This is a genomic window from Stappia albiluteola (assembly GCF_014050225.1).
Taxonomy (GTDB): Bacteria; Pseudomonadota; Alphaproteobacteria; order Rhizobiales; family Stappiaceae; genus Hongsoonwoonella; species Hongsoonwoonella albiluteola.
On the sequence record NZ_JACFXV010000066.1, the window covers coordinates 114,644 to 209,374 of the forward strand.

A 94,731-nucleotide genomic window follows, 5' to 3' on the forward strand; every position below is an offset into this window, starting at 1 on the left:
ACATTCAGGTTGAAGTCCCGCACGACGCGGAGATCGCCGAAGGTCTTTTGCAGGTTTTCGATTTCGAGAAAGGCCATCAGCGTTTCACCTGGGTGTATCTGGAAAAGCGGGAGACAAGGCCGATCAGGCCCATGCAGGCCCAGGTGATGCCGAAGGCGATCACCGCAAGCGCCGCCGGCTCGTAGGCCCGGTTCGCGCCAAGGATCTGCATGTAAGGGCCGAAGGCCGGCCGGTCGAGAAGGGCTGCGATGGTGAACTCGCCGATCACGATGGCGAAGGTCAGGAAGGCGCCGGAAAGCACCGAGGCCAGCACGTTCGGCAGGATGACGCGGGCAAGGATCGTCACCCAACCGGCGCCGAGGCTCATCGCGGCCTCCGTCAGCGTGGCGATGTCGATCGTCCGAAGCCCGGTATCGATCGAGCGGTACATGTAGGGCAGCGACAGCATCGCATAGCCGAACATCAGCAGGATGTTCGTCCCCATCACCGAGCCGGTCAGCGGCAGCCACGACGACGTGTTGTAGAGGCGGATATAGCCGAAGACCACGACGATGGCTGGGATGACCAGCGGCAGCAGCGTAATGAATTCCACGTAGGGCCGCGCCTCCGGCATCTTCAGGCGCACCCAGTAGGCCGTCGGCACCACCAGCAGGATCCCGAAGATGATCGTGGCGAGCGCCATCACCACCGAATAGGCGAATGTCGCCTGGAACTGCGGATCGGCGAGGACGGCTGCATAGGCATCGAAGGAATAGACGCCGCGCCGCATCGACAGCGAGAACTCGGTCATGCCGATCAGCGGCAGCATGAAATAGACGACGCCGAAAATCAGCGCGCCCCAGGCCCAGACCTTGCTCATTTCAACCACCTCTCGGACCGGGCTCGGAGCCTTATGTAGATCGCGTTGGCAATGCCGGTGATGACGATCATCCCGAAGGCGAGCGCATAGCCGAGATGCGGATTGCCGAGCACGTCGCCCCTGATCTGGGCATAGAGCAGGATCGGCGCGATGTTGAGCGACGGGCCGGTCAGCGCGATCGCCGTCGCCACGGCGCCGAAGGCATTGGCGAAAAGCAGCGCCAGGGTGCCGAGCAGCGAGGGAAACAGGATCGGCAGGCCGACCATGATCCAGTATTGCCGACCGCTGGCGCCGAGGATTGCGGCGGCTTCGCGCCATTCCTTCTTCAATCCGTCGAGCGCCGGCGTGATGATGAGGATCATCAGGGGGATCTGGAAGAACAGGTAGGTGATGACGAGGCCCGGCGTCGACAGCAGGTTCCAGCCCATCGCGCGCAGATTGATGCCGAGTTCGGACTTGAGCTGCAGCGTGATCAGGCCGGCTGGCCCGATCGTCGCGATGAAGGCGAAAGCCAGCGGCACGCCGGCGAAATTCGATGCCACGCCGGAAAAGGTCAGCAGGGGCTCGCGGATCCGCTTCGGCAGCCCGCCGATGGTGATGGCGGCGGCCATCGCAAAGCCGATCAGGCAGCCAAGCAGCGCCGAGGCGAAGCTTACCTTGATGGAAACCCAGTAGGCACTGCGGATCGAAGGCGTGTTGAGGTCCAGGATATTCTGGAAGGTGAACCCGCCCTGCGGCGTCTGGAACGCCCCGATGACGATGTAGAGCGTGGGAAGGATCAGGAAGAGCACCGAAAAGACGGCGAATGGCAGAAGGCCGAGCCATCTGAGTTCAAGCCGCCGCGCGGCCTCGGTCTGTCCTGGCATGCAGTCTCGTCCCCCTTGGCGAGCGTATTTCCAAGCCGATCCTTTAGAACAGATTCGCTCCGTTCAAGTCACGTTGGCAGGAAGCAAAGGAAAGCGCCGCGAATTATCCGTGGACGGCGGCAGCCCGGACAGTGCCGGACGCCGTCCCGATACGAAATCGGCCCCGGATTGTTGTCCGGGGCCGTTCCGATCTTGACAGGGCTTACTGGACGTTCGCGCCGACGACGCTGTCCCAGCCGCCGACCACGACTTCCTTGTTTTCATTCACCTGGTCGATGGTCGGGAAGGCCGCTTTCGCATAGTTCTCCGCCGGCGGCAGGGCGTCGACGACCTCCTGCGGGACGACGCCGCGCGCGGCAAGGTCGTTGAAGCGGATCGGGTGGCAATAGCCCTTCAGCCAGCCGATCTGTCCTTCGTCGGAATAGAGATACTCCATCCACAGCTTCGCCGCATTCGGATGCGGGGCGTAGGCGCTGATCGCCTGCACATAGACGCCGGCAAGCACCGCGTCGGAAGGCACCACGACCTCGACCGGCGGGTTGCCGTTCAGCGTATCGCGGGCCGAAAGCGCATTATAGTCCCACTGGATGACGATCGGCGTGGTGCCCTGGGCGAGCGTACCGGCCTTGCCGATGACAGGCACGAAGTTGCCGGCTTTGTTGAGCTCGGCGAAGTACTTCAGGCCTTCTTCGGCCGCCGCCTTGCCGGGCTCGGCGCCGCGCGCCATGCCGGCGGCCATCACGGCCAGGATCGCCTGGTTGGACGCACGCGGGTCACCCGCCAGCGCCACCATGCCCGCGTATTCGGGCTTCAGCAGGTCGGCGAAGGAGGTCGGGACGTTGTCGACGAGATCCGTGTTTACCAGGAAGGACATCACGCCGTAATAGTCGCCGTACCAGTGGCCGGCCGCATCCTTGGCGTCGTCGGGGATCGAATCCCAGGTCGATACCTTGTAGGGCTGGACCAGTCCCTCGGCCTGCGCCGCGGGACCGAAGGCGAGACCGACGTCGAGCACATCCGGCGCCTGCGGGCCCTTGTTGTCCTTGTTCGCGCGAACCGCTTCGAGTTCGTCGGCCGAGCCCGCATCAGGGTTCAGCTCATTGACGGAAATTCCCGGATACTTGGCCTTGAAGCCTTCGATCACGGCGCCGTATCCGCACCAGTCATGCGGCAGGGCGATGGTGGTGAGCATTCCTTCGGCCTTGGCCGCAGCCTCCAGCTCGCTCAGCGACTGGGCCTGCGCGCCCGTTGCGAGGCCCGAGGCGAGAATGGCGGCCACGCTCACAACGTGAAGGAGCTTGGTCTTGCTGGTCATGTCGACTCCCTTAGTTCGAATATGCCCTTTCGGGCTGACGTCCGAAATTCGAATACCTCAGGGATCCCTGTAGCCCAGACCTGCCCGCCCAAAGCGACCAGGTCGACCCGCCTCCAGGATCCGCGCTCCCCGCCCGACCCTTGCCGGTCGCGGCAGCGGAACGTGAGGTCTTCAACACGAACCTTTCCCCATCTGGTTTTCATTCGTGAGGCGAACGGCAGGATGGCCCCGCCCCTTCTGCCGCGACATGTCCGTCGCCACAGCAAAGGCATGACCAAGGTTTCGGCAGGAAAGAAAACACCGGCATTGGAACGAACACAGCCACTGCAGATCGCCCAACACCTTCTCCCCCTGTCGCCCAACCGGCTCTTACGCCCGGAACACTACGGTTCTGTGACGCATCCCTCACTTTAGGATGTTATCATGTTGGAAAAGACACACAATCGTTTGAAAACACCTCATTATGCCTTTTTAGGCAAGGATGAGATCGACACGGCGCGCCCCTCCTGCCTCTCGGAAAGCGGCAAGACCGACGGCACTGCATCCCTTTCACGATAGTGGAGGCTTAGCCGGCGCACAATGACATGTGCAGGTCCGCCCGGCGGCGCAGCCAGGGGCTTGGCCGGTAGCGCGGATCGCCGCCGAGCGCATAAATTCCGTCGAGGATTTCCAGCACAACGTCAGGACCGATCTCGTCGCCCCAGGCAAGCGGCCCTTTCGGATAACCAAGGCCGAGCGTTACCGCCAGATCTATATCCCCGGGCGTTGCGATACCGGCCTGGGCGATGTCGCAGGCGATATTGACGATGGTCGCGACCACTCGCTGCGCGACGAAGCCGGTCGAATCGGCAATCACCGTTACCTTGTTGCCATCTGCGGAAAGCGCCGCCGCCGCCCGCTCGGCAATCGCCTTGCCGGTTGCCGGCGTCGTCATCAAGGTGCGACGGCCCGAGAGCGGAAACAGCGTATCGACGGCGACGACGCGGCTGGCGTCGAGCCCTTCGGCGGTTGCGGCCGCAGTCGCATCGGCACCGACCGGCGTCACCAGGATGACCGCTTCCGGGGAAGGTTCCGCCCCGCTTTCCACACTCACGCCGGCCGCGATCAAGGCTTCGTGCAAGACAGCCGCGCGTTCGGGCCGGGCATTGCTGATCCAGACCGAGCCCGCATCGACGGCCGCATGGCCGCGCTCCTCGGGCTCGACCTTCGTGCCGCCGGAATAGGAATAGAAGCCCTCGCCCGTCTTTCGCCCGAGCAGCCCGGCTGCAAGCCGCTGATCGATCAGCGGCGAGGGGCGAAACCGTGGCTCGTGATAGAACTGGCTGTAGACCTGCTGCATCACCGGGCCGGAAACATCGAGCCCGGTGAGGTCCAGCAATTCGAAAGGCCCCATCCGGAAGCCCGCCGCCTCCCTTAGGATCCGATCGATCTCGGCGGGCGCGGCGACCTGCTCACGCAATAGCTGCAGGGCCTCGGTGACGAAGCCGCGGCCGGCGTGATTGACGAGGAAGCCCGGCGAATCCGTTGCCGTGACCGCCATATGTCCGGCCTCGCGTGCGAGTGCGCCAAGCCGTTCGGCCACCTCGGGAGCGGTGCGCGCGCCCGGGATCACCTCCACCACCTTCATCAGAGGCACAGGATTGAAGAAATGATAGCCCGCCACCCGCTCCGGATTGGAGCAGGATGCGGCGATCTCCGTCACCGACAGCGAGCTGGTATTTGTGGCGAGGATCGCATCGGCGCGAACGATCTCCTCAAGGGCGCTGAACAGATCCTGCTTGACCTTCAGGTTCTCGACGATGGCCTCGATGACCAGATCGCAGCCGGAGAAATCGGCGAGGTTGCGAGCCGTCGATATCCGGCCTGCTGCGGCTTCCGCTTCCGCCGAGGTCATCCGCCCCTTTTCGGCGGCGCGGGAGAACATACCGTCGACGAATTCCTTTGCCTCGGAGGCAGCACCCGTCCGCGCATCGTGCAGGATCACCGAATTGCCGCTTGCCGCGAAGATCTGCGCGATGCCGCGGCCCATGGTTCCGGTGCCGACGATGCCGATGGTAAGTGCCATCTGGTTTTCCTTCCCGGTTGTGCCGCCCGCGGCCTCGGTCATTCGCCTTTGAAATCGGGTTTCCGCTTTTCCTTGAAGGCCTTCATTCCTTCCTTCTGGTCGGCGGTGTCGAAGAGCATGTGATAGGACTTGCGCTCCAGCGCGATCGCCGACTGCAGCGGCAGGTCGGCGCCAAGCAGCACCGTCTCCTTGATATGCTCCAGCGCGAAGGGTGGAAGCCTGGCAATCTTTCCCGCCATTTTCAGGGCAGTCGCCAGAACCTCCCCGTCCTCGGCAAGTTCGGAGACGAGGCCCCAGTCGGCGGCCTTCTCCGCATCGATGATGTCGCCCGTCATCAGCAGGCGGAAGGCACGATACTTGCCGACGGCGCGCACAAGGCGCTGCGTGCCGCCCGCCCCAGGCATGATGCCGAGTTTCACCTCCGGCAGGCCGAAGCTTGCCCCCTTGCCGGCAACGATGATGTCGGCATGGAGCGCCAGTTCGCAGCCGCCGCCCAGTGCATAGCCGTTGACGGCGGCAATCAGCGGCTTCGGGAAATCCGCCACATCCTGCCAGAGCTTGTGGAAGGCGAGCCGGTGCATGCCCATCGGCGTCTCGTCCGCGACCACAGTAATGTCGGCGCCGGCGGCGAAAGCCGTCGCGTCACCGGTTACGACGGCAACGCGAGTCGATCCATCGTTCGCGGCCGACCGCAGCGTTTCGGAAAGCGCGACCCTCAGTTCGGTATTGAGCGCGTTGCGGGCTTGCGGACGGTTCAGGCGCAAGAGCAGGACGCCCTCTTCCGGCCGTTCCTCGATCAGGCAATCCGCCATCGACTGGCACCTCCCGCGCATATGAGCGATCGCCATCAAGTGCAGGAGGCGGCGCGGTCCTGTCAAGGAAACTGTTTCGTCTGTGACAGTTGAAGCTTGAAATAAACGGGCGCCAATTCAGGTCCGCGTCACGGACAGGATGTCGACCTCGCGCGGGTCAAGCCCGGTGCGGTCGGCGCAATGGAGCACGGCCAGCGCTTCCGCGCATTCCGCGTCCCTTGCCTTCAGTTTGTAGATTTCCGGCTCGCCGCCTTCGGAGCGCACCGTTACCTCGAAAGCATGCACATGTCCGCCGGAGTGATCGCTGCTTTCGTCCGGCTCCAGCTTCAGCACCTCAACCCCTGACGGATCCCAGCCGAATTCGAAACCGGCGATGAACCGCGCATGGTCCGGCGCCTCGTGCACGCTCATGGCCTGGACGGGAAGCATGCGCACCTCGCCATTGCTGCGAACCGTTGCCCGGTATTTCAGCCAGATTTCCGACATCGGCTGCCTCCGTCTGTTGCAAGGTCGAATAACGTGACGATGGGTCACTATCGACCATGGGACGACAGAGGTCCAGTCACGGCAGCCTTTCCCTCACACCCGCTGCAGCCGGCGTCTCGCCAACACGCCGTAGCGGGGCGCAAGCAGCATGGCGACGGTCTGGAACAGCCCGGCGACCACCGCGATCATGCCGGCGGCGGAAACACTCATGTCGACGCCCAGCAGCTGCGGGCCGAGCGCCGCCGCGAAATAACCGAGGATGCCACTCGCCACCGCAACGCCGGCCGAGATCCAAAGCTGCGTGCCCAACCGGTCGGTCATCAGCCGCGCGGTCGCCGCCGGGCAGATGAACATGGCGATCACGAGGATCGACCCCACCGCATCGAAGGCCGCAACCGCCGCGACCGCCACCATGACGATAAGCAGGGTGCCGACAAGGCGCGACGAAATGCCGAGCGTATCGGCGAAGAGCGGGTCGAAGCTGACGAGTTTCAGTTCCTTGTAGAGGAGCGCGACGAAGGCGACGATCGCGAGATTGACCACCGCGAGCCTTGTCACCGAGACCGGCAGGTCGGCCAGGATTTCCGGCCGCAGCAGGTCGCCGAAGCCGGTCGCCTCCAGCCACACCGCGCTTTCCAGATTGCCGTAGAGCGCGTGTTCGACGTCGAGATGGACGCCGCCTGCTCCCGACTGCTCCAGCAGCAGCACGCCGGCGGCGAACATCGACGTGAAGACGACGCCCATCGCCGCGCCCGGCTCGACGCGGCCAAGCCGGCGGATCAGTTCGATCAGGCCGACGGAGATGAGTGCCGCAACGCCCGCGCCCAGCATCATCGGCAGCGAGTCGACCGTGCCCGTCACCAGAAAGCCGAGCACGATACCCGGCAGCACCACGTGGCTGATCGCGTCTCCCATCAGGCTTTGCCGGCGCAACACCAGGAAATTGCCGAGCAATCCGCAGCCGAGTGCGGCAAGGCTGCCGAGCAGGATGGACGGGAAATCGAATTGCAGGAAGGTGATCGCGTCCATCAGGCCGTTGCTCCCCTGGCCGGTTCGGCCTTCAGGCCGAGGCGTGCTTCGAGATCGGCGACCATGTCGCGCGGCAGCACCTCGTCGATCGGCCGCAGGGACCAGTCCGCCAGCGCATGGGCCTCGTCGGGACAATCTTCGCGCCACAGGTTCCACAACGCCTGGTCGCGGGCGATCCGCCGCGCCGCCGACCAGCCGCTTTCCGTCGGACGCAGGTCGCCGGTCACATAACCCCGCCGCTTCATCAGCCGCCGCGTGATCGGCTCCAGGATCGGTTCGTCATGGGCAAGGGCCAGCAGCCCCTGCCGGACGTGAACGATGCGCTGGAACCGGCGGTGCCGGATGAAAGCGGACAGGATGCCGCGGACCGGGGACAGCGCCAGGGACAGCAGGAAAAGGGCAAAAAGGATCAGGACGATCAGCGCCCCCGTCGGCAGGTCCGGCGCGCTGGCCGAAAGGCAGGCGCCGAGATAGCTGCCGAAGGCGCCGATTGCCGCTGAGATCGGCACGAAGCGGCCGACGCGCTCGGTCCAGAAGCGGGCGGCGACCGGCGGAATGATCGTCAGCGCGATCACCAGTACCAGCCCCACCGTCTTCAGTCCGATGACGACGACAGCAAGCAGCAGCACCAGAAGCGTCAGATCCAGCCGGTTGCGATTCAGGCCCGTGCTGGCGGCAAAGCCCTCGTCGAAACACAGCAGCGTCAGTTCCTTGAAGAAAGCCAGCACGGCCAGCGCCACGACGCCGGCGGCAACCGCGATGGTCATCGCCTCGGAGGCGAGCATGCCGGAAGTGGAGCCGAGCAGGAAGCCGCTCAGGCCCGCCTGTCCGGACACGCTCAGCGACTGCAGCACGGTCAAAAGCACCATGCCGAGCGCGAAGAAGGTGGAAAGCACCGTGCCGATGGCCGTGTCCTCGGTCAGCCTCGTGTTGGCCTTGATCCAGTTGACGGCGAGCATGCCGAGCCCCGCCGTGAAGGCAGCGCCGACGAGCAGCAGCGGCAGGGAGCGGCCGTCGCCGAAGATGGCGAGACCGAAGAGGAAACCGAGCACCACGCCCGGCAGGGTGGCATGGCTCATGGCATCGGAGACAAGCGAGCGCTTGCGCAAAAGCACGAAGGCGCCGATCGCCCCGCCGCCGGCGCCAAGCAGGGCCGAGCCAACTGCGACCACCGCCGTATTGTAGCCGGCGGAGAGCAGGAAGGCGGAAAGGAAAGCCTCGAACCAGGGGGGCACGGCCGCTAGCCCCTCACCTTGGCCGCTTCGCCGAGCGCGGCAAGCTGGGTCGCCGCAAGCCGACCGCCATAGGTCTTCTGCAGGTTCTCCGCCGTGAACGTCTCGGTGACCGGGCCCGATGCGACGGTTCCGGCGTTCAGGAACAGCACGTGCGAGAAATAGAGCGGCACGGTCTCAAGATCGTGATGGACGACCAGCACCGTCTTGCCCTCCGCAAGCAGCTTGCGCAGCACGTCGACGATCGCCCGCTCGGTCGCCGCATCCACGCCGGCGAAGGGCTCGTCCATCAGATAGACGCGCGCATCCTGCGCAAGCGCTCGGGCCAGGAACACGCGCTGCTGCTGACCGCCGGAAAGCTGGCCGATCTGCCTGTCGGAGAAAGCCTCCATTCCCACCAGTTCGAGCATTGCCCGTGCCCGCTCGCGATCCTTGCGGCCGGGCCAGCGGAACCAGCCGATTTGCCGATACAGGCCCATCGTCACCACATCGAGCGCGGTTGCCGGAAAATCCCAGTCCACCGACGAGCGCTGTGGCACATAGGCGACGTCGCCGCGCGCTGCTTCCATCGGCTTGCCATAGACGCTGATCTCACCCGAAAGGCGCGGGATGAGGCTGAGCGACGCCTTGAGAAAGGTGGACTTGCCCGCCCCGTTCGGGCCAACGATCGCCGTCAGTTCGCCTTCGGGCGCCGAAAAGCTCGCGTTCCACAGCACCGGTTTGCGGTCATAGGCAACAGTCAGGCCGGCCACCGCGAGGGGCGATCCGGGGTCGAGCACGTCCCGCCGCCCGGCTTCCGCGAGAGCGATTTTGGTCGCGCCGCCCGATACGTGGTCGATCTTCATAGTCCGGCTCCCAGCTTGTCCTGCATGCCCCGTTCCGGAGCATCGCCGCCGAGCGCGCGGGCGATCCGCGTCGTGTTGTGGTCGAGCATGCCGATATAGGTGCCCTCGTAGGTGCCGGGCTTGCCCATGGCATCGGAATAGAGCAAGCCGCCAATCTCCACCTGGTGGCCGCGCGCCGCCGCACCTTCGACAAGCGCCCGCACGTTGCGTTCGGATACGGAGGATTCCACGAAGACGGCCTTCACGTCGCGCTCCACGATGAGATCGACCAGTTCCTCCACCCGCTGCAGGCCGGCCTCGCTCTGGGTGGAAATGCCCTGCACGCCCAGCACCTCGATGTCGTAATCGCGGCCGAGATACCCGAAGGCATCATGCGCCGTGATCAGGATGCGCTGGTTTGCTGGAATGCTTGCGATCACTTTGCGTGCATAAGCGTCAAGAGCGTCCATCTCCGCCAGGTAGGCATTGGTGTTTTCCTCGAACACGGCCCGTCCCTCCGGGTCGAGTTCGCCCAGCGCATCGCGAATGCCAAGGGCAACCTTTCGCCACAGCCGCGGGCTCATCCACACATGCGGATCGTAACGGTCGTTGTAGGTTTCGCTCGCCCGGCGCTCGTCGACCTCGATCACTTCGCCGACGAAATAGACCGGCTTTTTCTCCTTGAACTTCAGCAGGAGTTCCTCGAGCTGCGCTTCCAGATAGAGCCCGTTGGCGAGGATCGCGTCGGCGCGGCCCATCTTCACCACGTCCGAGCGCGTCTGCCAGTAGGAATGGGGATCGACACCCTCGCCGATCAGGTTGACGATCTCGACTCGCTCACCGCCAATCCGTTCCGCCACGTCGGCGATCATGCCGACCGTCGTGACGATGTTGAGCTTTTCCGCGGCCATCGCCGACCGGCCCGCACTCAGCGCGACCACGCCCAGGCTCAGGATCGCCAGCAGAATTGTCCGTCGCAGGATTGGCATAAAACCCCCATCCTTCTTGTCGAGAGAGCCGGCAGCAGCAGCCGGTTGGCGCAACGGCGCCCCTTTTGTCCTTCTACTGCATCTAAAGTAATTGCGAATGGTTTGCAATAGCAATAGCAAAAATGGGTGAGACGCCCGGCAATGCGGATTTGCAATTGCCGTACGCTTTGCCGTATCTGACGCTGAACCGCAGGTTTCCGGGCATCGAGGACATCAATGGCTGATCTGGTCCATGACCGCGAATTCGACCCGGGCTACGGCAGGGCCGAACGCCTTTCGGATGCGGTGCGCCGCCTGACGGCCGAAAACCCCGGCCCTTTCACTTTCCACGGCACCAACAGCTATATCGTCGGGCGCTCGGAAGTCGCGATCATCGATCCGGGGCCGGCGGACGAGACGCATATCGCCCGCCTGCTGGCGGAAATCGGTCAGGCGCCCGTCGCCGCCATCCTCGTCAGCCACACCCACCGCGACCATTCGCCGGGCGCGCGCCTGCTCAAGGCGCTCACCGGTGCGCCGATCCATGGCTGCGGTCCTCACCGCGCCGCAAGGCCGCTGCTGGACGGCGAAATCAACCCGATGGATGCGAGCTCCGACCAGGAGCACGAACCGGATTTCATTCTCGGCGACGCAGACCGGCTGACGGTCGACGGACTGGTGATCGAGACGGTGGCAACCCCCGGCCACACCGCCAACCACCTCGCCTTCGCCCTGGACGAGGGGCGCGTGCTGTTCTCCGCCGATCACGTCATGGCCTGGTCGACGACGGTGGTCGCTCCGCCCGACGGGTCGATGACCGCCTATATGGCCTCGCTGGAAAAACTGCGGGCGCGCGACGACACCATCTACTATCCCGGCCATGGCGGCCCGGTGCGCGAGCCGCAGCGCTACCTGCGCGGCCTGAAAGCGCACCGCCATCAGCGCGAGGCGGCGATCCTCAGGCGTCTTGCCACGGGCGACCGCCATATCCCGGACATGGTCGAGGCGATCTATGCCGGCATCGACCGCAGGCTTTTCGGTGCAGCCTCCCTCTCGGTGCTGGCGCAACTGGAGGCGCTGGTGGAGGAAGGCAAGGTCGTAACCGACGGCGCCGTCACGCTAGACGCCGAGTACCGCCTGGCCTGACCGCTCAAGCAGGCCGCCGGAATTCCTTGCGGGCGGCTTCCGCCTCCTCGCGAACGCAGCAGCCCTCCAGGTGATCGTTGACGAGGCCCATCGCCTGCATGAAGGCATAGACCGTGGTCGGGCCGACAAAGCTCCAGCCGCGCTTCTTCAGGTCCCTGGACAGCGCAGTCGACGTGGCGCTTTTCGTCATCGCCCTGAGGCTTGCCAGATCCATCCGCTCCGGCCGCTCAGACGCGGGGGGCTCGAAACTCCAGAAATAGGCGGCGAGCGAGCCCTTCTCGGCAGCCAGGTCGCACGCCCTTTGCGCATTGTTGATGGTGGAGGCGATCTTGCCGCGATGGCGAACGATGCCGGCATCGCCAAGCAGCCGTTCGATGTCCTTCTCGCCGAAGGAAGCCACCTTCTCGAAATCGAAACCGGCGAAGGCGGCGCGGAAATTCTCCCGCTTCCGCAGGATCGTCAGCCAGGACAGACCCGACTGGAAGCCTTCAAGACAGATCTTCTCGAACAGGCGGATGTCGCTTCCGACGGGACGGCCCCATTCCCGGTCGTGGTAGATCTGGTAGTCGGGCAGGTTGTCGTGCCAGAAGCAGCGCGCCTTGCCATCCTCGCCGACCAGAAGACCGTCCACATGCCCGTTCATTCATCGTCTCCCGTCGCTGTCCAATACGCTTCGCCAGCCCGGCCCCGGCGTTTTGTTTCGCATTTGTTCTAGTTTCCGCACTTCCGGATGACAAGCGCGAAGGATAGGAATGCGCAGAAATTATCGGCCGTGCGCACCGCGTCTCGACCTCATCTTCGCCGGGCCCGATCCAAGAATGACCCGGTGATCCGTGGGAGGCGGCGAAAAGCGGAAAGGCCGCATGGATGCCCGGGTCAGGTGCGGGCAAGACGAGGCGGGAGGTTAGGTCATGGACTCATAAATCTGGTGGTAATGGTATGAGCCGATTTGGTTGGATACGAGGAGCAAGAGCGCTGGAAACCCATGAGGTTTTCAAGCTCTTGCGACAAAGTAGCCGGCCAAATCGGCCATATCCTTCGGACACCGAAACGGCTGCAATCTATCGCGTCGAAGAGCTTGGCCGGGTGACCAACCCGCCCTGCGCCCTTCTCATTGCAACTTTTTGCCGTTTCAGGTGCCATTTCCATCAGATTTATGAGTCCATGACCTGGGGCAAAGAGGCCGCTACAAACTCTGTCATGCCCACGAAGGTGGGCATCCAGTCATCGCCGGCGCCGGCGATTTACGCTCTGAATCGGGTGGTTACTGGATCCCCGCCTGCGCGGGGAAGACACCTGAGTTTGTGGCAAGCAACTGCCCAATCCTCAGCCGTCATGCCGGACAAGGGAATCGCATCAGATCGCCGAACCGGTTCCAGAAATCAGCGCGGGCATGCCCGCTCTTACGCGAAAAGCGCGTCGATGTCGTCCTGCGTGGCCACGCCTTCATCGCTGACCAGCGACGGGCCGTTGAGCAGCGCCGCATCGCCTTGCGCCTGCGGCCGAGCCTCCGGCTCGATCCCCTTGAAGCTCTCGATACCGCCCCAGATATCCATCATGTGGATGATGCGGTCCTCAATGAAACGCAGCGTGCCCACCACCTTGGTGATGCGCTGGCCGGTCAGGTCCTGGAAATTGCAGTTCTCGAAAATACTGATCACCCGCTCCTGAATGTCGCGGGCAAGTTCGCTGTCCTGACCTTTGAGCCTGGCGCTCAGCGTATTGGCCGTCTCGTCGATGAATTCGGCGGCCGCGAGGATGTTTTCCGTCGCGCCTTCGGTGCCGAGGATCACCGCGTCAAGCTCGTTGGCGACACGGCCCATCTCGTTGCTGTCGGGGCCGGCGGTGTGATGCAGCGTGGCGATTTCCTTCTTGGTCTGGTTGATCGCCTCGTAGATCGCGTCGAGCTCGGCCTTGAGCTTTACCGCCTCGCCCATTTCCGCCTTGAACTTGGCCAGCAGATGATCGCCGACTTCCTCCGCCGGACGGATCATCTGCTTGATCTCGGCCATTTCCGACAGGAGCTCCCTGTGGCGCTCCGCCTCCCCGATATCGGAATGCCCGTCCGGATTGCCGCGCGTCGACAACAGCGCTTCCGCGCGAAAGGCTCTCCTGATTGCCGTCATTTCGAACGTCTTCTCCACCTGCCCGCCGACCTGTTCCTGGAAGCGAGGGAAAGCGCGGCCTTGTTCCTGCCTGAACGCGCGTCGGCAGGATATGCCCTGCACCGCCGCGCGCCGCCGTTCTCTCGCGCCGGGTTTGCCTCGCCCCTCCGCATCCTCGCAACGCCGATTGCCCGGGCGTGCGGCAGCGGATCGGGTGGCGTGGCAGAAGCCCGTCCCGGTCGTCGGCCTTTTATAGCGGAGGAGGTTTAAGGAATTATTTTCGCGCAATGAATTGCGATTACCGCAAGGTAAGTAAGCGGCCGGCAGGCCACTCCCCCAATGCTTTCGCGCAACAGTCACAAGATTGCGTTTCCGCATTCTTTGACAATGCCGGAAGTTGCGTCCAATTATCGACGCATGAGCCTTCCATTGGGGCGGGATCGCTGGGAAAAGCCGGATCATGCGTGTATCGTCCGGCCGCCAGGTTGACCCTGGCCGGCACAGCCGGGACGATCTCTCCATTCGGGACATTCCAAAGTGCGGTTGCAGTTCAAGAATATACGCCTGTACGGACTGACCTTTCTCGTCGCTCTCCTCTTTCTGGCCGTGCCGGGGATCCCGACCCATGCGGGGCCCTATACGTTCTCCACCGAGGAACTGAGCGACGGTTTCATGAAGACCGTTTTCGGGCTGGAATACCGCACCTGGAGCTGGCAGCCCTATCTGGTCAAGAAATACGTCACGCCTGTGCGTTTCTACATTCACAATGAGGCACGCAAGAACCGCAGGCCGGTGATCCAGTCTTTCCTCAATTCGCTTGAGGGAAACATCCGCGGTCTTTCCGTGAGCATGGCGGCCAGGCCGGAAGACGCCAATTTCCATATCTATGTCGTCGACCGCGACCAGTACCGGGACGTGGTGCGCAACAACATCTACGCCAACTCGCACGCGGACGCGCCGGGCCGCTGCCTGGTGCGCGTGGTGTCCGACAGCCGCGGCATATCCCGCTCCTCCGCGGTGATCGTGTCGGACGAGGGGGACTTCCTTTTCCGCCGCTGCCTGATCGAGGAGGTGCTGCAAGGGCTCGGCCCGATGAACGACGACGAAAGCCTTGCGCATTCCGTCTTCAACGACCGCTCCCGCCACAGCCGCTTCACCACGTTCGACCGGTTCATCCTCAACATGCTCTATCACCCGTCGATCAAGCCGGGCATGTCGCCGCAGCAGGTCAAGCCGCTGCTGCCGGGCGTGGTGCGCGAGGTGCGCGGCAGCATCCGTTAGCCTTCCGTAAACCAATTCCTTCAACCGCATGCTAACCATGCATGCAGATTTTGCCGTAACCTTACCGCACCGTTCACCTTTCCAACGCGCAAGCCCCTTAACCTGTTGCCTGAACCTGCTGCCGGCAAGCGCTGTCATCGCCTGCCGCGCGGCTTTTCGGCCGGGGGCCCCGCTCGCGTTTTCGGACGCAGGGTCCTCCTTGCGTTTTTTCTGGCGAAAGTTGCGAGTACGACCATGAAGCGCACAGTAGTGACCGCCCTTGCGGCGGGCCTTTTCGGCGTCCTTGCCGTAGTGCCGGCGGACGCCGGATATCGCGGCGCCGGCGCGCCTCCCCTTCTCCTGAGCCCGGATCTCACCGAGCCCTGGGTCCTCCAGTTGCAGCCTTCGCGCCGCGGCGTGCGCCAGCAGGTGACGACCCGTCCGGCACCCCGCCTTCAGGCGCGGCCAAGCCGGCAGGCGGCCGGCGCCGCCCGCGCACTGCCTCCGATCGATCCCCGGTTCCTGCCAACGGTGGTTGCCTATGACGGCCCGCACAAGCCGGGCACCGTCATCATCGATACCAACGAGCGCTACCTCTACCTGGTGGAGGGGAACGGCTTTGCCCGCCGCTACGGCGTCGGCGTCGGCCGGCCGGGCTTCGAATGGGCCGGCACCCACAAGGTGACGCGCAAGGCGGAATGGCCGGACTGGCGCCCGCCTGCCGAAATGCGGGCGCGTGCCGCGAAGACCGGCCAGACGCTGCCGGTCGTCATGGCCGGCGGACCGAACAATCCGCTTGGCGCCCGGGCGCTCTATCTCGGCTCGACTCTCTACCGAATCCATGGCTCGAACGAACCCTGGACCATCGGCAAGGCGGTCTCTTCCGGCTGCATTCGCATGCGTAACGAAGACGTGACCGACCTCTACGAGAGGGTACCGGTTGGCGCCAAGGTCATTGTGATTTAATCTGAATTTCCTTCCGTAACGTACGCATGAAACTCACCCGGCGGCAAAAAGCACGCCGGGTGAATTGAATATTCGTTCAAGATAGATATTATCCTGTCAAATGACGCAGCGAATGAGGGAAGATTCGTCGGCTTTGGCTGGGGAATAATCTATTCGGCACTGCGCGCTGGACGGATGATGCCGTATGGAGGGAGCGGCTTCACTTGGGGTCCATTTGCGGTGGTTCGCCGTGATTTCCGCAGAGATAGTTGCGGAATTTGCTGGCGAACAACCCATCGACGCTGGAGGAAGCGGCTTATGGCCATGGTATCCGCGGAGACGATCTCCGCGTCAGAGAAAGATATCCGTGAGGCACTTGCCACTGTACTCGCGTCCCAGGGGTTCCTGAGGTCGCCCAAGCTGACCCGCCTTCTCGCCTTTCTGGTCGAGCAGACGCTCGCAGGCTCTTCAGGCTGGATCAAGGAAACAACCATCGCCGTCGAGGTCTTCGACCAGCCGGCGGACTTCAATCCCCGCACGAACCCGATCGTACGCGTCAACGCATCGCGCCTGCGAAATCTGCTTCGCCTCTATTACAGCGATGCCGGGCGCGACGATCCAGTGCAGATCCAGCTTGCGTCTGTCGGCTATATCCCGGAGTTTCACAGGGTGGACAGGCCGCGCGCCGATTCCCATAAAACGGCTACACACAGTGATCCGGACACCCAGAAATCGAATCCGATTTCCCGCCTCCTTGCGGCAGGCTTGCCGGAAACCGCACCGCAACCGAAAAGCGAGGCTCCCTCTCCGGGCAAAGGCCTGTTCGAGAAGCTCGGTACCCCCGCATCTGCGGCATTGCTGATCGGAAATCTCGTCGTCGCGATCGCCTTCACCGCCGTGCATGGCCGCGTGCTCGTTGGCACGGAGGGAGCCGGACCGTCCGCCACGAGCCTGCATCAGGCACGCGTGAACGACACCGGCTCGATCCTTCTGCTCTGCCACCCGGGAGACGAGGAAACCGTTTCCAGGAGCGGCGGCAAAATCGTCGTCACGATCCGAGGAAAATCCGCGCTTTGCCAGCCGATCATGCAGTCGGCGGCAACTGCCACTGTCGGCTTCCCGAGGTAAAGGCTTCTCCGCCTACCCTATTTTCCCAAGCCCTTCCGGCCTGGGTCCGCCATAGACCCAGTCGAGCAGTTCGGCGGTGTGGATGACGGGCAGGTCCGTGCCGCCGCCGATCTGCGTCATGCAGCCGATATTGCCGGTGGCCACGAGATCGGCCCGGGTTTTCTCGATATTGGCGACCTTCCGGTCGCGCAGGCGGCGGGCGATATCCGGCTGCAGGATGTTGTAGGTGCCGGCCGAGCCGCAGCACAGGTGGCCTTCGGCAACGTCCTTCACCGCGAAGCCCGCCGCTTTCAACAGGTCTTTCGGCTGCCGGGTGATCTTCTGGCCGTGCTGCATGGAGCAGGCGGAGTGATAGGCGACCGTCAGTTCCGGCGTCACCACCGGCGCGCCGAGTTCGATCCCGGTCAGGAATTCGGTGATGTCCTTGGTCAGCGCCGAGACCCTGGCCGCCTTATCCGCGTAGACGCTGTCCTCACGCAGCATGAAGCCGTAGTCCTTCACCGTCGTGCCGCAGCCCGACGCGGTAATCAGGATCGCGTCCAGCCCCTCGCCCTCGATCTCGCGCCACCAGGCGTCGATATTGGCCCGCGCATTGGCGAAGGCCTCCTCCTCGCGTCCCATGTGATGAACGAGCGCGCCACAGCAGCCCTCGCCCTTCGGCAGCACCACCTCGTAGCCTGCCCGCGTCAGCAGGCGGATCGTCGCGTCGTTGATCGACGGGGCGAGAACCGGCTGGGCACAGCCGGAAAGGATAGCCACCCTGCCCTTGCGCGCGGCTCCCCGACCCTGGAACGTTGCCGGCCCTTCCATGGACGAACGGCCCGGCGCCTTTTTCGGAGCCAGTTCCAGCATGGCGCCCAGCCGTTTCAAGGGCCCGCCGAGCGCCTTCAGCGTGCCCGCGAGCGGGCGCGCCAGCATCGCCCCCATCAGCGCCATGCGGAAGCGGCCCGGATGGGGCAACACGTAGGCAAGCAACGCCCGCACCGCCCTGTCGGCGACGGGACGGCGATAGGTCTCCTCGATATGGGCGCGGGCGTGGTCGACCAGATGCATGTAATGGACGCCCGACGGGCAGGTCGTCATGCAAGACAGGCAGGACAGGCAGCGGTCGATATGCTTGACGATCTTCTCGTCGGCCGGCCGGCCGTTCTCCAGCATATCCTTGATCAGATAGATGCGCCCGCGCGGGCTGTCGAGTTCGTCGCCCAGCAGCGCGAAGGTCGGGCATGTCGCGGTGCAGAAGCCGCAATGCACGCATTTGCGCAGGATCTTCTCGGCTTCCGCCACATTGGCGTCGGCAAGCTGGGCGAGCGAAAAATTGGTCTGCATGGATCGAGCGTCCGATCTTTCCGATGATGCCTAAAAGAGCCAGGTTTCGGGATTGGCGATCGGCTCCTTCCGGCCGCTCGCCTGCAAGCCCTTGACGCAGCGAATGATCGCCCACACGGCGACGGCGATCATCAGCAGGAAGCCGATGCCCACGAACATCAGCGCGAAGGCGACAAGACCGTACAGGAGACCGATCCAGAAGGTCCGAATCTGGAACGTGTAGTGACTTTCAACCCAGCCGCCGGTCTTGCCTCGGTTGAGATAGGCGAAGACCAGGCCGACAAGCGTGGTCAGGCCGATCACGAAGCCGACGAGATAGAGAATATAGACCAGGATGACATTCTTGCCTCCCGGCTCGAGATATCCGACGTCGATCTCGCTTCTCTCCATGCTCATGATCAGTCCCTCCGTTCAGGAGCCGATTTTGGCCCTTTCGCCAGTCCTTCCCATATCGGTTGAGCCCGACCGGGCATCAGTGCCCCGCGACCATGCGGCCGGGATTGAGAATGCCGGATGGGTCGAATTGCGCCTTGAGCCGCTGCGAGAGCGCGGCAAGCGCTTCCGACTGCGGCTCGAAGGGAGGAATGGTGTTGCGCAGCGAACTGTCGGCCCGCACCAGCGTCGCATGCCCGCCGCCGGCCCGCTTCACCGCCGCCCGCACGGCTTCGGCTTGCGGGTCGCTGCCCGTCATCCGGAGCCAGACGAGCCCGCCCGACCAGTCCTGGAAGGCATCGACCGCGAGGCTGCGAGACAGGTCGGCGACAAGCCCGGCGCCTGCGGTCGGCGCGACGGAGCAGCGCCACACAGGCCCGGCCCCTTCCGCGAAGGGCATGCAGTCGCGCAGCGCTTTCCATAGCGCTTTCGAGGCTGCCTGGTCCAGTCGCTCGATCTTCGCATCCTTGCCGAACAGCCTGACGAGGCTCTCGAAACGGTAGTCGACCGAAGGGCCGAAGCCTTCCAGCCGCAGCAGCGTCGCGTCGCCCGAAAGCCCCTGCCCGGCAGCAAGCCCGCCCGGCAGGAAGGCCGCCGAGGACACTTCCGCGGAGGAGCCCATCGCCCGCGTCATCGCCTCCGTTGCCTCCTGCGGCGCGAGCCCGGCAATTATCAGCGTCGCCTCGCTTTCCGCCTTCGGCAGCACCTTGAAGGTGACCTCGGTGGCCAAAGCCAGCGTGCCCCAGGAGCCGCAGAGCGCGCGCGGCAGGTCGTAGCCCGTCACGTTCTTCACCACGCGCCCGCCCGCCTTGAAGATCTCGCCGCGTCCGGACACCGCCTCAAGCCCAAGGATGTGGTCCCGTGCCGCCCCGTGCTTCAGCCGCTTGGGGCCGGCGAGATTGGCGCCGACCATGCCGCCGATCGTGCCCCTGCCCGCCTCGCCGGCCAGCAGCGGGCCGTAGTCCATCGGCTCGAAAGCCAGTTCCTGGCCGCGTTCGTCCAGCGCGGCTTCCACCTCGGCGAGCGGCGTTCCCGCCTTCACCGTCAGGATCAGCTCGGCCGGCTCGTAGTCGACGATACCCGCGATGCCCGAAAGATCGAGCACATGGCCGGCCTGCACCGGGCGGCCGAAGTCACGCTTCGTGCCGGCCGAAATTACCTCCAGCGGTTCATCGCCCGCGATCGCCCATTTGACCGCGTCGAGCAGTTCGCGCGCGTCGCGCGGCTTCAGCGTTTCGGCCATCGACCTAGAACCTTGGAATGTCGGGGAAGGGAAGCTTGCCCTTGCTCACATGCATGCGGCCAAGTTCGGCGCAGCGATGCAGCACGGGAAACACCTTGCCGGGATTGAGAAGCTGCTTTTCGTCGAAGGCGCATTTGACCCGCTGCTGCTGCTTCAGGTCGTCCTCGGTAAACATCGCCCCCATTAGGTCGCGCTTTTCGATGCCCACGCCGTGCTCGCCGGTCAGCACGCCGCCCACTTCCACGCAAAGAAGCAGGATATCGGCGCCGAAGGCTTCGGCGGCGGCCAGTTCGCCCGGATTGTTCGCGTCGTAGAGGATCAGCGGATGCAGGTTGCCGTCGCCAGCGTGGAAGACGTTGGCCACCCTGAGCCCGTGCTTCTGGCCCAGTTCGCGCATGCCGGCCAGAACGCGCGGCAGCGCCTTTCGCGGGATCGTGCCGTCCATGCACAGATAATCCGGCGAAATGCGGCCGACCGCCGGAAAGGCCGCCTTGCGCCCCGCCCAGTAGGTCATCCGCTCTTCCTCGGAATGCGATACGCGGATGGTCGAGGCCTTGTTGGCCCTGGCGATCTCCTCGATCCGTGACAGCAGGAAGTCGACTTCCGCTTCCGGCCCGTCCAGTTCCACGATCAGCAGCGCCTCCACGTCGCGCGGATAACCGGCATGGACGAAATCCTCTGCCGCATGGATCGCCGGCTTGTCCATCATCTCCATGCCGCCGGGAATGATGCCGGCGCCGATGATATCGGCGACGCACTGGCCGCACTCCTCGCTGGAAGGGAAACCGATCAGCGCGGCGCGTGCCGTCTCCGGCTTCTGCAGGATGCGAACCGTCACCTCCGTTACGACGCCGAGAAGCCCTTCCGAGCCAGTCATCAGCGCCAGGAAGTCGTAGCCCTCACTGTCGAGGTGCTTGCCGCCGATGCGGATCACCTCGCCGGTCATCAGCACCATTTCCAGACCGAGCACGTTATTGGTGGTCAGCCCGTATTTCAGGCTGTGCACCCCGCCGGAATTTTCCGCGATGTTGCCGCCGATCGAACAGGCGATCTGCGACGACGGATCGGGCGCGTAGTAGAAGCCGTCTCCCTCGACGGCGCGGGTGATGCCGAGATTGGTGACGCCCGGCTGCACCACGACGGCGCGGTTCGGGTAGTCGATCTCCAGCACCCGGTTGAACTTCATCATCGACAGCAGCACGCCGTCGGCAGCCGGCAGCGCACCACCCGAAAGCGACGTGCCCGCACCGCGCGGCACCACCTTCACCTCGTTCTCGTGGCAATAGCGAAGGACCGCGGCAACCTGCTCCACCGTGTCCGGAAGCACCACGACGAGCGGCAGTTGGCGATAGGCAGTCAGCGCGTCCGTTTCGTAGACGCGCATTTCCTCTTCGGCGTCGATCACGCCCTCGCCAGGCACGATGGCCCGGAGCGCCTTCACGATCTCCTGCCGGCGCGCGATAACCGCGTCGTCCGGCTTCGGCATGGCGATGCTGCCCATGGCCGCCCTCTCCCCTGTTTCGCGGCGGTTCCCGCAACGAGGCCTTTTGATTGATATTCCCTTTTCCGCGCGAGGCCGCAAGGGCAGCTTCGGCTTTTGCACGCATTGGCGCTCCCTATCGCACCACGCATGAAGGACATTGACAAATTGTGATTACTTTCAAAATGGCATAAAGAGACGAAGTACTCTTTCCGCGTGGTTGAAAATGAGCATGGTCTCGGACATGGAAATCTTCGCCCGTGTGGTGGCGACCGGCAGCATGTCGGCCGCAGGCCGCGAGATGGGCCTGTCGCCGGCGGTGGTGTCGAAACGGCTGCGGCGGATCGAGGACCGGCTCGGCACCCGTCTGCTCCAGCGGACAACGCGTCAGATCGCGCTGACCGAAGCCGGCCAGGGCTATTACGAGCGGGTGGTGGCGATCCTCGCCTCCATCGAGGAGGCGGAGGCCTTCGTCACCCGCCGCTCGGCGCTGGCGCGCGGCACGCTCCGCGTCACCGCCCCCACTTCCTTCGGCCGCCTGCACATCGCCCCGCACCTCAGCAGGTTCCTCGCCGACAATCCCGATCTTTCCGTCAATCTGGATCTTGAGGACGACTTCGTCGACATCGTCGGCGCCGGCTACGACGTGGCGATCCGCATCGCCGAGCTTGCCGATTCCAGCCTGGTTGCCCGGCGCCTTGCGCCCGTGCACCGGGTACTGTGCGCCTCGCACGACTATATCGCCCGCCATGGCGAGCCGGCTTCAATAGAGGATCTGATCGAGAACCACGTCTCGCTTGCCGCCCAGCACCAGGATCCCTGGCGCCTGCAAGGACCGGAGGGCATCGAGATCGTGCGGATCAACGGGCCGGTGCGCACCAATTCCAGCGAAGTCGTGCGCGAGGCGCTGATTGCCGGCGTCGGCATCGCGCTGCGCTCCACCTGGGATATCGGCCCGGAGCTTCGCGACGGGCGGCTCAAGATCGTGCTGCCCGCCTACCGTGCGTCCAAGGATGTCGGCCTGCATGCGGTCTACCCGAGTCGCCGCTTCCTGCCGGCGAAAGTGCGCATCTTCATCGACTTCCTGGCCGAGCTCTACGGCCCTTCGCCCTACTGGGACGAAGGGCTTTCGGAGCTGCTGCAATTTCCGGACGCCGCGGAATGACATTTCCATGCATTTGGATGCGGCAAATCGCCCTTACTTCCCGCCAAATTGCGCAAGCGTGATGGAGCATCCCGTATTCGTCGTGTTAGGGTCCGCCGCCATTTCAGGATTTGCGGGGTTTCGGCCCCTTGCAAGACGCGGCCGCAAACGGCCGCCGGGAAACGGGAGAATTGGAATGAATCGTCTGATGCTGATCGCCGGTACCGCCCTGGTTGCCATGGTTTCGGTGGCCAAGGCCGACGGCGACGCCGCCGCCGGTGAGAAGGTCTTTAAGAAGTGCATGGCCTGCCATGCCGTCGGCGAGGGTGCCAAGAACAAGGTCGGCCCGCAGCTCAACGGCATCATCGGCCGCCAGGTGGCCACCGCCGACGGCTACAAGTACTCCGCCGCCATGATTGCCTACGGCGAAGGCGGCAAGGTCTGGGACGAAGAGATGTTCAAGGCCTACGTGATGAACCCGAAGGGCACCGTGCCGAAGAACAAGATGGCCTTCGCTGGCCTGAAGAAGGAAGACGACGTCGTCAACGTCCTCGCCTATCTCGAGCAGTTCAGCGCCCACTGAGGTTCGGATCAGCCCGATCGTCACAATGGCGGGTTCCGGATGGCCGGATCCCGCCATTTTTGTATCTGCAACGCACTCTCCGCAGTCATCCCGGGCGAGTGAGGCGAACGCCTACCTCCCCCGACCGTCGAATGAATGCACCTCCTCTCCACTCGTCATCGCCGGGCCCAGTACAGGGAAACGACCCGGCGATCCATCGGATGGCAACGAAGGATGTGGGCGCTTCATGGATACGCGGGTCGGGCCCGCGCATGACGAGCCGAGGGGCTATGGCAGAGAGGCGGCCGGACACTCCGACGTCATGCCGGACAAACCAGGCGCAGCCGAGTGCCGATCCGGCATTCAAAAATCAGCGCAGGCATAGCCCGCTCACCGCAATTCCGTCAACCTGCCCGGAGTACGCCCCCTTCAGCCCTTCTCGTCGGCATCGTTGTGGTGCGCACGGATCCGCCGCACCACGTACCAGATGGTAACGACGGCGACCGGAACGGAAAGGCCGGTGACGATTTCCGGCCGCGGCACCGGCAGGCCCGCCTCCTTCGCCGCTTTCGCCAGATAACCGGCGAGCCCGACCACGTAATAGCTGATCGCCGCCACCGAAAGGCCTTCCACGGTCTGCTGCAGGCGCAGCTGCAGTCGCGCGCGGCGATTCATGGCCATGAGAAGGTCGCGGTTCTGCCGCTCCAGCTCCACATCGACGCGGGTGCGCAGCAAGGTGGCGGCGCGAGCGAGCTTGCGCGACAGGTTGGCCTGCCTCTCTTCGATGGTCCGGCAGGTGCGCATAGCCGGCGCCATGCGGCGGTTCAAGAACTGGCCGAATGTGAAATACCCCTCGGCCGGCTTTTCGTCGATCGCGATCAGCCGCTGGCCGACGATCGCATCATAGGCCCGCGTCGCGCCGAAGCGGTAGGCGCTGGCGGCCGCGCCCGATTCCAGCTCCGCCGCAAGCTGCGTCAGGTCGTCCAGCAGCACGCGGTTCGTCTCCACGCCCTCGCTGGAGCGCATCTTCTCGGTGATGTGGAAGAGCCCGTCCTCGATGCGCACGACGGTCGGCGCCTGACGGTTCGCCTCCGCAAGGCCGAGCAGCGAGAGCGTGCGATAGGTCTCAAGCTCCAGCAGGCGCTGCGCCAACGCACCGGCCGGCTGGGGATGCAGCCGCTCGTTGGCGATGACGATGCGCGTCAGCCCATCCCGGTCCTGCCGGAAATCGGTGGCAATCAGCGCCGCGTCCCCTTCGACCTCGGAGACCGCGAGGCTTGCCCGGTCGAATTGCCGGAGCACCCGCTCGAACCCGTTCACCGAGGGCTGCAGCAGGTCGAGGCGGACCGCGACGATCAGCGGCCCCGGCGCCCGGAAGCTGGCGCCGAAGGGATGGCCATGGGGCGGCGCGAAGAAACTGGCGCTGCCATCCGAGGCCGCGTCCTCGGCCTGGGTATCCGGTTCCAACGCGCCATCATCCCCCCGCGCGCGCCCAGGTCCATCTCCCGGACCATCCCAAGTGTAGGTGGTGAATTCCCCGTGCCGCTCCCATCGCAGCGAGCCGGTTTGAAGGTCGACGACATGATAGCGGGCGGAGGGCTCCGGGCCCGCCGCCCCCTGCGCCTTGCAGAAGCCGGAGAGCCAGTCCCGGTCGGCGGCGGCGGCCGCCTCGTCCGTCATGAAGCCGTAGCGAAGATAGACGCGCGGCGCCCTGGCGGGACGAAACGGGCGGGCATGCACTTCGCCGAGCACCATGCCCCGCAGGGCGTGGGGTTCAAAGACCGGAAGCGAACTGGCTTCCGGTCTCGGTTCCTGCCCGTCCGGGCGCACTTCGTCCATTCCGATCCCGTTCCGCTGATATCCCTTTAACTTAGCGGAACGCTACAGCAAAACCGTCGGCAGCCAAAGCACGATGCCCGGGAAGATCATGCAAAGCGCAAGGCCAATGAGCTGCAGCAGCACGAAGGGCACAATGCCCTTGTAGATGTGCTGGATCGTCACGCCTTCCGGCGCCACGCCCTTCATGTAGAACAGCGCGAAACCGAAAGGCGGCGTCAGGAACGAGGTCTGCAGGTTGGTGGAGACGAGGATCGTGAACCAGATCAGCGCCACCTCGCCCACGCTCTCGAAGCCGGCCAGATGCATGCCGAAGTCGAGCCTGGAAACGATCGGGCCGAAGACCGGCAGCACGATCAGCGTGATCTCGATCCAGTCGAAGAAGAAGCCGAGGAAGAAGATCATCCCCATCAGCACGAAGAGGATGCCCCAGGAACCGACGCCTGCCCAGGCGATGAAGGAATCGATCAGATGGTCGCCGCCAAGCGTGCGGAAGACGAGCGAGAAGCAGGTCGCGCCGAGGAAGATGCCGAAGAGCATCGCCGTCGTCAGCGCCGAACGGTAGCTGACATCCGTCAGCACCGCACGCGACAGCTGCCGGTTGAACAGCGCAAGCAGCGTCGCGCCCACCGCGCCGACGCCGGCCGCTTCCGTCGGCGTGGCGAAGCCGAGGAAGATGGAGCCGAGCACCAAGGCGATCAGGATCACCGGCGGCACGAAGCTCCTGACGATCATCACCCAGAACTCGCCCCGATCCTGCGGGCCGATATCCTCGGGCAGCGGCGGCGCGAGTTCCGGCTTCAGCTTGCACAGCACCAGGATGTAGATGCAGTAGAGCGCCGACAGCAGCAGGCCCGGCACGATCGCCGCGATGAACACCGTGCCGACCGGGATCGACATCAGGTCCGACATGATGACGAGCATGATCGACGGCGGGATCAGGATGCCGAGCGTGCCGGAGGCCGCGATGGTTCCGGTAGCGAGCGGCAGGTTGTAGTTGCGCTCCAGCATGACGGGCAGCGCCAGCAGCGTCATCATGACGACAGAGGCGCCGATGATGCCCGTCGTCGCAGCCATGATGGTGCCCATCAGCGTCACCGAAAGCGCCAGCCCGCCGGGAATGCGCCGCGTCAGCACCTGAAGACAGTGCAGCAGGTCCTTGGCCACGCCCGATTTTTCCAGCATCGTCCCCATGAAGATGAACATGGGAATGGCGACCAGCACCGGGTTCTCCATGGTCTGGCCGAAGATGCGGTTGGGCAGCACGTTCATGCGCGCCCAGTTAAGAGCACCTGTCAGGTCGCCGACCACGGCGAAGGCAAGACCGATGCCGCCGAGCGTGAAGGCGACCGGAAAGCCTGTGAAGAGCAGCAGGCCCAGCGCCACGAACATGAAGACGGGAAGAAGTTCCACAAATGTCATAGAAGTCCCCCGTCAGTCCGTGATCGGACCCTTGATAACAACGTCCTTCGGCAGATCCGCGTGGTGGGTGCCGGCATATTCGCTCGACCTTTCCCGCAGGTCATCGGGCCCGAACAGATAGACCCAGCACTTGAGGAAGGCGGCGGCGCCGGAGATGCCGAGAATGGTGAAGCCGACTGGCAGGAAGGCCTTGATGATCCAGCGGTGCGACAGGCCTGTCTGTGCGGCGGAGACCTCGCTCGTGTCCCAGGCCCTTTCGGCGAAGGTGTAGCCGAGCTTGCCGATGATCATGCAGTAGGGGACGAGGAAGAATACGAGACCGAACAGTTCCAGCCACACCCGGGCGCGCGGCGGCAGGCGGTCGCGCACCAGTTCGATGCGCACATGGGCATCCTTTACATAGGCGAAGCCGAGGCAAAGCAGGAAGAGCACCGCATGCAGGTGCCACTCCAGTTCCTGAAGTTTGGTGGACGAGAAGTAGAAGCCGGAGTCGATGAAGTCGCTGTCATATTCGATCACCTTGCGCTGGGTGACGTCGTAGGCGATCACCAGCATCATCGGGATGAACAGGAAGGCGGCCACCTTTCCGATCGCGACGACCACGCGGTCGATATCCTCCGCCGCCTCGATCGAGGCATGATAGCCGGTCGGGCCTCGGCCGATCGCTGCTACCACGAAGGCCGCGATTACCAGCGCGATCGCACCGATCTCAACCCACAGCCCGTAGGACCGCATGAAGCGGATCGGGTTGCCGCCCGCCGATTTGACAAGCTGCGGCATGCCGTCGGGGGCGGCGAAAAAGACGGTAAGGGCCGCCATCAGGACCACAAGCACGCCGGCGGGCCGGGCGCCCAGAAACGCGGCCGCCGCCGCAAGCAGCGCCGACAGGCCGATCAAGGCGATGACCGGTATGCCGGCCAATCCCGTTATCCCGAGCGCGGATGCGGCTAGGGACGCCAGGAGGAGAAGATTTCCCATGAGATTGCCCCTGGAAGTTTCGGCGCCACGCTTCGTCCGGCGCAGCTGCCTGAAATCGGCCCGAAGGCCGGAGAAATGAAGGATACCAGCGTGCCCGGCTCACGGCGAGACATTCGCCAACTGACCTTCATGCTCTCCGGCACAACGCCGGGCGGCGAAAGACCGCCGCCCGGATCAAGCTTGTCGGATCATGCAGCGCCATCAGCGCAGATAGCCGATTTCGCTCCAGGTCTTGTAATTGTCGCGGAAGGCGCTGAGCGATTCCCAGGCCTTGGCGAAGTTCGGGTTGTTGGCCGCTTCCTCGGCCACCACCTCACCCCAGGCGGCACGCAGCGCGTCGAGCACTTCCGGCGGCCAGGTGTGGATCGTCACGCCCTTATCCTGAAGCTCCTTGAGAGCCGCGAACTGGATCGCCTCGCCCTCGGCCAGGCCGTAGGCGATATTGGCTTCGCAGACGGTCTCGATCAGCGCCCTGGTGTCGTCGGACAGCGCGTCCCACTCGTCCTTGTTGATCATCAGCTCGAACAGCGTCGACTGCTGATGCCAGCCAGGGAAGTAGTAGTGCTTCGCCACCTGGTAGAAGCCGAGCTTCAGATCGATCGCCGGCATGGAAAATTCGGTCGCGTCGATGGTGCCAAGCTCAAGCGCCGGGAAAATGTCGCCGCCCGCCAGAAGCTGGGTCGATACGCCCATCTTCTCCATCACCTTCGCACCCAGGCCGAAGAAGCGCATCTTCAGGCCCTTGAGATCGTCCACCGACTTGATTTCCTTGCGAAACCAGCCGGAGGCCTCTGGCGCGATAACGCCGCACATCAGCGACTTGATGTTGTAGTTGGCGTAGATCTCGTCGAGCAGTTCCTGCCCGCCGCCGAAGCGGATCCAGGCGTAGTATTCGCCGGCCTGCGGGCCGAAGGGCACCGCGGCGAAAAGCGCCAGCGCGGAATCCTTGCCCGTCCAGTAGCCCGGCGTCGACCAGGCCGCTTGTACGGCGCCGGACGAAACGGCGTCGAATGCTTCAAGCGCCGGCACGATGGCGCCCGGCTCCTGGAAAGTTATCTGGACCTGGCCGTTCGATGCCTTGGCAAGACGCTCCTCGATCACCTTGCCGAGCGTGCCGAGCTGGGTCAGCGAGCTTGGATAGGTGGACTGCATGTCCCACTTGATCTCGTCCAGTGCGAATGCCGGTGCGGATGCCGCAAGCGCAAGCGACGTCGAGACACCAAGAGCCAATAGAAGTTTCTTCACAGGTCTGCTCCTCCCTTTGGATGCTCTTTACCGGAGCCCGTCGAGGCCCCTCGCCGGGAGGAACGCGAAATTTCCGCGCGGCATCCCCTTGCCGCCGAAAACGCTCCCCCCGAAAGCAGGTCTTTACCCTTTCCGCCGTCGCCGGCCGAAGGGCTTTGAACCATCAAGGCAACGGACAAACATCCGCGCAAATCCGGTCCGGTTTCGGGCTTTCGCCCCCGCCTTCCTGTCGCGTTGCCATATTTTCCACCCGACCCGCCTTCCCCTCGGCGATTGTGCCACCCCGCCCTCCCGGCGGCGCGGCCGATCGCTCTCGCATTTTCCCGGATGTGGAAAGCAGGAAATGTTCCTCACCCAGCGGCAGATGGCTTGTTATTTTCCAGCAACGCGTATAACTGGATAACAATATTGACCACTTAACGCAACACGGAATAGATTACAACGAAGGGAGAGGTTGACCGTGCTGCCCGCTGCTGCGCAAGCAGATCTTTCCGCTGCGCACAATAAATTCTACCGCACTGCGATATAAATGCTGGCGCCGACATGGTATTCCAGAAGATCAGTCACAATCGCACGGCCGATGCCGTCGTCGACCAGATCGAGCAGCTGATCCTGCAAGGGGTCTTGCGGCCTGGCGACCGACTGCCGTCCGAGCGCGAACTGGCAAAGAAAGTTGACGTCTCCCGCCCCATCCTGCGCGAAGCGATCAAGGTGCTCGAGGAGCGCAAGCTGATCGCCACCCGCCATGGCGAAGGTACCTTCGTCGCCGACGTTATCGGCACGGTGTTTTCCGACGCCGTCGTCCAGCTCATCCGCCGCCATCCGCCGGCGATCGCCGACTACATGGAGTTCCGCCGCGAGGTCGAGAGCGTTGCCGCGGGCTTTGCTGCCCTGCGTGCAACCCAGGCCGACCGGGAGATCCTCGTGCGCATTTTCGCGGCGATGGAAAAGGCGCATGACAAGGAAGACTTCGCCGAGGAAGCGGAGCTCGACGTCGAGTTCCACCAGGCGATCGGCGAGAGCGCACACAATATCGTGCTGCTCCATACCCTGCGCTCCTGCTACAGGCTGCTGGCCGACGGCGTCTTCTATAATCGGGCGCAGCTTTACCGCTATCCGGGCTCGCGCGAGCAACTGCTGGCCCAGCATCGGGCGATCTTCGACGCCGTGATGCGCGGCGACCGCGAGGAGGCGGAAGCCGCCTCGATCGCCCACATCGACTACGTCGAGAAGGTCATTCGCGACGTCGAGAGAAACGGCGCCTGGCAGGAGGTTTCCGCGCTGCGCCTGCAGCAGCGGCTGAGCTCCAGCCAGGACGAAACCAAGCGCCGCCGCGCCCCGCGCAAGGCGACAGAGGATATCACCGCTCCATGACCGAAGCTTCCCCGTCCGGCCCCGCCAAGGCGCCCCGCGTCGGACTGTTCGTCACCTGTCTCGTCGACCTCTTCCGCCCCAATGTCGGCTTTGCCGCCGTCAAGCTGCTGGAGGATGCCGGCTGCGTCGTGGAAGTGCCGCAAGCGCAGACCTGCTGCGGCCAGCCGGCCTTCAACTCCGGCGACCGCAAGGACGCGCGCGACATCGCCGAACAGACGATCCGGGCGCTCGAAAATTACGACTACGTCGTCGCCCCGTCCGGCTCCTGCGCCGGCATGCTGAAGAAACACTATCCGGAGCTTTTCGAGGACGATCCGGTGTGGCACGGCCGTGCCGAGCGCTTTTCCGCCAAGGTGTTCGAGCTGGTGAGCTTCCTTGCCGACGTGCTTGGCGTCACCTCCGTCGAGGCAAGCTTCAACGGCTCCGTCACCTATCACGACAGCTGCTCGGGTCTGCGAGAACTCGGCATCAAGGGCCAGCCGCGCAAACTGCTGAAAAGCGTGCAGGGACTCGAGCTGAAGGAGATGAAGGATCCCGACGTCTGCTGCGGCTTCGGCGGCACCTTCTGCGTCAAATATCCCGACATCTCCAACAAGATCGTTTCGGAAAAGACGCGCGCCATCCGCGATGCCGGCGCGGGAACGCTGCTTGCCGGCGATCTCGGCTGCCTGATGAACATGGCCGGCAAGCTGAAGCGCGAGGGCTCGGCGATCGAGGTGCGCCACGTCGCCGAGGTGCTGGCCGGCATGGGCGATCAGCCGGCCATCGGCGAGAAGGCCAAGGGCTGAGGCCATGAACGACCATCCGGCACCTTCCGGCCTCTCGCCCCGCGCCGGACGGCGCGGCGATGCCGCCGCCATCGCCGAAATCTACAACCAGGGCATCGATGACCGCATCGCGACCTTCGAGACCGAGCACCGAGGCGCGGAAGCGATCGAGGCATGGTTCGACGCCCGCTATCCGCTCGCCGTGGTCGAGGATGCCGGCAAGGTTGTCGCCTATGCGGTCGCCCATCCCTACCGGGCAAGGCAGGCCTATGCGGGTGTCAGGGAGTTCTCCGTCTATGCGGCGCGCGCCCATCGCGGCCGCGGCGCGGGACGGCTCGCGGTGCTCGCCCTCATCGAGCTTGCGCGCGCCGACGGCGCCTGGAAGCTCCTCTCCCGCATCTTTCCTGAAAATGTAGCCAGCCGCGCGCTCTGCGCCCGGCTCGGCTTTCGTGAAGTCGGCACCTATGAGCGCCATGGCAGACTCAATGGCGAATGGCGCGACTGCGTCATCGTCGAGAAGCTGCTGGTGGAGTGAATTTGACATTTGAGAGGACGCGGCAGCATGCAGATCACCTCCCCGACCTTCAAGGACAACGCGGCCAAGGCGCTTGCCGACGCCCAGCTCCAGAAGGCGCTCGGCAATGTGCGCGCGGGCTTCATCGACAAGCGGCAGAAGGCCGCCGACGCTCTGCCGGAATTCGAGGCGCTGCGCGATGCCGCGCGCGACATCAAGAACCACACGCTCGCCCATCTCGACCTCTATCTCGAGACCTATGCGGAAAAGGTCGAGGCGGCCGGCGGCCAGGTCCACTGGGCGGAAACGGCGGAGGATGCCCGCAATCGCATCCTTGAGATTTGCCGCAGGCTCGGCGCCAAGACGGTGACCAAGGGCAAGTCCATGATCACCGAGGAGATCGGCCTCAACGCCTTTTTCGAGGAGCATGGCGTCACGCCGGTCGAGACGGATCTCGGCGAATACATCATCCAGCTACGCGGCGAGCATCCAAGCCACATCATCGCGCCGGCCGTGCACCTCAACAAGGAGCAGGTGGAGGAGGATTTCCGCCGCGTCCACACCCATCTCGACCCGTCACGCAATCTCGACGAACCGACCTCGCTGCTGGGCGAGGCGCGCGCGGTATTGCGCGAGAAGTATTTCCAGGCCGATGTCGGCATCACCGGCGCCAATTTCCTGGTCGCCGAGACCGGCACATCGATCATCGTCACCAACGAGGGCAACGGCGACCTGACGCAGACCCTGCCAAAGGCCCATATCGTCGTCGCCTCCATCGAGAAGATCGTACCGACGCTGGAGGACGTCAGCCAGATCCTGCGCGTGCTTGCCCGCTCGGCGACCGGCCAGGACATGTCGGTCTACACGACCTTCTCCACCGGCCCTCGGCGCGACGAGGATCCCGACGGGCCGGGCGAATATCACGTCATCCTGCTCGATAACGGCCGCTCGGCAATGCTCGGCACCGAGTATCAGGAGATGCTGCGCTGCATTCGCTGCGGCGCCTGCATGAACCACTGCCCCGTCTACCATGCTGTCGGCGGCCACGCCTACGGCTGGGTCTATCCGGGACCGATGGGCGCGGTGCTGACCCCCTCGCTTGTCGGCGTCGACAAGGCCGGCCACCTGCCGAACGCCTCCACCTTCTGCGGGCGCTGCGAGAGCGTGTGCCCGATGCGCATCCCCCTGCCGAAGATGATGCGTCACTGGCGCGAGCGCGAGTTCGAGCGAAATCTCAATTCCGCCGTGGCCCGCTACGGTCTCGGGCTTTGGGCCTTCTTCGCCAAGCGGCCGGCGCTCTACCAGTTCGCGACCGGAACAGCGATGCGCCTGCTCGGCGCGATAGGCAAGGGCAAGGGCCGCTTTGCCGCCCTGCCCCTTGCCGGCGGATGGACCAGGCATCGCGACCTTCCCGCTCCTGAAGGCAAGACCTTCCAGAGCCAATGGGCCGAAAGGCAAAAGAAAATGAAGGCGAAAGCGGCATGACCACCCCGCGCGACAACATTCTTGCCAAGGTGCGCGCCTCGCTGGGCCGCAAGAGCGACGACACCGCCCGCCGCGCCGCCGTCACCGATCGTCTCCAGCGCACTCCGAAGGGCGTGGTTCCCCGGCGCGGGCAGCTGCCGCAGGCCGAGAAGCTCGACCTTTTCTGCAAGATGGCCGAGGCCGTCCAGGCAAGCGTTGCCCGTGTTGCCTCCACGGCCGACGTGCCGCAGGCGGTAACCGACTATCTCAGGCAGAAGAACCTGCCGGCGCATGTACGCATGGGCGCGGATGCCTTCCTTGCCGAGATGCCATGGAGCGGCCAGAAGAACCTGACGATCGAAAGCGGCCGTGCCAAGGGCAGCGACGAGGTCGGCCTGTCGCACGCCCTTGCCGGCGTCGCCGAGACCGGGACGCTGGTCCTGGCATCCGGCCCGGACAATCCGACGACGATCAACTTCCTGCCCGAACACCACATCGCCGTGATCCGTGCGGCCGATATCGAAGGCGACATGGAAGCCGTGTGGACCCGCATCCGCGCCACCTACGGCAAGGGCGAGATGCCGCGCGTCGTCAACATGATCACCGGCCCTTCACGCTCGGGCGACATTGAACAGACGATCCTGCTCGGTGCCCACGGTCCGCGCGCGGTGCACATCGTCGTGGTGGAGGAATAGGACGCTTGCCGATCGAATGGAGACACCTGATCGGCGAGAAATTGGTCCAGGATCAATATTTCGGTGCCGCCGGCGCTTAGCGGCGGCGGGAGCGGAAGTCAGACCACGGAGTATGACGGGATGACGTTGCGAGCGTGCCCGTCCTCCTTCACGGCCTGCCGCAACGCGTCGAACGTCATCGGCTTGCCATAGAGATATCCCTGTCCGAACTTGCAGCCCCTCGCCCGCAGCATCAGATGCTGCTCGCGCGTCTCGATCCCTTCGGCGGTAACGGGAATTCCAAGCCTGCCGGCGAGAGACGCCACGGCATCCACGATATGGTGGCTCTCTTCTTCCGCCTCGAGCGACCTGACGAACTGGCGGTCGATCTTCAGTTCATCCCAGGCGAAGTGCTGCAGGTACGACAACGCCGAATAGCCCGTGCCGAAATCGTCGAGTGAAATACCGACGCCAATGGCTTTCAAAGCCCGCAAGGTTGCGAAGATCCGATCGCCGTCCTTCATAAAGATCGACTCTGTCACCTCAAGCTTCAGCCGCGCCGGCGCCAGACCGGATCGCTCGAGCACGTTCTTGATCAGGTCGACGACGTCGTAGCGGATCAACTGAGCGACGGAAATGTTCACGGAAATGCGGATGTCGGCCGGCAGCTGCATTGCACTTTCGCAGGCCGCTGTGAGGATCAATTGCCCGACATCGCAGATCCGCCCAGAAGATTCGGCGATCGGTATGAACTCCCCGGGCGAGATCCACCCAAGGCTTGGATGGCGCCAGCGCGCCAGCGCTTCCACACCGACAATCCGGTTGCTGATCATGTCGACCTGCGGCTGATAATAGGGGAATATCTCGCCGTTATGGATAGCAAGGGGAAGCGCTGCCTCGATCTCGCTTCGGCGGCGCAATTCCGCGTGCATCGAGGGCTCGTATTCCAGCGCGATGCCCTTGCCCAACGCTTTCGCCCGGCTTAGCGCAAGGTCGGCATCGACGAAGATTTCATCGCTTCCAGTCATTTCCGCGTCGGAGCGGGCAACGCCGATGGTGGCATCCACGATGATGTTGCCGGTTGTGATCTTGTGGGGCTTTCGAAGTGCCGCCAACAGTTCGTTCGCCCGTTCAATGACCCGGTGCGAGGCGCATTCGCCTTTCATCAGCACGGTAAACTCATCGCCGCCGAGGCGAAACACCTGGCAACAAGAGCCCCAGTCTCCGCTCACGCCCCGTACGCGCCTGGCGACGGACTGCAGCAATTCGTCGCCGGCCGCATGGCCCAGCGCATCGTTGATCGGCTTGAAACCGTCGAGATCAATGACGAAGAGCGCCATTGGCTGCCCGGTTCCAAAGCCCGCGGTCGCGCCTTTCAAGGCCTCGCCGAATGCGAAGCGATTCGGCAGGCCGGTCAGCGCGTCGTGGCGGGCCTGATGGGCGAAGGCATCGGCACTGTCGCGCGCCCGCCGATGGGCCTGCCGCAGCCAGTGGTTCAAGAAGGACATCGCCACCAGCAGCAATCCGCTGATGGCGATCAGGCCCACAGACAGCACGTTGTCGAGGAAATGCCTTTGCTGCAGGCGCTGTCTCACCTCCGATGCCTCGGCAATGCTTTCCGAATGGGCCTCGCCGCCGATCCGGTTGACAAGGGGAGAGGCCTGCTCGAGCTTTCGCAGGATCGTTTGCTGCGCCTCAGGCTCGGACAGGTTCGCGAACTGGCTTTCCAGTTCATGTATGAGCGCGCCCAGTTCCTCGAACCGCCTGGTGCGTTCGGGCGAGCGATCGAGGAAGATCCGGAACCCGCCGGCGCTCCAGGTGTTCAGCCTGCTTTGCAGGACCTGATAGAAAACCAGCGCCTGATCGGCATAGCGTTGTTCGCCGGTCGCTGCATATTTGGCGACGTATTTTTCGAGTTCCGACGTCTCCAGCCGGCCATTGGTACCGGTCCAGGAAAGATCGAACTGCAGCGCCCGCGAGACCGCCTCCTCGGACGCGTCCTTGACCTGCCACTGTATGAATGCGGCCATCGTCAGCGCACACGCCACGCCGACCGCCAGGCAACGGAACCAATTGGACGAGCGCATTTTCTTGGTCTCTATGTTCGGGTCGGGTTACGCGTCACTCGATGGAAATTGAGCGCACCTGCCACACGGACCGGGTGTAGTGCAGTTCGTTCTTCAATTCGGGACGCTGATCGAAGGGATAGATCACGAATAGCGGTCCCTTGTCGCTGATCGGCATGTATTGGCCATTGCGTTTCAGGGCGAGGATCGGCCCGTAGGCGTCGAATTCCTCGACCGGTATATCAACGCTGTAGTTGTTGAGCGCGAAAACGACAGCGCGCTCGCCCTTCGCACCGACGCGTTCCATCAGCACCGAAAGCGGTACGCCTTCGAATGTCGTCGCCCCGTCATGCCACGGAGTGGTTGTCACGATGGTACTCATCGGCATGGCTTCAAGCTGCTCACGCGTGAAGTCGACCGATTGGGAAGCGGCAACCTTGCCGTCGATGGTCAGGATCACCGCATCGTCGGCACGAGGAGCGGAAACGGGAAACAGCTGGAAGATTGCGCAGAAAACGGCGGTATAGAGCAATTGCTTCATCGTTTCCTCCATCGAAATATCGCAGAGGAATAATCATCGCCCCGCCTTATTAAGCCAGCGTAAACTCGGAAAATAAATCTTTATGCTTGCAAGCCTCTCGCGCAATTTTAGATTGTTAACACATGATTTTATCGAGAAAAATATATCTCATGGGCACAATGATCGAATAAAAATAAGGAAATTTCTTGCCGACAACTAATAGAAATTACGTATATATCCAGAAATAGCCATTAATTTACATTTAACCAATAATAATAACCGACCACACCTAAAGATCGTACTCCGCCTGTCACCCGCCGGCGATCCGCCTTGCGGCCCGCACGGTCGTTTCCAGCACGTTGAGGAAGCGCGAGCGGTCGGCCTTCGTAAAGCCCGGCCCGCCCTCGCGGATGACGCCGGCCTCTCTCAGTTCCTTGTTGAGGTCTCGCATGGCCAGCGCCATGCCAATGCCGTCCTCGCGGAAGGCCTTGCCCGTCGGTCCCAGCACCAGCGCGCCGGCCGCCACGCAGCGCGCGGCAAGCGGAATATCGGCCGTCACCACGACGTCGCCGGCCGTGGCCCGTTCGGCGATCCAGTCGTCGGCCTTGTCCGGCCCGTCCGGCACCACCACCCGCTCCACCAGCGCGCCGTCCGGCAGGCGCATCCAGCTGTTGGCGACGAAGACGGCCGACAGGTGGTGGCGCTCGGCGACGCGCACCACCTCTTCCTTCACCGGGCAGGCATCCGCATCGACGAAGATCCGCGTCACGCCGTCCTCACACCCAGCCGTCCCTGCCGTCGCGCCACAGGAACACCTTGTCCTGCGGCACGTCGAGCACCGGAATTTCCCGCGTCGGCATATCGATCAGCAGACCGCGCAGCACGCGCATGACCCCGCCATGGGCGACGATCACCGAAGGCCGGTCGAGAGTGGAAAGCCAGCCGCCGATCCGCTCCGACAGCATCGCGTAGCTTTCCCCGTCCGGCGGCAGGAAGCCCCACTTGTCGGCCCGCCGCGCGGCGGCTCTTTCGGCATCTTCCGAGGCAAGTTCTTCCATCGTTCGGCCTTCCCACAGGCCGAAGCCGATCTCCACCAGCCGTTCGTCGAGCCGATAGGCGGCCGGATCCAGGCCGAGGCGTTCGCGCAGGATCTCCATCGTCTCCCGCGTCCGCGATAGTGGTGAGGCCACGAAATCCAGGCCGCCAAGATCAATGCCGTCGCGCTCCAGCAGCGCCTTCAGCGCCTCGCCATTGCGCGCCGCCTGTCCGCGCCCCTTGTCGTTCAGCGGAATATCCTTGCGGCCCTGCATGCGGCCCTCCGCGTTCCAGTCGGTCTCGCCGTGGCGAATGAAGGCGAAGAAGGGAAGCGTTGCGCGCCGGGCGCGGTCGAATGTCATGGCGAATTCCTGTTGATCCGTCAGATCAAATAGTTAGCGCTGTTCGGCGTTCGGGCGAGATCCCTATGTCTATGCTGATTCCATGAAAGGCCGGCTGTCACGGAAAATAAAAGCGGGCTCTAGGCTGAATCGACATTCAGCCTAGAGCCCGCTTTTCAGTGTCGCCGCGATGGCCCTAGTCCTTCACGACCGAGATATCGGGCGCGTCGACCGCCTTCATGCCGACCACATGGTAGCCGCTGTCGACATGCTGGATTTCGCCCGTCACGCCGCGGCTGAGGTCGGACAGCAGGAAGAGCGCGGCATCGCCCACTTCCTCGATCGTCACCGTGCGGCGCAGCGGCGCGTTGTATTCGTTCCACCTCAGGATGTAGCGGAAATCGCCGATGCCCGATGCCGCCAGCGTCTTGATGGGACCAGCCGAAATCGCGTTGACGCGGATGCGGTCCTTGCCGAGGTCGGCGGCGAGGTATTTCACGCTCGCCTCCAGCGCCGCCTTGGCGACACCCATGACGTTGTAATGCGGCATCACCTTTTCCGCGCCGTAATAGGTCAGCGTCAGGATCGAACCGCCATCCGTCATCAGCTTCTCGGCGCGCTGCGCGACCGAGGTCAGCGAGTAGCAGGAAATCAGCATCGTCTTGGAGAAATTGTCGGCCGAGGTATCGACGTACCGGCCGGTCAGTTCCTCCTTGTCGGAAAAGGCGATGGCATGGACGACGAAGTCGATCTTGCCCCACGTCTCCTTCAGCGTGTCGAAGACCGCGTCGATCGTCGCCTCGTCGGTGACGTCGCAATGACCGGCCACTACAGCGTCGAGCTCGGCGGCAAGCGGCTCTACGCGCTTGCGCAGCGCGTCGCCCTGGTAGGTCAGCGCGATCTCGGCGCCCGCATCCTTCAGCGCCCTGGCGATACCCCAGGCGATGGAGCGGTTGTTCGCGACACCCATGATGAGCCCGCGTTTTCCCTCCATCAATGCGCGCGCATTCGCCATTCTCGTCTCCTAGTCATGGTTGGCCCGCCTCGCCGGCGCCTGCTTCCGGGCACCTGGCCGGCGAACCCCGTCCTGCCCCTTTGCGGACAAGCCTTTGAGCCCATATCCGCCGATAATAAGGCCAGAGGTTGCGCCAGCGGGGGCCACATCCCGAGTGCGCTTCCTATGGCACAGCCCCCCGCGACCTTCAAGCCGTCGCGGGGCGGGTCGATCACGGCTTCGCCGCATCGACAAGCCGGCCGGTTGTGCTATGTGTACGCGCGATTTGCAGCCTCCTTGCCGCAGCCATTCTGAACGACCGACCGGAACAGCCATGACCGATCTCGCCGCCCTCAAGCCGCTCATCGACATCGTTGGCCCGGCCAACGCGCTGACCGAGCCGGCGGACACTGCCCCCTACCTGCGCGAGTGGCGCGACCTCTATCAGGGCAGGACGCCCGCGGTGCTGCGTCCCGGCAGCACGCAGGAAGTCGCGGCGATCCTGCGCGAGGCGAACCGGCTTGGGCTCAGGATCGTGCCGCAGGGCGGCAATACGGGCCTTGTCGGCGGCCAGATTCCCGACGAAACCGCTACGGAAATCGTGCTGTCTCTGGCGCGCCTCAACAAGGTGCGCACCGTCGATGCCGAAGGCTACACGATGACCGTCGAAGCCGGCTGCGTGCTGGAGAAGATCCACGAGGCGGCGGAGGCAGCGGACCGTCTCTTCCCGCTGACCCTCGGCTCGCAGGGCTCCTGCCAGATCGGCGGCAATCTTTCCACCAATGCCGGCGGCACCGCCGTGCTCGCCTATGGCAACTCGCGCGACCTGGTTCTCGGGCTTGAGGTCGTACTGCCGACGGGCGAGATCTGGAACGGCCTGCGCTCGCTCCGCAAGGACAATACCGGTTACGATCTGAAACAATTATTTATCGGCGCGGAAGGCACTTTGGGCGTCATCACCGCCGCCGTCCTGAAACTTTTCCCCAGGCCGCGGGCGCAGGAAGTCGCCTTCGCCGGTTTGAATGACCCTGAGTCGGCGCTCGCCCTCTTCACCCGCGCCCGCGCCAAGGCGGGACCGATGCTGACCGGCTTCGAGCTGATGCCGCGCGTCGGCATCGAATTCTGCCTATCCCATCTGCACGGCGCGCGCGACCCGCTCACCGCCGCGCATCCCTGGTACGTGCTGATTGAGCTGTCCTCCGGCACCGAGGGTGCCGGCCTGCGCGAGCTGATGGAGGAAATCCTGGGCGACGCCTTCGAGGCCGGCCTCGTCGAGGATGCGGCACTCGCCGAAAGCGGCGCGCAGGCTGCCGCCTTCTGGCACCTGCGCCACGGCATGTCGGAGGTTCAGCGCGAGGAAGGCGGCTCCATCAAGCACGACGTCTCCGTGCCCGTCGCCTCCGTCCCCGCCTTCCTGAAACAGGCGATCGCCGCCGTGGAGGCCATGGTGCCCGGCTGCCGGCCGGTTCCCTTCGGCCACATGGGCGACGGCAATATCCACTTCAACGTCAGCCAGCCCGTCGGCGCCGACAAGGCGGCCTATCTCGCCCGCTGGGACGAGATGAACGAACTGGTGCACGGCATCGTGCACGAGTTCAACGGCTCGGTCTCCGCCGAACACGGCATCGGCCGGCTGAAGCGGCATCTCCTCACCGAGGTGAAGAGTGACATCGAGCTCGACATGATGCGCCGGATCAAGACCGCCTTCGATCCGAACGGCGTCCTCAATCCGGGGCGCGTGGTTTAAGGAGATCCCATGCACGCCGCGGCGACGTCCTTCAGCCCCTGATCTCGCGCGCGCCCTCGAACAGGAGCCTCGCTCCCAGCAGACCGAACAGCGTCCCGAAGGCCGTCTCGATCGCCCGGTAGAAGCGGCCATGCGCCCGCGCCGCGAAGCCTGTCGAGAAGAGCAGCGCGTAGCCGCAATAGATCGTCAGCGCCGACAGCGAGGCCAACAGGCCGACAGTCAGGTATTTCAGGCCGGAACCACCGGCCGAACCGATGAAGAGCGACACAGCGATCCACATCAGCGCCGCCTTCGGATTGGTCAGCACCACAAAGAGGCCGGTTCGGAACGCCTGCCGCCGCTTCAGGCCGGCGGGGATCCCGCCGTCGCTCCCGACCGCCTTCGCGCGAAACGCGCCGATCAACGCCTTGCCGCCAAGAAGGGCGAGGTAGCCGCCGCCGATCAGCTTCATGGCGGTGATTGCCTGCGGATAAGCAGCAAACAGGGCACCGATGCCGAACGCACAGAGCGCCGCCCAGATCAGGACACCGAAAGCAACCCCGGACGCGGTCAGAATGCCGTCCCGCCGCCCCTGTCCGAGCGCGATGGAGGAAACGGCCATCATGTTGGGGCCCGGAGTGAGCTGCGCAAGCAGCATGGCCAACGCCATCGGCAAAATCTCGACCAAAGCGGCAACTCCTGAATAATCGGGGCGGCAAATCTACCAGTACGGGCAAGAGAGCGGCATTTCCCGTCAATGATCAAGGCTCACGAACCCGAACGCTCATGACGCCACCGGATTGTCCGAAAGCCGTTCCTTCGGGGGAAAGCGGGGAATGCGAAGCGCAGACATACAAATGCAGTATTCCCGAGCCAATCCTCAAAACAGATCCAGCTGGCCGTCTGTCTTCGCGGCTTTCGTCCTGCCGGAGCGCTTCCTATCCCCGCCGCCATCCTTTTCCCCGCCAGAAGACACAGGCTGCACCTCCTCTTGCAGGCCGGGGTCGTCATCTCGCGCGGAATTTACCCGGGTCGACACGGGAATCGCCTCGAAGAGATCCTCCGGCGCCGGCTTCAGCAGCTCGGCCGCCTCCCGGTGGCCCACATTCAGGACGTCCAGCCAGTCGGCGAAGTCTTCTTTGCCGATGACGACAGGCATTCGGTCGTGGATCTCGGCGATCCTTCCGGCGGCGCTGGTCGTCAGGATCGCACCGGTCTCGATATCCCCGCTGTCCGGATCGCTCCATTCTTCCCAGAGGCCGGCGAAGGCGACGAGGCCGCCGTCCCTGGGGCGGATCCAGAACGGTTGTTTTCTGCCCCCCTCCATCTTCTTCCATTCGTAGAAGCCGCTGGCCGGCACCAGGCAGCGGCGGTGGCGCATGGCAGCGCGGAAGGCCGGCTTCTCCCCGGCCGTCTCGGAGCGCGCGTTGATGAGCAGCGAGAAGCTCGCCGGATCCTTGACCCAGCCTGGCACCAGCCCCCAGCGCACGAGGGCGAAGCGCCGCCCGCCGGGCCCCTGCCGGACAATGGCGATCGGCTGCGTCGGCGCTATGTTGTAGCGTGGCGGGAAATTCGGGAGGTCCAGATATTGCAACAGCGCACGCACCTCTTCCGGCGAGGCGGTCAGGGCGAAGCGTCCACACATTTTCGCTGTCCTTGTCGAAGGTTAGGCAAATCGAAACCGATTGAGGGCTAACCTTGTCATGGAGATGGGATCAAGGGGAATAGCATGGTCGACGCGGCTGCCGCGCTAGGACGCGGGGAACTGGCCAAGGCACGACTGGAGCAGGCGAACATCAATCCGCAGACCGGATTGGCGACAGACTACCTGAATCATTTCAACGAAGTCGTGATGCTTCTGGAGATGCTGCCCGCGATGCCGGACTGCGCCGAGGACGTGCTGGAATGGACGCCCCTTAGCTACGAAGCCCATTTCGAGAAGTCCGGATTTTCCGAAAAGCAGCTTGCCATCACCGCCTATCGGGCCGCCCCCGATGAGCTGCGAGAGGCGCTGACCTCCGTGGTTCGTCGCATCGACGACGCCGTACTTGCCGCCCAGTCCCGGTTGCGCCAGGCGGACGAACCGGTGGCCTTGGCGAATTCCCTTGCCGAAGAGGCGACGATGACCATCAAGCCGCTCGTCGCCGTCGCCGGTGCCATCATCCACGGCCATGTCGATACGCAGGAGCCGGCGGAGGACGAATCTCAGGCGGCCATCGACGCGCTCTTTGCCTGAGCCGGATCGTATCCCATGACCGACATGCCCCGTTTCGGCGTTTCCGTTCTTTGCCGCCGGGCCGACGGCGTACTTCTCGTCAGGCGCGGCAAGGCACCCTATCTCGGCTTCTGGAGCCTGCCTGGCGGACTTGTCGAGTTCGGAGAAGCCATGCGGGATGCCGCCAGCCGGGAACTCCTTGAAGAAACCGCCGTCGTGGCAGACCTGGACGCCGAACCGACCGAGGTCTTCGACCTCATCACGAGGAACGACGCAGGCGAGACGGAACGCCACTTCGTGATTGCGATGTTCCGGGCAACCTATCTCTCGGGCGACGTTTGCGCCGGCGACGATGCGGCCGAAGCCGCCTTCGTGCCCCTTGGCCGGATCGGCGAACTCGACCTGACACCAGGAACGGCCGATCGCATCCGGCACCATTTCACTAGAGCTTGATAACACCTGTTCGGACCGGGATGGCGAGCCACCTGCTCCCCCTTCTCCCCGCCGTGGGGAAGGGCTGCGGGCCGCGACGCCGGCACGACAATCCGTCGCCACGCTCAATGGCAACGCTCATCAAGGCTCTGCTGCAAGTTGTTAGGGACTCCGGCAATGCCCGCATTTTGCTTGTAAACGCCGTTCGGAATTCGCATGTTGCGGCCATGATCCGCTTGCCCGCCGCCGTATCGCGGCACCTCGTCTTTGCCTGCCTGAAAGCGCTGCTCGGCGCTGCTCTTGCCCTGTCGGTGGGCGCGGCCAGCCTGTCGGCTCAGGAACAGCCGGAAGATCCGCCTTACGAGCAGGACCTGATGCGGCTTTCTGAAATCCTCGGCGCCCTGCATTACCTGCGGCCGCTTTGCGGACATCCCGACGGCAGCCTGTGGCGGGACGAGATGCAGGCCCTGCTTGAGGCCGAGGTGCAGGACGACAGCCGCAAGCGCCGCTTCATCGAGCGCTTCAACCAGGGCTATCGCGGCTTTTCATCCGTCTATCGCGACTGCACGCCGGCGGCCGAATTGACCCTGAGCCGCTACGTCAGCGAGGCCGGCAGCATCGTCCGCAATGTGACTACCCGCTACAATCGATAGGCGACAGATAGGCGGCCGGCCGGCAATTCACATACGGTCCCAGGGTTGTCCACCGACCCGATTTGACAAGCATTTGAATTCTTTTGAATTCTTGAGACTGCCTAACTGCCGTTAACCTTGTTGCATAAAAGCTGCGGCAACTTTTAGGAATTCGTTTACCCCTTTAAGGGTGGCGGATTTGATGATTCGCCCTCGAAAGGGACCGGGAACCGGAGCGATTTGCCCGAAGGTGGAATCACCTGAGGGATGGGAAATCGTTCCAGGATCAGTGCTTCGAGCATATTCCGGCCCGACCCAGCGGCACTTTTCGAAAGCGGGCAGGATGCAGGATAACGACTTCACCGACTTGGATCATGAAGACCAGTTCGCCAGCGACGAAGACGTTCGCCGTGCGGCCCTCGGCTTCATTACCGACGCCTGGGCGGATGCCATCGCCAATGGCGTCGACGCCGACGCAGTAGCCCACGCGGCCCTTTTCACCGCGCTTGCCGACCTTGTCGCCGCCTATGGCGAGGATGCGGTTGCCAAGCTGGCGGAAGGCCTGGCCGACCGCGTCCTGCGCGGCGAATACACGACCGACCGCACGATGCACTGAAGGAAGCAGCGGAGCCGTTCGGCTCCGCAGCAAGGCTTTGTCAGAACTCCGTCTGCCACAGCAGGTGGATGAAGATGCCGATGCCGAATGCGATAAGCAACGCTCCCGCCGTGCGGTTGATCCACTCCAGCCATTCGTCGGTCATCCTGTCGCGCAGCCGCGCAACGATTGCGCACAGGAACGCCCACCACACCACCGCACCCGTCGCCACGCCGAGCACGATTTCCGAGGCTGTGGCGAAATCCCCCCTGTCCGGCGCCCATTTGCCCAGGCTGCCGAAGATCGCCAGGAATCCCAGCACCACGCCGGGATTGGTCAGCGTCATGAAGGTACCGGTAAACAGGTTCCGCAGCGCGCGCGATCGCGTCTCGCCTCCATTCGGCTCGATATGCGGATGGGAGGTTATCACTTTCACCCCGAACAGGATTACCAGGATGCCGCCGGCCGTCTGGATGATGCCGGAATGCAGCTCGATGAAGTCAGAGACCGCCGTTACGCCGAATGCGGCGAGCGTCGCATAGAAGCTGTCGGCGACGACGGCGCCGAGCCCGGTGACGAAGCCGCCCGGAAAGCCGAAGCGGAAAGTGCGCTGGATTGCCGCCAGATTGACCGGTCCCGCCGGCGCGCTGGTCACAAGGCCGATGCCGAGACCGATCAGGAAATAGGAAAAGGGCGGCACTGCTGGGTCCGTAGTCTCGTTTGATCGGATTGACGGCCAGCCCGGCCTGTTCGTCCTGACCGGCCTTCGAATACGCAATGCCGGCCCGCGCATCAACCTTTGAGACGGAACTTTGCGCGCCGGGGCTCTTTATTCCGCCATCGCCGGGCGCTAGAAACGCTCAAGCGCGCAGGCTCGAATCCGGAGCGAACTTGATGCTTCCCCCCCGCCTTTCCCAGGCCCTTCTTGCCACCGTCCTGCTGATTTTGCCGGCCGTCACGGCCGAACAGGCAATGGCGACACCCGTCAAGACGGAGCGCATCCAGGTGGCCCCTCCAGAGGAAGATGCGCCGCTCGTGCCCGAAATTCCCGCCGACGCGATCGAGACGGAGATCGCTCCGCCCTCGACCGAGCGGCACGCCCCGGTGGTCGACGAAAGCGCACCGCCGCCGGTCGTCCACTACGGCGACGCGGACCTGCCGAAGCCCGTCGCCCGCATGCGCGACCAGATGCTGGAAGCCGCCTATTCCGGCGACATCGAGCGCATGCGGCTGGTGCTGGAAGCCAACGAGGTGATGCCGACGCTGACATTCGGCGACATGGACGATCCGATCGAATTCCTGAAGGAATCCTCCGGCGACCCGGACGGCTACGAGATCCTGGCGATCCTGACGGAGCTGCTGGAGGCCGGTTGGGTCCATGTCGATGTCGGTACGGCGCAGGAAATGTATGTCTGGCCCTATTTCGCCCGCTATCCCTTCGCCAAGCTGACGCCGCAGCAGAAGGTGGAGATGTACCGGATCGTTACGGCCGGAGACTTCGCCGAAATGGAATCCTACGGCGCCTGGATCTTTTATCGCATCGGCATTGGTCCCGACGGGACGCTGCACTATTTCGTTGCCGGAGACTGACCCACTCACGGGGAAGTTGACGTAGCGAAATTAGGAGCAGACGCATGAGCGGCAATTCAGGACCAGGCTATGCCAGCCGCCCGGACCACAAGATCACCCTGTCCAAGCCTTCGCAGAAATTACGTGTCCGCTTCGCTGGCAAGGTGATCGCCGAAACCGGACGCGCCATCCGCCTGCAGGAGGCGAGCTACCCGCCGGTCCATTACGTGCCGATCGCCGATGTCAGCGCCGAGGCGCTGGAGAAGACCGCCCACAGCACCTATTGCCCGTTCAAGGGCGAGGCGTCCTACTGGTCGCTGGTCGCCGACGGCAAGCGGGTCGAGAACGCCGTCTGGGGCTATGAGACGCCCTATGACGAGGTCTTGCCGATCAAGGACCATGTCGCCTTCTACCCGGACCGCGTCGAGGCAATCGAAGCGTTCTGATCCGGATCAGGGAGCCGGGCGTCTCGCTTCCCCTGTGATCGCGTATCCTCGATGGAGCGACGTCACGCCGGCGCTCCATCCGCGTTGCAGGGCCGCGGTTTCGAGTTCTACGGCAAGGCTGTCGCGCGGGGTGACGTGAAACTGCGCGAGCCACGCCCGCAGCAGCTTGCGGAACCAGCCGGGCAAGCGCTCCTGTCCGCCGAAGTCGACGACGGACAGCCGTCCGCCTTCGTTCAGGACATCCATTCCGCGCGCCAGAGCTGCCTGCCAGGGCGGGATCATCGATAGCGTGTAGGAAAGGAACACGCGGTCGAAGCCCGCCTCGCCGAATGCCGCCTGCGGGTCGAAAGTCGCCGCATCGGCCTGCGCCAGGTGGATGCGGCCGGCAAGCCCGGCCCGCGCCACTGCGTCTTCCGCCTTTTCCAGCATCGCCGGGGAAATATCGAAGCCGTACAGCCGGGCATCCGGATAGCGCCTCGCGACTGCGATCAGGTTGCGCGCCGTGCCGCAGCCGACTTCCAGCACGCTACCGCCGGCCGGCACTTCCAGCCGCTCGATCAGCCTGTCGCGGCCGAGCAGATAATATTTTCGCGTGGCATCGTAGATATGACGCTGCCGGCGATAGATCGCGTCCATCAGCGCGCCGGTCTCGGCGGTGGTCATTCCCGCGTCAGCCCCGGAAGACGTAGAGGTGGAAGCCGCCATAGATCGACGAGCGATCCTGCCGGCCGAACTCGAGGCTCTCTTCCGTACGATAATCCCAGCGCTTCAGGATCGTGTCGCTGACGCGCCCCGGCAGCAGTGTCGGTTCGGCTGCGGTGCGGAAGATCACCCGGGCGCCGGGCCTTGCCGTACGCGTGATTTCCGCCCACAGCCCGTTCAATTGCACGTCGGTCATCCAGTCCTGCGCATCGAGGAGGATATAGGCGTCGAGCGATGCGGCACCTTCGCCTTCCAGATGCTCGACGAAATTGCGGTTGACGACGCTGACGCGGCTCGCCCGGTCGCGCACCGCCTCGAAGTGTTCGCGCTTGAGGTAAGGCGGCAGCGGGCCGCTCTCCCCGCCCCGGGCCTTGCCTTTCGGAGCATAGCCGCGGCTGAAGGCCTGCCAGGCGAAATAGTTGTCGGACAGCGGATAGCCGCAGGCGAGCCGCTCCAGACGCTGCTTCAGGACAAGCGCCATGTCACCGCCGCCGGCCGAAGCCAGCGCCTCGTATTGCGCGGGCGGAATGCCGAGGCCGTAGAGCGACACCTTCTTCGACGTTGCCCAGCGCACCATGCGCCTGTCGAAGATCGGCGCCAGCACCTTGTCGAAGTAGCTGCGCTGCTCTTCCATCGACCGTGCCCGCACGAAATCCTTCGGGTTCACGCCGTAAAGGCGCGCCACCAGATGGCTGAGGCCGATGAAGTAGCCAAGCAGCCCATGGCGATAGAGATCGCGGGAAAACAAAGTGATGCGGCGGCGGCCCCAGTTGGCGAGGTCGCGGCCGTCCCAATAGGCACGGGTCTGCGGGTCCAGCCGGTTGCGCAGGAAGCGCTCGTAGGCGGCGACGTTCGCCGCCTCGTCCGCCTCGCCGAAGAAGCGGTAGAAATCCTCATAGGCCGGCAGGTATCGGGCAGCGGCCAGCTTCAGCCGGCCCAGCGCCACATGGGCGCGGTTGAGATCGACGGCGACGATTTCCGCCGGATCGGCCACCAGATAGGAGAGGGCGTTGCAGCCGCCCGACGCGATGGTGACGATGCGCGCACCCGGCTTCAGTTCGAGCGCCCGCATGTCGACCTCGGGGTCTTCCCAGATCTGCGGATAGACCAGACCCTTGAAGGCGAAGGTGAACAGCCGCTCCAGCACTCCCTCGCCGGTCAATGCGCCGGAACGGTGCACCGCCTGACCGAGACGCTTCTTCGAAGCCGCGATGGATGTCGGCGCCATTCGCCCTCTCTCCCCCTGCCGTCGGACCCGCCTGATGGCCCGATTCACGGGAAGAGGTTTACGAAGGACCTGCGACACTACGGTGACGGAATCCCCGTCAGCGCGTCGTGACGATGAAGTCGGTGCCGAGGCCCGAGTGCAGGCGGAAGGTGCGGTCAGTTACGATGATCGAGGAGCCCGGCGTGAGCCGTTCCTCAAGCTCGGCGCGCACGCTGTCCGGCCAGTCGATGCGCTGGAGCACGGCTTCGGCCGAAGCCTCGCCACGCTCTTCCGCCGCAAGACCCATCCACTCCACCTCGCGGTCGACCGGCCCGAAGGAAAGCGCGGTGAAGATGAAGGTACCGAGCGGCGCTTCCGGATCCTTGAGCCCGACTGGGCCGGCATAGATCTCGCGGAAGTTCTGCCGGACATAGACCCGGCCCGTATAGGGACCCTCGCGGCCGGCTTCGGCATAGAGGCGCTTCAGCACCGTATTGCTCGCCACACCCGTTACCGGAAGGTCGGCGCCTTCCTGAAAGGTTTCGAGCGCCGCCCGCGTCTTTCGGCCGAAAACGCCATCGGCCGGCCCCGGCTCGTAGCCGAGACGCGCCAGGAGGAGCTGCATTTCCCGGATGCGCTCGCCTTCGCTGAGCCGTGTCACGAGCATTCGCAGGGGCGCTTCGGAGCGCTTGGCCGTCACCTTCTTCGGCAGCACGGCGGCAGGTCCCACATCGGCATCGATCGCGCCGCGCAACGCTGGATCGCCAGCAATCGTGCGCGCGTCGAGCACGGCGACTGCGGCTTCCTGCGGGCGCGGTTGCAGCAGGGAGGTATGCAAGATCGGCTCGGGCCGCGTTTCGTCGCGGGTGATCACCACATGAGCGCCGCGCTCCGTCATGCCGAACAGCTTCTGCGCGAAGCCACGCGGCAGGCGCACGCAACCGTGCGAGGCCGGGTAGTTGGGCACCCGTCCCTCGTGCAGCGCCACGCCCGACCAGGTGATGCGCTGCATGTAGGGCATCGGCGCATCGTCATAGAGGTTGGAGAAGTGCTTGCGGCGCTTTTCCAGGATGCTGAAGACGCCGGTCGGCGTGCCGTAGCCCGGCTTGCCGGACGAAACGCGGGTGGAATCGATGAGTTCCGTGCCGCGATAGACGTCGAGCCGCTGCTCCTTCAGCGATACGACGAGTTGCAGCGGATCGTTGTTGGCCTCGGCCGCTTCCGGTCGTTCGAGCGTGACCGGCTGCAGGCGGCTTGCCCCGCTTGCCAGGGCGGTGTTCGTCAGGAACCCGCCTGCTATCGCAATCGTCAAAACCGCAAATGCGAAATGATGGACCGGACGGTCCTTGCCGCCCTTCCTGCGAACCTCGCGTCCCATAGCCAAACCCTGCCTTTACGCAATACTTTTCGACAGTCACCGCGATCCCGGTCGTGATCCTAGTACGGACTCGTGAATCGACGGTTAGTTGCTTTATTTACGACCGGTTCTACGCCGGCTGCCGTGATCGGGATCACGGATTGGCGAAACTTTCGGCTGCTTTTCGCCACAGAATACGTAATTCCCCCAGAAAAGCAGAGCCCAAATACGCGCCACCCTTGCAATTCGATGCGAACGAAAGGCGTTGCGACTCAGGGCGCGATTCGGAATCGTTAACAAACAACGGGCTTTTCCCGCCCCGCCCCCTGTTCCCCGCGAGTAGAGAACGCCGCGATTTAGCGATTGCGCGAGCGTTATTCCCTACCCGGAAGCAATATGGAAGTTTTGCGCATGTTCACCGACATCAACGAAATCCTGATGAAGGATTGCCCGCTCGAAGTCGACGCCCTCGGCGTGGTGAACAAGCTGCTGCAGCAGCATGATTGCTTCCAGAACATCAGCGAATCCTTCGAGATCGGCCTTTTCGACATCATCGAGATGAATTTCTGCGAGTGCAATCCCGAGCAGGAAGCCGCGCTGCGCGACGTCGTCGGTCAGCTCTCCCGCCGCATCCTCGATATTTTCGAGGCATCCCTGCTGATGAAGCAGTTGGCGCTAGAAGACGGCACTACAAGGCTCAGCCGTGCCCGTATCGAGACCTTCGTCGCCGCCATCCGCGAGGAGGCGCAGATCCAGTGCCTCGACATCAACGAACTGCAGCCGGCTTCCGTCGGAGAGGCTTACGCCCGCCTCTTCGACACGATCCTCAAGGAGTTGAGGGAATACCTGAACCTGCCCTCGCTCGACCTGGAATTCCTGCACGCCGATCTGCGCGACTGCATGGATGTCGTCATCCAGCGCCATGTCTGGCGCCGCGTGCGCATCGAGACGGAAACCCACCGCCGCGTCGGCGAGCAGATCGAGGCGCTCATGGCGCTCGCAAGCGATGCCGGTGACAGCCGGACGCCGCGCCTGCTCACCATCAAGCCGATCCCGCTTGCCGCCCGCGCGCCGTCCTTCCGCAACCCGCTATCGCGCTCGGCCTGAATCAGCCGCGCGGCAGAGCTTCGGCGAAGAGCACGGGCTCGCCGAGGCTCGGGGCCGCCAGTTCGCCTTCCCACATCACGCGATTGCCGCGCACGATGGTGCCGACCGGCCAGCCGGTGACGCTGACGCCGTCATAGGGCGTCCAGCCGCATTTCGACGCGATCCATTCGTTGCGGATCGTCTCCCGCTTCTTCAGATCCACCACCGTGAAATCGGCATCGTAGCCGATGGCGATGCGCCCCTTGCGGGCGATACCGAAGAGCCGCGCCGGCCCGGCCGAGGACAGGTCGACGAAACGCTGAAGCGACAACCGGCCCGCATTCACGTGGTCGAGCATCATCGGCACCAGCGTCTGTACGCCCGTCATGCCGGAGGGCGATGCGGGATAGGTCTTCTTCTTTTCCTCCAGGAGATGCGGCGCGTGATCGGAACCGAGCACGTCGATGAGCCCCTGTGCGACGCCCCACCACAGCCGGTCCCTGTGACGGGCGGCGCGCACGGGCGGGTTCATCTGCGCCAGCGAGCCGATGCGTTCGTAGGCCTCGTCGGTCAGCGTCAGGTGATGCGGCGTCACCTCGATGGAAGCGACGTCCTTGTGAGGGACGAGGTAGTCCACCTCCTCCGCCGTGGACAGGTGCAGGATGTGGATGCGCGCGCCGACCTTGCGCGCGATGCCGACCAGCCGCTTCGTGCAGGAAAGTGCCGCCTCCTCGTCGCGCCAGACCGGATGCGAGCGCGGATCGCCCTCGATCCGCTCGCCCAGTCTATCGCGCAGGCGGAACTCGTCCTCGGAATGAAAGGCCGACCGCCGCCGGGTCCTGGACAAAATCTCCGCCACGCCGACATCGTCCTCCACCAGCAGGTCGCCGGTGGAAGAGCCCATGAAGACCTTGATACCGGCCGCCCCCGGCAGGCGTTCCAGGTCTGGAATGTCCTTCACGTTGTCCCGCGTGCCGCCGACCCAGAAGGCAAAATCGCAATGCATGCGATGCCGGCCGCGCGCCACCTTGTCGGCAAGGGCGGCTTCACTTGTCGTCTCCGGCTTGGTGTTCGGCATTTCGAATACGGCCGTCACCCCGCCCATCACGGCGGCGCGCGCCCCGCTTTCCAGGTCTTCCTTGTGCTCAAGGCCCGGTTCGCGGAAGTGCACCTGCGTATCGATTACCCCCGGCAGTACATGCAGGCCCGTGCAGTCGACTACATCGCCGGCCTGGGCGGGATCGAAGCTGCCGATCCCGGCGATGCGCCCGTCCTTAATCGCAACATCGCGAACCGCGATACCGTCCTGGTTGACCACCGTGCCGCCCTTGAGGATCTGGTCGTAGGTCTTCTGCATGGCGGTCTCCGGCATTGATTGTCGCTGAAACTGGCAAGCCTTCGCTTGCTGCCCGGGCTTATAGACCGCAAGGGCACGCTGCGCCAGCATATCGCCCCTTCGCACATGCCGCATTGCGCTTGCCTGAGGACAAGAAGGCGGAACGGCCTTGTTGCTGCGGCCGAACCGGCCTATCTCGAAGAGAACCAGTCAATTTTCGCGGGAAGAGCCCTCCATGCAAAGAGCCCGGATCGCCGAGTTGCCAGGCCGCGGCGTCGTCCACGTCACCGGACCGGACGCGCGCGGCTTCCTGCAAAACCTGCTGACCTGCGACATGGATGATGTCGACGAAGCAGGTGCCGGCTACGGCGCGCTGCTGACCCCGCAAGGCAAGATCCTCTTCGATTTCCTGCTGCTGAAGATCGACGACGGCTACCTCCTCGACACGCCGCGACAGACCCTCGCCGATTTTGCCAAGCGGCTGACCTTCTACAAATTGCGGGCGAAGGTCGACATCCGCGACGTCAGCGAGGATCTGGCGGTACTGGCTGCCTGGGGCGGCGACGGCCAACCCGAAATGCCGGCGACCGTCGTGCGCGATCCGCGCCTTGCAGCACTCGGCTTCCGCGCCATCGGCGCGCGATCGGCCATCGGCGCGGATCTTGCGACGCCGGGCTTCGAGGCATCAGACGAGGCGGACTATCATGCCCATCGCATCGCGCTTGGCATTCCAGAAGCGCCGGCGGATTTCACCTATGGCGACGCCTTTCCGCACGATGCCGATCTCGACGCGTTGAACGCAGTCGCTTTCGACAAGGGCTGCTTTGTCGGCCAGGAAGTGGTGAGCCGCATGAAGCATCGCGGCAACCTGCGCCGCCGTATCATCCTCGTCCATGGCGATAGGGATCTGCCCGAACCCGGCACGGAAATCGTTGCTGGAGGCAGGCCCGCCGGCACCATCGGTTCGTCATCGGGCGCCGCCGGCCTCGCGCTCGTCCGCCTCGACCGTATCCGCGAGGCGATGGACAAGGGCGCGGCAATTACCGCCGCCGGCGTCACGCTTCAATTCACGCTTCCCGCATGGGCCGGTTTCGGCTGGCCCGAGACGGTCGGCGAAGACTGACCCCGCTCAGGTCCGATCGCCATGGCCGCCGACCGCCCAGACCTCCCGCTCCGCGCCTGGCAGCGCATGCTGTCCGGCCGCCGCCTGGATCTCCTCGATCCCTCGCCCCTCGACGTCGAGATCGAGGACATTGCCCACGGCCTTGCCCGCGTTGCCCGCTGGAACGGCCAGACAGTGGGCGATCACGCCTTTTCCGTCGCCCAGCACTCCCTCCTGGTGGAGGAACTGGCCCGCCGGTTGACGCCCTCCCTGCCGCCAAGGGACTGCATGGCGGTCCTGCTACATGACGCCCCAGAATATGTGATCGGCGATATGATCTCGCCCTTCAAGGCCGTCATGGGCGGCAACTACAAGGAAATCGAGGCGCGGCTGCAGGGGGCGATCCATCTGCGCTTCTCTCTGCCGCGCGAATTGCCGGCGACGATCCACAAGCTTGCAAAACGGGCCGACACCATCGCCGCCTATTTCGAGGCGGTCGAGCTTGCCGGCTTCGACGACAGGGAAGCCTCTCGCATTTTCGGCCGCCCCCGCGGTTTCCAGGCGGATCGCGCGGGCAGGCTGCGCCTCGGCCTTGCGCCGCTACCGGCGGCGAAGGCACAAACCGCCTTCCTCACCCGTTTCGGGGAACTGGCCCGCGAGCGGCAACGTCTGGAACTGCACACGGGATTTTGCTGAACAAAAGGCGGCGGCATCACGACCGCCGCCTTCCAAATCGTTAGACTCCGTTTTGACCGGAGGATCGTTTACGCCATAGGATCGGGAGGCTCCAATGCTCTTCGTCTGTTCATTGTCCCGCCTGGCCGAAACCGTGTCCAGCACGGGAGCGAGCCACCTGGTGACCCTGATCAACGAAGGAACACGGGTGCCTCGCCCGCCGGAAATTGCTGCCGAACGCCACCTCTTCCTCGGCTTCAACGACATCACCGCACCCGCCGAAGGCCTGACGCCGCCGGCCGAAGTCCACGTTCGCAGCCTGATCGACTTCGTGCGGGGCTGGGACCGCAGCCAGCCGATCGTCATCCATTGCTGGGCGGGCATCAGCCGTTCGACCGCGGGTGCCTTCATCACCGCCTGTGCCCTGTCGCCGCGGCGGGACGAGATGGAGATCGCACAGATCCTCCGCCTCGCCTCTCCGTCGGCCACCCCCAACGCGCGACTGGTGGCGCTTGCCGACAAGGTGCTGGATCGCGACGGACGGATGATCGACGCCGTACGCGCCATAGGTCGCGGAGCCGACGCCTTCGAAGGCACTCCCTTCGAACTGCCGCTTGCCTGAGAACCCGCAATGCCCGGCACCGGTTCTTCCACCCTGATCGAAATCGGCCTCAACGCGGTGATCGTTGCCGTCGCCGACCCGAAGCCGCTCGTGCTGGTGACCGGTTCCAGGCAACAGGACGAGCCGGATTCCCTACCCTTCGGCCCGTTCGATCCGCTGTATCACCGCACTTTCGAGATCGGCTTGCGCGCCTGGGTGGAAGAGCAGACTGCGTTGCGTCTCGGCTATGTCGAGCAGCTCTACACTTTCGGCGACCGCGGCCGCGATTTCAGCCGGGAAAGCGCGCGCCCGCACGAAGTATCCGTCGGATATCTGGCTCTGACCCGCCAGACGAGCGAATCCGAAGCCATCCTGAGGAGCCAGAATGCCCGCTGGCGATCCTGGTACGAATTCTTTCCCTGGGAGGACTGGCGCACCGGCGTGCCGGGCGAAGTCTCCCGGCACATCCTTCCCAGCCTCGAAGCCTGGGCCAATGCACCACTGCCGTCCGGAACGCCGCCGCGGGCGCTGTCGCGCGCCGAGCGGGTCAGCCTTGCCTTCGGAGGCGCCGGTTCCGCCTGGGACGAGGAAAAGGCGCTCGACCGCTACGAGCTTCTCTATGAGGCGGGCCTTGTTGAGGAGGCCCTGCGGGATGGTCGCCCGGCCGCGCTCAGCCGCAACAGCCTGCCACCGCTCGGCCTTGCGATGATGCAGGACCACCGCCGCATCCTGGCGACGGCCATTTCGCGCCTCAGGGCCAAACTGAAATACCGCCCTGTGGTCTTCGAACTGATGGCAGAGACATTCACGCTGACCGAGTTGCAGCGCACCGTGGAGGCGCTGTCCGGCCGCCATCTCCACAAGCAGAATTTTCGCCGGCTGGTTGAAAAGAACGATCTGGTGGAATCGACCGGCAGCACCTCGACCGCCACGGGCGGACGACCGGCAGCGCTTTTCCGCTTCCGGCGCGAGATCCTGAAAGAGCGCCCCGCCCTCGGCCTTAAGGTCGGCGGACGTTGAGCAGACCGCGAGCCGGATAAGGATACGGACGCCGTTTCAGTCGGAAGCCCGTTCCACTTCGTTCAGCAGCTTCCACAGCAGAGCGACCCGGTCGCGACCAAGGGCATGCGTTAGCGTTCCTTCCGCTTTCCGCCACCCTTTGTTGGCTCTCAGCATCGCTTCCTGGCCATCCGGCGCAACGGCAACAGGATGCTCGCGGCCGTCGGAAGCCGGAACCTCATCGACGAGACGAGAATCCATCATCCGGTCCAGCGTCCGCGTCATCGTGGTCCGGTCGGAACCGAGATAGCGGGCAAGCTCGGTCGCGGTGCTCGGCCCTCTCTGCGTAAGTGCAGAAAGGATCGAGAACTGATTGATAGTTATGCCGCTTCCCTCCAGAGCCTGCTCGTACAAGCGAGTCACGCTACGGCTGGTTCGGCGCAACCTGTGACATGAACAAAGGAGATCATCTTGCATAGAATCTACATATCACGATTACGCGATGTGTAAAAGCACGAATTACGCTAGGATAGAGAAATAAAATCAATTGCAATCGCAACACTTCGATGTTTTCGTGCGATTGCACGTTATTACAATGGAAAAACTGATGATCCCGACAGGAACCCGCTTCGGCCTTGCTGATCGCAAAGACCTGCAAGGCCTTTCCGGCCGACAGGCGCTGGAAAAGATGCTGGCCGGTGAGTTACCCGCACCGCCGATCTGCGAGGTGATGAACTTTATCCTCCACTCGGTCGGCGACGGCGAGGCTTGCTTCATGGGCACGCCGGGCTTCTCCCACTACAACCCGCTCGGGATGGTCCACGGCGGGTGGAGCGCGACAATCCTCGATTCAGCGCTTGGTTGTGCCGTCCACACCACGCTGGCGGCGGGCGAAGGCTACACGACGCTCGAATTCAAGGTGAATATCGTCCGGCCGGTCTTCGAAACCAGCGGCACTCTCATCTGCGAAGGCAAGGTCACCCATCGCGGCAAGCGGATTGCCACCTCGGAGGCGACGCTGAAGGATGCCGCCGGCAAGCTGCTTGCCCATGGCGTCGAGACCTGCATGATCTTCCCCGCGGGCGAGGCATAGCCGGACAAGCGGCCGCCGAGCGCTGCCCGGCGGCCTTCCGCTTCTAGTTTCGCCCATGCGGGCCGCTTACATATGCGGCTCTTCCTTCTTTTCGAAGGGCACCACGTCGGTGGAGAACAGCACCACCGTCTTGTCGGTCTTGTTTTCCCACCAGTGACCGTGGCCTTCACCGAATTCCGGCGTCGTATCGCCGGCCTTGTGTACGATCGGCACGGCGCAGTGAACGTTATGCTCGATGATCTCGCCCTCCGCGATATGCACGATCGAGGGCCGGTCGTCATGCCAGTGGGTCGGCACCACGCCACCCGGCGCAACGGTCAGACGGCGCAGACGCAGGTAGAAATTTCCCTGGCCGCGCCACCCCGTCAGGTCGACCATCCCGATCACCGGCCTCTCCACACCGATATCCGGCGCGTTTTCGATCTGGCGAGGTTCCTTCAACACCTGATCCGCGGGGCATTCTGCGGCGAGCGCAGGCCCGGCGACAATTCCAACAGTTGCAGCCGCCATGAGGGCGGCAAGATTGAGCTTCGGCATGACATGGCTCCCTTACATCCGGGACGATCCCGGCGGTGGAGACAGTGTCGCTGCCTGGCCTGTCAAAGAAAAATGCCGGCCCTCTATAGTGTCGATGACGTTGAGGAATGAGCGGCTGCGCACCTCCCCACGGGAAATGCCGAATGTCATAACCTCCTAAGATACAACCGATTTTACCGACTGAATTAACCTTGTTCGCCTAAATCGCATCATCGGACATGAGGCCGGAGCGGCCTTTTTCGCCTCATTAACGGAGTTTCAAGGTTAAGCGGCGACGATCCTCTTCAAGCTCCCCGGTTGTGCGGCGTCGGACCATACCCGTTGCCCGGCAGCCGACACCGCGCGCCTCCGCTCATGGAGCGTCGCGCAATACTGGCGTATCTTGTCTGGAGTTGCCGCGTATGCCTGGCAGGAAGCAGAGCACCCGCAAGCCGGAATTCGGATCCCGGAAGGACCGGCTCCGCGCCAGTCCGATCGTCCGCCATCTCGGGCTCGCGGCCGCATTCTTCCTCGCCTCCGCCGGCCAGATAGCCCAGCAGGACATCACCGCGCTTCTCGAGGCCAACCGCCAGGATGCCCCGCGCTGGATGACCGCGCTCGAGGCCGCGAACCACCAGTCGTCCCATGCCCCGACCCTGATCATGGCCGACGCCTCGCGTCCCGATCTCACCGAGGCGCCGGATATCGCCGTGACGTCAGCCGCGCCCGGACACAATCCGACCGTGGTGCGCGGGCTTGAGAATTTCGTCATCGACAGCGCTCCGAAGACGATCCCCGACAAGATCGAGATCAACCGCAGCCGCAAGGGCAACCGCCACCTTTCCATGGCGCCCGACCGCGAGATGGTCGGCATCGCCGCTGGCACGGTCTATTCCCTGCCGAACCTCTTCGCCGAGGGCCCGGAGCAGGATCTGCCGCGTGTAGCCTTCGTCAAGCCGATCACCCCGCTCACCGGTACGGGCAAGGGCAGTGCCGTTGCCCACGTCGACGGCCAGGGCAGGCCGCTCGATCTGATGCAACTGGCGATCGCCCGCAACGCCGCCGCCACCAGCCTGTCGCTTGCCGCCGCCTACGCGCCAAACGCCCTTGCCGACACCAACGCCCCTTTCCGCGCCCTGCTCGGCCAGCCGCAGATCGACGACCCGGCCGCCCAGGAAGAAGCGGCCCTTGAGGCGAACAAGGACGGCGATCCCTACTGGTGGGTGAAACGGCCGCTGCCGGCCAGCGTCAACAGCTCCAAGGAGCAACGCTGCCTTGCGGAAGCCGTCTATTTCGAAGCGCGCGGCGAGCCGGAGACCGGTCAGGTGGCCGTGGCACAGGTGGTGCTGAACCGGGTCAGGAACCCCGCCTATCCGGATACCATCTGCAAGGTGGTCTACCAGAACCGGCACAAGCGCAACCGCTGCCAGTTTTCCTTCGCCTGCGACGGTATTCGCGACCGCATCTCGTCGAAAGCCGCCTGGGAGACCGCCCAGCGTGTGGCCAAGGACGCCGTTGACGGCGACGAATATATCGAGGACGTGGGCGCATCGACCCACTATCACGCCACCTATGTGAAGCCGCGTTGGGCGCGCTCCATGAAGCGGCTGGACAAGATCGGCCGCCACATCTTCTACCGCACGCGCGGCGGCGGCTGGAGCTGACCCCCTACCCGATCCGGATATCGAGGCCGAGGTCGAGCACCGGCGCGGAATGCGTGATCGCGCCGACGGAGATCAGGTCGACGCCCGTTTCCGCGATTGCCGCGACTGTTTCAAGCGATACGCCGCCCGACGCTTCCAGAAGCACCGCGCCGTCGGCGATCGCCACGGCCTCGCGCAACGTTGCCGGCGTCATATTGTCCAGCATCACCACGTCGGGCCGCGCGGCAAGCGCCTCGCGAAGCTGGTCGAGCGTGTCGACTTCCACTTCCACCTTCACCAGATGGCCGGCAAAGGCCCGCGCCCGTTCGATCGCCCTGGCCACGCCGCCGGCTACCGCGACGTGGTTGTCCTTGATGAGGATCGCGTCATCGAGACCGAAGCGGTGGTTGGCGCCGCCACCGCAGCGCACGGCGTATTTCTCGAAAGCCCGCAGGCCCGGCGTGGTCTTGCGGGTGCAGACGATGCGCGCCTTCGTATGCGCGATTCTGTCCGCGAAGCGCGCCGTCGCCGTCGCAATGCCGGAAAGATGCCCGAGATAGTTGAGCGCCACCCGCTCGGCTGAAAGCACGACCCGCGCAGGCCCCTCGATTTCGGCCACCGCCGTACCCGGAGAAAGCCTGTCGCTGTCCGTGGCCAGCCGGGTGAAGCGCACGCCCTCGCCGGTCAGGCGGAATGCGGCTTCCGCGAGATCGAGCCCGGCAAGCCGGCCGTCCTGCCGCGAGACGATCGCAGCCCTTGCCGACGCGGATGCCGGGATCGTCGCCTGGGTGGTGATGTCGCCTGCCCTGCCCCAGTCTTCCAGCAGGGCGGCGCGGACCGCGTCCTCCACCATCAGACGTTGCAGGACGGGAAGGAGCATTTCACCGCTCATTGCAGCCCTCCGGCCTTGATGGCCTCGGCTCCGATCTCCGTCGCTTCGGCCCCGGCGGCCACCGTCTCCACGTCCTTCAGCGTCACGTAGGTGCGGTGCTGTTGCGCCGGATCGGCCTCAGGGAAATCGCTGCGATAGTGCCCGCCGCGGCTTTCGGTGCGCCGCAGGGCCGCCGCCGCGACGATCTTTGCCGCCGTGATCATGTTGAGGATCGACAGCCGCTCGCAGCGCCGTTCCAGCGCGTTCATCACGGCCAGCGCTTCCGTCAGCCCCTTGCCATCGCGCACCACACCGACCTTCGTCGCCATCGTGTCGCGCAGGATGCCGATCGCGTCGCGCTCCACCTCGTTGCGCTCGCTGGCGTCCTGGATCGTGTGGTCGATCTCCGGCCAGTGCGCCGTTCGCGGCGTCGGCATCAACCCCTGGATATCCTCCGCCACGCGCGCGGCGAAAACGACGGTCTCAAGCAGCGAGTTCGAGGCAAGCCTGTTGGCGCCATGAGCGCCGGTGGACGCCACTTCGCCCGCCGCCCAAAGATTGTCGAGCGAGGTGCGGCCGTTGGCATCGGTCAGGATGCCGCCCATGTGGTAGTGCTCGGCCGGCGCGATCGGGATCGGTTTCTTCACCGGATCGATCCCCGCCGCAATGCACGCGGCATGCACGGTCGGGAAGCGTTCGGGGAAGCTTGCCCCAACCGCCTGCCGGCAATCGAGGAAGGCACCGCGCCCGGACGTGACTTCGGCGAAGACGGCGCGCGCCACCACGTCGCGCGGCGCCAGTTCCTTCAGCGGATCAATCGTCTCCATGAAGCGCTCGCCGGCGGAATTGACCAGCGTCGCGCCCTCGCCGCGCAGCGCTTCGCTGGCAAGCGGGGCCGGATCGCGGCCGACATTCAGCGCGGTCGGATGGAACTGCACGAATTCCGGATCGGCGAGGATCGCGCCGGCCTTCGCCGCCATGGCGAGGCCGTGGCCGTTTGCTTCGCTCGGGTTCGTGGTGACCGCATAGAGATGCCCGATGCCCCCGGAAGCGAGCACCACGGCGCGAGCCGGAAAGGCCAGCCGCTCACGCCCGCCGCGCCGTCGCGCCAAAATGCCGGTCACATGCTTGCCCTGGCAGATCAGGCTTTCGCCCAGATACCCCTCGATGACGCGGATCGACGGCGTCTTGCGCACCGCGGCGACCAGCGCATCCATGATCGCGCGCCCCGCCATGTCGCCGCGCACCCGCACGATGCGGTTCTGCGAATGGGCCGCCTCGCGGGAAAGCTGCAGCCGGCCCTCGAGGTCCTGGTCGAAGGGAACCCCGTAGCCGAGCAGGTCGCGCACGCGCTCCCCCGCCTCTTCGGTCATCAGCCGGACGATCTTTTCGGCGCAAATGCCGCCACCGACCGCGATCGTGTCGCGCGCATGGGATTGGGCCGAATCCTGCTCGGAAACCGCCGCCGCGACGCCGCCCTGCGCCCAGGAGGACGAAGCCCCCTCGCCGATCGGCGAGGCGGTCAGGATCGTCACTGGCCGCGGCGCCAGCTTCAAGGCGCAGAACAAGCCGGTCAGCCCGCCGCCCAGGATTACGACATCGTCGATATGCCGGGCCACATGGGCCGGAGAGGAGGTGTTGGACGAAGTCTGGCTGGACATGGGCACAGTTCCGGAGATGGGCACGATCTTGCCCGGCGCCGTGGCGCCGCGCATCTGTCAGGAATGGCGGAAAACGAAGCCCGCGCAAGGGCGATCATAGCGCGGGCTGTCGGAAAGAGGGCTGCAAAAAGCAGCCGCTCAGCTTTTCAGGTTGATCATCCGCTCCACCGACACGCGGGCGCGCGCGGCGATCTCCGGATCGACCAGCACCTCGTCCTTCATCTCCACCAGCGCGTCGAGGATCTTCGACAGCGTGATCCGCTTCATGTGCGGGCAGAGATTGCAGGGCCGTACATAGTCGACGCCCGGCGTCTCGGAGGCGACGTTGTCGGCCATCGAGCACTCGGTGACCAGCATCACCTTCTTCGGATTGTTTTGCTTCACCCAGTCGATCATGCCCGAGGTGGAGCCGGCGAAATCCGCCTCGTCCACCACTTCCGGCGGGCACTCGGGATGGGCGATGATCTTCACGTCCGGCTCGATCTCGCGATATTCGCGCAGTTCTTCGGCGGTGAAGCGCTCGTGCACCTCGCAGGCGCCGGCCCAGGTCAGGATCTCGACATCGGTCTGCCGCGCGACATTCGCCGCCAGATACTGGTCGGGAATCAGCAGCACGCGCGGCGCGCCCAGGCTCTCCACCACCTGCACCGCATTGGCCGAGGTGCAGCAGATATCGCATTCGGCCTTCACGTCGGCCGACGTATTGACATAGGTGACGATAGGCACGCCCGGATGCTTGCGACGCAGTTCCCTCACGTCGGCGGCGGTGATCGATTCCGCCAGCGAGCAGCCCGCCTTTATGTCGGGAATCAGCACCGTCTTGTCCGGATTGAGGATTTTCGACGTCTCGGCCATGAAATGCACGCCGCACTGCACGATCACGTCAGCCTCGCTCTTCGTCGCTTCGCGGGCCAATTGCAGGCTGTCGCCCACCACATCGGCAACACCGTGATAGATTTCCGGCGTCATGTAGTTATGGGCGAGGATCACCGCGTTGCGCTCTTTCTTGAGCACGTTGATCGCGTGCACGATGGGGGCGATGGCCGGCCATTCAATCGCCGGGATCAGGTGCTTGACCTTCTCGTAGATCGGCGCGGTTTCCGCAGCGATTTCCGCCGTGTATTCAAGCTCGGGCATATCCACGCGGCCGTAGCGGTCGAGTGCGGTGTCGCAGGCCGCCGCCTGACGGCGGGCGTTGGACGAAATGATCGTGATGGCCATCGTGACCTCCCTTGCCTGACCGGGCCTGACGGGACCGGACTTGGCGAAAGACCCTCTTTCGACTCATCCGGACGGCTGTCGGCGCAGCATTATACTCATATTGAGCATAAGTAGCGGTTTAAAAAACGCGGCTTTCGCCGGCCCTTATGCTCACTTGGCGCATATATAGTCGCTTCCGGAGCCTTTTGCCAATGGGGGTAGCGGGATTTTTGTGGGTCGTTCCGTATGGCTCTGATATTGCGCTTCAATCTGCTTAGGTGCCGCAGATTCGCCGGCGCCGCGCCGGATGAACGCATTCCCTCTCGGCGGCATGTGGATACGCGGGTCAAGCCCGCGTATGACGAGCCGACGGGTTGAAGCGGTGTGTCTGCCACATACTCCATCATCCCGGGCGAGTGAGGCGCAGCCGAGCGATGACCCGGGATGACGGGAGTACGTGGCAAGCGGTTTGCCACAATCTCTGTCATGCCCGGCCCGACCGGGCATCCAGTAACCACGGTGGCCGGAGATTCAGCCCCCAACGCACGCGATTACTGGATCCCCGTCTTCACGGGGATGACATCAGAGTGTGGGCCGGGCGGCTGCATCTAACTCTGCCGCGGAATGGACGCGACACCTCTCCCTCGTCTTCGCCGGTCCCAGTGCCGGGAAATGCCCTGGCGGTCCAAGGGCGGCCGCTAGGAATTCGGGCGCCGCACCCGCTGCAGCAGGCCGGCCAGCATCGCCAGCTCTCCGTCGGTGAAGCGGGCGGAGAAGGAGGCCGCAACGGCATCGCGATAAACCGGCCACATCTTCTCCCGGAGCGCGCGACCTTCGGGCGTGATCTGGATCGCCGCCCCGCGGTAGTCCGCCTCGTCCTGCACGCGTACGACGGCACCGTCTGCCGCCATGCGGTCGATCAGCCGCGTCAGGTTGTACTTCTCAAGCAGCATACGGGCGGCCAGGTCCTTGTGGCGCAGCCTGCCGCCTTCCGCGCGGCCCAGCTCCAGAAGAACGTCATACCAGGAAAGCGGCGGCAGGCTGGCGCGCTTGAGCGACGCCTCGACCCGTGAAAGGGCCGCCCGGCTGGCCAGCATCAGGCCCACCCAGGCCTTTTCGCCATCTTTCGTCAGCGTGGTCATGGCGAAGTCATAACAGATCGTTGCAATTCCACCAAACATGCATTATTTTTGTTGCAATTACAACATATCCTCCACAATCGGGAGCCTGACGTGAAATGACTATCGATCGTGATCTTGCGCCCTATGGCGCCTTCCTGCTGCGGGTTGCCCTCGGCATCATGTGGCTTGCCCATGCCGGGCTGAAGTTCTTCGTCTTCGGCATTGCCGGGTTTGCCGGCTGGCTGGATGCGCAGGGCCTGCCCTCCGTCTTCGCCTGGCCGGTGCCGCTGATGGAGACTGGCCTCGGCCTTCTCATCCTGTTCGGTTTCTACAGCCGCCAGGCCGCAGTCCTGCTGCTGCCGATTCTTGCGGTTGCCACCACCACGCATATCGGCAACGGCTGGGTGTTTTCGGCCGAAGGCGGCGGCTGGGAGTATCCGGTCTTCCTCATCGTGGCCCAGATCGCCCATATCCTGATCGGCGAAGGCGCCTTCGCCGCGCGCCCCGCCGCCCTGCCCTTCGGCGGCGCCACAGTGAGCCGGGCCAACGCCTGATCGCTCGTTCCGTCAGCCGGACCGGCCCTTCGGGATGGCGCCGATTTCGGGATCGGCGCCATTTCCGTTGACGGCGATATCCGAAAGCAGGACAAAAAAAGAGCGCCGCCCCTCCGCAAGGCTGACGCTTGAGTTTGCGGTAGTCCGCCGCCTGTGTGTCCCGCTTAATTCCCCTGCCGGCTCCCACGCCTCCCCGGTGATGGAAGCCGGCAGTTCCTTGGTGTGATGCGCGCGGATATTCTCAAAGCTGGTTCAGATACTGGATCAGCGGCACGCTGGTCCCGGCGTTGAGCGCCGCCTGCACATCCCTTTGTGTCATGCCATAGCTGACCGCCGCATTGGTGCCGGAAAGGTTGAGCGTCAGCGCCTGCGACAGGTCATAGGCCTCGTCCCAGTCGTCCAGAGCCTCGTTCAGGTCATTGGCGACAGCCTGCCAGTCGCTCGACGAATAGCCCTCTCCCGCGTTCTGGATCTCGGTCGCTGCCGCGCTCACCTCCTGCTCCACCTGCTGCCAGGCCGCCAGGATCGCCTGCAAACTGGTCTGGATCTCCTCCGTCTGGTTGGCGAAATCCTGATACTGGTTGGACAGCGCGCTGAGAGCGGCCATATCCGCCGTCAGCCCGGTGATCGCCTTCTGGTCCGCCTCGATCTTGCCCTTGGCGGCGACGATATTCTTGGCATCCAGCGCAATCAGCGCGGCCTCGATAAGGATCGCCGGCCCGAAGACCAGCCAGGCAACGGCACCGTAAGGCCAGGCGACGATGGTCGCCAAGGTAGCCAGCGTGGCTTCCACCACGACGGCGCCCGAGATAGCGCCGATCTCGATCCAGTATTGCTTGATCTGCTGGTTCAGGTTGTCGATGTCGGCGTTGAGCTGGTTGATCTGCGTCTGATCGGCATTCGAGGCGTCAATCGCGTCCTGGACGATCGTCGAGAACTGCGTCGCCATGTCCGGAACGGTGTTGTTGAAATTCTGGACGGAGGTGATCGCCGACTGCACGAAACCCAGGATCAGGTTGATCGTCCCCGTCAACGTGGCGAGGTTCTGGTTCAGTGCGCTGCGGGCGCTTGCGTTCGAAGGATCGCTGACCAGCGCATTTGCATTGGCGATAGCGGCATTGAGCGTGGCGACAATGGTCGCGTTGTAATCGTCGACCTCGCCCGGTGTCGCCAGCAGGCGCGCCAGCACGTCGTTGGCCCAGCTCAGCGCATCGGCGTTGGCCTGTACATAGGCGGTCTCGATTTCCGCCCAGTTGGCAGGGTAGCTGTTCAACGCGGGAAGCTTCGAGGCAAGTACTGCCGTACAGAAGCTGGAGACGAAAAGGACGTTTTGCTGATAGGTCTTGTTGGCGTCAAGCACGAGTGTCTTGCGCTTCTTCAATGCATGCGCAATATACATCAACACAACTCCCCAGTTGCAGCGTTCACTGAATGGGGTAACCGTAGCCCTATAGGCACAGCCTTTTACAGCAGTGATCATTTATATTATATAATATCAGCATGTATTCTTATATTTTATTTATCATTTTCCCAATTGTCTCACAACTTCAATGTTAAGTAAATATCAGTATATTATGCAATTACAGATACGCACTCTACGTCATCGCACGACCATCCTCACAAGACGCTTCGGCCAATAATGACGTCATTCCAACACAGTCGCGGCGTTCAAACTCCCCTAGCGGATGTTTTCGCGTGACAAAGGACTGACCGTTTTTTAACCATGGCGCCGGATTATCGTTTCATGCAGCGCCCGGCATGCCGCCCGGACGCCCTGGTACGAATTCCGCCTCGCAAGTCTGCTGAAGAACCCGAAGGTCATCGCCCATGCGCCGCCTCGCCGTCCTCGCCGCCCTCGCCCTGCCGCTGGCCGCCTGCCAGTCCTCGGGCAGGTCGGTCTCGCAATATCCGCAGCAGGCGGCTCTCACGGTGCCGGCGGGCGCCCAGTCGGTCAGGGTGGCGGCAAGCCCGGACGCCGTGCGCCAGACCCTTGTCAGCGGCGCTTCGGAGCGCGGGACCCCGATTATCCAGAATGACGCCAACATGGTGGTGCTGGAGCGGCTAGTGACCGGGGAAAATCCGGCGCTCGACAGCGAGTTCGGCCCCTCCGACAACGGTCAGCGCAAGTTCCGCATCCGGGTCAGATTCCAGGGCACTCCATGCGATACGCTGGTCGTGCAGGAGGTGTTCGTGGTGAACAATGCCGGCACCGCCCTGGAGCAGGTGTTCTCCGTCACCCAGCCGCAATACAACAACCCCGAGAGCCTGATCGGTTTGAAGAACAAGGCGGAAGTCCTGTCGGGTTGCGCCTGACGGACGCGCCTGACGCACGATAAACGGAATGCGTCAGGAAAAATCGGCCTTTCGCCGCTTTTCCCGTGCAACGCCTCAGGCGTTCAGCGCCTCCTTCACGGCGGTCGCAAGCTGCTTCAGCGTGAAGGGTTTGGGCAGGAACGAAAACTTCTCGTTTTCCGGCAGGTTCTTTTCGAACGCGTCTTCCGCGTATCCGGACACGAAAATAATCTTCAGGTCCGGGCGGGTCTTGCGAAGTTCGCGCAGCAGCGACGGCCCATCCATTTCCGGCATGACCACGTCGGATACGACAAGATCGATCTTGCCTTCCGTTTCCTCCATGACTTCAAGAGCTTCCGTACCGCTTGAAGCTTCGTGAACGGTATAGCCGCGCGACATCAGGGCCCGGGCGGCAAAAGCCCGCACCGCCTCTTCGTCCTCCACCAGCAGTATGGCGGCAGACCCCGTCAGATCGGTCAGCTGCTGCTGCTCGACGGCACGCTCGACCGGCCGGTCGCTCTCTTTCGGAACATGGCGCGGCAGGAAGATGCGGAACGTCGTGCCCTTATTGACCTCGCTCGTGCAGAAAATGAAACCGCCCGTCTGCTTGACGATGCCGTAAACCGTGGAGAGGCCGAGGCCCGTCCCCTTGCCCACTTCCTTCGTCGAGAAGAACGGCTCGAAGATTTTCTCCATGACTTCAGGCGTCATGCCGTGGCCGGTATCCGAAACCTCTATGAGAACATAGTCGGCGCCCGGCATGCCGCGCGTATTTTCATAGGTCTTGCATTCGGCCTCGGAGACATTGACGGTCTTGACAGTCACCCGCCCGCCTTGCGGCATGGCGTCCCTTGCATTGACTGCCAGATTGACGATCACCTGCTCGAGCTGGTTGAGATCGGCCATGATCGGCCACAGGTCGCGGCCATGCACCACCTTCAGCTCGACCTTTTCTCCCAACAAGCGGTCGAGCAGGATCGACAGGTCTGCCAGCACGTCGTTCAGCGCCAGTTCCTTGGGCCGCAGGGTCTGGCGGCGCGAGAAGGCGAGCAACTGGCGCACCAGACCGGCGGCCCGGTTGGCGTTCTGCTTGATGTTCATGATGTCCTGGAAGGACGGATCGGTCGGCCGGTGGCTGGCCAGCAGCAGGTCGGAAAAGCCGATGATGGCCGTCAGGACATTGTTGAAGTCGTGCGCCACGCCACCGGCAAGCTGGCCGATCGCCTGCATTTTCTGGCCCTGGGCGAATTGGGCTTCCAGCACGCGCTGCGCGGTGGTCTCCAGTGCATAGACGATGGCAACCTCGCCGTCGCCCTCCCCGTCACGCACGGCGGAGACGTAGAAGGTGGCGGAGCGGCCGTCTTCCCGGTCGTCAAGACGCACGTCGACCGGTGGAATCTCGCTCTGGCCATCGGCCGCCGCATCGAGCGCACGTTGCAGGTCCGCGCGAGATACTTCCGTCACCAGCGAGACGACCGGAACGTTGCTTTCCTTGTTGTTTGCGCCGCCGAACAGACGCAGGAACGGCGCGTTTGTCTTGCCGATCCGCCCCTCCCGATCGATGGAGGCAATGGCGATCGGCGTATTGTTGAAGAAGCGGGCGAAACGAACTTCCGACGCCCGCAATTCTTCCGAGACATCCTCGCCCGGGGAACGGTTGAGCACCAGGGTCCGGCTTTCCCCGGCCATTCCATCGGCTCCGAACGGAACGCGGTGCAGGATGCGCACCGGCAGACCGCGCCCGTTCCTGGTGACGAGATCGAGGTCGAAAGTCTCGCTCCTGACCTCTCCGGGCCTGCCTTGCAGCGAACGCAGAAGCTGGGCGCCGTCGCCGCGAATGAAATTGGCGATATCGATATCGCCGGCGTCGAATTGGGCAAGGTCGTATCCAAGCCAGTCGGCAAGTGTCGCGTTGAGATAGACGACCCTGCCGCGCGCATCGCAGGAGAAGAAGCCGGCGGGCGCATGGTCGAGGAAATTGATGACCCGCTGCAGTTCCTGAAACGACGTCTCCTGATCCACCCTGTCGCGGCTGATATCCGCGACCTGCCAGACCGTGACCTCCTTTTTCCCGGCTTCCTGGCCGACCGCCAGTGCAAGCGGGCGCACGGTAACTCGGTACCAGTGCGGCTCGCCGTCGTTTCGGCCAAGCGGCTGGGGCAGGCGTATTTCTTCCTGGGCGCTGCGGCCCTCGCGCGCAGCCGCGGACAGGCGGAAAAGCGCGTCCGCAGCGTTCGGGTCCGCGGAAAAAACCCGCTCGACGCTTCTCACGTCCGCCGCCCCTTCCGCGTTTGTCAGAGCGGCGTAGGCCTGATTGGCGTAGATGATGCGTCCGTCGACTTCCGTCGCCAATACGCCTTCGCCATGCGTATCAACAAAGGCCGCGGCAACCGGATTGACGGTGCTGCGGCTTGAAAAATGCAGCAGCCCTATGGCGCCGGCAAAGAGGGAAAACACGCCAATCACAGCGAGAACGCCAAGCAGCGCAAGCACATAGGGCTCCGCCTGATCCCGACTCATCAGCGCAAATGCAGCAGCAGCCGCCACCAGCCCCAGCGCCAGAAGCATCAATAGCCAGATATTTCCGGTGCGTTCCGACCGGTCGATCACAGGCTGCGGCGGCCGCGCATCACTGTCAGTCATCAAGCCCTCTCAAACAGCCGCAGCCTCTCCCCGCAGTCCCGGGATGACACGGCAATTTTTCTTTTAGCGCAGGATTCGCCCGGGATCGCCGCAAATTTCATGAGTCCGCACCGGAATCCGGGGGTTGCGTTCACGACTGCCAGGATTTTCGCCGGCGCATGCGGAAGACGAAGCCGATGACCTCGGCCACAGCCCGGTAATGCTCCTCGGGGATGGACTCGTCGATATCGATCGAGGCATGGAGCGCGCGGGCAAGCGGCGGATTCTCGATGACCGGGACGTTATTCGCCTTGGCGACCTCGCGAATTTTCAAGGCAACCTGGTCGACGCCCTTGGCCACGCAGACTGGCGCCTGCATGCCATCTTCGTATTTCAGGGCAACCGCGAAGTGGGTCGGGTTGGTCACGACGACGGTGGCATCGGGCACCGAGGCCATCATGCGCTTGCGCGACCGCTCCAGCCGGAGCTGGCGAATGCGTGCCTTGATCTGCGGGTCGCCTTCCGTCTGCTTGTATTCCTCCTTCACCTCCTGCTTGGTCATCTTGAGCTTCTCGAACCAGCGGTGGCGCTGGTAGAGATAGTCGAGGCCCGCTACCACGGTCATGAAGGATAGGATCGCGATGATGAGCTTCAGCACGAGATCCCGCGTTTCCGTCAACATCACCGATGTTTCGCGGAAGATCATCGTATCGACAGTGTCGCGCTGAGGCCAAAGAACCAGGGTCATCAGGCTGCCGACAATCACGATCTTGGCAAGCCCCTTGGCGAAATTGACCAGGCTTTCCTTGGAAAACAGGCGCTTGAACCCGGCGAGCGGCGAAACCTTGTTGAGCTTCGGCGTTATGCGCTCCGTCGACCATACGAAGCGGTGCTGCACCAGATTGCCGGCAACCGCCATCACCAGCAAGATGATCAGCGGAAGCGCGAGCGCCGCCCCGATCTTCATGCCGGTCTCGCGCCACAGGTCGCGCACGGCGAAGGCATCCATCGGGATCGCGTGAGCCCGCTCGACATAGCCGCGCAGCGCATCGCTTACGCCGATGGCGGTCGGGCTGGAGAGCATCCCGACGACAAGGCCGGTCCCCAGCAGCACGAACCAGGCGGAGACTTCCTGGCTCTTGGCGACATCGCCTTTCTTGAGGGCATCCTCCAGCCGTTTTTGGGAGGGGTCCTCTGTTTTCTCGGAGTCGTCCGATTCTTCGGCCATCAGCGCCCCCTACCCGACCACGAAGCGGCCGATCGCTTCCTGGAAATGGGTGAGATACCAGGTCATGACCGTCATCAGCAGCGCGAACAGGATAAGGATGCCAAGGGCGATGTTGAGCGGCAGGGATATGAAGAAGATCTGCATTTGCGGCATCAGCTTGTTGAGCAGACCGAGGCCGAAATAAAAGACGAGGCCCACGATGATGAACGGGGCACTCATCTGAACCGCGATTGCGAAGATGCCGGATACGAGCCTCGTCGCCATTTCGGCGAAATCGCCAACCGGCATCCAATCCGCCGGAGGAAACAGCGTGAAGCTGTCGTTGAGGGCCGCAATCACCAGAAAATGGGTATCCGTCGCAAAGACAAGGGTGATGCCCAGGACCCCGAGAAAGGAGCCGACGATGGCGCCTTGCTGTCCCTCGTTCGTCGGATCGCCGGCAAGCGCGAAGGAAAGGCCCGACTGGCTGGCGAAAATAACGCCGGCGATTGTCAGTGCATAGGTGATGAGCCTGGATCCCAGGCCTATGAAACCGCCGATCGCCATTTCGCTGGCAAAGAGCAGCCCAAGCTCAGGCAGCGGCGTGGCGGAATCGACCTGATAGAGCGGCGACGCGATCGGATAGAAGACGAATGTCAGCAGGATTGCCAGCGTCAGCCGCACACGGGTGGGAATTGCTGTTTCACCCAAGGCCGGAACCAGCATGAGCATGGTGCCCAGGCGGGCGAACAAAAACATGAACAGCGTTGCCACCAGCGGCAGATAGCTGAGTTCGAGGGTCATTCGCCGTCGCTCCTCAGCCGCTTGCGATGATGAGGTCGGCAATGCGGTTGGTGAAGGCCGCGAGGGTCTGCCCCATGAAAGGCAGGGCAACAAGGAGCGTCACGAAGATCGCGATGATCTTCGGCACGAATACAAGGGTCATCTCCTGGATCTGGGTGAGAGCCTGGAAAAGGGCAATGATGACGCCGACCAGCAGGCCGACCAGCATCACGGGCGCCGCAACGATAATCAGCGTCCACAGCCCCTCGCGCGCGAGATCGAGAACTTCAGCACCGTTCATCTAACGCCCTCCTGGCGCTCCGGCCACTAAACCCGCCGAAGACCGTTTGCGCGGGAAGCCAGAAAAGCGATCACCTGCCAGCCCTGTCCATCAGATCGGCATCCGCAATATTTCCTGGTAGGCGGAGATGACGCGATCGCGGACCGAAACCAGCGCCTCCATCGCCACTTCCGTTTCGGCAATGGCCGTAACCACGTCGACGACATCCGCCTGGCCCTGCACGAGACCGAGCGCCTTCTGATCGGCCTGCTCGCCCTTTTCGACAACGCCCTCCAGCGCCGATTTCACCATCGAGCCGAAGTCGACCGAGGTCGCGGCCTCATTCTGCGACGGCTTGGCCTGATTCGCGAGCGAGGCGATCGAATTATACGCATTGGCGACGGAAGATGGCGTGGGCATGGTTCAAGCTCCGGCATTCGGCGGTTCAGGACAGAGGGCGGTCATCGACCTCCCGGCTCAGGCCCTGAGGATTTCAAAGGTCCGCTGCAGCATCCTGCGCGTCGTCTGGATGACATTGAGATTCGCCTCGTAGGAGCGCTGGGCTTCCTGCATGTCGACGGTTTCGATCAGCGAATTGACGTTTGGTGTGAGAACGTAGCCGTTCTCGTCGGCGGCCGGATGACCGGGCTCGTAGCGCTGGCCGAAATCCGACTGGTCGGCCTCTATCGGACCGAGCCTCACCACCTCCGCCTTGAGGCTGCGATCGAGCTCCGACTGGAAGGTGGCAATCTTTCGCCGGTAGGGATCTTCTCCTGGCGCGCGCCCGGTAGAACTGGCGTTGGCGATATTTTCGGCGATCACGCGCATGCGGCCGTTCTGGGCCCGCAGGCCGGATGCGGCGATGAAAAGCGACTTCACGAAATCCATGGGAATTCTCCCTGCCCTGTCATGCCGTCACCGGCCGCTCAACGACGAAACCCGACCGAGGCACTAACCGCCCCGCGATGAAAGGGCTGATCGGATAAGTCCGAGGCTCTTTGAATAGAGAGTGGTCACCGCCTGGTAGTCCAACTGGTTCTCGGTGACCTTCATCATCTCTTCTTCAAGAACGACGGAATTGCCATCCGGCGTAATTTCGAAGGGCTCCACTTCTTGCTCCCGGGAACCGATGCCCGTGGCACGCAGGCTACCGGCGATATGGCCGCGGCTTGTCGTGGCGGTATCGAGCCCGGAAGAGGCGAGGCTCAGTTCCCTGGCAAAATCGAATGCCTTGAGATCGTGCCCGCGATACCCAGGCGTGTCGGCATTGGCGACATTCTGGGAAAGCACACCCTGCCTGGCCTGATGCCATTGCATCTTCGCCTTCAGGATCTGGAACACCGGCAGATCGGAAATGGCCATGCGACAGTCCGCCTTTTATCCACCCCCGCGACTTTCGCCATGCGCGAATCATCGGCGGGCTGCAAGCTGCCGAAACGACCTCCGGAGACCGCCACCTCACAACGAGAGGACAGATGGATTGGAACGAGACTCGGCAGCCTCACTAGGCAGATCCTGCCGAGCGACTGGTTAATGAAAGGTTAACACTTAACGAAAACGTAAGGATTTCCGCCGTAATTGCCTCAATTTGCAAGGCAACGCGCCGCCAAACCCGTGACTGCGGGCGCCAATCCCGGGCAGAATTTTCCCACCGAGGTTAACGCCCGAGAATGGCAAGAATCAATTTGGGTGCTTATAGATATTCAGGACAGGCTGTCGAAATGGCTCTCGCTGTCGGGGCAACCAATCGAGTGGAAGACGGAACGGTCTAGGACAACTTTGAGGTAATCGGTCTTCCAACCACGTATTGTTTCCACACAGCGTCAGTTTGATCTAGAAGCACAGCCAGATAGCCTTATCCAACGGATGCGGTATGGCCGAAAGGCGCGTCAGGCAGACAGCGATCAAAAAAGAATGGGGCCCAAGTGGTATGAGCGAGTGGCTGATTGAAACCTTCAAGATGGATCCAGGCCTTGCGCATGGTGTCCAGTTCTTTATCGCTATTCTGGTCGTCCTCGCGCTGATCGCTCTGTTCGTCTGGATATTGCGGCGGGTGACAGGTGCGCGCTTTACCGGCAACCGCAGCCGCCAGCCGCGCCTCTCCATCATGGACGCGACGCCCATCGATACACGGCGACGCCTGATCCTGATCCGCCGGGACAATGTGGAGCATCTGATCCTGATCGGAGGCCCGAGCGACGTTGTCGTCGAGCAGAACATCGTTCGGGGCGTCCCGGTCAGCGCGAGCTATCCAAGGCCGGGAACGATAGAGCAGGCGGCCGAGCCCGCCATGCCGACGCCACCGATGAGTGCGCCTGTCACGCCGGAGCAGCAGGGCCAACGCCCGACACCCCAGCGCCCGGCGCCGGCGCCCCGCCCCGCACAGAAGCCCGCTCCCGCCCGGCCACGCCCACCCGCGCCCGCGCCGAGTGCAGCCAGACCGGCCGCTCCTCCCCCGCCTGCCGCCCCCCAGCGGCCTGCGCAAGCACCACAATCCGGCGAAGAGCAGGCACAGCGTCGCGCCGGTGCCGCCGTCGCGGCGGCCGGTGCGGCGGTGGCGAGCCTGACGCGCGAACCAGCGATTAAGCCGGCAGCACCTGCAAGGCAGGAAACCGCACCGGTCGTGGCGGCGCCACGGCGTACCATCACGCCACCGTCTTCCGGGCCGGCCGCGACGGCTCGCACGCTGTATCCGCAATTGAAGGACGAGCCACGTTCTCAACCCGAGGTCCGAGGGCCGTCGATTGGGGACGAAAAGGCTGCACCGGTCGTCAAGCCGGTTGAAACCGCCACGCCTTTGTCGCCGGCACCGGCTGTCGACATGTCCGGCTTGAAGCCTGAGACCGCGCCGGTCGCTTCGGCTCCTGCCGTTGCGTCCCCGGCAAGCGGGACATCAAAGGCACCGGAACCTGAAAGTTCCGAGGCGCCAGCTCCGGTACCCGCGGCCCAGGAGCCTGCACTTTCGACAGAGGGCGACGCCAGCGCCTCCCCCGAGGTGAAGGCACCGCCGGTAACCACAGCGCCCGAGCCGAAAACGGCCGCGCCGTCCGTCACCGAAAATGCAGGGGAACCTGCGCCACCGGCCGAGGTCAAGCCGCCACAGACCGAAGCTGCATCGCCAGCGGCACCTGAGGTGAAGCCGGAGGCCCCTGCTGAAAAAACGCCAGGCAAGGAAGGACCGGTCACCATCGATGCCATTGAAGAGGAGATGGCGAAGCTGCTGAGCGAAATCAGCGGAAACCGGTCTAAATGACGAACGCCATACGTCGGCTGACCGTGAGGCATTCGGCAAAAGCAGCCCTTTTCGGCCTCGCTTTTCTGGTTGCCGCGACGGGCATCGCTGCGGCTCAGGAGGTGACGATCGGCTTTGGCGAGGGAACGTCTCTCAGCGAGCGGGCCGTCCAACTCGTCGCTCTCCTGACTGTCCTGAGCCTTGCGCCCTCGATCCTCGTTATGGTCACGAGCTTCACGCGCATCGTTGTCGTGCTGTCGCTGCTGCGCTCCGCAATCGGGCTTCAGACGGCCCCGCCAAATGCCGTCATGACGAGCCTTGCGCTTTTTCTGACGGCGTTCATCATGGCACCCACTTTCCAGACTTCGTACCAGGAGGCAGTGCAACCGCTTATCGACGGCACGATCGAATTCGAGCAGGCATTTGAACGCGGCGCTGTCCCCTTCCACACCTTCATGCGCGCCAATGTGCGGGAGAAGGATGTTGCGCTCTTTCTGGAACTCTCCCGTCAAGAGGCGCCGCAAACGCCGGAAGACCTCAGCCTCCGAATCCTGGTGCCGGCCTTCATGATCAGTGAATTGCGGCGTGCGTTCGAAATCGGCTTTCTGCTCTATCTGCCCTTCCTGATCATCGACCTCGTCATCGCATCGGTATTGATGTCCATGGGCATGATGATGCTGCCGCCTGTGGTGATCTCATTGCCATTCAAGCTGATTTTCTTCGTGCTGGTCGACGGCTGGAGTCTTGTGGCCGGAAGCCTTGTCAGGAGTTTCGCCGGAAGTTAGGCGCGATAGCATATCCTGCCAAATCCGATTCGAATCCGGCGATCGGGATTTCATCTAAGGCATTGATCCTGTAGAGATTTCCTATCACGGATACGAGCCGGTTTTCGTAGCAAGCGCTTCGGGCGCAACGCCATCGAAAAAAGAGCTCACCCCTTCGGCGCAAGCGGAACGGCAACGCTTGCGGCTGAAGGCAGGCTCTCTTCCGCATCCGCCCCCTGCTCGGTTCCGGAAGCCAAAGGCGACTGATTGGTCGGCCGCAGGTAATTGCGCTGGTATTCGGCCAGGAAGATGTCGAGGGAGTCGACACGGCCCAGGCTGTTCAGCACCGATGTGAACTCAACGCCGCGCTCGTCGATCGACCGCGATACGACTTCGAAGGCTTTCGAATCCGGGCTGTCGGCCATCTTGGGCGTGAATTTCGTGCGAAGCCGATCGAGACTGAACTGATCGCCTGCAAGCGAATATCCGATTGCAGCCTTCAGGATATCGGCCCGTTCCCTATCGCTCAGCGGTACGCCGTCCCCCCAGCGCCCTCCCGCCATCTGCTCAAGCTGCTCGCCGGCTGCCTGCCAGTTGCCCGCAGCCCACAGCGTGTCGGCGCGCAGCCGCTCGACATCCTCGCCATTCATGTTACGCACGAGTTCCAGGGCAAGGTCCGGGCGACCGCTTTCGGTGAGCGCGCGTGCCTCGACGATGTTGCGCTGGCGGCTGAGGCTGCGCGGCAATTGCGCCTGCCGGGTCCGGTTCAGCACCCTGAGCGCTTCGTCAGGCTTGCGGTCCATCAGATAAACCACTCCGAGATCGGCCGCGATTTGCGCGCGCGCCGCACCTTTCAGCCGATTATCCACCTGATGCTTCAGCAGTTCCGCTGCCTGATCGAGCAGATCCACAGCGACCAGCCGGTTCGCCAGACTGCGGACCATCTCATCGCCCTGGCGTCCCACCGGGGTCAACTCGCGGAAGTCGTAGAACAAGGCAAGTGCCTGAACGGGTTTGAGATCATCCGCCTTGCCACCGAGAAAAAGCGAGGCGAAAACCGCATTCATCTCTTCCTGGAGAAGGCGTGTCGTCTCGGAATCCGGATTGGCGACAACGGCGGCTTTCATCGCCTCGAACGCCCTGCGGTATTCGCCTTTTTGGACGTAGAGTTGCGAGAGGAACCGCAACGTCCTGAGTTCCGTTTCGTCGCCACGCCAACTGGCGGCGAGACCGCTGAGTTCGTTAATCGCCTTGTCGACTTCAATGTCGCCGTCGCGATAGCGGACGCGCAAGGCGCGATAGGCGGCCTCAGCCGCGCGCGGCCCGTCCTGAGAACGCCGCACCAGTTCGAAAGACGTCAGCGCCTCGCGCGACCGCCCCGAAGCATCAGCGATACGCCCTCTTAAAAGGTCGTATCGTGCCGCTTGATCCGCCGTCAGCACGCTGGGGTCCACTTCGGCCAGGATACGAGCCGCCTGCCCGAAGTCATTCACCTCAACCATGACCTGAGCGCCGGACAGATTGAAATCGTTTTGGACGCTCAAAGGATAGTTGCCGATAACAGCGCGCCCGCGCGGAATCGTTTCCCTGGCCGAAGGCCAATCGCGCAGGTCTGCCGCGGCAATCGTCTGCCAGACTGCGGCATCGGGGCTATTTCGCAGCTCATGACGGTTGAGATGCTTGAGTGCGATCTTGGGCCGGCTCGCCAGAACCTGCGCCGCTCCCGTCATCAGATTGAAGCTCGTATCGCGTTCGATCGCCGGATCGTCCTCGGCCGCCAACTGCATCAAACCCAGGGCTTCCTGCGCAAGACCGTGCGCCAGGTAGAAACGCGCGAGGTCCATCCGCGGAATTCGTCGCTGGCCTTCCGGCGTTGCCGCGATCTTTAGTTGGAAGTCCTTGGCCTTGTTCAGGAAATCGGGCGTATTGCTGGTCATCAGCGAACCGAGGTCGACCTGACCTGGCTGGGCCGGGTCAACGATCGTATCGAGAATGCGCGATCCGTGTTTCAGGGTATCATTTGACAGAAACAGGCCGCGCGGCCCCTGCAAAAGCACCGCATCGCCCTGAAGCTCGACTTGCAGGTCGTCGATCCGGCTCAATACAGCCAGCCCATGCGCCGACATCAACGCCTCCAGTTCGGCAAAGGACTGAGGCTTGAGCAAGCCGCGCGCCGGACCGAAAGCCGTGACGACCGTTATCGCGTCGCCTACGAACGGGTCCTTCAGCTGCCTCATATACTGGGGCTCTTGCAGCGGAACGTGAAGGATGGTTCCGCCATCGCTGCGAACGTTCCGTTCAAGCAGGAGCGGTCGCGATGGCTCGAGGATGCTCTCTCCGATCGTCATCACCCAGCTGTTGCCGTCGTTACCAACCGTTGCCAGGGCATTGTCCGTCAGATCGACGCGGATCGACTGCCAGTCGTCATGGGCGACGACTTCCACGTCCTCCGCATCCTTGGCGAGCACGGAACGCATGCCCCGGATATCAATCGGATCGGCGGTATCGAATATTAGCCAGATACTGTGGTTACGCCGAAAGACTGCGGACGATACCGGCTCGGGAAACGGGAAGACGACACGGACTGTGTTCCCGATCCGCCGCGCTTCGGCAGCAACAAACCTGCGCGCCACGTCATCAAACCCCGCAGGCGTGCTCTCGGGACTGCTCGGTGGAGTTCGTCCGACAAGCGGCGTCAGGGCTTTCGGCTCGACTGCGCCGAGGTCAATGGCCGGCGGCAGATCGTGACCCTCGGCGGCTGGCTGACCTGCCGATGGAGATCGACTGGCGTTATCGGCCGGAGCGCGCGCCTTGTCTTCTGCGGCCGAGGCCTTGATGATTGGGGTGACGACCTTGTCCTGTGCCACAGGAGCCGGATGGCCGTCGGACGCTGGAGACTTGGGTTCCGACGCGGCGACAGGCGGTGTCCCCGGCGCGGAAATGATCTCGCGTGCGCCTTCCGGCAAATCCGGTGTGAGTATTTGCTGCACCGTTTCGTTAATCGGATCGAGCGCCTGCCCCTCCGGCGTCACGTCTACAACGTACGTGCTCTCTTCCCGGAAAGCGCGAATATCAACGCCCTTCGCGAGCCTCAGCAAAAACTTCAGCTTGCCCTCGTCGACAAACGAGGTGGCGTCGGCGATGCCCGGCGGCAGGTGGGCGCGAAGCTGGGACAGATCCAGATCGGCATCATAGTTGAATGTCAGCTTGACGATATCGCCCTCGCGTACGAAGGCCGTATCGAAGGGCAGGTTCCAGAGGAAAGCCAGCCGCGTGAAGGTGGGATGAAGGCCGATCCGCAGGCTGACTTCCGGCTCAACCTGTCCCCGCAGCCGCGCCAGCTCGAGAGCGCGGGCTTTCTTCAACGCCTCTTCTGCCCGCAGCGCCAATTCCTTGACGACGGAATCCGGCAGCGGAGGAGTTGGGCCGCTCCAACTGGCTGGCAACAGGTCGATGAAGAGCTTTTCTCCAGCCTCCATCGTGTTGATGCGATATTCCTGCGTCAGCGCCAGGCGAATTGCCGAGCCGTCGGGATCCTGCCGCGCGATCGACACGTAGGTCGGCAATTTCAGCGGAACATTGTCCACCTTGACGCTGATGGGATCCTGAAAGGAGATCTTCAGCACGTTATTGGTAATGAGTGCATCGTAGTGCGGCAGCAAGCTACGGCCGGGAAACGTGATTACGAGGCGTGCATAGCCGTTTTCCGGCGTCGCGACCAATTCGGCCTTGAGCGTCTCCGCGCGTGCCACGTCGCCGCGAAGCGGATATGCGACCAGGGTGAGGGCCGCAGACAGCAGGACGATCAGCGAATGGAATGCCGATCTCCGCGCGCGAAAACCGAGAATTCGCTGTACCAGTCCGCAATGGCTCCGATGGCTCACCTTTGGCCCTTTCACCCGCAATCATCGCACCACGGCAGGTCGAACCATCTTTGCGGAACCAACGGGCCCGGCGAGCCTTCGGCTCCATGCATGGCGACCAACAAATCCAGTAGCGCGACCTTGCCGACGCTGCGCAAAGCGCCAGCCCGACCTCCAAGCCCGACACTATAAGCGCGCCCTTAACGTCGCCTTACGACAAGGTGATAAAATCAATTCCCCTGGATTTTCGGCAATTCGTCGGAAAGCGGCGCATCCACCTGGCGCTGGGTGCCGTTGGCCAGCGCCACCGTCAGGCGCTCCGCAGCTTCCGGCGCCATTCTCGCGAGCACATCCGCCATCTTGCGAGGTTTCATCTGCCCCGCTACCCGCATGAGAATATCGAGGTCGAGGCGGTCGAAAATGCGGGCTGCGTCCTTCGCCTTCATGGACTCGTACATGATGACAAGGCTCTGCAGCTCCTCCTTAGCCTTTTTCTGTTTCGCTGTTTCTGCCGCCTTCAACCGGGCCTCCGCCTCGGCGAGCTTCTTCAGCCGCTCCTGCACACGTTCTTCAGTCGCCTTCAGGAGTTGCTCGCGCAGGTCGAACTTCTTTTCGCGGTCATCGAGCTCGCGGCGTCGATCTCCAAGACTTTCAAGAACCTTTCGTTCCGCCGAGGAGCCACCGATTTCAAGCGTGGAAGGAGGGCCGTCTGCGTCTGCATCGAAGGAAGGCGGCAAAGCCCCTCCCGAAGAGTCGCCAGCTTTCTCCGGTTCGGTTCGCTTCGCTTTTGCCGCTGCCTGCGCCGGGCCTCCCGCATCCGCCTGCTGCGCTACGGCCTGCTGAACCGGCAAGGCCACATAGCCGCCATCGACCACGAGGCCGATAAGCTTGAGCGCACATAATGCGCCAACCGCAATCAGGACCGCAGGAAGCAGACGCAAGTTCACGCCGCTCTTTCCTCACCACGCTTGCGGAAACGTTCCAGGCGCGCAGCAGCTTCAGCCGCCGCCGTGCGAAGATCGCGCGCGGATACGCTTTGCGCCACCGCAGGCTTCTGCTCAGCCGCAGTTTCGGGAGCTACGGCAGTCGCGCGCTGCGCCGAGGCCGTTTTCGCGGCTTCCGCAATCTGGCTGATACGATCGAGGACGACGCCGCCAACCGTAATCTGTTCAGAAAGGCTCCTGGACAGCCGCTCGGCTTCCAGAAGCCGCTGGCCGAGCGTCTTGTCCGCCTCGCCCGCGGTGGCCTTCAGGCCGAGGATCGCGCGCTCGGCGATTTCGGATGCGGTGATCAGCTCGGAAATCGTTGCGCGGAGGGATTCCTCGTCCGCCCTGAGGCGCTTGAGCCGGTGATTCAGCACCCAGCAATAGCAGATCGTTACCAGAAGCAGCGCTGCAACCAGACTTTCGATGATCATTCCGACCGGCAGGTTGCTCATGAAGCCTCCATTCCTTTCTGCATCGCCCGCTCGAACGCGGCGAGGGTCATCTTGGGCTTGCGCAATTCACGATTGATACGGATTGCAATCGAGTCGTCCATCTTGCCGAGTGTGCCGTCCGTCAGGTGGATGCCGCCGCATTTTATGGAGACGCTGTCCTGCGGGCCGACGTCGAAGACGAGCGTCTCGCCGACGCTCAGGCTCAGAACGCGGCTGAGCGGAAGCTGGGTCTCGTAAAGCACCGCATCGACTTCCACTTCGGCGGCATAGATCTCGGTCGCCAGATGGCCTTCCCAGATCGGGTCGCGGCCGAACTTCTCGCCCATGAACATCTGGAGCAGCAGATCGCGGATCGGCTCCAGTGTCGCATAGGGCATCATGATTTCGATCTTGCCGCCGCGGTCTTCCATGTCGATGCGAAGCTCGACCATGATCGCGGCATTGGCAGGCCGGGAAATTGCGGCAAACCGTGGATTGGTTTCCAGGCGTTCCAGATTGAACTTCACCGGCGAGAGCGGCGAGAAGGCCTGCTCCATATCCACCATGATGAGTTCGAGCATCCGGCGAACGAGATTTGTCTCGATGGTCGTGTAGGGCCGCCCTTCGACGCGCACGGCGGAGGTGCCTCGCCCGCCGCCAAGCAGCACATCGATGATAGAGTAGATCAGGCTCGATTCCACCGTAACGAGGCCAAATCCATCCCAGTCCTCGGCCTTGAATACCCCGAGGATCGCGGGAAGCGGGATCGAGTTCAGGTAGTCGCCGAACCGCACCGAAGAGATGGAATCAAGCGACACCTCGACGTTGTCGGAGGTGAAATTGCGCAAGGAAGTCGTCGTCAGCCGCACGAGGCGGTCGAAGACGATTTCGAGCATCGGCAGACGCTCGTAGGAAACCATGCCCGAATTGATCAGGGCGCGGATGCCGCTCTGATCCCGGGTAATGGAGTCCTCGATGTTGAAACCAAGGAGGTTGTCGATCTCTTCCTGGTTCAGGACGCGGTCCGCGCCACGCGAGGCGGTTTCCAGCTCCGGCTCGCTGTCGTCGATCATGGCCGCCCACTGGGACGCCATGTCGTCGGCGCTGCCGGCACCTTGCTCCTCAAGAGCGGCGCCCCAGGCGGCAGCCAGATCCTCGTCGTCGTCTCCGCCGCCGCGTTGCTCGGCCAGAGCAGCGCCCCAGGCTTCGTCCAGGTTATCGAGATCGTCGTCTTCGTCGGCCATAGACCACCTACTGGACCAGAATTTCCTTGAAGAGGACCGCCTCGACACGAGCCGGATAAACGGCCGTGTTGATCCGCCGCAGCAATTCTTCCTTGAGTCGGAAAAGACCGGAAGAGCCTTCCAGGTCCGTCGGGCGCAATTCCCGCAGATAGACCTGGAACGCATCGAGAATGCGAGGCAGATAAGGTTCGATCCGATCGATGGACGTCCTGTCGGCAACCTCCAGCGCAATACGCACCTTCAGGAAGGTCGCGCGTCCTTCGGTCGCCAGATTCACGGTCATCTCGGGAAGATCGTAGAAGACCACCGGTTTCTGCTCGACGACCCCTTCCGACGTCGGCGACGAAAATCCGCCCTCTAGAATTCCCGAGAAATAGACGCCCGCGCCAACGGCAAGCAGCGCAGCGGCGACGCCCGCGCCGATGATGACCAGGCGCTTGCGGCTTCCCCCCCGCCCGGCACCGGCGCTTTCGCCGCCTTCGCCTTCAACGGCATCTGCTTCGGCAGTCATGTCTCAAATCCAGTCCTGCGTTAGCGGCGGCATACGCGCGCGTATAAACTTCTAAAGTCATCTTGGTTAACGAGTGGTTACCAATTCCTTAACGACCCTTGCAGAACGGCAAATTTTGCCGGGTGGTAACTTTTTCTCCCCCTTCCCTACCCGATTTACCCCCTTGGTCGCCCGCCAAACCTATATTTTTCAACAACTTAAAAACTGGCACGGCACATGCTTCATGGTTAACGAGCGCCTGGACTGGGGAGAAAGGGCGTTCGCCGGGGAGCATAAGGAACGGTATTCGATGGAGAATGCACTTCTCATAGGGCTGTCGCGCCAGGCGGCCTTGCGCAACCAACTCGACGTGGTTGCCAACAATCTCGCCAATCTCAACACGTCAGGCTTCAAGGGACAAAGCCTGCTGTTCGAGGAATACCTGATGCCGGTGGCGGAAGCCTCCGCATTCGAGGAAGGCGACCAGACCTATTCCTACGTTCTCGACTACCGAACGATCTTCGACAACAGCCAGGGCGCGCTCGTCGAAACGGGAAACCCGCTCGACATCGCCGTCAACGGCGACGGCTATCTCGTCGTCCAGACCGCGAATGGCGAAGCCTATACGCGCAACGGCGCCTTGCATCTCGACCAGACCGGCTTTCTGGTAACCGCCGACGGCCGACAGGTGCTCAGCGAAGGCGGCCCTCTTCAATTTACCGCGGATGACGGCGCCGTCACCATCGCCGCCGACGGCACCATCTCGACCGAGCTTGGCGAGAAGGGAAAGCTGCGCCTCGTTCGTTTCGAGGACGAGCGCACGCTGACGCGGCTCGGCGACAACGTCTTTCAGGGCAACGATCCCCTGCCCGTCGAAAATCCAAGGATCACCCAGGGAGCGGTCGAGCGCTCGAACGTGGAAGGCGTGGTGGAAATCACCCGCATGATCGAAATCACACGCAGCTACCAGGCTGTTTCCAAGATGCTTTCGGATGCCGACGATCTGCTGCGCAAGGCGATCGACGACCTTGGCACCATTCGCGTCTGATCCGGGCGACAGGAGCAACTGATCATGAGAGCATTGCACATCGCCGCGACCGGCATGCGGGCCCAGGAACTGAACGTCGAGGTCATTTCCAACAACGTGGCCAACCTGCGTACCACCGGTTACAAGCGCCAGCGCGCGGACTTCCAGGATCTTCTTTACGAGAACCTGCGCCGCGTCGGGACCGCGACCTCCGATACCGGCACGATCGTCCCGACCGGGGTGCAGATCGGCTCGGGCGTCAAGGTGGCCGCAACCGCCCGCATCCTGACGCAAGGAACGATCGCCCCGACCGGCAAGGAAACCGACGTCGCCATCCGTGGCGAAGGCTTCTTCCAGATCCGCCTGCCGGACGGCAACACGGCCTATACCCGCGACGGCTCCTTCGAGCGCGACGCCAACGGCCAGTTGACCACCGTCGACGGCTACGAGGTGCTGCCGGGCATCGTCATCCCCGAAGACGGTCGCGACCTCACCATCAATGCGCAAGGCGTGGTGCAGGTGGTCAACGGCAACGGGCAGATCCAGGACCTTGGCCAGATCCAGCTCGCCCGCTTCGTCAACAAGTCGGGCCTGGAAGCGGTTGGCGACAACCTGTTCCTCGAAACGACTTCAAGCGGCGCGGCCATTGTCGGCAATCCTTCGGAACCGGGCTTCGGTGACCTCCAGCAAAAGCATCTGGAAGCCTCGAATGTCGAAGCGGTGACGGAAATCTCCGATCTGATCGCCGCACAGCGCGCCTACGAGATGAATTCGCGCATCATTCAGGCCGCCGACGAAATGTCCTCCACCGTGTCGAACCTGCGCTAGGAGCGCTTGCCATGAAGCTCGGCCTCGCCACCTTCGCCATTGCCACGGCTCTCGGCCTCGCGGCAGCCGCTGCAGACCAACCGCTGCGCTCGGAAGTCGTGGTGGAACGCGATATCGTCACCCTTGGCGATTTCTACCCGGATGCCGGCAAACTGGCCGCGATCCCCCTCTTCCGCGCTCCCGACCTCGGAACCTCCGGCCGGGTGCCGGCGTCCGCCGTGGCCGACCGCGCGCGCCGCGCCGGGTACGAGGCGGCCGGCACCGACGGCCTGCGCAGCGTCCAGGTCACGCGCCGGGCGGTCGTCGTCGATCAGGCACGGCTGGAAACGTTTCTGCGCGAAGAGCTCATCCTCGCCAATCCCCGCCTGAAACCGGAAAACATCGAACTCAGCCTCTATGGCTTCGGCCGCATCATCAATGCCGACCCTGCAGCACGCCAGCCGATCAGCGTGGAGCGTCTGGACTGGCAGGCGGAAACGGGTCGCCTCGAGGCTACGGTGCGTATCGCCACCAATGAGCCGATCAACACCTTCGAATTGCGTGGTCAGGCCGTCGAGCAGATCGAAATCTACACGGCATCCGTATCGCTGGAGCGCGGCGCGGTCGTCGAAGAGGAAGACCTTTCGGCGATGAAGCTGCCGCGCCATCGGGTGACCGACCGCATGGTGACGGATCCCGCAGCCATCATTGGCCTTGCCGCGCGTCGCGGCCTGCGCCCCGGCGCTCCCCTGCAGCTGGCGGATTTCGAACCGCCGATCCTCGTCGAGCGCGGAGAGAAGGTCACGATCGTCCTTCAGACCTCGGGCATGAAGCTCACAGCAGTCGCACAGGCGCTCGCAAACGGCGCCAAGGGTCAAACCATCGACGTACTCAATCCGCAATCGCGCCGAACCATCTCGGCAACCGTCACAGGACGTGGCCAGGTTACGGTGAATGCCGGCCTGCAGCGCACAGCCAGCCTCAAGGAAACCAACTGATGCACCGCGCCGCTACGCTCTCGAAGCTACCACTCGCCCTCATCCTTGCCCTGACGGCTGCAGGATGCGGCGCCGCCGACCGGCTTGCCGAAGTTGGACGTCAGCCCGCCCTGACCGCCATCCAGGATCCGACCACGACGCCCGGGTACCGCCCGGTGCGCATGCCGCTGCCGACACCGACACCGGTACATTACAATTCCAACTCCCTTTGGCGGTCCGGCGCCCGCGCCTTCTTTGAAGATCAGCGTGCGAGCCAGGTCGGTGACATCCTGACCGTGCTGGTCACGATTTCCGACCGTGCGGAATTCGAAAACGAAACCGAGCGCCGCCGTGAGGGCAGCGAAACGTCGGGCGCCGGCGGCGCGCTCGGTACCGCCATCGACACGATCTTCCTGCCGGCGGGAACAAGCGCGTCCGACATCGCCTCGACCAACGGCACGTCCGATTTCCGCGGCGAAGGCTCCGTCGACCGGCGCGAGCGACTGCAGACCAAGGTTGCTGCGGTCGTCACCCAGGTACTGCCGAACAACAATCTGGTGATCGAGGGCCGCCAGGAGGTCAGGGTCAATTTCGAGGTTCGCGAACTGGTCGTCGCCGGCATAGTCCGGCCCGAGGACATCGCTTCCAACAACACGATCGAAAGCGAGAAGATCGCCGAAGCCCGGATCGGATATGGCGGCCGCGGTCAGATCACCGATGTCCAGCAACCCCGTTACGGCAATCAGGTGCTCGATATCGTCCTGCCGTTCTGACGAAAACGCTCCCGCAGGTCCTCGGGCGGATGGCGTTCCGCAAAGACCTGCTCATCTAAGCCGAACTGAAACCTGATCGCCGGAGCGCTCCCCAATTGCTTGGGCGATCCAGACCAGACAAAGGAGGTATTTGGATATTTCTCCCCGCCGTCCTCATGCTCCCCGGCACGGACGGCCTTGATCGGACACGGCGATTTGCTCCCCGGCACGCCGTGTCCGCTTCAGTCTTCCCCTTGCGAAGGAACCCGGAAAAGCCCAGAAAAATGAACTAGTAGCTGCGCACGCTTGCTCTGACCGGCGTCCCTTGTGCCGCGGTACGAACCTCGATCGGATGGAGCCCCTTGGCCAGGATCGCCTCCTTCGGCTTCCTGCGCGCGAAGTCCGGCTCCCTCGAACGCGCGAAAGCCGTATCCAGCGCGGCGGTGCGGAACACCGCGAGAAGCGACTGGTCCAGCTTGTCGTCCATCTCCGACATCAGCGCAATGGCCGCGCGTGGGTCGAGCGCCTCCTTGTAGGAGCGCTTTTCAATGAGGGCGCAGAAGATATCGGCAATCGTCACCATCCGCGTCAAAGGAGAGATCGCGCTGCCGCTCAGTTTTTTCGGATAGCCCGAGCCATCGAGATATTCGTGATGGGAGCGTACCGCTTCAATCACGAGCGGATCGATGCCGCCCTGTCGTTCCAGAATGCGCGCGCCCAAGGTAGGATGTTCCGCAATCACGGCGACTTCGCCCTTGTCGAGCCGTCCCATCTTGTCGAGCAGGCTCGCCGGCACCAGCATCTTGCCTATATCGTGCAAAAGGCCCGCCATCGCGAGCAAGCGAATATCCTCCGCCACAAGGCCGAGCGCTTCGCCAAATGCCACAGCATAACCGGCCACCGCAATGCTGTGGCGGCAAGTCTGGTTATGGTGCACGTTGACGGCCTTCATCCACTCGCCGACACCTTCCCTGGCGATGACGTTGGACAGCATGTCGATGCAAGGGATCATCAGCCCGAGTTGGAGCGGCTTCACCCTGCGTAGCGACCCGGCAACGCCTTCCAGCATTCTACTGACCGACAGGAATGCGTCGCGCAGGTCAGGCGAAAAACCGTCGAGCAAGCGCCGGTAATCCTCGATGGAAATTTCGCTCAACGCGGCATAGATCGCATCAAGCCCGTCTTCGGGAAAGATCGTGCGGCGAACTCCAAGCGATTCCGCCTGAACGATCCGGCCCCGATCGGCCTTGCTCGCAATCGCGAACAGGCACTTGCAACGCCGCACCTCCGCGGTGGTTACGAGACGGATCTGCTGGATCTCGTTCTGGCCCAACTCGCTGAACGTGAAGATTATCGCGGGAGCCCGTTCGATAGCCGCATTCGTTATCTCGGACATCGGCAGGACTATGACCGAATAGGCCCGATCGACGATTCGTTGAATCGCCTGTGCTCCGGACGGCTTGTCCGTAACGATCAGGATTTCAGCCACTGCAATTCCTCCGAATGTCGACTGGAGACTTTCCAGTCGATCAGAGCTCTTGTCGAAGTAGAAATTTTAGCCGATGTATCTTTACGAAAATTTACGAAAAACACAGAAATCGCGCGGGAATGCAATGGAAATTCAAAAGTCTCCCTGAAATTTCAGATGGAAAATTCATGCAGTACAACTCGCGTTTCTTAAGTTGCCTGACCTGAAAAAATTCTCACATAATCGCTACTTAGCAAAATCGAGAAAGGACAGCGAAGCGTTGTATCGCGGGCTGTCAGGCGGCATTCCTCAGCACATCGGCCAAACGAGGCCGTCCTTTCGGCGCAATTTTATTCGGGCAAGGGGCAAAAAAATACGGCACGGAATAACCGTGCCGTCTGGAGATGCCGAATTGAGCCAGCGTAAGCATCAATCGTCGCGATAGACTTTCTCGCGTCGCTCGTGAGCCTCCTGCGCCTCAAGCGACAAGGTCGCGATCGGCCGAGCATCGAGGCGCTTGACCGAGATCGGCTCACCCGTCTCCTCGCAATAACCGTAGGAGCCGTCCTCGATCCGCTCCAAAGCCGCATCGATCTTGGCGATAAGCTTGCGCTGGCGATCCCGGGCCCTTAATTCAATCGAGCGGTCGGTCTCCGAAGACGCCCGATCTGCAAAATCCGGGTGATTCTGGTTTTCTTCCTGAAGGTTCAGCAACGTTTCACGACTTTCCTTCAGAATATCCTCTTTCCAGGAAAGCAGCTTTCTACGGAAATATTCGCGCTGCCGATCATTCATAAACGGTTCGTCCTCGGTGGGACGATAGTCGGCTTCAAGATCAACCGTCATTTCCAACTCCGGCTACCACTCTGGCGCGGCGGAATATAGCGTCAGCCTTCGCCAACTACAATCTTGGTACGGTGAAATTTACGTAACAAAAAAGCGCGCAACGTCAAAGCGTTAGTGTTCACGGGCCAGCATCTTAGGGAAATTACGGTTAAACGTGGCGCGGATGCACACCTGCTGTTCGCGATGATGCGGCGTCCAGCCGCCCTCGCGGAACAACGCTCGCAGCCCATTCATGCCCCGCCGGATGGCTCAGACGGCAACGACCTGTCCGCCCAAATGATACGGGATTGATTAGTCCGTGAAGATGCCGAGCTTGGCCAATTCGACCCGCGCCCTGAGGTCTATTTCATCCAGAATTGCTTCGAGATACGGATCGTCACCCGGCTTGCGCCGTGAAAGCTGCGCTGCGAGGCGTTCCAGCCTGTCGGGAGCGACACGTCCCGCCAATAAATCGGCCTTCAACTGGTCGAGCGTATCGAGAAGGTCTCGGCCGTGGCGGGCGGCGCGCTTGCGTTCGGCGAGCGGATCCTCCACCTCCTGCAAGGCGAGCAAGGCATCGATACCGCCAAATGAAGCGGCCGCTGCGGTCGACGCCGAAGCCGGCGTTTCCGGCGTCGACGCGGGAGCAAAGCCGGAAGCCGGTTCACCCGGACGCCGCTTCTGCGACCGCGACTGCACGTTCGAGACTGGCGTGAAACCGTTGATGCGCATCCTGGATGCTTCGTCCTTGCCTGCCCCTGGCCGCCGCATGATGCGAGGCTTTCACCGGTCGCACGTCGACCGATCCGGATTCAGGGTTTGTTAAGATCAGGATTTGCCGAGATGGTAAACTAATGGTTAACGACCCGGTAAATTTTGCCTGCCCAACCCGGCACCTTCCGCCGACCCGCTGGCTTCCGGTCCGCCATGGCCGCTGATTTTCCGCGGAACTTCGCCGAATTCCAGCATTTTCGCAAATTGGCACAACATTCGCTTTAACAACCGCGACATCTTTTAAAGCGCGGAAAGCGAAGCGATGACTTTCACCATTGCCCTGCGAGCTCTCGTTGCAGCCCTCTGGCTGGCGCTTCTGTCCAATTCGGCTATAGCGGCTTCCCGCATCAAGGATATTTCCGATTTTGAGGGCATCCGCGACAACCAGCTAATCGGTTACGGCCTCGTGGTGGGCCTGCTGGGCACGGGCGACTCACTGCGCAACTCTCCCTTCACCCGGCAAAGTCTGCAGGCCATGCTCGAAAGGCTTGGCGTCAACACCCGTGGCTTCGACCTGAACACGGACAATGTCGCCGCGGTGATGGTGACGGCCAACCTTCCGGCCTTCTCCACGCAGGGAACGCGTATCGACGTGTCGGTCAGCGCGCTCGGCGATTCCGAAAGCCTGCAGGGCGGCACGCTTCTCGTCACCCCCCTGCTCGGCGCGGATGGCGAGGTCTACGCCATCGCGCAGGGGCCGGTGGCGATCGGCGGCTTTTCCGCCAATGGCGAAGCGGCCTCGATCGTCCGCGGCGTCCCCACCTCCGGGCGGATTGCGAACGGCGCGCTGGTCGAGCGCGAAATCGACTTCAAGCTCGCCTCAATGACGAGCCTGCGACTGGCACTGCGCAATCCCGACCTGACCACCAGCCGCCGGGTCGCGCTTGCCATCAACGAACTGATCGGCCTGCCGACGGCGGAGCCGGTCGATCCGGCGACCGTACGGATCGACCTGCCGCGCGATTTCGATGGCAATATCGTTGATCTTCTGACCGACATCGAACAGTTGATTATCGAGCCGGACCTGCCGGCGCGCGTCATCATCGACGAGAATTCCGGCATCATCGTCATGGGGCAAAACGTCCGGGTCTCCACCGTGGCGGTGGCGCAGGGCAACCTGACGGTCCGCATTGCCGAAAGCCCGGAGGCCTCGCAGCCGCTCCCCTTCTCCAATGGCGAGACCGTGGTGACGCCGCGCAGCGACGTGCAGGTGGACGACGAAAGCGGCAACAAGCTCGGCGTGGTGGACGAGACCATCACGCTCCAGGAGCTCGTCAACGGCCTTAATGCCCTCGGCATCGGGCCGCGCGACCTCATCTCCATCCTTCAGGCCATCAAGGCCGCCGGCGCCCTGCAGGCCGAAATCGAGGTGCTGTGATGAGCGACCTCGGATTTTCCGCCACGCTTTCCAACGCGCAGGCTCGCGCACTGCCCGCGGGCATCCAGTCGAAAGCGCTCTCCAACGGCTCTCTCTCGACGATCGAGAAGAACGCCCGCGATTTCGAGTCCGTGTTCCTCAACACGATGCTGCAGCAGATGTTCACCGGCATCGAGGACGGCGGCGCGTGGGGCGGCGGCACCGGATCGGACGCCTGGCAGGGCCTTCTCATCGACGAATACTCGAAAGCCATCGCGGGAGCGGGCGGGATCGGCATTGCCGACGCCGTGAAACGCGAACTGATTGCATTGCAGGAGATCAACTGACCATGAGCCTGAGCAACAAATCGATCGCCGAGCGCGCGCCGGAATTCTATAACGCGCATATCGCCGATGCCAGGGCGGCTGAAGCCGTCTGCGCCAGGCTCGCCACGGCCATGACCGAACTCCTGCGGACGATCGAGCAGGAAACGGAACTCGTGCGCAGCGGCAAGCTGCAGGAAGCCGGCGAGCTCCAGCCGCTGAAGGCCGATCTGATCAGCATCTACATGCGCGGCATGACTTTCGTGCGCGACCATGCGGTGACGCTCGGCAACCTGGCGCCGGAAGCCTCCGCCCAGTTGAAGCGCCAGCACGGCGAGTTCCAGCCGATCCTCAGGATCAACCTCGCGGTGCTTGCCACCGCGCGTGAGGTTGCCGACGGCCTGCTGCGCAAAGTTGCGGAAGGCGCCGCGGCAACCACCAACCCCACGACCTACGGCGCCGGCGGTACCGCACCACAAACGCCGAAGCCGATGGGCGGCATTGCCGTCAACCGCTCCCTTTGACGGCGGAACGGTCCGCGAGCATAGTGACGGGCGGCGGTTGCCACCGTTCCGCCCGCCGCCCGGCCAATTCCCGGATGGGGACCGAATCAGCAAAAAATGACAATAGTTAAAATCCTAACCAAACCGTTAACGGTCGATTCATGATTCTTACGTAAGGTAATCCCCTAGCTCCTCGCAGTGTGTCTCACCGTTTCTGAGGAGAAGGGGAAAATGGTCACCGCAGTCGCGCCGCAAATCGTCATCCCGCCTTATGCTCCCGGAACCCGGGAGACGACCGGGGTTGCGCCTCAGCCGGCCACCCAGACGGATGTCGCCTCTTACAAGACGGTCACGCCGGCCCAGAAGGTCGAAACCTTCTCCTCCGCCGCCGAGAAGGCCAGGGAGTCCCGGCAGGAACGCGTCCCTTCCGATGCAATTCGGCGCGAGGAGTTCCAGGACGAGGAATCCGGCAGCCTCGTCTACCGTGCGATCGACACCAATACCGGCGAGGTCGTGCGTCAGATCCCCGACGAGTCGCTCCTGCGTCTGCGCCGGGCCCTGGCCGAGACGACCCATGTGAACCTGACCGGCATCGGTTTCGACCGGAAGGTCTGATCGCCCCTGGAGCGCTTTCCATGAAAGCGGAGTCGCTTTCGTGATGAGAAATCTCTCCAGAATCAATATCTTGAGCATATCCTTGTCGCCAAATCCAATTCGGACTTAGCGGGATAAGGCTCTAGCAGACATCCTTATGCCTGCCACGACACCGGCGCAGCTTGCGCGCGGTGTTTTTTTGCGTTTCTCCGGCTCCCCTGCGACCGAAGATTGCGAGACCTCGCACCTCCGCCCTGCCCCGGGATCCTTTGACCTTTTCCAAGGCGCAAACGCCGAATATCGCGAATCAGTTATTATCTTGGGATACGGAACAACGGGTCCACGTGATATGCTTGCATCTTCTCCCGCGACGCTCAATTTGTTGAAAAAAGCTGTTCTTTTGCAGAAGAAGGGTGACGTGGCGGCGGCCATCCCCATCTATCGTCGCATCCTCAAGCGCGACAAGGGCAACGCAGAAGTACACAGTCTTCTTGGCCTCTGCCTGGCGCAGCGAAATTCGGAAGAAGATGCCAGGAACCACCTTCAACGGGCCGTTGAGCTGCAGCCCGACGGGGAGCGCCACTACAGGAACCTCATTGAATTCCTGGAAAAGAAAGACAAGCCAGGAGAAGCGCTTGCCTGGACCGAGAAGGCGCTGGAAATAAAGCCGGACGAACCGACTCTACTTCTAAAGCGCGCAAGGCAACTGAAGAAGCTTGGTCAAACTGTCGATGCACTATGGGCTTTCGAAACTGCGGTCCGCGCCGATCCGGAGAACCTCGACACGCTAGTCGAACTTGGACAGGCTTTGATGGATGCCGAGAAACATGATGAAGCGATCGCGATTTGCGACTACGTGCTGGCTAAAGAACCAAGTCACCGTGAAGCGATATTTTTAAGACTCGACATAGGATTTTCCCAGAACGGACCATCGTTTCTCGCGGAATTTCTAGAAGGAAAAATCTCGCACTTTGACCTCGACACGGATTTGAATTTTCGTATTCGCTTGGCAAATGCTTACTGGGGTGTAGGAAGATTTACGCTCGCACTTGAGCATATAACCTTCGTAACGAAACACGCGCCCTACGCAGCAAACGCGCGAGCGATCCATGGGAAGACCCTCTACCAAATGGGAAGATTTGGAGAGGCCATTCCCGAGTTCGAAGCTGCCTTGAAAATTGATCCAGAACTTCATGAGGCGGCACTAAACTTAGGCTTTTGCTATTTTTGTTCTGGTGATCTCAAGGGTGGCTTTCGGCTTCATGACCGCCGCTTTTTATACAAAAAATCAGGAGTGCAAATTCGGCAATTTTCCGCCCCCAGGTGGATGGGTGAAGATCTTCGAGATAAAACCTTGATGATATGGAATGAACAGGGAGTTGGCGATGTCCTTCGATACTCTTCTATGTTTAATGAGCTTCAGAAACGTTGTGCTAAGTTGATTATCGAAACCCAGATCAAAACCATACCTATACTCCAGAGGAATTTCCCTAAAGCGTTGGTGCGTCGCGAAAAACACTTTGAAAAATTAGCAATATTTGGCGAGAATATTGATTATGATGTTCACTGCCCTATCGGCAGTCTGAGTGAACATCTCCGGCCTTCGTTGGACAGTTTTCCCAGTAGAAGCTCATTCTTAACGGGAGACTCTACTTTAGTTGAATCATTTGGAAAAAGAAAAGAATTTACAACAGACAAGTTCAAAGTTGGACTATGTTGGAGCGGAAAAATAACACGCGGACTCCGCAGACTTACACATTTCAAGCTGGAGGAATTGATGCCAATACTTCGAGTTGATGGCGTCCAATTCTTCAATATTCAATACATCAACAGCAGAGAAGAAATTGCGGAGACCACAAGTAAATTTGGCATTTTTATCAATGAGTTTGGAGAAATTGATCAATTTAACGACTTAGAATCGGTCGCGGCCATAATTTGCAACCTCGATCTGGTAATCGCGATAAGCTCCAGTGTAGCGGAACTGGCAAGCGCCCTTGGTATTCCTGTCTGGCGAATTGGCTCCATTGCAGAGCCGCATTTGCTCGGCAGTAAAAATAAAATACCTTGGCTACCCTCTACAAAATATTTTCCATTTTCACTCGAACACGGGGCGACAGATACAATTGCCTTGTTAGCTAAAAATCTTCAGGCACTTGTAAATTCGAGGGCTATTTAATAAGCTCTTATTTACCTTAATTTGAGTTTACCAAGATATTTTACTACTCATTTGGCAGTAAATTGCGATTGTCGGAATGCAACGAGAATGCGTTGCGTGTGAAACCAGAAAGGTATTCTCATGTCCGACATCACGCTTTCCGCTGGCGTACGCCAGAACCTGCTTTCCTTGCAGAAGACTGCCGATCTTCTAAGCACGACCCAGAACCGGCTTGCTACCGGTAAAAAGGTAAACTCGGCCCTCGACAACCCGACCAATTTCTTCACCTCGCAAGGCCTGCAGTCGCGGGCCGGTGAGTTGTCTAATCTGCTTGATGGCATTGGCAACGCGATCAAGACGCTGGAAGCAGCCGACAACGGCATCAAGGCAATCACCAAGCTGGTCGAAAGCGCCCAGTCGACGGTTCGCCAGGCTCAGCAGAACAATACCGACGCGGAAGCCGAGACCCAGATCCAAGGCCTCGCCGCCGTCGACACCACCGGGGTCTCCGCTGGAACCACACAGCAGCGCGTTCTCGATCAGAACCTTGGCGCCCTGAATTTCAAGAACGGCGACACCATCGAGTTAACAGCAACCGACGCGAACGGCACCGAATCAAAGGTGACCTATACTGTTGGAGCCACTCCGGCTACCGAAACCGTCAATGACGTCATCAACCGGATCAACAATTCCGGCGTCGCCAAGGCATCGGTAACTTCCGACGGACGTCTGGATATCCGCGCGAATGGCGCCGAAACGCTAAATCTCACAATCACGACGCAAGACACCGGAAATGGCTCGACGGCCGACCTCATCACACAAAATGCAGCCGGATCCGTGTTTGCATCCCTCGGTTTTGGAGACAACGCGGATGCTGTCGGTGTAGATGACGAGAATGACGCCAACACCACAGCCGACGTGGACGATCCCGGCGGTACGCGCGTCGTCTACACCGAAGGCACATCGGCAAACCTGTTCGACACGTTAACCATCACCAATCAGGCGCAGGCACAGGAGGCAGACAACTCGGATCTGGCGGAACAGTTCAACGACATTCTGCAGCAGATCGACGAGTTGGCCGCAGACGCCAGCTTCAACGGCATCAATCTGATCAATTCCAGCGATACCGAACTCACCGTTGCCTTCAACGAACGACGGGATGAAGGACGATCGGAA

95 protein-coding genes (1 of these 95 running past the window's edge) are annotated in these 94,731 nt (G+C 63.0%); 40 read left to right on the top strand and 55 right to left on the bottom strand.

All coding sequences use genetic code 11. The features are described 5' to 3' along the window. From H2509_RS19010 to H2509_RS19025, 4 genes are all read right to left on the bottom strand, one after another. Window positions 1-77, bottom strand: partial view of an ABC transporter ATP-binding protein gene (locus tag H2509_RS19010; RefSeq protein ID WP_182168045.1) — the 5' end (the start) only. It extends 979 nt beyond the left edge of the window; only the first 77 of its 1,056 coding nucleotides appear in the window; its start codon is at window positions 75-77; its stop codon lies beyond the left edge, outside the window. Beyond that, the gene (locus tag H2509_RS19015) at window positions 77-859 is read right to left on the bottom strand and encodes an ABC transporter permease (protein WP_182168046.1); all 783 of its coding nucleotides are present in this window, start codon (window positions 857-859) and stop codon (window positions 77-79) included. Before H2509_RS19015 ends, H2509_RS19010 begins: the two co-directional genes overlap by 1 nt. Further along, window positions 856-1,725: an ABC transporter permease gene (locus H2509_RS19020; RefSeq protein ID WP_182168047.1), complete on the bottom strand. Its 870-nt coding sequence runs from the start codon at window positions 1,723-1,725 to the stop codon at window positions 856-858. The genes H2509_RS19015 and H2509_RS19020 overlap by 4 nt, the downstream gene beginning before the upstream one ends. 202 nt (window positions 1,726-1,927) lie before the next feature. Then, on the bottom strand, window positions 1,928-3,040 hold the full coding sequence (locus H2509_RS19025) for an ABC transporter substrate-binding protein (RefSeq protein ID WP_182168048.1): 1,113 nt from the start codon (window positions 3,038-3,040) through the stop codon (window positions 1,928-1,930). 423 nt (window positions 3,041-3,463) lie between these two features. Here H2509_RS19025 and H2509_RS21115 point away from each other — a divergent pair, with 423 nt between their 5' ends. Further along, a complete protein-coding gene (locus H2509_RS21115; RefSeq protein ID WP_268926078.1) occupies window positions 3,464-3,598 on the top strand; it encodes a hypothetical protein in 135 nt (44 codons plus the stop codon). Window positions 3,599-3,605: 7 nt separating this feature from the next. Here H2509_RS21115 and H2509_RS19030 read toward each other — a convergent pair whose 3' ends face one another. The 7 genes from H2509_RS19030 to H2509_RS19060 all read right to left on the bottom strand — a co-directional run bounded on the left by H2509_RS19030 (window position 3,606) and on the right by H2509_RS19060 (window position 10,477). After that, the gene (locus H2509_RS19030) at window positions 3,606-5,105 is read right to left on the bottom strand and encodes a 3-hydroxyacyl-CoA dehydrogenase (protein ID WP_182168049.1); all 1,500 of its coding nucleotides are present in this window, start codon (window positions 5,103-5,105) and stop codon (window positions 3,606-3,608) included. Between the two features lie 38 nt (window positions 5,106-5,143). Continuing rightward, entirely contained in the window at window positions 5,144-5,917 is a 774-nt protein-coding gene (locus H2509_RS19035) for an enoyl-CoA hydratase-related protein (protein ID WP_209002066.1), read from the bottom strand. A 117-nt stretch (window positions 5,918-6,034) separates the two neighbouring features. Then, window positions 6,035-6,403: a hypothetical protein gene (locus H2509_RS19040; RefSeq protein WP_182168050.1), complete on the bottom strand. Its 369-nt coding sequence runs from the start codon at window positions 6,401-6,403 to the stop codon at window positions 6,035-6,037. A gap of 93 nt (window positions 6,404-6,496) precedes the next feature. Continuing rightward, window positions 6,497-7,432 (bottom strand): metal ABC transporter permease, encoded by a 936-nt coding sequence (locus tag H2509_RS19045; RefSeq protein ID WP_182168051.1) that lies wholly within the window; start codon window positions 7,430-7,432, stop codon window positions 6,497-6,499. Then, window positions 7,432-8,667, bottom strand: a complete 1,236-nt coding sequence (locus H2509_RS19050; protein ID WP_182168052.1) for a metal ABC transporter permease — start codon at window positions 8,665-8,667, stop codon at window positions 7,432-7,434. Before H2509_RS19050 ends, H2509_RS19045 begins: the two co-directional genes overlap by 1 nt. Window positions 8,668-8,672: 5 nt before the next feature. Further along, window positions 8,673-9,509, bottom strand: coding sequence for a metal ABC transporter ATP-binding protein (locus H2509_RS19055; protein WP_182168053.1), 837 nt, complete (start codon window positions 9,507-9,509; stop codon window positions 8,673-8,675). Beyond that, window positions 9,506-10,477: a metal ABC transporter solute-binding protein, Zn/Mn family gene (locus H2509_RS19060; RefSeq protein ID WP_182168054.1), complete on the bottom strand. Its 972-nt coding sequence runs from the start codon at window positions 10,475-10,477 to the stop codon at window positions 9,506-9,508. Before H2509_RS19060 ends, H2509_RS19055 begins: the two co-directional genes overlap by 4 nt. A gap of 216 nt (window positions 10,478-10,693) precedes the next feature. Between H2509_RS19060 and H2509_RS19065 the strand changes: the two genes are divergently transcribed. Further along, window positions 10,694-11,602, top strand: a complete 909-nt coding sequence (locus tag H2509_RS19065) for an MBL fold metallo-hydrolase (RefSeq protein ID WP_182168055.1) — start codon at window positions 10,694-10,696, stop codon at window positions 11,600-11,602. Between the two features lie 4 nt (window positions 11,603-11,606). Here H2509_RS19065 and H2509_RS19070 read toward each other — a convergent pair whose 3' ends face one another. Continuing rightward, entirely contained in the window at window positions 11,607-12,245 is a 639-nt protein-coding gene (locus H2509_RS19070) for a DNA-3-methyladenine glycosylase I (protein WP_182168056.1), read from the bottom strand. 760 nt (window positions 12,246-13,005) lie between these two features. Beyond that, window positions 13,006-13,746 (bottom strand): protein phosphatase CheZ, encoded by a 741-nt coding sequence (locus H2509_RS19075; RefSeq protein ID WP_328805129.1) that lies wholly within the window; start codon window positions 13,744-13,746, stop codon window positions 13,006-13,008. 498 nt (window positions 13,747-14,244) lie between these two features. Here H2509_RS19075 and H2509_RS19080 point away from each other — a divergent pair, with 498 nt between their 5' ends. The 3 genes from H2509_RS19080 to H2509_RS19090 all read left to right on the top strand — a co-directional run bounded on the left by H2509_RS19080 (window position 14,245) and on the right by H2509_RS19090 (window position 17,040). Continuing rightward, window positions 14,245-14,988: a DUF2927 domain-containing protein gene (locus tag H2509_RS19080; RefSeq protein ID WP_209002068.1), complete on the top strand. Its 744-nt coding sequence runs from the start codon at window positions 14,245-14,247 to the stop codon at window positions 14,986-14,988. A gap of 234 nt (window positions 14,989-15,222) precedes the next feature. Next, window positions 15,223-15,933: a L,D-transpeptidase gene (locus H2509_RS19085; RefSeq protein WP_182168058.1), complete on the top strand. Its 711-nt coding sequence runs from the start codon at window positions 15,223-15,225 to the stop codon at window positions 15,931-15,933. A gap of 297 nt (window positions 15,934-16,230) precedes the next feature. Next, on the top strand, window positions 16,231-17,040 hold the full coding sequence (locus H2509_RS19090) for a hypothetical protein (protein ID WP_182168059.1): 810 nt from the start codon (window positions 16,231-16,233) through the stop codon (window positions 17,038-17,040). 12 nt (window positions 17,041-17,052) lie between these two features. Here the strand turns inward: H2509_RS19090 and glcF are convergent, their stop codons facing one another. The 4 genes from glcF to H2509_RS19110 form a co-directional block, all read right to left on the bottom strand. Next, window positions 17,053-18,369 (bottom strand): glycolate oxidase subunit GlcF, encoded by a 1,317-nt coding sequence (gene glcF / locus H2509_RS19095; RefSeq protein ID WP_182168060.1) that lies wholly within the window; start codon window positions 18,367-18,369, stop codon window positions 17,053-17,055. A gap of 30 nt (window positions 18,370-18,399) precedes the next feature. Beyond that, window positions 18,400-18,765, bottom strand: coding sequence for a DUF4870 family protein (locus H2509_RS19100; protein WP_182168061.1), 366 nt, complete (start codon window positions 18,763-18,765; stop codon window positions 18,400-18,402). A 76-nt stretch (window positions 18,766-18,841) separates the two neighbouring features. Next, complete coding sequence (gene glcE / locus H2509_RS19105) at window positions 18,842-20,044, bottom strand: glycolate oxidase subunit GlcE (protein ID WP_182168062.1); 1,203 nt, start codon at window positions 20,042-20,044, stop codon at window positions 18,842-18,844. A gap of 4 nt (window positions 20,045-20,048) precedes the next feature. Continuing rightward, window positions 20,049-21,545, bottom strand: coding sequence for an FAD-linked oxidase C-terminal domain-containing protein (locus H2509_RS19110; protein ID WP_182168063.1), 1,497 nt, complete (start codon window positions 21,543-21,545; stop codon window positions 20,049-20,051). A 205-nt stretch (window positions 21,546-21,750) separates the two neighbouring features. On the opposite strand from H2509_RS19110, the gene H2509_RS19115 reads away from it, so the two are divergent. Together H2509_RS19115 and H2509_RS19120 are read left to right on the top strand one after the other, a co-directional pair. Continuing rightward, window positions 21,751-22,689: a LysR family transcriptional regulator gene (locus tag H2509_RS19115; RefSeq protein WP_182168064.1), complete on the top strand. Its 939-nt coding sequence runs from the start codon at window positions 21,751-21,753 to the stop codon at window positions 22,687-22,689. 175 nt (window positions 22,690-22,864) lie between these two features. Continuing rightward, a complete protein-coding gene (locus H2509_RS19120; protein WP_182168065.1) occupies window positions 22,865-23,251 on the top strand; it encodes a c-type cytochrome in 387 nt (128 codons plus the stop codon). A gap of 408 nt (window positions 23,252-23,659) precedes the next feature. Here the strand turns inward: H2509_RS19120 and H2509_RS19125 are convergent, their stop codons facing one another. The 4 genes from H2509_RS19125 to H2509_RS19140 form a co-directional block, all read right to left on the bottom strand. Further along, window positions 23,660-25,069 (bottom strand): DUF3422 family protein, encoded by a 1,410-nt coding sequence (locus tag H2509_RS19125; RefSeq protein WP_182168066.1) that lies wholly within the window; start codon window positions 25,067-25,069, stop codon window positions 23,660-23,662. A 42-nt stretch (window positions 25,070-25,111) separates the two neighbouring features. Next, window positions 25,112-26,488, bottom strand: a complete 1,377-nt coding sequence (locus tag H2509_RS19130) for a TRAP transporter large permease (protein ID WP_182168067.1) — start codon at window positions 26,486-26,488, stop codon at window positions 25,112-25,114. 12 nt (window positions 26,489-26,500) lie between these two features. Then, window positions 26,501-27,466, bottom strand: a complete 966-nt coding sequence (locus tag H2509_RS19135) for a TRAP transporter small permease subunit (RefSeq protein ID WP_209002073.1) — start codon at window positions 27,464-27,466, stop codon at window positions 26,501-26,503. Window positions 27,467-27,667: 201 nt separating this feature from the next. Then, a complete protein-coding gene (locus H2509_RS19140; protein ID WP_209002075.1) occupies window positions 27,668-28,711 on the bottom strand; it encodes a TRAP transporter substrate-binding protein in 1,044 nt (347 codons plus the stop codon). Window positions 28,712-29,254: 543 nt separating this feature from the next. On the opposite strand from H2509_RS19140, the gene H2509_RS19145 reads away from it, so the two are divergent. Genes H2509_RS19145 through H2509_RS19165 form a run of 5 tightly spaced genes read left to right on the top strand, consistent with a single transcriptional unit; the run spans window position 29,255 to window position 33,525 of the window. Then, on the top strand, window positions 29,255-30,085 hold the full coding sequence (locus H2509_RS19145) for an FCD domain-containing protein (protein ID WP_182168068.1): 831 nt from the start codon (window positions 29,255-29,257) through the stop codon (window positions 30,083-30,085). Further along, window positions 30,082-30,873, top strand: a complete 792-nt coding sequence (locus tag H2509_RS19150; RefSeq protein ID WP_182168069.1) for a (Fe-S)-binding protein — start codon at window positions 30,082-30,084, stop codon at window positions 30,871-30,873. Before H2509_RS19145 ends, H2509_RS19150 begins: the two co-directional genes overlap by 4 nt. Window positions 30,874-30,877: 4 nt before the next feature. Beyond that, complete coding sequence (locus H2509_RS19155; protein WP_182168070.1) at window positions 30,878-31,387, top strand: arsinothricin resistance N-acetyltransferase ArsN1 family A; 510 nt, start codon at window positions 30,878-30,880, stop codon at window positions 31,385-31,387. Between the two features lie 27 nt (window positions 31,388-31,414). Then, a complete protein-coding gene (locus H2509_RS19160) occupies window positions 31,415-32,851 on the top strand; it encodes a LutB/LldF family L-lactate oxidation iron-sulfur protein (RefSeq protein WP_182168071.1) in 1,437 nt (478 codons plus the stop codon). Further along, complete coding sequence (locus H2509_RS19165; protein ID WP_182168072.1) at window positions 32,848-33,525, top strand: LutC/YkgG family protein; 678 nt, start codon at window positions 32,848-32,850, stop codon at window positions 33,523-33,525. The genes H2509_RS19160 and H2509_RS19165 overlap by 4 nt, the downstream gene beginning before the upstream one ends. A 98-nt stretch (window positions 33,526-33,623) precedes the next feature. Here the strand turns inward: H2509_RS19165 and H2509_RS19170 are convergent, their stop codons facing one another. The 5 genes from H2509_RS19170 to fabI all read right to left on the bottom strand — a co-directional run bounded on the left by H2509_RS19170 (window position 33,624) and on the right by fabI (window position 38,481). Further along, the gene (locus tag H2509_RS19170; protein ID WP_182168073.1) at window positions 33,624-35,534 is read right to left on the bottom strand and encodes a putative bifunctional diguanylate cyclase/phosphodiesterase; all 1,911 of its coding nucleotides are present in this window, start codon (window positions 35,532-35,534) and stop codon (window positions 33,624-33,626) included. A gap of 91 nt (window positions 35,535-35,625) precedes the next feature. Further along, window positions 35,626-36,111 carry a molybdopterin-dependent oxidoreductase gene (locus H2509_RS19175; protein ID WP_182168074.1) on the bottom strand — a complete coding sequence of 162 codons (486 nt, stop codon included), beginning with the start codon at window positions 36,109-36,111 and terminating at the stop codon, window positions 35,626-35,628. 289 nt (window positions 36,112-36,400) lie between these two features. Beyond that, entirely contained in the window at window positions 36,401-36,859 is a 459-nt protein-coding gene (locus H2509_RS19180; RefSeq protein ID WP_182168075.1) for a YaiI/YqxD family protein, read from the bottom strand. Between the two features lie 7 nt (window positions 36,860-36,866). Beyond that, a complete protein-coding gene (locus tag H2509_RS19185; protein WP_182168076.1) occupies window positions 36,867-37,487 on the bottom strand; it encodes a histidine phosphatase family protein in 621 nt (206 codons plus the stop codon). A gap of 175 nt (window positions 37,488-37,662) precedes the next feature. Beyond that, the gene (gene fabI / locus H2509_RS19190; RefSeq protein WP_182168077.1) at window positions 37,663-38,481 is read right to left on the bottom strand and encodes an enoyl-ACP reductase FabI; all 819 of its coding nucleotides are present in this window, start codon (window positions 38,479-38,481) and stop codon (window positions 37,663-37,665) included. A gap of 313 nt (window positions 38,482-38,794) precedes the next feature. Here fabI and H2509_RS19195 point away from each other — a divergent pair, with 313 nt between their 5' ends. Next, a complete protein-coding gene (locus tag H2509_RS19195; protein WP_182168078.1) occupies window positions 38,795-40,207 on the top strand; it encodes an FAD-binding oxidoreductase in 1,413 nt (470 codons plus the stop codon). A 31-nt stretch (window positions 40,208-40,238) separates the two neighbouring features. Here H2509_RS19195 and H2509_RS19200 read toward each other — a convergent pair whose 3' ends face one another. Together H2509_RS19200 and H2509_RS19205 are read right to left on the bottom strand one after the other, a co-directional pair. Beyond that, window positions 40,239-40,874, bottom strand: a complete 636-nt coding sequence (locus H2509_RS19200) for a LysE family translocator (protein WP_182168079.1) — start codon at window positions 40,872-40,874, stop codon at window positions 40,239-40,241. Window positions 40,875-41,066: 192 nt separating this feature from the next. Beyond that, entirely contained in the window at window positions 41,067-41,831 is a 765-nt protein-coding gene (locus tag H2509_RS19205; RefSeq protein ID WP_182168080.1) for an SOS response-associated peptidase, read from the bottom strand. Between the two features lie 84 nt (window positions 41,832-41,915). Between H2509_RS19205 and H2509_RS19210 the strand changes: the two genes are divergently transcribed. The 4 genes from H2509_RS19210 (at window position 41,916) to H2509_RS19225 (ending at window position 44,081) form a co-directional block, all read left to right on the top strand. Continuing rightward, on the top strand, window positions 41,916-42,422 hold the full coding sequence (locus tag H2509_RS19210; RefSeq protein ID WP_182168081.1) for a hypothetical protein: 507 nt from the start codon (window positions 41,916-41,918) through the stop codon (window positions 42,420-42,422). 15 nt (window positions 42,423-42,437) lie between these two features. Further along, entirely contained in the window at window positions 42,438-42,854 is a 417-nt protein-coding gene (locus H2509_RS19215; RefSeq protein ID WP_182168082.1) for an NUDIX hydrolase, read from the top strand. 206 nt (window positions 42,855-43,060) lie between these two features. Next, complete coding sequence (locus tag H2509_RS19220; protein WP_182168083.1) at window positions 43,061-43,486, top strand: TIGR02301 family protein; 426 nt, start codon at window positions 43,061-43,063, stop codon at window positions 43,484-43,486. A 322-nt stretch (window positions 43,487-43,808) separates the two neighbouring features. Further along, a complete protein-coding gene (locus H2509_RS19225; protein WP_182168084.1) occupies window positions 43,809-44,081 on the top strand; it encodes a hypothetical protein in 273 nt (90 codons plus the stop codon). Between the two features lie 40 nt (window positions 44,082-44,121). On the opposite strand, the gene H2509_RS19230 is transcribed toward H2509_RS19225, so the two are convergent. Then, the gene (locus H2509_RS19230) at window positions 44,122-44,760 is read right to left on the bottom strand and encodes a LysE family translocator (protein WP_328805131.1); all 639 of its coding nucleotides are present in this window, start codon (window positions 44,758-44,760) and stop codon (window positions 44,122-44,124) included. A gap of 194 nt (window positions 44,761-44,954) precedes the next feature. Between H2509_RS19230 and H2509_RS19235 the strand changes: the two genes are divergently transcribed. Both H2509_RS19235 and H2509_RS19240 read left to right on the top strand, forming a co-directional pair. Further along, window positions 44,955-45,650, top strand: a complete 696-nt coding sequence (locus H2509_RS19235) for a hypothetical protein (protein WP_182168086.1) — start codon at window positions 44,955-44,957, stop codon at window positions 45,648-45,650. A 44-nt stretch (window positions 45,651-45,694) separates the two neighbouring features. Continuing rightward, the gene (locus H2509_RS19240) at window positions 45,695-46,075 is read left to right on the top strand and encodes a DUF427 domain-containing protein (protein WP_182168087.1); all 381 of its coding nucleotides are present in this window, start codon (window positions 45,695-45,697) and stop codon (window positions 46,073-46,075) included. A 6-nt stretch (window positions 46,076-46,081) separates the two neighbouring features. Here H2509_RS19240 and H2509_RS19245 read toward each other — a convergent pair whose 3' ends face one another. The 3 genes from H2509_RS19245 to H2509_RS19255 form a co-directional block, all read right to left on the bottom strand. Continuing rightward, entirely contained in the window at window positions 46,082-46,738 is a 657-nt protein-coding gene (locus tag H2509_RS19245) for a class I SAM-dependent methyltransferase (protein WP_182168088.1), read from the bottom strand. A gap of 7 nt (window positions 46,739-46,745) precedes the next feature. Continuing rightward, a complete protein-coding gene (locus tag H2509_RS19250) occupies window positions 46,746-48,005 on the bottom strand; it encodes a DUF3419 family protein (protein WP_182168089.1) in 1,260 nt (419 codons plus the stop codon). 97 nt (window positions 48,006-48,102) lie between these two features. Further along, entirely contained in the window at window positions 48,103-49,362 is a 1,260-nt protein-coding gene (locus H2509_RS19255; RefSeq protein ID WP_182168090.1) for a L,D-transpeptidase family protein, read from the bottom strand. 375 nt (window positions 49,363-49,737) lie between these two features. Here H2509_RS19255 and H2509_RS19260 point away from each other — a divergent pair, with 375 nt between their 5' ends. After that, window positions 49,738-50,448, top strand: coding sequence for a hypothetical protein (locus H2509_RS19260; protein WP_182168091.1), 711 nt, complete (start codon window positions 49,738-49,740; stop codon window positions 50,446-50,448). A 1-nt stretch (window position 50,449) separates the two neighbouring features. Here H2509_RS19260 and H2509_RS19265 read toward each other — a convergent pair whose 3' ends face one another. Next, window positions 50,450-51,784: a dihydroorotase gene (locus tag H2509_RS19265; RefSeq protein ID WP_182168092.1), complete on the bottom strand. Its 1,335-nt coding sequence runs from the start codon at window positions 51,782-51,784 to the stop codon at window positions 50,450-50,452. A gap of 214 nt (window positions 51,785-51,998) precedes the next feature. Between H2509_RS19265 and ygfZ the strand changes: the two genes are divergently transcribed. From ygfZ to H2509_RS19285, 4 genes are all read left to right on the top strand, one after another. Beyond that, window positions 51,999-52,886 (top strand): CAF17-like 4Fe-4S cluster assembly/insertion protein YgfZ, encoded by an 888-nt coding sequence (ygfZ, locus tag H2509_RS19270; RefSeq protein WP_182168093.1) that lies wholly within the window; start codon window positions 51,999-52,001, stop codon window positions 52,884-52,886. 21 nt (window positions 52,887-52,907) lie between these two features. After that, complete coding sequence (locus H2509_RS19275; RefSeq protein WP_182168094.1) at window positions 52,908-53,561, top strand: YfbR-like 5'-deoxynucleotidase; 654 nt, start codon at window positions 52,908-52,910, stop codon at window positions 53,559-53,561. A gap of 94 nt (window positions 53,562-53,655) precedes the next feature. Further along, the gene (locus tag H2509_RS19280; protein ID WP_182168095.1) at window positions 53,656-54,162 is read left to right on the top strand and encodes a tyrosine phosphatase family protein; all 507 of its coding nucleotides are present in this window, start codon (window positions 53,656-53,658) and stop codon (window positions 54,160-54,162) included. A gap of 9 nt (window positions 54,163-54,171) precedes the next feature. Continuing rightward, the gene (locus H2509_RS19285; RefSeq protein ID WP_182168096.1) at window positions 54,172-55,161 is read left to right on the top strand and encodes an NUDIX hydrolase; all 990 of its coding nucleotides are present in this window, start codon (window positions 54,172-54,174) and stop codon (window positions 55,159-55,161) included. A 36-nt stretch (window positions 55,162-55,197) separates the two neighbouring features. Here H2509_RS19285 and H2509_RS19290 read toward each other — a convergent pair whose 3' ends face one another. Then, the gene (locus H2509_RS19290) at window positions 55,198-55,563 is read right to left on the bottom strand and encodes a MarR family winged helix-turn-helix transcriptional regulator (RefSeq protein WP_182168097.1); all 366 of its coding nucleotides are present in this window, start codon (window positions 55,561-55,563) and stop codon (window positions 55,198-55,200) included. 184 nt (window positions 55,564-55,747) lie between these two features. Here H2509_RS19290 and H2509_RS19295 point away from each other — a divergent pair, with 184 nt between their 5' ends. Continuing rightward, window positions 55,748-56,233: a PaaI family thioesterase gene (locus H2509_RS19295; RefSeq protein ID WP_182168098.1), complete on the top strand. Its 486-nt coding sequence runs from the start codon at window positions 55,748-55,750 to the stop codon at window positions 56,231-56,233. 66 nt (window positions 56,234-56,299) lie between these two features. Here H2509_RS19295 and H2509_RS19300 read toward each other — a convergent pair whose 3' ends face one another. Next, a complete protein-coding gene (locus H2509_RS19300; RefSeq protein ID WP_182168099.1) occupies window positions 56,300-56,770 on the bottom strand; it encodes a cupin domain-containing protein in 471 nt (156 codons plus the stop codon). Window positions 56,771-57,171: 401 nt separating this feature from the next. On the opposite strand from H2509_RS19300, the gene H2509_RS19305 reads away from it, so the two are divergent. After that, on the top strand, window positions 57,172-58,413 hold the full coding sequence (locus H2509_RS19305; protein WP_235975105.1) for a cell wall hydrolase: 1,242 nt from the start codon (window positions 57,172-57,174) through the stop codon (window positions 58,411-58,413). Between the two features lie 4 nt (window positions 58,414-58,417). On the opposite strand, the gene nadC is transcribed toward H2509_RS19305, so the two are convergent. The 4 genes from nadC to H2509_RS19325 form a co-directional block, all read right to left on the bottom strand. Continuing rightward, window positions 58,418-59,284 (bottom strand): carboxylating nicotinate-nucleotide diphosphorylase, encoded by an 867-nt coding sequence (nadC, locus tag H2509_RS19310; RefSeq protein ID WP_182168100.1) that lies wholly within the window; start codon window positions 59,282-59,284, stop codon window positions 58,418-58,420. Further along, on the bottom strand, window positions 59,281-60,924 hold the full coding sequence (locus tag H2509_RS19315) for an L-aspartate oxidase (RefSeq protein WP_182168101.1): 1,644 nt from the start codon (window positions 60,922-60,924) through the stop codon (window positions 59,281-59,283). Before H2509_RS19315 ends, nadC begins: the two co-directional genes overlap by 4 nt. 138 nt (window positions 60,925-61,062) lie before the next feature. Then, window positions 61,063-62,145 (bottom strand): quinolinate synthase NadA, encoded by a 1,083-nt coding sequence (nadA, locus tag H2509_RS19320; RefSeq protein ID WP_182168102.1) that lies wholly within the window; start codon window positions 62,143-62,145, stop codon window positions 61,063-61,065. A gap of 677 nt (window positions 62,146-62,822) precedes the next feature. Beyond that, window positions 62,823-63,266, bottom strand: coding sequence for a MarR family winged helix-turn-helix transcriptional regulator (locus H2509_RS19325; RefSeq protein WP_182168103.1), 444 nt, complete (start codon window positions 63,264-63,266; stop codon window positions 62,823-62,825). Between the two features lie 95 nt (window positions 63,267-63,361). Here H2509_RS19325 and H2509_RS19330 point away from each other — a divergent pair, with 95 nt between their 5' ends. Beyond that, entirely contained in the window at window positions 63,362-63,799 is a 438-nt protein-coding gene (locus H2509_RS19330; RefSeq protein WP_182168104.1) for a DoxX family protein, read from the top strand. A 241-nt stretch (window positions 63,800-64,040) separates the two neighbouring features. Here the strand turns inward: H2509_RS19330 and H2509_RS19335 are convergent, their stop codons facing one another. Then, complete coding sequence (locus H2509_RS19335; protein WP_182168105.1) at window positions 64,041-65,198, bottom strand: HBL/NHE enterotoxin family protein; 1,158 nt, start codon at window positions 65,196-65,198, stop codon at window positions 64,041-64,043. A 428-nt stretch (window positions 65,199-65,626) separates the two neighbouring features. Between H2509_RS19335 and H2509_RS19340 the strand changes: the two genes are divergently transcribed. Then, complete coding sequence (locus H2509_RS19340) at window positions 65,627-66,112, top strand: hypothetical protein (protein ID WP_182168106.1); 486 nt, start codon at window positions 65,627-65,629, stop codon at window positions 66,110-66,112. A gap of 75 nt (window positions 66,113-66,187) precedes the next feature. Here H2509_RS19340 and cckA read toward each other — a convergent pair whose 3' ends face one another. The 7 genes from cckA to flgB form a co-directional block, all read right to left on the bottom strand. Next, window positions 66,188-68,734, bottom strand: a complete 2,547-nt coding sequence (cckA, locus tag H2509_RS19345) for a cell cycle histidine kinase CckA (protein ID WP_182168107.1) — start codon at window positions 68,732-68,734, stop codon at window positions 66,188-66,190. 130 nt (window positions 68,735-68,864) lie between these two features. Continuing rightward, a complete protein-coding gene (gene flhB, locus H2509_RS19350; protein WP_182168108.1) occupies window positions 68,865-69,941 on the bottom strand; it encodes a flagellar biosynthesis protein FlhB in 1,077 nt (358 codons plus the stop codon). Between the two features lie 9 nt (window positions 69,942-69,950). Further along, window positions 69,951-70,724, bottom strand: a complete 774-nt coding sequence (fliR, locus tag H2509_RS19355; protein ID WP_182168109.1) for a flagellar biosynthetic protein FliR — start codon at window positions 70,722-70,724, stop codon at window positions 69,951-69,953. A 13-nt stretch (window positions 70,725-70,737) separates the two neighbouring features. Beyond that, window positions 70,738-71,004: a flagellar biosynthesis protein FliQ gene (gene fliQ / locus H2509_RS19360; RefSeq protein WP_182168110.1), complete on the bottom strand. Its 267-nt coding sequence runs from the start codon at window positions 71,002-71,004 to the stop codon at window positions 70,738-70,740. Window positions 71,005-71,094: 90 nt separating this feature from the next. Next, window positions 71,095-71,403, bottom strand: a complete 309-nt coding sequence (gene fliE, locus H2509_RS19365) for a flagellar hook-basal body complex protein FliE (protein ID WP_182168111.1) — start codon at window positions 71,401-71,403, stop codon at window positions 71,095-71,097. 57 nt (window positions 71,404-71,460) lie between these two features. Further along, window positions 71,461-71,871, bottom strand: coding sequence for a flagellar basal body rod protein FlgC (gene flgC, locus H2509_RS19370; RefSeq protein ID WP_182168112.1), 411 nt, complete (start codon window positions 71,869-71,871; stop codon window positions 71,461-71,463). A gap of 63 nt (window positions 71,872-71,934) precedes the next feature. Continuing rightward, the gene (gene flgB, locus H2509_RS19375; protein ID WP_182168113.1) at window positions 71,935-72,345 is read right to left on the bottom strand and encodes a flagellar basal body rod protein FlgB; all 411 of its coding nucleotides are present in this window, start codon (window positions 72,343-72,345) and stop codon (window positions 71,935-71,937) included. Window positions 72,346-72,856: 511 nt separating this feature from the next. Between flgB and H2509_RS19380 the strand changes: the two genes are divergently transcribed. After that, entirely contained in the window at window positions 72,857-74,236 is a 1,380-nt protein-coding gene (locus H2509_RS19380; RefSeq protein WP_182168114.1) for a flagellar biosynthetic protein FliO, read from the top strand. Continuing rightward, on the top strand, window positions 74,233-75,000 hold the full coding sequence (gene fliP, locus H2509_RS19385) for a flagellar type III secretion system pore protein FliP (protein WP_182168115.1): 768 nt from the start codon (window positions 74,233-74,235) through the stop codon (window positions 74,998-75,000). The genes H2509_RS19380 and fliP overlap by 4 nt, the downstream gene beginning before the upstream one ends. A 146-nt stretch (window positions 75,001-75,146) precedes the next feature. Here the strand turns inward: fliP and H2509_RS19390 are convergent, their stop codons facing one another. The 5 genes from H2509_RS19390 to H2509_RS19410 form a co-directional block, all read right to left on the bottom strand. Beyond that, window positions 75,147-78,863 (bottom strand): hypothetical protein, encoded by a 3,717-nt coding sequence (locus tag H2509_RS19390; protein WP_182168116.1) that lies wholly within the window; start codon window positions 78,861-78,863, stop codon window positions 75,147-75,149. A gap of 209 nt (window positions 78,864-79,072) precedes the next feature. Then, window positions 79,073-79,789 carry a MotE family protein gene (locus H2509_RS19395; protein ID WP_209002076.1) on the bottom strand — a complete coding sequence of 239 codons (717 nt, stop codon included), beginning with the start codon at window positions 79,787-79,789 and terminating at the stop codon, window positions 79,073-79,075. Next, a complete protein-coding gene (locus tag H2509_RS19400) occupies window positions 79,786-80,280 on the bottom strand; it encodes a DUF6468 domain-containing protein (RefSeq protein WP_182168117.1) in 495 nt (164 codons plus the stop codon). The genes H2509_RS19395 and H2509_RS19400 overlap by 4 nt, the downstream gene beginning before the upstream one ends. Beyond that, window positions 80,277-81,503, bottom strand: coding sequence for a flagellar motor switch protein FliM (gene fliM, locus H2509_RS19405; RefSeq protein WP_182168118.1), 1,227 nt, complete (start codon window positions 81,501-81,503; stop codon window positions 80,277-80,279). Before fliM ends, H2509_RS19400 begins: the two co-directional genes overlap by 4 nt. 7 nt (window positions 81,504-81,510) lie before the next feature. Then, entirely contained in the window at window positions 81,511-82,014 is a 504-nt protein-coding gene (locus tag H2509_RS19410; RefSeq protein WP_182168119.1) for a flagellar basal body-associated FliL family protein, read from the bottom strand. A gap of 289 nt (window positions 82,015-82,303) precedes the next feature. Between H2509_RS19410 and flgF the strand changes: the two genes are divergently transcribed. Genes flgF through flgH form a run of 4 tightly spaced genes read left to right on the top strand, consistent with a single transcriptional unit; the run spans window position 82,304 to window position 85,577 of the window. Further along, window positions 82,304-83,041 carry a flagellar basal-body rod protein FlgF gene (gene flgF, locus H2509_RS19415; protein WP_182168120.1) on the top strand — a complete coding sequence of 246 codons (738 nt, stop codon included), beginning with the start codon at window positions 82,304-82,306 and terminating at the stop codon, window positions 83,039-83,041. A 24-nt stretch (window positions 83,042-83,065) separates the two neighbouring features. Continuing rightward, window positions 83,066-83,848 carry a flagellar basal-body rod protein FlgG gene (gene flgG, locus H2509_RS19420; protein ID WP_182168121.1) on the top strand — a complete coding sequence of 261 codons (783 nt, stop codon included), beginning with the start codon at window positions 83,066-83,068 and terminating at the stop codon, window positions 83,846-83,848. Between the two features lie 11 nt (window positions 83,849-83,859). Beyond that, window positions 83,860-84,825 carry a flagellar basal body P-ring formation chaperone FlgA gene (flgA, locus tag H2509_RS19425; protein ID WP_182168122.1) on the top strand — a complete coding sequence of 322 codons (966 nt, stop codon included), beginning with the start codon at window positions 83,860-83,862 and terminating at the stop codon, window positions 84,823-84,825. Beyond that, window positions 84,825-85,577, top strand: a complete 753-nt coding sequence (gene flgH / locus H2509_RS19430) for a flagellar basal body L-ring protein FlgH (protein WP_182168123.1) — start codon at window positions 84,825-84,827, stop codon at window positions 85,575-85,577. The genes flgA and flgH overlap by 1 nt, the downstream gene beginning before the upstream one ends. Before the next feature lie 268 nt (window positions 85,578-85,845). Here the strand turns inward: flgH and H2509_RS21215 are convergent, their stop codons facing one another. From H2509_RS21215 to H2509_RS19445, 3 genes are all read right to left on the bottom strand, one after another. Next, window positions 85,846-87,045 (bottom strand): HD-GYP domain-containing protein, encoded by a 1,200-nt coding sequence (locus H2509_RS21215; protein WP_182168124.1) that lies wholly within the window; start codon window positions 87,043-87,045, stop codon window positions 85,846-85,848. A 408-nt stretch (window positions 87,046-87,453) separates the two neighbouring features. Further along, window positions 87,454-87,870 (bottom strand): RNA polymerase-binding protein DksA, encoded by a 417-nt coding sequence (gene dksA / locus H2509_RS19440; protein ID WP_182168125.1) that lies wholly within the window; start codon window positions 87,868-87,870, stop codon window positions 87,454-87,456. Between the two features lie 291 nt (window positions 87,871-88,161). Beyond that, window positions 88,162-88,581, bottom strand: coding sequence for a flagellar assembly protein FliX (locus H2509_RS19445; protein ID WP_182168126.1), 420 nt, complete (start codon window positions 88,579-88,581; stop codon window positions 88,162-88,164). A gap of 304 nt (window positions 88,582-88,885) precedes the next feature. Here H2509_RS19445 and H2509_RS19450 point away from each other — a divergent pair, with 304 nt between their 5' ends. The 6 genes from H2509_RS19450 to H2509_RS19475 form a co-directional block, all read left to right on the top strand. Then, window positions 88,886-90,001, top strand: a complete 1,116-nt coding sequence (locus H2509_RS19450) for a flagellar basal body P-ring protein FlgI (RefSeq protein WP_182168127.1) — start codon at window positions 88,886-88,888, stop codon at window positions 89,999-90,001. Then, a complete protein-coding gene (locus H2509_RS19455) occupies window positions 90,001-90,327 on the top strand; it encodes a rod-binding protein (RefSeq protein WP_182168128.1) in 327 nt (108 codons plus the stop codon). The genes H2509_RS19450 and H2509_RS19455 overlap by 1 nt, the downstream gene beginning before the upstream one ends. A gap of 2 nt (window positions 90,328-90,329) precedes the next feature. Further along, the gene (locus H2509_RS19460) at window positions 90,330-90,827 is read left to right on the top strand and encodes a hypothetical protein (RefSeq protein WP_209002078.1); all 498 of its coding nucleotides are present in this window, start codon (window positions 90,330-90,332) and stop codon (window positions 90,825-90,827) included. A 210-nt stretch (window positions 90,828-91,037) separates the two neighbouring features. After that, complete coding sequence (locus H2509_RS19465; RefSeq protein ID WP_182168129.1) at window positions 91,038-91,421, top strand: flagellar protein FlaG; 384 nt, start codon at window positions 91,038-91,040, stop codon at window positions 91,419-91,421. A gap of 136 nt (window positions 91,422-91,557) precedes the next feature. Continuing rightward, window positions 91,558-93,576: a tetratricopeptide repeat protein gene (locus H2509_RS19470; RefSeq protein WP_182168130.1), complete on the top strand. Its 2,019-nt coding sequence runs from the start codon at window positions 91,558-91,560 to the stop codon at window positions 93,574-93,576. A 120-nt stretch (window positions 93,577-93,696) separates the two neighbouring features. Then, the coding region (locus H2509_RS19475) for a flagellin N-terminal helical domain-containing protein (RefSeq protein WP_456243051.1) at window positions 93,697-94,731 on the top strand (1,035 nt) is incomplete at its 3' end.

Bases quoted from the DNA above. Each gene is read 5' to 3' on its own strand.
- H2509_RS19020 (WP_182168047.1), bottom strand. From the start codon at position 1,725: ATGCCAGGACAGACCGAGGCCGCGCGGCGGCTTGAACTCAGATGGCTC.
- H2509_RS19225 (WP_182168084.1), top strand. From the start codon at position 43,809: ATGCAGGATAACGACTTCACCGACTTGGATCATGAAGACCAGTTCGCC.
- H2509_RS19260 (WP_182168091.1), top strand. From the start codon at position 49,738: ATGGAAGTTTTGCGCATGTTCACCGACATCAACGAAATCCTGATGAAG.
- fliQ (WP_182168110.1), bottom strand. From the start codon at position 71,004: ATGAACGGTGCTGAAGTTCTCGATCTCGCGCGCGAGGGGCTGTGGACG.
- flgF (WP_182168120.1), top strand. From the start codon at position 82,304: ATGGAGAATGCACTTCTCATAGGGCTGTCGCGCCAGGCGGCCTTGCGC.
- H2509_RS19305 (WP_235975105.1), top strand. From the start codon at position 57,172: ATGCCTGGCAGGAAGCAGAGCACCCGCAAGCCGGAATTCGGATCCCGG.
- fliM (WP_182168118.1), bottom strand. From the start codon at position 81,503: ATGGCCGACGAAGACGACGATCTCGATAACCTGGACGAAGCCTGGGGC.
- H2509_RS21115 (WP_268926078.1), top strand. From the start codon at position 3,464: ATGTTGGAAAAGACACACAATCGTTTGAAAACACCTCATTATGCCTTT.
- flgC (WP_182168112.1), bottom strand. From the start codon at position 71,871: ATGGATTTCGTGAAGTCGCTTTTCATCGCCGCATCCGGCCTGCGGGCC.
- H2509_RS19085 (WP_182168058.1), top strand. From the start codon at position 15,223: ATGAAGCGCACAGTAGTGACCGCCCTTGCGGCGGGCCTTTTCGGCGTC.
- H2509_RS19040 (WP_182168050.1), bottom strand. From the start codon at position 6,403: ATGTCGGAAATCTGGCTGAAATACCGGGCAACGGTTCGCAGCAATGGC.
- H2509_RS19195 (WP_182168078.1), top strand. From the start codon at position 38,795: ATGACCGATCTCGCCGCCCTCAAGCCGCTCATCGACATCGTTGGCCCG.
- flgB (WP_182168113.1), bottom strand. From the start codon at position 72,345: ATGGCCATTTCCGATCTGCCGGTGTTCCAGATCCTGAAGGCGAAGATG.
- H2509_RS19335 (WP_182168105.1), bottom strand. From the start codon at position 65,198: ATGTATATTGCGCATGCATTGAAGAAGCGCAAGACACTCGTGCTTGAC.
- H2509_RS19175 (WP_182168074.1), bottom strand. From the start codon at position 36,111: ATGAAGCAATTGCTCTATACCGCCGTTTTCTGCGCAATCTTCCAGCTG.
- glcE (WP_182168062.1), bottom strand. From the start codon at position 20,044: ATGGCCGAAACGCTGAAGCCGCGCGACGCGCGCGAACTGCTCGACGCG.
- H2509_RS19275 (WP_182168094.1), top strand. From the start codon at position 52,908: ATGGCCGCCGACCGCCCAGACCTCCCGCTCCGCGCCTGGCAGCGCATG.
- H2509_RS19130 (WP_182168067.1), bottom strand. From the start codon at position 26,488: ATGACATTTGTGGAACTTCTTCCCGTCTTCATGTTCGTGGCGCTGGGC.
- H2509_RS19460 (WP_209002078.1), top strand. From the start codon at position 90,330: ATGAGCCTGAGCAACAAATCGATCGCCGAGCGCGCGCCGGAATTCTAT.
- fliE (WP_182168111.1), bottom strand. From the start codon at position 71,403: ATGCCCACGCCATCTTCCGTCGCCAATGCGTATAATTCGATCGCCTCG.
- H2509_RS19065 (WP_182168055.1), top strand. From the start codon at position 10,694: ATGGCTGATCTGGTCCATGACCGCGAATTCGACCCGGGCTACGGCAGG.
- H2509_RS19400 (WP_182168117.1), bottom strand. From the start codon at position 80,280: ATGAGCAACCTGCCGGTCGGAATGATCATCGAAAGTCTGGTTGCAGCG.
- fabI (WP_182168077.1), bottom strand. From the start codon at position 38,481: ATGGCGAATGCGCGCGCATTGATGGAGGGAAAACGCGGGCTCATCATG.
- H2509_RS19155 (WP_182168070.1), top strand. From the start codon at position 30,878: ATGAACGACCATCCGGCACCTTCCGGCCTCTCGCCCCGCGCCGGACGG.
- H2509_RS19160 (WP_182168071.1), top strand. From the start codon at position 31,415: ATGCAGATCACCTCCCCGACCTTCAAGGACAACGCGGCCAAGGCGCTT.
- fliR (WP_182168109.1), bottom strand. From the start codon at position 70,724: ATGACCCTCGAACTCAGCTATCTGCCGCTGGTGGCAACGCTGTTCATG.
- H2509_RS19410 (WP_182168119.1), bottom strand. From the start codon at position 82,014: ATGACTGCCGAAGCAGATGCCGTTGAAGGCGAAGGCGGCGAAAGCGCC.
- H2509_RS19210 (WP_182168081.1), top strand. From the start codon at position 41,916: ATGGTCGACGCGGCTGCCGCGCTAGGACGCGGGGAACTGGCCAAGGCA.
- dksA (WP_182168125.1), bottom strand. From the start codon at position 87,870: ATGACGGTTGATCTTGAAGCCGACTATCGTCCCACCGAGGACGAACCG.
- nadC (WP_182168100.1), bottom strand. From the start codon at position 59,284: ATGAGCGGTGAAATGCTCCTTCCCGTCCTGCAACGTCTGATGGTGGAG.
- glcF (WP_182168060.1), bottom strand. From the start codon at position 18,369: ATGCAGACCAATTTTTCGCTCGCCCAGCTTGCCGACGCCAATGTGGCG.
- H2509_RS19030 (WP_182168049.1), bottom strand. From the start codon at position 5,105: ATGGCACTTACCATCGGCATCGTCGGCACCGGAACCATGGGCCGCGGC.
- H2509_RS19265 (WP_182168092.1), bottom strand. From the start codon at position 51,784: ATGCAGAAGACCTACGACCAGATCCTCAAGGGCGGCACGGTGGTCAAC.
- H2509_RS19185 (WP_182168076.1), bottom strand. From the start codon at position 37,487: ATGACATTCGACCGCGCCCGGCGCGCAACGCTTCCCTTCTTCGCCTTC.
- H2509_RS19340 (WP_182168106.1), top strand. From the start codon at position 65,627: ATGCGCCGCCTCGCCGTCCTCGCCGCCCTCGCCCTGCCGCTGGCCGCC.
- H2509_RS19070 (WP_182168056.1), bottom strand. From the start codon at position 12,245: ATGAACGGGCATGTGGACGGTCTTCTGGTCGGCGAGGATGGCAAGGCG.
- H2509_RS19205 (WP_182168080.1), bottom strand. From the start codon at position 41,831: ATGTGTGGACGCTTCGCCCTGACCGCCTCGCCGGAAGAGGTGCGTGCG.
- H2509_RS19330 (WP_182168104.1), top strand. From the start codon at position 63,362: ATGACTATCGATCGTGATCTTGCGCCCTATGGCGCCTTCCTGCTGCGG.
- H2509_RS19150 (WP_182168069.1), top strand. From the start codon at position 30,082: ATGACCGAAGCTTCCCCGTCCGGCCCCGCCAAGGCGCCCCGCGTCGGA.
- H2509_RS19215 (WP_182168082.1), top strand. From the start codon at position 42,438: ATGACCGACATGCCCCGTTTCGGCGTTTCCGTTCTTTGCCGCCGGGCC.
- H2509_RS19110 (WP_182168063.1), bottom strand. From the start codon at position 21,545: ATGGGCAGCATCGCCATGCCGAAGCCGGACGACGCGGTTATCGCGCGC.
- H2509_RS19045 (WP_182168051.1), bottom strand. From the start codon at position 7,432: ATGGACGCGATCACCTTCCTGCAATTCGATTTCCCGTCCATCCTGCTC.
- H2509_RS19300 (WP_182168099.1), bottom strand. From the start codon at position 56,770: ATGCCGAAGCTCAATCTTGCCGCCCTCATGGCGGCTGCAACTGTTGGA.
- H2509_RS19170 (WP_182168073.1), bottom strand. From the start codon at position 35,534: ATGGCCGCATTCATACAGTGGCAGGTCAAGGACGCGTCCGAGGAGGCG.
- H2509_RS19145 (WP_182168068.1), top strand. From the start codon at position 29,255: ATGGTATTCCAGAAGATCAGTCACAATCGCACGGCCGATGCCGTCGTC.
- flgA (WP_182168122.1), top strand. From the start codon at position 83,860: ATGAAGCTCGGCCTCGCCACCTTCGCCATTGCCACGGCTCTCGGCCTC.
- H2509_RS19250 (WP_182168089.1), bottom strand. From the start codon at position 48,005: ATGGCGCCGACATCCATCGCGGCTTCGAAGAAGCGTCTCGGTCAGGCG.
- H2509_RS19380 (WP_182168114.1), top strand. From the start codon at position 72,857: ATGGCCGAAAGGCGCGTCAGGCAGACAGCGATCAAAAAAGAATGGGGC.
- H2509_RS19220 (WP_182168083.1), top strand. From the start codon at position 43,061: ATGATCCGCTTGCCCGCCGCCGTATCGCGGCACCTCGTCTTTGCCTGC.
- H2509_RS19035 (WP_209002066.1), bottom strand. From the start codon at position 5,917: ATGGCGGATTGCCTGATCGAGGAACGGCCGGAAGAGGGCGTCCTGCTC.
- H2509_RS19115 (WP_182168064.1), top strand. From the start codon at position 21,751: ATGAGCATGGTCTCGGACATGGAAATCTTCGCCCGTGTGGTGGCGACC.
- H2509_RS19450 (WP_182168127.1), top strand. From the start codon at position 88,886: ATGACTTTCACCATTGCCCTGCGAGCTCTCGTTGCAGCCCTCTGGCTG.
- ygfZ (WP_182168093.1), top strand. From the start codon at position 51,999: ATGCAAAGAGCCCGGATCGCCGAGTTGCCAGGCCGCGGCGTCGTCCAC.
- cckA (WP_182168107.1), bottom strand. From the start codon at position 68,734: ATGACTGACAGTGATGCGCGGCCGCCGCAGCCTGTGATCGACCGGTCG.
- H2509_RS19315 (WP_182168101.1), bottom strand. From the start codon at position 60,924: ATGTCCAGCCAGACTTCGTCCAACACCTCCTCTCCGGCCCATGTGGCC.
- H2509_RS19245 (WP_182168088.1), bottom strand. From the start codon at position 46,738: ATGACCACCGCCGAGACCGGCGCGCTGATGGACGCGATCTATCGCCGG.
- H2509_RS19455 (WP_182168128.1), top strand. From the start codon at position 90,001: ATGAGCGACCTCGGATTTTCCGCCACGCTTTCCAACGCGCAGGCTCGC.
- H2509_RS19120 (WP_182168065.1), top strand. From the start codon at position 22,865: ATGAATCGTCTGATGCTGATCGCCGGTACCGCCCTGGTTGCCATGGTT.
- fliP (WP_182168115.1), top strand. From the start codon at position 74,233: ATGACGAACGCCATACGTCGGCTGACCGTGAGGCATTCGGCAAAAGCA.
- nadA (WP_182168102.1), bottom strand. From the start codon at position 62,145: ATGGCCATCACGATCATTTCGTCCAACGCCCGCCGTCAGGCGGCGGCC.
- H2509_RS19015 (WP_182168046.1), bottom strand. From the start codon at position 859: ATGAGCAAGGTCTGGGCCTGGGGCGCGCTGATTTTCGGCGTCGTCTAT.
- H2509_RS19295 (WP_182168098.1), top strand. From the start codon at position 55,748: ATGATCCCGACAGGAACCCGCTTCGGCCTTGCTGATCGCAAAGACCTG.
- flgG (WP_182168121.1), top strand. From the start codon at position 83,066: ATGAGAGCATTGCACATCGCCGCGACCGGCATGCGGGCCCAGGAACTG.
- H2509_RS19470 (WP_182168130.1), top strand. From the start codon at position 91,558: ATGCCTGCCACGACACCGGCGCAGCTTGCGCGCGGTGTTTTTTTGCGT.
- H2509_RS19100 (WP_182168061.1), bottom strand. From the start codon at position 18,765: ATGAGCATGGAGAGAAGCGAGATCGACGTCGGATATCTCGAGCCGGGA.
- flgH (WP_182168123.1), top strand. From the start codon at position 84,825: ATGCACCGCGCCGCTACGCTCTCGAAGCTACCACTCGCCCTCATCCTT.
- H2509_RS19135 (WP_209002073.1), bottom strand. From the start codon at position 27,466: ATGGGAAATCTTCTCCTCCTGGCGTCCCTAGCCGCATCCGCGCTCGGG.
- H2509_RS19285 (WP_182168096.1), top strand. From the start codon at position 54,172: ATGCCCGGCACCGGTTCTTCCACCCTGATCGAAATCGGCCTCAACGCG.
- H2509_RS19240 (WP_182168087.1), top strand. From the start codon at position 45,695: ATGAGCGGCAATTCAGGACCAGGCTATGCCAGCCGCCCGGACCACAAG.
- H2509_RS19445 (WP_182168126.1), bottom strand. From the start codon at position 88,581: ATGCGCATCAACGGTTTCACGCCAGTCTCGAACGTGCAGTCGCGGTCG.
- H2509_RS19060 (WP_182168054.1), bottom strand. From the start codon at position 10,477: ATGCCAATCCTGCGACGGACAATTCTGCTGGCGATCCTGAGCCTGGGC.
- H2509_RS19165 (WP_182168072.1), top strand. From the start codon at position 32,848: ATGACCACCCCGCGCGACAACATTCTTGCCAAGGTGCGCGCCTCGCTG.
- H2509_RS19235 (WP_182168086.1), top strand. From the start codon at position 44,955: ATGCTTCCCCCCCGCCTTTCCCAGGCCCTTCTTGCCACCGTCCTGCTG.
- H2509_RS19025 (WP_182168048.1), bottom strand. From the start codon at position 3,040: ATGACCAGCAAGACCAAGCTCCTTCACGTTGTGAGCGTGGCCGCCATT.
- H2509_RS19255 (WP_182168090.1), bottom strand. From the start codon at position 49,362: ATGGGACGCGAGGTTCGCAGGAAGGGCGGCAAGGACCGTCCGGTCCAT.
- H2509_RS19465 (WP_182168129.1), top strand. From the start codon at position 91,038: ATGGTCACCGCAGTCGCGCCGCAAATCGTCATCCCGCCTTATGCTCCC.
- flhB (WP_182168108.1), bottom strand. From the start codon at position 69,941: ATGGCCGAAGAATCGGACGACTCCGAGAAAACAGAGGACCCCTCCCAA.
- H2509_RS19280 (WP_182168095.1), top strand. From the start codon at position 53,656: ATGCTCTTCGTCTGTTCATTGTCCCGCCTGGCCGAAACCGTGTCCAGC.
- H2509_RS19125 (WP_182168066.1), bottom strand. From the start codon at position 25,069: ATGGACGAAGTGCGCCCGGACGGGCAGGAACCGAGACCGGAAGCCAGT.
- H2509_RS19055 (WP_182168053.1), bottom strand. From the start codon at position 9,509: ATGAAGATCGACCACGTATCGGGCGGCGCGACCAAAATCGCTCTCGCG.
- H2509_RS19090 (WP_182168059.1), top strand. From the start codon at position 16,231: ATGGCCATGGTATCCGCGGAGACGATCTCCGCGTCAGAGAAAGATATC.
- H2509_RS19325 (WP_182168103.1), bottom strand. From the start codon at position 63,266: ATGACCACGCTGACGAAAGATGGCGAAAAGGCCTGGGTGGGCCTGATG.